Origin of the sequence: Paenibacillus sp. GCM10027626 (genome assembly GCF_042676285.1) — a bacterium.
Taxonomy (GTDB): Bacteria; Bacillota; Bacilli; order Paenibacillales; family Paenibacillaceae; genus Paenibacillus_Z.
On the sequence record NZ_JBHTHC010000007.1, the window covers coordinates 230686 to 346028 of the forward strand.

Genomic DNA, 115343 nt, shown 5'->3' on the forward strand with positions numbered 1-115343 from the left:
AGAGGTGATGAAATGAAGAAATACTACGTTTTTCTGCTTTTTCTGTGTATGCTATTTCTAGGTGCCTGTAACAATATTGAAGATGATGATCGGCAAACTATTTCGCTCGGAAAAGCAGATCTCATCCATATCGACCATGGCAGTACAGCACTGGAAGTAGAATCTGCGGATATAGAGTCGCTCGAAGTTTCCTCATTTTTGCATAAGGGATTTGTTATCGAGGAGGGGAAACAAACAATTAAAATTCGTCCAAAAAGCGATGTCAGACGCATGCTTAATATCGGAAAAACGCCTTCTTTATCTATCCGGATTCCGACTTCTTATGAGGGAAAATTAACAGTTGACGGTTCTTCCGGCAACGTGAACATAAAAAATATAAACGTTCAGCAGCTCGACATTCAGGGGAGCAGCGGAAGTGTATCACTCGAATATTTAGAAATAAATAGCAATATAAATGTTTCTGTTAAAAGCGGAAATATTCTTTTAAATCTGAAAGACAAAAACTCCAGTATAAACTGGCTTTTGCAATCTGGTAGCGGCAGACGATCGATTGCCATTCCAATAGACAATCGTCAACAAAGTAACAAAAAGACACAGGGTCAAACAGGAGATGGCTCATTTCATGTGCAGCTCCAAACTACTTCTGGAAATATAACGGTAAAATAAAGCAACTTGAACTCCCCTGCAGATCTGGATAAGATATCGCCAACAAAAGAGCAGTCCGCTCATGAGAAACGGGCTGCTCTTTGCTTCAGCTTTGCCAATTTCATGCTGCGAAAGCTCCACGCGCTTCTGCTGATCGCGGTTGTTAATCGAGTTCTCTTCCCCGGATAAGCGTTCCTTCCCCGGGCGCCGCGCTCCATGGCGTTGCATAAGACGGCGGCTGCATGTAGCGCTCCATCTTCATATGGAGCTTGGCACCCGCTCCGCTTCCAAGCCGGATATGAAACCATTTCCCGTCCGCGGGAACGATTTGCTCCAGACCGCCGTCCTGCCCATATTGCTCCACCTGCACAAACCGGTGCTCTCCGAAAGTGCCGGCTTGCACGATCAGCTCCTTTTCCTCGAACAGACTCATATTCACAAGCTGCAGCGTAACAGTGTCGTCCGTTAGATGCTCGACAAGCGCCGCTACGTCTTCCGGGAGTCCGGGACGCCGCTTCGACGCATCGTAGTAACGAACGCGCGCGTGCTGCAAGCCGCCGTGATAGAGGTGCATGGGACCTCCCAGCGTGAGCTGCGCCAATCCCTCGACGATCAGAGGGGTCAACTCCTGCCATATATGAATGTCCATGGAGGACTTATTAGGATCCCAGCGTCGCGGATCGAATTCATCCGACCTCAGCTTCTCCAACTGTCGGGCAATCGTCTCCAGGTTGGCGCTCAGCAGGTTCTCCGGATAGTCAGGCGATTGACCGCGGATGTAACGGAACCATTGCGCCGTATTGGCGTTGAAGCCCATATGGACGCCATTGGAACCGTCATCGTAGTCGTTATAGTTCGAATTGACCTTCTCCCACCAGCCCTCTGGCCAGCCTCTCTCCGCTCTCTGCGCATCCTCTTCCGCCATGGAAATATTCCACAGATAAATCGGATACATCGGATGCTGAATGCGGAAATCCCGCCAACCGTCATCGTAATGGCGATTGGGAACGAGCCGTATCCCATCATCGAGCTTTCCCTTCTCCCACAGCATGTCGAGCTGGGACCGGGCCAGATCCAGAGCGCGGCGATCGCCCGTGAGCAGCACCGCATTGCTGCCTGCCACGACCAGCGGCTCCAGGATCGAGAAGCTTCCGTGCGGCCAACGCCAGCCGTAATAGCCGCCCCACCACTTTCCGTCGTTGTACTCGCCGATCTCGCCCGACAATCCGATGTTATCCGGCGTGATGCCACCGTTGCGCTTGGTCCGCTCCTGCCATGCCTCCAGGTAATCAAGCACCCAGGTGCGATACTGCTCGTCGCCTGTATACATATAAGCATTGGCCAGCAGCGAAGAGGCCAGCAGATTGAGCGGAACGTCTCCCTTGGACTGTCTTTCATTGATTCGCTTCAATATCTCGCCATAAACGCGATCATCGGACCACAGACAGACAGAACCGTTCCCGTCAATGCCAGGAATGTCCTCGAACGGAGGCAAATAATTGTCGAGGACTTCCCGGTGCGTTACCCAGTCTTCCTCCGTCTGAATATGACGCGGTCCCCGGCTGCCGGTAATGGGCGAGCGCATGAGCTTCTTGCGCTTGTCGTAATTGGCCGCTTCTGGATGCTCGCCGCTGTAGAAGCCGGCGAACTTGACCGCTCTTTGCACCGTTCTGCTCTCGCTTGGCGAGGTCAGACCGAAGAAATAGAAATATAAATACCCTTCGCCGTGATGCATCCAATCGTAGTATCCGTCAAACTCGTCGTGAATTTGGCCGTACTGCGTCCACTGCCATGTGATCGCATCCCATACGCGGTGCGCCATTGGCAGCAGATCGTCGCTGCCCCCGAGCGAATAAAGCAGAGGGAGATTCATGAAACCTTCGTACGGATCGTCCGAGCCGTCCATCCCCGGCCACGATTCGCGCCAGATCAGCGTAGCGTCCGATTCCGAGCGGGTATAACGCCGCACGAATTCAACTGCAGCTTCGTTCAGTACCCGAAATAAGAGGCGCTCCAGCAGCGCCCACTCCGGAGGCGCCCAATAATTGCGAACGGTGAGGCTTGCGAAGCCGTCAATCGGTTTGCTTTTATCCATACATTAACTCCTTTCCGGGGCATCAATGCCTGGGGGATGCCTCTCCGACAGAACACCTTTGTAGCGGAAATGAAGCGGGGATACCCCATATATGTGTTTGAACAGCTTGGAGAAAAATCAGCACTCCTCAACCCAAATACTTGCCGCCGTCGACGGGAATTTCCGCGCTGTTGATCCAGGAAGCGCGATCGCCCGCCAACATCACGATGGCATCGGCGATCCGCTTCGGGTCGGCTACCATCTCTTCACGCAGACTGGCCTGATAGGCACGCTTCGCTTCCTCACCGGTGATGCCTTGCTGCTCGAACCACCGCATTAGCATCGGGGTTGCGGTTCCGCCAGGCATAATTGCGTTTACCCGTACGCCCGTCTCGCGCAAATCCAGCGCGAGCCCCCTCGTCATATGATTAAGCGCCGCTTTCAGCGTATCGTATACAAGATTGTTGCGCTCATTAATCAGTCTTGCGGTCGAGCTGATATTAATGACAACCCCCTTGCTTTGAATCAGCCAGGGCAGGGCCTCCTGAACGACGAAAAAAGCGGCCTTAACGTTCACATCGAACAAACGGTCCCACTCGTCATGCGTAATCCGATCATAAGGCTTATTGCACGGCAGACCCGCGCTGTTAACGACGATATCCAATCTGCCCCAACGATCCGTCGTCTGGCGCACGATTTCGGGAGGGGCCGCTGGATCACGAAGATCGGCTTGCACGAACAGCGCTTCGCCTCCAGCGGCCTCTATCTCTCCTGCCGTCTCCTCGCCAAGCGAACGCTCGAGCCCGGTAATGCACACTTTAACCATTTGCTTGGCCAGCCCGATTGCCGCAGCTCTGCCGATGCCGCTTGTCGAGCCGGTAATCAACGCCGTTTTATCATATAGCTCCTTCATGGCTTTGACCCTATCAAGCGAGCTTCTAACTGTCTCATTGCCGCGAGCTCGCGGGGTAAATGGATATCATAAGGCTCCCACTCGACCCATTCACCGGACAGATAACCTTCATAACCGCCCTCCTGCAGCAGCTGAAGCAGCTTGAAATGATCGAAGTCGCCTGTCCCAATCGGCAGCAATTGCAGACGGTCGAGAGTGGTCAATCCGTCATGGATATGAACATGCGCGAGCCATGGCTCGACAATCCGATACGCCTCCTCCATCGCAGTAAATCCCTCTCTTTGCGTATGCATCACATCCCAGAGCACTTTGATCGAAGCATGATCGACAAGACGCATTAAATCCGCCATGTCCGACGGATCGGACCAGTGATCATGCGTCTCTACGACAACCTTGATTCCTTTCGACGCGGCATATGGCGCGATTTCCCGCAAGCTTGCCGCCACGACATGAAGCGATTCCCGCACCGTTCTGCCCAGAGGGAGCTCGCCGCAGAACACTTTGACCAGCGAAGCGCCCACATCGCATGCAAGGTCGATATAGCGGCAGGTCAGTTCGATCTGCTCCTGTGCGGTCGCCGGATCGATATATTCGCACGAAGTACCCAGACAACACAGCTCGATACCGGACCGGCTCGCAGCTTCCCTGATTCGCTGCCGCTCGGCACCGGAGGCTTCCAACTCGATGCCGTGCCGGTGTCCGCAGCCGACACGCGGCTCGAAGCCTGCGTAACCGTAACGACTTGCCGCCGCGAGCACATCCTCAAGTATCAGTTCCTGACATGAAAAGCTGACAAAAGCATACTTCATTCGCATACCTCCTTCTCCTTCATTAACCGATATCAACCGCACGCCCCAGCTTGGCCGAAGCATAGATGGCATCGATGATCCGTTGAACGAGCAATGCTTGCTCCAGACCGGTCTTCGGATTCGTTCCGCGTGCGACTGCCTCGCCAAAATCGCCGATTAATCCGTCGCGGCACATGTGAAAGTCCTCCGTACCTTCCCATACCGTCTCCGATCGGACTCCCTGCTCAGGGTTCAACCGGTCAAGGATCAGCCGTTTCACTTGATCCGCGCCTGTCTCGAGCGCGAGTGAGCCCTTCGCGCCGATGATTTGCCACTGCTTGGAATTATGAGCGGCCATATATTCGCCGCGCTCGATTTGCAGCACTTGCCCGTCCTTGGCGCGTATCAGCGCGATCGCATGCGTCTCCGCATCCGAGCCGTCCGGTACGTGATGCCCGATCGTTCCCGGAATAGTCCAGGTCTGGGCGAGTACGGCCTGCGGCGTTAGCGTCCATCCGGTAACTCCAAGCAAATAATCCAACTCGTAGCTGCCCCAATTCGACATGATCCCGCCTCCGTTTGAGGACTTGCTCAGCCGCCATAACGGCGGGAGCCGCTCAGGAGCTTCCATTGCGGCATCGAGTACGCGGCTGTAAATAACGCGCAGCTCGCCAAGTTCCCCCGAAGCGACGATATCCGCGGCCAAACGGGCGTGCTCCAGAAACCGCAGCCGAGCCGTGCAGCTTGCGGCCACAAGTCCGCCCCGCGCCGCAATCAGCCGGCTCAGCTCCGCTGCGTTCATCGCCGCCGGCTTCTCCAGCAGCACATGCTTGCCGGCGGCAAACGCCTTGAGGGCAAGGTCGGTTCTGCCTTTCGGCGGCATCGCGAATATGATTCCATCCACCTGCGGATCGTCAATAAGCTCATTGGCATCCGTATAGACGGAGCCGATTCCGAATCGGCCCGCCAGCTCCCGCACCGCCTCCTCGCGGATATCGGCGGCGGCTACCGCTTCCATCCAGGGGAATTCCCCCACCGCCTCAAGGTGCGATTGGGCAATTACGCCGCAGCCGACGATGCCGATGCGGACGTTCCCGTTCATCGTATCCATTTTATCGCTTCTCCTTTGTGCCCCACCCGGCCTTACGAGAACGCCTTACCTCAACAACCCTTTGTAAGGGGCTGCAGCCACCGAGGTGATATCCAGTCCGTCCGCCTGCGCGGCTTTCAAATAAATGCCTTCGTTCATCCGCAGAAAATCGGGAATGCCTCCCGGATACAACAGCCGATCCGGCAGTGATTTGGCCGGGTCGATCCACGACGGGCACTCTCGACCGAAGAGCGGCTCGTCTTTGCGCCCGAACAGCTTGAAGGTGTCCAACCAGAAGTAATCCCCGATCGCCCAGTGTTTGCCGCTCTCGATCCAGAAACATTGATCGCCGAGCAGAATGGAGGTTCGCTCGTACGGCTTCCAGAATGTCTCCCAGAAGGAGTCGTTTATGCCGTGCCGATAGGCAAAAGAGTAGAAATCATGGGCATGCCACCCTGTGCTCGGCGCCACGTCGGATTCGTTCAACCAGCCGGTAGCTGAGGTGAAATAACCCCGCGGATTTTGATAGTAAGCATAAGTCGCATCGCTGCGCCTTATGAATTCCTTGCATTGCTCATCCGCAGTATGTTCAAGATAGCGGGCGATGCCGTAAAGCGTATGGCCCATGCCGGCGATCAGCATCGGCGAATCGACTTTTCGCCAGCCGGACTCCACTTTCACCCAGAAGCGGTGAACCCGCGATTGCCTGCTGCTATCCGTCCATGCGGAGCGAACAATATGCTTACACAGCGCGCCCGCGTGCCGCAAATATTTCTCATCTCCGTATACCTCGTAAGCAAGCACGAGCGGTGCGATCATCAAGCCGTAATATTCCGCCGGCTCCGTCACATCGCGGATCGTCAGGGTGCGCAGCGTGCCTTCGCACTCATCGTCCGGCATGCCGCGAACATGGAATCGGTCGATTATGAAGTCCAGATCCTGCGGAATCTCATCCTTCCAACGGTCGTCGCGGTACACGATTTGAAACAACAGTTTGGCCCACACCCGCGCGTACTCCTGATTGCAGGTGCCTTCCTCGTCCGGCCGTCCCTCGCCGTATCTCCGACAAGCTTCCAAATTGCGCAGAATCGCCAGGCGGATGTTTTCCATCTCCTCCGCCGTCAGGTAATCCTGCCCGTACATGGCGGTAAGCGCCAGCGACACGTCGGTATGAACATTGTGAATAAGTCCCCATTGAAGCGTCTCCCCAACCTGAAATCCGACATGGGCAAACTCTCCATTCGGTTGAAAGGCCGACGTCTGGAATGCAATCATCCGGCTGAGCAGCTCCCGGCCTTTTTCGTTCATCTCCTGCTTGAGCAGCATAGCCAAGCCGATCAGGAAAGGGCTAGCCCATGTCGTATGTCCCGACGTGTAATCATTCCAGCGGTAAGGATTGTCACCCCATACGGAGTGATTGTGAAATCCGTAGATCGCTCCCTCCGCATTCACCCAAGAGGCCATCCAGTTCCCTAATGCCGCTACGTTCGGTTTCATAGTTTTCATCTCCTCATTCTGTTTCTCCGCTACCAATGAAATGTGGATTTACCCGACAGTTTCATCAACGCTTCCATGTAAAAATAATCCCCAAATACCGTGCCTGTTTCGCCAATGCCGCCGCTGTCCCGGTCATATTGCGCGAGCTGCTCCGGCGAGTAGGTGCCATCCGGAAAGTTGACAAGCGACGATTCGATCTCCTCGTTGTCCGTCAAATGAAACGGCGAGGACAGCGATTCGATCATTCGTTCGGCTTGCTTGCGGTAACCGCCATACTTTGCTGCATCCATATCGGACAGCTCGAGAAGTGCGCAAGCGGCGATTGCGGCGGCTGATACGTCTTTAATCCGCGGCCGGTCGGCAGCCAGACGGAAATCCCACACTGGTACCCCGTCGTCCGGAAGCTGCGACAGATAGAACGCAATGAGCCGGAGTGCGGTGTCGAGCTTAGCCGCGTGGCCCGTATAGCGATAAGCCAGCACAAAGCCGTAAATCGCCCAGGCCGTGCCTCTTGCCCAGGCCGATTCGAGCCCGAAGCCGCAGTAGTTGCGCGGCCCGGCCGGTGCTCCGTCTTCGGTTCGGAACTCGTAGGCGTGGTAGATCGAGCCGTCCGAACGTACCATATATTTCGCGGTCGTATCTGCATGCGACATCGCCACTTGTTTGTAGTAGAGGTTCCCGGTTTCCTTCCAAGCCCACAGCAGCAGCGGCAAATTCATCATCGTATCGGCAATCATTGTGGCGCCGTCCTTCTTCTCCAGTTCGTCCATCCGGTCCCAGGCCTGAATCATTCCGCTAAGCGGTAAAAATCGTTTCGCCAACTCGTCCGCCGCTTTGAGCGCCGTACGCCTTGCTCCCGGGTCTCCGGTCGTCTGGTACAACGCCGCGGAGTATAAGGAATACAGAAATCCGAGGTCGTGCATCGTATCTTCGGACAGGTCGTACGCCTTGTGCCTGTACATATCGGCAAATCCGTACACATACCGCAGAAATTCCAACTCGCCTGTCGCATGAAATCCGTGCAGGACGGTTCCGGTCAGGAAGGACAGCGTCCAATGATTCCGGTCGTAAAAGCTTTCCGCACGGGCGGCGTATGAGCCGTTCACCGTCACCACCGGCGCCGCCTCCCCGGAGAACATGCTCATATTAAGCCTTGTTTTGCGCAGTACTTTATGAATCGCGTCATCGTAATTCATGGAAGGCCTCCTCTCATTTTTGGGTGTGCTTGTTCCGCGGTCCGACATCGCTGAGATCGATCGGCACGAATCCATGTAATAGAGCCGGGGAATCATCCGCCATAGCGAAATCGCCCCGCTCCGGATCGGCGAACCGCGGATCGGCCGTTACCGAGTGCAGATCGTATCCCATGACACGCCACTGTTCCATATCGAACCACTCCAGATAACGCATTTCCGCCCGCTCGTCTTTGTCGTAATTGGCGTGGCGCACCTGCTGCCCCTTGATGTCCCAGAAGATATTGCAGTCGCTGCGGAAAGCATTCCGCTGAAGCGCGCCTTCATTTTTGCCGACGAACACAGGGGCTCCGTCAGTGATGAAAATATTTTTCTCGTACGTGATCGAATTATGGTTCTCGATATGGGTCAGCGTGGCCAGACCTTCGCATCCGAAAGCGAATATATTATTGCGCACCGTGTTCTCCCGGCCGATATTCTCGTGGAAGCATTGGCTGTGCGTGTGGTGAACGATATTATTTTCTACAATAATATGAGCGCTGCCTTCGTCGAGATAAATGCCCCAGCCTCCGTAATTTTTCTTCCTGACATTGTAGATTAGATTGCCCCGTACGACCGTTCCGGGCTGCACCCCGAGCAGGTATATGCCGCCCATGTCGTTGATCAGACCGAATCCGAGATCGTGAATGCAGTTTTTCTCGATCTTGTTGTCTTTCGTTACGTTATCGCTGTAGCCCCACTCCCAGCCGCAAGAAATACCGGTATAAAACAAATGATGAATGTGATTGTGGGAGATAACATTGCCGTACGCATGCCTGACAAGAATGCCGACACCGCTTGTAAATACATGTCCTCCGTCATGGATATGATTATCGGTCAATAGATTCCGCCCTGTTCTCATCGACTCCGGCCCCTTGGCGTTCCCAACGGCTGACGCCCCGCTAAGCTTAATGCCCCCGGCGCCGATATCCCTGATTTCGTTGCCGATCAGCCGGTTGCCGACGCATCCATGCGACAGATCGATGCCGTAGAATCCGATATGCTCTAGCAGGCACCGTTCGATCGCACACTGCCTGGCACCGCGCAGCTCGATCGCGCCAGGCAAATAATAAGCCGCCTGAGGCGATGCGGCCAGATTCAGCCCCTCCATCTCCAGCATCCCCGTTGCCAGCTCGGGATCCCCGCCGGGCGGAAGCTCCCAATCGCTGTGCCGGAAGTGCAGGCCTTCGAAGATCAGCCCTTCCACGTACCTATCCTCTTCCGGCGCACCGAGCAGCCGGACGAAGGTCTTGATTCGCGGGGCGACCACTTCCGTCTCCTCGGGTGTTTCTCCCGGCAGCGGAAGATAATACAACTTGCCTTCCGTCCGATCTGCATACCATTCGCCAGGCTCATTCATTCCCTCGAATACATTTTCCACGTAATATTCGGCGTACTGCATGGCCTCGTCGTCGCGCAAGCCAAACACCGACCGGCGGGAGCTGACGACAAGCCGCTTTTCTTCATAGAGTGAAGCGATCGGCATCCGCTCCTCTGCCCAATAGTGGTGAACAACGATATCAACATCGCCCAGATTGCGCCAGCGACGGATGTGTCCGGCTTCATACCGGAACCGGTCGGAACCGGCGAACAGCACGGCTTCGTTGTCGGGAGTTAATTCCAATCCCGGCACACTTTCCATCCGGTACGTGCCTTGTTTCGGGATGCGCGAACGCAGCATCCGCCGCCCGTCAACGAACAACTGGCGGAAGTACCGCGTTCCGAGCCGCAGCTCCGGCATATCCGCGATCCATACCGTCCGCCCCCGCAGTTCGCCGACTTGCCAGCCGGTAATCCGGGTGCCTCCGTCGAACACCGGCGTTTCTCCCGGGTATGCCGCAATATGCACATGACCGGAATCCTCCGGCGAAAATTCGATCGGCTCTGTCACGGCATAAGTTCCGCCGCGAACAAATACCGTTGCCGTGTCGAACGGCTGACCAGCCGCCCTCCATTCGCGAATACGGTCTCTCGCCCCCTCCAGGGAAGCAAGCGGCCCATCGCTGCCATCCCGCAGCGGCTCATCTATCCTTCCCGACCAGCGATCGTTGCCCGCCGTCGCTACATACAGCCGGATGTCCGCCCGACGTTCCTGTGATTCCTCCCGAACATCACAGGCGGCCCCTTCGGCAGCCTCTTTGAATGTCGCCATTTTCATGTACCTCCTTGTATTCGTTTTCAATTATGATGCCGTTCACCGCGCGGCAGCGCACCCTACTAAAAAAAGCCCCTGCGGCAAGTGTAAATCCGCGGAGCTTTATTTAATATGGAGTGATTTTGTTGTTTTATAGCACTTTTCTGCTTTTTGAAGCGGCATCCTCAAGCAAAAGGGCCCCAGCATCGTTATCGACATGTAGTGATTTGATCGTTTACCAGCCTAGTGCCTGCAGTTCCTTTCTCACCTCTGCCATATCGCGATCAGGGTTCAAAGCATGAATCAGTTCAGCCGTAAGCGACAGCGGCCCCTCGGCAAAAACCTTCTCGACTGCGGCCCTGTCAATCGGCATCTCGTAATAGTGACTTGCCCACTCCTCGTACTCATCCGCTGTGCTAATAATTGCACCAAGCAGAAAAGCGGAGCCGTCATCCTCCCCACTCGGAATAAGTACATCTCCTTTTCGCCAACCGGCTTGGCCTGCTTCACACCATAAACAGAACGTGACAACATTTTGCTCTATCGCTTCATCTGCAAGCAGTGACATAAGCTTCGCAGGGACTTGATCATATATTCCCGTCCATACGGTCTCGTCATCATTGGCATAGGGGCTAAGTGCCGATTCGTGATCAAACCCTTTAATAATCACTCCCTCTGCCGCCAGAACGATAAACATATGATCGCCTGAGCCGTTGTCAATCTTGAATAACTCCACGCCGGGCGACCAATGCGGTTCGAACGAATAGTATCGATATTGTTCTTCTGGGCACAAAATGATATCGAGGGCTGCCAGCGCCAGCAGCCGGTTCCGGATGTCAGCTGGCGCAGCCAATTCCATATTTTTCATATATCTTCACTCCTATACCCATCGTTATGCGTAATACTATTTCCCGATCGATACCTGGATTTCCTGCAAATATAACAAAACTGGGTGACACTCAAATGTGTAATCATTGCGGGCAACTGTGAGCCATGCGGACACAGGATCCGTTATTTTGTCGAACCCCGGCTCATTCGGAGGTTTCGCGGACACACGATCCGTTATTTGCCGATTTTGCTGGGGTTCAGCGGCGATTAGAGGCCGATAACGGATCTAATGTCCGCGAACAAGCTGTTTTTGCGTCTTTTTTCACAGATAACGGATCTATGGTCCGCATGCAGCCGCTTCGCCCGCGCTTACAGATGTTCCCACCTGCGGACATCCACCAGAAGCCGAATCAAGGCGAGGTTGTCAGCTTGACGACCTTTACTTCCTCCGGCTGAAGAGACACTTCGAACTGGTCGCCGGTTACCGCGACCGGCGTATTTCCGACCAATTCTTGCCCGCTAACCTGCGCTCCCAGCCCCATGGCGGTGCGGTCGATTGCAATCACGGCGGATACGGCCGAGGCGCCTTGGTTCATCATGGTCAAATAAACCGTGCCGCCTTCCCCGTACCGCTCGACCGCAACCGCATCATTATTGGGAATCGCATGCGTAACCGGCTTCCATCCCGATTCGGCAACCGCCTTCACCAACGGTACGTATTTGACGAACAGTGCCCGGTCACGGTCATAGAATGCCGCATTTTTCCAATAGTTTGTGGCATTGTCGGCCGTCGCGCTGAAGGCGCTTGGAAAGATCCCGTAAAACAGCAATTTCTGCATGTACTTCTCCATATAGGCGTTACTGAACTTGCTGAAATCCGTGTTTTGCAGCATCAAATACGGCTTTTCGCCGGAAAGGGTGCGATACTTGCTCAGCGTTTCGTCGGAATCCGGCGCGAAGGTATTGCCTGCGCCGAGCCAATTGCGCTCATTACCCATAGCGTCGAGCCATGGCATAAACATGGAATAAGCATGCGGCGTACCGTTCGCCATCAGGAAGCGGCCTTCTCCGTGAAGCCTGTCGGCAATCCGCTTCGTCGCCTCCCAACTGGAGAAGGCCCGATGAACGGCCGGCTGCTTCGTCACCTTGGAGAAAACAAGCGGAGACGACGCATACACAAAATGATCCCGGTTATAGTTAAGCGTATACGGCCAGCCGTCGAGCGTATCGAGATACTCCCCGTCCGGCTTCGGTCCTGTCGTATTATACCGGGCATCCAGCTTGTCGTCACTAAAATAGAGCTTGTAGCCGTTCGTTTCGCCAGGCAAATCAGGATTCGCGTTGATCATCCACAGCGCTCCAACGTTCCATGGCGTATCCAGCCATTGCAAGTAAGGCGCTCCCGCATGGTTGGCCATTGCGGCGGCCTGCGACATCTTCGCTTTTTCATCCCCTGCTGCTGCAGCAGCATCGCGGGCACTTATGGCGGTCTCAACGGTCTTTGGCTGCTGTGGGTCGATGCTTTGCCACCACGAAGAAAGTTCCTGATAATGGAAAACAAGAATGTCATTTGCGTTCGCATAAGCAGTATCGACCGGATCGTCGTCGCCTTCCTTGAAGCGGAAACCGAAGTCTTCGTTGTCCGGAATGTCCGAAATCGACGCGAACGGCATCCAAATTCCCTGATTCGGAATCCTGACTTGGTAGTATTCTGGGAACAGCTTCATATATTTGTCGAACGCGCCACGGAAGCCTAAGCCGCCGTCAAAGCCGTACAGGACGAAACCGAAATCAGCGGCCGAAGGAAAATTTGCCGAGTCTGCTGTCAGCCCTAGCTCGAAGGTGATCAGCAGCTGCTTCGTGCTTCCGTTATAATCCAGGCGGTAATGGGTCGCATCCTTATAATCTACGCCAATCGACAACCCCTTGCCTGATGCGGCATCATAAATCGCCGAAATCGGATAGATGGACAGCGGGCCGGTCTCGAAATCGGGCACCTGGCTATTCGTATATACGCCTCCCGCCTGACCGGTTGCGATCGTTCGCGATCCCCGGATATAATCGCCCCACTGCCAGCCCTCCGCATCAACAGGAAGTGCAAAGGTCAACGTAACCGCCCGGTCGGACGACCGCAGATCGGTCAAGCGGCCGCTTACCTTGATCCCTGCGGAAAGCGCTTCGAAATCAGCCTCAATCCCCAAGCCGAGATCGGCAACTGTGCCGTTGAACGCTCCGGTCTGCATATTCGTATCGCCCTGGAAGGCGTAAACATCGGAATCGGCTGCAAAGTCGCGAACGAGGAACCCTGATGATACGCCCGGCACCGCCAGCTCTGTTCCTTGAAGCTTGAGCGAGGCTACTCCCCGGCTGCCCAGCCCTACCTCAAGTCCATCCTGCGTTTGCATCGTCGTATACACGCTGCCCGCCTGGAAGGGAAGCGGGGTTACGACAGTATCTTCAAAGACAGCAGCTTCCGTCGAAATCTCCCGTACCGACATGTCGTCAAACCACGCTTCGCCGGTAGGTCCGTCGCGGAATATGCCGTATACGGTAATGGTCTGTACCGGTTTCTGAGGCTGGAAAAACAGCTCCCGGTACTGCCAGTCATGCGTTCCTGTCCGGAACGGCGCAGTTTGGGCGAATAAGCTTGTGCCGTCCGTAAAGAATACGTCCATGTACAGCGCATAACCCCGATCGATCTCTCCACTGACTCCAGCAGCTTTGCTCCAGCCGCTGGCCACGATTAGTTTCGGGCGCGACTGGTTCAGATGAACGGTCTGGTAAATGCCCGAAGCGTCCCCAACGGCCGAATTGGTCAGCTTGATGCCCCGGGTACCGTTTCTCCCTCCCCCGTTCGTAACGGTATACCCGCTGCCGAACGAGCCCCATCCGTCTATGACAGCGCCTGAAGCGTTATCAAGAGAGCCGTTGATCAGGCGTTCCGTTCCCGTCGTCTCCAGCGCCCGTTTCTCCATAACCTTACCAGATGTCATATACCCAGGCAGTTCTTCCACCGACACATTATCGAACCAGACCGTGCCGGAACGGTCGTTAAACAGGGCGTAAACTGTAATAGATTTCACCGGCTTGACCGGCATAATATAGAGCTGCTTCTGCTGCCAATCGTGCGTCCCCGGGTCGTAGGGCGCGTTCAGTCCCCAGTCGTTCGTGTCGTCCGTATAGGTGATATCGGCATACAACGCATAAGAAGAACCGGCGGAACCACTGACTGCGCCTGCTTTGCTCCAGCCGCGCACCAGCAGCGGCCTGACCTCCGTTCGATTAAGCGCGACGCTTTGGTAGAGGCCGTACGCTCCACTTCCAGAAGTGTTCACCACTTTGGCCGCCATACTGCCCCCGCGTCCCTCTCCCGGCGCGGCCACATAGCCATTCTGCCAAGCGCCCCAGCCAGCGATTTCCGACGAGGCGACCGCTTCGAATCCATTGTTGTGCAACAAATGAGCGGGCATTTCCTCGACGGCGAAGTCGTCGAACCACACTTTTCCCGTTTTGTTGCGCAGAAGGCCGTAAACCGTAATGGCCTTTATCGGTTTTTCCGGATCAATGTACATGACGACTGGCTCCCAGTTATGGGACCCAGTCTGAAAGGCCTTCGCTTCCCCGAACAGATGAGTGTTGTCCGTATAAGTCAGGTCGATCCATACCGAGTAGTCTGAGGATGCGCTGCCGCTGACGTTCTGCGCCTTGCTCCAGCCGCTCACTTTAAGCGGTGCCGTGTCCGTGCGGTTAAGCTCGACGAACTGGTAGACTCCGCACGCTTGGGTAGAGCCCGTCAGCTCGCAGGAGACGGAGCGGGCGCCGGAGCGGCTGACTGCATCCTCGGAAACGTAGCCGCTCCCCCACGGAAACCATCCGTCTGCCGCCCCGCCGCTAACCGACTCAAAGCCGGCATTGGCAAGCAGGCTGCTGCCAAGATGCGGATAGTCCGGTTCCATATAATAGGCATTCGTCGAATCAGCTCTGATTCCCAGCGTAGCGAGAAATAACGCCACGCCCAGCAAAACGGCCAGCGTTTTATGTGAACGATTCCGATTCATCCTGCTTCTCCTCCTTGTAAATAAGCTCCAATCGCTCACCTGCCCGCAAGACAAGCGAATCATCAAACTGCACGAAACGGCCGTTAACGGGATATGCCTTTTCCTCCTTGCCGCACCTTGCGAGAACCGCTCCCCAGCCCTCGAACAATCGGCTGCCGAAGCGGCGCAGCTCGAGCCGACCGCCTGTTACGGACATTGTCATGCATCCGGGCCGCCACTCCACAACTCCCCAGGCAGCGGCGAGCGACCAGAAGCAGCGGAAATTCCGCTCCCCTCCCTCTGCGGGAGAAAACCCGATCATGCCTTCTGTCATGTCGTACTCGAATCCGCTGAATGCCAGCAGCAGCGCGTAGGAGGACATTGCCCGGACATAGTTGCTGCCGCATTCGAATTCGTTCCATGGATTTCGCCGCTCTCCGTCGTAGCGGTCACGAACGGCCCGGACAATAGACAGGCCTTCCTCGACCAGTCCTTCATAGATCATATGGCTCGCCGCCTGATATTCGAAACCGCTCATGCATTCGTCCGCATAGGGAACCGGTACAATCGGAGCCTCTCCCTTCGGCCAGGAGCAGACGATAAGCCCCTTTTCGTCGTTCAGCGCATAAACCCGATTGGCATTGGCATGATCGCGCATCGAGATGAAATTATACTTATATAAGGAAGCGAGCGCCGTGCGGACTTTATCCGGATCGAACACGCTGCCCAGCCCTGCAATATGCGCATGCCATTGGCCGATCACCTGATCGATGTGGCAGCCTTCGCCGATCTGGTACTTGATTTGTCCCAGCTCCGTATCAACGGGATAGCGCTTGTCTTGCAAGTCAATCACCTGATGATAATACTCCCCGTTGAAGGCATAGCGGTCGACCCAGGCACGCCCGTTTTCGAACATCCGGAGGTAATCATCTGCCTCGGGATCGCCAAGAGCGGTTCCCATCCGATAGGCGGCCAGCAGCGCTGCATGGTAATAACCGCTAAGATATGCGTTCGGGCCGTACATCTCCACATCGAGCGTATGATGCTGGGCACCTTCCATTACGCCGTCGCCATCCGCATCCCAGCCATCCTCATTTGCCGAATTCCAGGCGTAAGAAAGCGCTTTCTTCACAAATGGCCACAGACCGGACATCCATGCCGTATCGCCGGATATTTTCCATTCCTTATACGTCCGGATGATGCCGCCCATCTGCCCGTCTGCCGCCGCAAAGTAATTCCACTTTTCTCTGCCCAGAGGAAGCATTGTCCGGAATGCCATCTTGCCGTCGCCGAACTGGTTGTACCTATAATCAGCCGTTCTCATCGAACGGGCCAATGCGGGGAACAGAAACGAAGTCGCCTGCTCGTAATTCCAGACATGCGTGCACGAGCCCTCGCAGGAGCCTTCGTCCGTATGACAGCCCTCGAAGCCGTAAAGCGTTCCGTCCGTTAACCGCAGTACGGTTGGCGACTTGAGCGTCGACAAATTGGCGGAGACCGCATCAATTACTGATTCGGGCAGTGTCGAAGTGAATAACGCCTCCTTGAACCGGAGTGTTTCCTTATACAACCGCTCATAATGACCGAACAGATAAAATGCGGCAGCGCGCGCGTTCTCCAGCCAACCGGCGTAATAATTGCGCCATTGCTCAACACTCGTGCCGGAAGAATCGGACGCCGGGTTCCAATCATTGACAACCCACGGAAAATGCCATGAAATGACGAAGCGAAACGTCGCCGACTCGCCCGGCCTGAGCTTGTGGTGAGCACATACTGTGCATGTGTCGAAGTTTTTCTCTACGACCCGGTATTCATCCAGATTTCGGGGAGTATCGTAGTATCTATTCAAAAACCGGCCGGGACGGATGAAATCCTTCCAAAAAACCGTAACATTGTCAAACCACTCACCGCGATACCAATACGTTTGGCAGCTCACTTCCTGTGCGTCCGTGGACAACGCCAGCTCGCCAAAGCCCGGTTCATCCGGCGTCAGCGATTCGGTCGTGAGCGCAACACCGCGGACGCTTCCTTGCTCAAACGGACGGTTAACCGAACCCCGGGTGAAGGGGTTCGATAAACAGCCTGCCAATGATACCTCCAGCTCTTAATCGGAGCTATTGGTTACCTTGTACACGAAAACCGCAGCCGGTATGGACGAATCACGGTCGTTTAAGGGAATGAACGGATTGAACGCCGTCAGCTCAATTCTGAGCGGATCGCCCTCGTCTTCGAAAGCCAGCTTCGCCAGCGGAAATTCACCGGTGAACGCCGCTTCCCGGTAATGAGGGAAGCCTGCCATATGCCCTCTTCGCGGTCCGAATCCGTAGCCTTCGAACCGGCCTTTGCCCTCTCCCGTATAGGGCGGCTGCTTGTCGGAATGTAGTACCTTGGCCATTACCGTCTTCCCGCTGCGTTCCGCCTTCGCCGCGAAGAACGAGAACCCGTTCAGGCTAAGCTTGCTAGGGCGGTTGAAGATTTCCCAATCGATCAGCCTGCCGTTTCCGGCCAGCCCGATGCTGCCGGTCCCGATCCCTCCGAGCGGAAACGAAATTTCCTGCGTATGCCTTCCCGTATAGACAAAACCTTGCTTCATCCTCATTTCCCCTTCCGGCCGCTTCTAACCCTTCACAGAACCGGCCGTTATTCCTGCAATAATGTACTTTTGCATAAGCAAATAGAAAACAAGCAGCGGTGCGATCGACAAAAACAGCATCGGAAACAGATTCGTCCAATCGACGGAAAATTGTCCGATATTTCTGAACACTTCCAGCAAGAGCACGCCTTTATCGCGGGATTGCAGAAACAGCAAAGGCGTAATGAAATCGTTCCAGGTCGCCAATACGTTCAGAATCGCAACCGTCGCAATGACGGGCGTCAGCAGCGGGAGGGTAACGGACAGAAACGTCCTTCCGACCGAACAGCCGTCTATTTTGGCCGCTTCCTCCAGTTCCAGCGGAACGGTGGAAGCAATGAAGCCCTTGAACAGAAAAATTGAGAAGGATAAGCCGTATGCGATCTCGATCAAGATGACTCCCATCAGACTGTTCATCAATCCAAGCTCCGATACCAGCTTGAATAGAGAAAGGACCCCCATCTGGTAAGGGACCATCATGCCCGCCAGAAATAATCCGTAAATCGCGATCGTATAACGGCGCTTCCTCCGTTCCAAAGCATATGCTGCCATCGCAGCGAAAAGGACGATTCCTGCAACCGCGAATATTGTAATGGCGAGATTATTGCCAAGTGCCCGAATGTAATTCATCGTATCAAACGCCCGGATATAATTGTCCAGCGACCATACTTCAGGCAAGCGCAGTGGATATAGCACCGCCTCGCCAGGCGTCTTGAAGGTCGTAACAAATAAATAATAAATGGGAAGAATGAAGATTGCCGCGACGATCAACGCCCCAATTTCAAACATTCCGCTTCCGGCCAGGAGGGCTATTTTTCCATGTCTTACTTTCATCTAACGATTCCCCCATAGTTTGGCCAGCCGGAGCTGCGCAAACGTAATAATGCCTACCATGATGACGAAGACGATGCCGAATGCGGAACCTTGAGCGTAAAAGCCTTCACCCAGCCCTTTCTTGACCATCAGCGACACGATCGTTTCGGTTGCATGCCCTGGTCCTCCGGAAGTGAGTGAATAAACAATATCGAAAACTTTCAAACCGCTAATCATGACCGTCACCGTGCAGAACGTGATCGCCGGCGCCAGAAGCGGCAGCGTGACGCTGCGGAAAGCCTGCCAGGGGCTGGCACCGTCCAATTGGGCCGCCTCATAGTATTCCGGATTGATGCTCTGCAAATTCGCCAGGTAGATGACCATGTTGTAGCCGACCCACTGCCATACCTGCGTGAAGATGACCGCGTAGATCGCCAGTCGCGGATCGCCAAGAAAATTGACGCTGCCCAGTCCCAGCTTCTCCAGCCCTTGGTTAATCAGGCCGAATTCCGATGTCGAATACAGGTAGCTCCAGAGGAAGCCGATGATGAGCGGACTGAAGACGGCCGGCATGAAAAATACGGAGCGCAGCAGCAGCCGGGTCTTCAATTTGCGATTCAAAACTACCGCCAGCGGAATGGCCAAAAGATTGATCATCACTGTGGAGACGACCGCATATGTCATCGTATTGCGAATGCCGGTCAAATAAATGTCTTCCTGAAAAATAAGCTTGTAGTTGCGAAATCCGACAAAGGACACCCGATCTGGATTGACGTCGGACCAGTTCGTAAAACTATAGTAAAACGTGCTTACCGTCGGATAGACGAAAAATACGAGATATATGGCAAGCGCCGGCAGCAGAAGCAGCGCATAGACTGGCTCCCGGCGCCTTGCTCCCGTTCTGTTTATCAGCATGATCCACTTTCCTTGTTCAATTTTCCCCGCTCCCCTTCTTTGGATTCGCGCGTTGCCTACTTGCTTCGGAGTGCCGCCGCCTTCTTATCGATGGCCTCCAGCGCCTGTTCCGGCGTTGCCTGTCCGCCTACGACTGCCTGGATCTGCTTGCCCATTTCATCGATAATCGGATTTCGCATCGTTCCCCAGCCGTTCGGCGGGAAATAGACATTTCCAGCCTTGAACGCCTCCTGCGCGTCGTCATATTCCGGCGGCATTTCGAACACGACGCCCTTCAGATAGGATGAGCCGCCCTTATTGTCGTTCCAGTATGCTTGCTGGCCTTCCGCAGTGGAAAGAAGCTCCAGCACCTCGAACGCCGCTTCCTTGGATACGGATTTTGCGTTGATCCCGAAGGCGACGCCGGGTCCGCCGACCATCCAGCCGGGTCCGACCTTCGTGCCAAGATTCGGAAACATGCCGATTTTCATATTCGGATTCTTCTGCTTGAATGTATCCATATACCAAGGACCGGATTGAAACATCGCCGCTTTGCCGCTCGTAAACTCGTCGATCGCTTGTTCTTCTTCCAGGCCGAGCATATCTTTCGTAAAAATTCCCCGCTTCAAATACTCCGTCCAGGTCGTAAGTGCGGGCAGCAGCGCGTCCTTCATCGAGGCTTTGCCGACCCGGAATGCTTCGTCGAAGCCCTGCCCCTCCGTCGTGCCGATATAATCGTTAAGGGCAAGAGCGATGAACGATTGCATCGCCACATTCGCGTTTTTGAGCCCGATTGCCTGCGGTTTGATTCCGTTGTCCAAGAACTTCTGCGCTGCAGCGAAATATTCGTCCAGCGTCTTAGGAACCGGGACATCGTACGTTTTGAACAAATCCACATTGTAATAGATACCGTTGAACCAGCTGGCCTGCGGGAGACCGTACAGCTTGCCGTCGAATGTGACGTACGACGTGCCGGAATCGTGATATTTGCCCTCGAAGCGAGGCGTCAAATCTTCGAAATAACCGAGTCTTACCGTCGTCTCATCAATAAGATCGCCGATAATGTCCGGTCCTTCTCCGGCTGCAAGCTGGGTTTTGATAATCGTGTCATACTGCGTCGCGTCGATGAACTGATACTCCAGATCCACGCCTGGAAGCCTCTCTTCGATCAGGCTAAGCAGCGTCTTCATGTTATCTTCTTTGTTCCAGTAAGCCAGACGCACCTTGACTTTCTCCTTTGAGTCCCCATCTCCTGCCGGCAGCTGAACCGTCTTCACCGAGCCCGTCCCGCCGCCGGTGTCCGGTTTGGAAGCGCATCCGGCTGTAAGCAAAGCTATGATCGTTAGACAGGTCCATACTACGATGAACGTTTTTTTCGTCACTTGCGACAACTCCCCTTCATTTTTTTCTCTGATCGTCCTCTTGTCTTATCGTTCTTTTACCGTCCACGATTCCGGTTATCGCGGGTTGCATGCAAGTTAAGTATATAAGCTGCGCTTCCGGCAAGAAATCCAATATTTTATCGATCTCTATCGAATTTCCGTTCAAACGTCTCCGCTTTGCCGCAGGGAATACACATCTCCACCTTCGTCCCCGTCCCGGGTGAGCTTGTAATCGTCAACCCGTACGGTTCGCCAAAGAAGAGAAGCAGCCGATCCTGTATGTTGTTTAAGCCGTAGCCTGACGATTGAGAGGTCAACAGCCGGGCGCGGACCCTCTCTTCCATGCCAACTCCGTTGTCTTCTACCGTCAAAATCAAATCATTCTCTTTTATCTTTCCGCTAATCGTCAGCGTACGGTTTCCCTGGGGCTTCTCCTTCAGCCCGTGATCGATGGCGTTCTCTACGATCGGCTGCAGTACGAGATGGACGATGTCATAGCGGTAGATTTCCTCATCCAACTCGTAGTGCGCATCGAACGCGCAGCCGCACATCATCCGCTGGATATCGATATAGGTGCGGACATTGGTCAACTCGTCACGGACGGAGATGAGCTCCTTTCCTTTATTCAATGTCGTCCTATAGAATCTGGCCAGCAGATTGACGGTATGGCTAATATCATAGGCATCCCGCTCGATGGCTTGCGCGTTGATCAAGGACAGGGAATTATACAAAAAATGTGGATTGATCTGGGCTTGAAGCGACCGTAACTCGGCGTCCTTGCGGGCAATCCGGCTTTCATACGCCTCTTGAATCAGGTGATTGATCTGTTTGATCATGTTTGCAAATCGGACGGTCAATTGACCGACCTCGTCTTTGGAAACCATTGTCGGAATGGCGACGTCCAGTTCCCCCTCCTCCACCCGCCGCATTCGCTCATTCAGTTTGCGTATCCCGTGCAGAAGCGTCCGCGAGAACAGCAAAATGATACCGAACAACACGCTCATGCAAAGAACGATAATGATCAAGGTAGCCTCCGCGATGTTGGCGGTGCCCTCTTCGATATGGCGGGTGCCGATATAATAATGGAGTACCCAGTCCGTCCGGGGCAATGTCCGCCGGAGAACGTAATACGAATCGGCGTCGACGGGATCCCAGCCCTCCTTGGATGACGCGAAGATCGTCCTTCCGCTCCTGTCCTCGATGACGACCGCTTCAGCCAATCCGCTCTTGCCGGCGACTTCACTGATCATTTTATCGAAATCAAACCGGATATACAGAACGCCTTGCCTCTGCTCCCTCCCGGGCTCGTAAATATTCCGCGCCGCAAACAAAACGGTTCCATCGCTCCACCATTGGGTTGCCTTGGATTTCCCGGTTTGTTCGTACCATGTTTGTCCCTGGACGGTATGCGAAGGCTGAAAAAAATTGCCGAAGGCTGTATTTCGGTGCTCCGAGTAAATGACAATCTCCTTCATTTCCGACATAAAGTACAAATAGTTCCAGAAGATCGGCTCGACATCCTCGTTCAGTTCAACTGCCAGTTCATAAACGTCGTCATCAGTGTCCGATACTGCCCGCACGACCTTCGGGTTAAAGACGATCGATTTAATCGGATACTCCTGCCGGTCGAAGCGGTAGCTCAATTCGGATACGAGCTGATCTGCCGCATAATCTGCAGATTGCCGCAGCTGCCGTTCCAGATCGTCCTTCGCGCTCCTGTAGGAGTATGCGCCCAATATGCCGATAGGGATGATAATGACGGCCACATAAGAAAAAATCAGCTTCTTGCGAAGCGAGGCGTCCTGGAACAAGCGAAGCAATCTATTCACGAAGCTATCCCCTTTCGCGGAACTGAATCGGCGTACAGCCGAAATATTTTTTGAACTGGAGGGCGAAGTTGGAGGGATTCGGATACCCGACGCGATTGCCGATATCGGCGATTTTGATATGCGTTGTCGCGAGTAGATGCCTAGCGTGCTCCATTCGAACCCGGACGATATATTTGCCGAGGCTTTGCCCCGTCTGAGCCTTGAACAGATGACCGAGATAGCTGGCGGATAAGAACACTTTTGATGCCAAATATTCGATATCCAGATCGCTATTACCGTATTCGCTCCCAACCAGCTCCTGAATGTCCCGAACGACTTTGCGCGAGCTTTCGTCCGTCTCTTGTACTGGATGCATCTCGTTTTGTGAATGAAAATATTTTCCATAAATTCCATATTTAGATGTATCATCTCTTTCACGTAATGCCTCACGAATGCGAGTTTCCCGTTCGCACAAAGCAATCGCTTTTTCCATCACATGGAGAAATTCGGCTACATCAAGCGGCTTCAGCAGGTAATGAACGACACCAAGGCCTATCGCTTTCTGAGCGTACTCAAACTCTCCGAAAGCGCTGTAAATAATGAGCTGTACATTTGGGCTGGCTTCTTTGATTCGCCTAGCAAGCGTAAGTCCGTCCATCCGCGGCATTTTAATATCTGTGAACACGATATCGATGGAGATTGACTGCGCAATTGCAAGCGCCTCCAATCCATTGTTCGCAATCGAGACTTGCAGTGGTAAATGTCGATCTTCGATCACTTTTTTGATCGTGGTTGCTTCAATCACCTGGTCATCAACGATTAAAATCGAATACATAGGCCCCTCCATTGCGTATTTAGCTTTTATGATTCTTAAACGTTTCTCCACAGCAGGCGAAAATCCTCCAGAAGGATTGAATCATCCCTGGCCCTCTGGCCACCCTCGGCCTTCATATCCAGCATGTAAGAGAGGCGGACCAGAGCGGGCCGGCTGCGCCATACGCAAAAAAAAAGCGTTCCCGAGGAGCGCCCTGAATTGAAGCTTGATATGAAAAAATTTATCTATCTCCGAAGATTTCTGGCTTCCGCCGCGGCGTATAATGTCATCTTAATTAAGTTTTACCATCTCCAATATTTTCTCTAAAACTGCTTCCCGGTTGGACCAATGAATATAATGCTCTGAATCAGGCAATGTCTCTTGACGACTCTCATCAGACCAATGCAACAACTCTTTCTGCACTTCCTCCCAATCACTTCCGCTATCTGATGATAAAATTAGAAGAGGAATATCCTTCAAATATCCTCCTTCAATAACTGACTGGGCATTTTCATTCATATTTCGTATAGCGTTAAGATTGTTGGACTCTCCAATATGATTATAATACATCGCAACATCCATGCCCTTAATTTCATTCGGCAGCGACTGATTGCGTATATTTTCGCCTGTAAAAGGAAGTAATACTCCGAAAGTTCCTAATGCTCTAACAACCCCCGTCACTCTAAATCCCGCAAAAATTCTATTAATCAGATATGACTTCATCTCGGATTCTTTTGCATAATATTCAGGACTGCCGCTGTCCAGTAATATAATTCCTTTTACTTCATCCGGATATTTTTGGGCATAACGGATAGTTTCTAGTGAAGCAAGCGAATGTCCCACCAGAATGTAGGGGGCTTGCTCGCCCGCCTTCTGAAGCAGCTCGTGCAGTTCTTCGACTACGATGTCGATTGTTCTCGGGATATTTGTTTTTTCACTCCAGCCAAACCCGGCATGGTCATAACTAACCGTTCTCGAATACGGCTGCAATTCATTTTGTAAATAATAAAAATCCGTAAAGGCACTAGGCGTTCCAGACCCTGAAATGAAAACAATTGTAGATTCGCCTTGACCGACACCATATAAATGAATGTCATGGGAGTTTATTTGGTAGATTTGCCCTTTGGGTAAATATTTGCGAAATTCTACTTTCATCATTTCATTTTGCCAAATACCGCCGCTTAAAAGCAGGATGAGAACAATTAATAGAAGCCTAAAACCTATGCTTAATCGCCGTTTCCGCGTTGTTTTTATCATAACTTTGGATAATAAATCTCCGTTATTCCGTTTGGTTGTAATGAATCATTAAATGTTTCAAATCTCGCTTTCACTGCATCTAGTTCGTATTTCGCCCGATTATGCCGCTCACAAAAAAACTGCCAAAAGGAACATATGTATTTCTCCTCAAAACTAAACACTACATACTCCTCGTCAGGAACGATTAAAGAGACCATCCCCTCAGGGACTTCTTCGAGTTGATTCACCATTAGCCCTACTGTCATTTTTGATCCATTATCATGAATCACCATATAGGTATTACCATCTAATATTTGTCCTTTAATTTCGCCTTTTCTCGCTTCAAGCATGGCAAAAAGCTGCTGTTCATCTTCATATGATTGCGGTAATTGATTCTGCAATCCAATTAAAAATCTTTCCCTGAATCGCTCCGTTCGAATTGTCCAAAGTTCTTCCATGTCTACAGCATTTTGTTCGGACATTTGCATCACCTTTTTTATGGTTTTTCTTAAATATTCGGCAATGCAAGTCACTATCCTGCTTGCTTCTATATAATCCCTCTCGTCTCCAAGCCGTTCATATCAAATAATTATACAAGTCATGAGTGGAATCATAGATTACTAGATATCTATCAGTTGCGTTCCAAGTCATTCTCGCATTTACTATAGTATCTTGTATGAAGCGAGGTGAATGAAATTGGGTATCTTCAGAGCCGATGTCGTTAAAATTGTGTTTAGACGCAGCCGGATAACTGGCCGCAGAATTATCGTTGCGGTCCGTATAATCGGTAGTGCTAGACCGTGCACCCGATTTTTGGTAGTCGGCAGACGTGTGATTTTTGCAGAGCGTTGCCTTTTAACAAATGGATTCATTCTTGTGGCAGCCAGACGAAATGTTCTGGTTTTTGAACGCAGGATCTTTTAGATCTTGAAGCGCCAGAAGCCCCCTTTAGCGAGGGGGCTTCTATGCGGATTGCTAAAGACTTGATTTGTAGTGATATCGTTAGTACAATGGTTTTATGATTACTCAAATAATGTATAATGATGAGCAAAGGGTCAAAATATTTAAGGCATTAGCTGATGAAACAAGACTGGATATCATTCGAACTTTGTACGCCAACAAGAAGGAGATGAATTGCGGGGAAGTGATGTGCATTCGCGATACTTCGAAATCGAATACTTCGTATCATTTGCGTACTTTAAGGGAGGCGAAATTGATCAAGGTACGAAAAGAAGCTCAATCGAAGTATATGAGTATCGATATAGAAACTTTTCAAACTTACTTGCCCGGATTTCTGGATACGCTGTAGAAAGAAATCTATTTTTTTGCTTTGTAGTTCAATAGTTATTCAACTACAAAACTAATTGCAATAGGAGAAGATGAATACCATGAAAAAATTAACTGCATTATTTTTCCTCATCATGTTTGTTATCGGTACAGATACATTTTTGATTTCTCCGCTCATCCCCACTCTTCAGAAATTGTTTCATATCTCGACCGAATTATCCGGTTGGATGGTGGGGGCCTATGCTTTAGGTTATGCCGTATTTGCACTGATCGCCGGACCGCTTTCCGATGGATGGGATCGAAAAAAAGTAATGCTTTCCGGCATGGTTTGCTTCTCGGTTTCAACCATTTTATGCGGTTTTGCCACAGGTTTTTGGTCGATGTTTTTATTCCGTTTTTTAGCCGGAGTCAGCGCGGCATTTACAGCGCCTCAAGTCTGGGCATCCATTCCTGCTTTGTTTCCTTCGCCAAAGATCGCCAAAGTATCAGGAATCGTAATGGCAGGCTTGGCTGCTTCCCAAGCGTTCGGTATACCTATTGGAAGCCTGCTTGCTGCTACCCATTGGTCTTATCCTTTTTTTACAATCGGTGCATGCTCGTTGTTGGTGGCGATATTTATCCTTTATGCTTTTCCCGAAATGAAACCGAATCAAGACCAAAGAGCCGGCATTCCAATATTTGGAAGATACATCCCACTATTGACAAGCCGAATAGCGAGAAGATCTTTCCTGGCTCATTTCTTATTTCAATGTGGATTCTTTGCTGCCTTTTCTTTCATTGGAAAATGGATGACGGACCGCTATCACCTTTCGATTGATCAAGTGGGGTACGTGATGTTTTTTCTTGGTCTTGGAAATATGGTCGGGAGCATTAGCGGTGCTTATGTGATCAAAATGTTGAACCGTTTCAATACGATGGCTGTGGGTTTTCTTGTCTCTATTGGGTGTTTTATTGCTTTGCCTCACCTTCCATCGGTTTCGGCTTTCGAAGGTGTATACTTTTTAATATTTGCTAATATGGGAATCGCATTTCCGCTGATTTTGGGACTGCTGAATTCGTTAAATCCGACAATCCGCGGCACGATCTCAAGCTTGGCCAATTCGATCATGTACGCTGCGACAACACTCGGCTCTTGGATCGCAGGCTTGATTTATGCGACTTTTAACGGTTTTTCTGCTGTAGCCATTTTTGCAGCTATTTGCTTTGCTGGTTCGTTGTTATCATTTATATTAAGTGGTATTTTGACTGTTCGCTCGAAAACAAAAAAGGAACTTGTATCTTAAATGCATAGGATGCATAGCGAACCTCTACAAGCACAGTAACAGGGAACAGGTTAGACCAATGTTCAAAATGCCCCTCGTTATTCGTAAACCGGTAGAAACAACTTTGCTTGGTATTAGACTGACATACTGCAGCCTCCTTCGAAATTGCTTCATAATGATCTAAGCCTTTGTGCCAGCTTCATTCCCAGTGATGCTGAAAATTCCATGTATTGATATAATAGATCTGAAAATATGAAGCAGGCAGACTATACATTCGTCACATCTAGGAGGTTGCCTATATGGGCAGAATACTGATCGCGGACGACGATCCGCACATTCGCGCGCTGATGCGCCTGTATTTGAAGAAAGAAGGGTTCGAAACCGCGGAGGCGGATAACGGCGCCGATGCGCTCTCTATAGTGGAAGACTCGAGAATCGATCTCGTCATCCTCGACATCATGATGCCGCATATGGACGGATGGGACTTGTGCAGGGAAATCCGGCAGCGCGATCCGGACATCCCGCTGCTGATGGTGACGGCCAAAGGAGAGACGGGGCAAAAGGTGAAAGGCTTCCAGCTCGGAACTGACGACTATTTGACGAAACCGTTCGATCCGGTAGAGCTTGTGATGAGGGTAAGAGCGTTGCTGAAGCGATACCGGATCGCCAACTCCCAGGTCATCCAGCTCGGAGACATCGTTCTGAACCGCCGGACGTACAAAGTCGTTCGGGGAGACGAAGAGCTGTCTTTGCCGCTGAAAGAATTTGAGCTGCTGTTCATGCTGGCCGGGCATCCCGGGCAAATTTTCACGAGAGAGCAGTTGATCGTCCAAATCTGGGGGATGGACTACAAAGGCGACGACCGGACCGTCGACGTTCACATCAAGCGGCTGAGGGAGCGTTTTGCCGGTGACAGGCGGCATTTTAAAATTGAGACGGCACGCAGTCTCGGTTATCGGCTTGTGGCGAATTCGCGATGAAAACGTTGTACGTTCGTGTCGTTCTGACGTTTTTGGCTGTGATTGTCTTCAGCGTACTGTCCTCCGTTCTCCTCTCCCTCGCGTTATTCCAGAAACAATTGAACGAAACGGGAAGAAACGAAATGCTGGCGGCAGGAGACCGCATCATTCGCGTTTACGAACAGACGAGTCCTCCGGATTTGGATGGGTTCCTGGATAGCATGGCCGCTTTGGGCTCCTATAGGGTGCAACTCTTCGACGGTTCCGGCGGGATGAAAGCTTTCGGCTCGGAGCCGAACAAGACCTCGAAGATTGGTCCGGAAACCGTTCGTAAAGTGCTGGACGGGGAGCCGTACCGGTCGACGGCGCAAGATAACGAGACATTCGTCGGCCTGCCTTTCGCATCGGGAGGAGAGCGCTATGCGTTGTTTGTGCTGAGCTCTGACAGAAATGAAGCGGCCATCCTCCACTTGATCGCGACGATACTGCTCCTCGTGCTCGTTATCGGGGGCTTGTGCATCTTCGTTGCCGCGAGATTACTCGTGAAGCCGCTTAAAGTGATGACGCAAGCGACCAAGCGGCTGGGCAAGGGCGATTTCAACGTGGAATTGAAAATGAATCGTAGGGATGAGCTTGGAACCCTGGCCCAAAGCATTAACGAGATGGCGCGCGAAATCAAGCAAATGGAGCAGATGCGGCAAGATTTCGTCTCGAATGTATCCCACGAGATACAGTCGCCGCTAACGTCTATCTCCGGTTTCGCGAAGGCGCTCATGGACGACAGTCTGATTCCGGAAAGCGAGCGCAGCCAATACCTGGATATTATCGCAAAGGAAAGCGAAAGATTGTCCCGGCTCAGCGATAATCTGCTCAAGCTCGCTTCCCTTGAATCGGAGCACCATCCTTTCGAGACGGCAACGTTCAATCTCGATGAGCAAATCAGACGTATCATTGTCGCCTGCGAGCCTCTATGGTCCGCCAAAAACATCCGTGTCGCCCTGATGCCGCTCCCCTCTCCGTGCACAATAACGGCCGACCCGGACCAGCTCAATCAGGTGTGGATCAATGTGCTCGGCAACAGCATCAAATTTACGCCGCGGAACGGACACATCCGCATCGGGATCACCCGTCCGGACCGCGACGCCTATACCGTCACGATAGCCGATTCCGGGATTGGCATTTCACCCGAGGATGCAAGCCGTATTTTCGAGCGGTTTTACACGTCGGACCGGTCGCGCAACCGAAACAGCGGCGGCAGCGGACTGGGCCTCGCCATCGTGAAGAAAATCGTCGCCCTTCATCACGGCAGCATCGAAGTGAAGAGCGAGGTCGGACAAGGTACGGCGATCGCCGTAACACTCCCGGCCGTTCCGCCCGAACAAATTCGCTGAAAGTTCATGCTCCGTTCATATTTCTCCAATAAGCTCATTGGCGAAACGCTTAGAAACCGAATGGAGGATAAGAAAGATGAGCTTGATTCAAGGCATTTTCGATTCGTTGAAGTGGTTGACCGTGTTCGGCATGATTTTATGTTTGTTGAATGTGGCCGTAGTCATACGGTATGCCGTTCCGTTCAAAAAGGACTACAGATGGATCGATTTTATACCGGGCTTGGGAGCCGCTGTTGCTGTCATAAGTTTTTTATACGGGGATACTTCCGTTCTGGCTCTGCTCATTTATACGTCTACGGCGATCCTGTTTGTCTGTACGGGCAAGAGAATGTTTAAACCGGCCAAGAAGCCAATGTCGGGGAAGTTTCGGCTGATCATGGTTCTTGTCTGTGTTTGTGGAACTATACCTACTATACTGGCCTTGACCTCGGCAGGCGAAGTGAGATACAACCCGGTCAGCGATTTGAGCAAGATGAGCTATTCCAAGGCTTTTGCCAAAATGAACGAGAGGCTGTCGGTCGAGTATCCATTCGGCGAGTGGAAGAAAATCGACTGGAACGGGCTGAAGAACAAGTATGAGCCGATATTCGCTAAAGCCGAGACGGATCATGACCAGGATGCGTACTATAAAGCTTTAAGAGAATACTTGTTTTCGCTCCGGGACGGACATGTCAAAATCGCGAATGAAAATTTATATGACGATAACAAGGTGTTTAAACAGGAAGTCGGCGGCGGCTTCGGATTGAGCGCCATTCAATTGGATAACGGCAAGGTGCTGGTGAATTTGGTATTGGAAGGCAGTCCGGCAGACAAAAGCGGAATCAGGCTCGGCGCCGAAATTATCGCCTGGGACGGGAGGAATGCACAGGAAGCGTATGCCCAAAGCAGTTGGAGCGAAAATCCGATGGCTACCGAAGGAGACCGGATTTACAATCAAGGGCGGTTCATGACGAGAGCTCCGATCGGCAAACAAATTCGGGTCGAGTTTAAAAATCGGAACGAAAGCGATGCCCGGGTCGCGACTCTTGAGGCGTACGACGATCAGTACGAGACATTAAAGAAAACGAAAATAAAACTGAAGAAAGAAGATGCTCCGCTTGAAGGTGAAATGTTGGGCAACGGATACGGTTACGTGAAAATCAAATACTTTCTTCCCGGCGAAACCCAGCCCGATCCCGAACAAATTTTGCAACAAAAATTGAATATGTTCTTGGAGAAGAAAGTAAAAGGTTTGATTATCGATCTGCGGGACAATCCGGGCGGCGACGATAATCTTGCTGCGCAAATGGCGGGTCATTTCGTCAGCGAAGAGAAGGTGTTTGAACACGTCAGCTACTACAACCGAAATACGGGCAAGTTCGAAATCAACCGCATGGAAACGAGGATCGCCAAACCGACAACTCCTTTTTTTGCCGGGAACATCGCTATTCTGGTTAATCAAAATACCGTCAGCTCGGGTGAAGGGCTGCCCCTGGCTTTGAAAGGACTGCCCAATGTCAAGATCGTCGGGTTTACGTCTACGAACGGTTCGTTCGGGGTCATGACGGCTCCGATCGAATTCAAAATGCCGGAAGGCTATATCGTTCGGTTCCCGGACGGAAGGTCGCTCGATCGGAATTTAACGATTCAAGGCGACAGCGATTATAACGGACAAGGCGGCGCGGCTCCGGACATTCGAATTCCTTTGAATGAACAAACGTTTACGGAGAAATATGTTGACGGGCAAGACGTTGAATTGAACTATGCGATAGCCGCACTGCAGCATTAAGGGAAGCACAATGAAGTGCGGACGATCCGTCAAGTTCTGCACTCAAATATTGCACTTTTTGCAATAAATCCGTACCCGAAAAACGACCTAGCCCCAAAATGTTGTATGAAATGCAATAATTCACTCCACGCGGCGGGCAAAGGGCTGCCGATTGTTGCAAAACGTACAGCAATTTCGCAAAATCCAACTGAAATTGTCTTAAAATGATGTGTTTTGTGCAACATTTCCGCCTCTCTTCTGCAGCTTAAACTGTCTGGTGACAAACGCCGGTGGCGGCAAGGAATGCAGATGTCTTCTCCGCAAAAAAAAAGCCTTCAGGGAGCCGGAAAAACAACATTTCCGTCAGCCCCTGAAGACTTTTACACACGCGCGCCGCTGCAGTTCCTCGGCCGATTATATATTATTGACCCAGACGCTTGAGCAATTCAGCTTTTTGCGCTTCGAAGCCCGGTTTGCCAAGCAGTGCGAACATATTGACTTTGTACGCTTCTACGCCTGGCTGGTCGAACGGGTTGACGCCAAGCAGCAAGCCGCTGATGCCGCAAGCTTTTTCGAAGAAGTAAACCATTTCGCCGAAGGTATATTCGTTCAGCTCGTCCATTTCGACGATCAGATTCGGTACGCCGCCATCCACGTGAGCAAGGCGAGTGCCTTCGGCCGCTTTTTTGTTCACTTCATCCATCGTCATGCCGGCCAGGAAGTTCAAGCCGTCCAGGTTGCCTGCATCCGCTTCGATCGTCAGCTCTACGCGGGCTTTTTTCACGGCAAGCACAGTCTCAAGCAGGTCGCGGCGGCCTTCCTGCACATATTGCCCCATGGAGTGCAGGTCTGTCGTGAAGTCGACGGAAGCCGGATACAGTCCTTTTTGATCCTTGCCTTCACTTTCGCCGAACAGCTGCTTCCACCACTCGGATACGAAATGCAGTGCCGGCTCAAAGTTAGCGAGCAGTTCGATCGTTTTGCCTTTGCGGTACAGCGCGTTGCGCACGGCTGCGTACTGGTAGCACTCATTGCTCGCCAAGTCGGCATTATTGTACTTTTGCGCCGCCGCGGCGGCGCCAGCCATCATTTGGTCGATGTCCAGGCCAGCAACAGCAATTGGCAGCAAGCCGACAGCTGTAAGTACGGAGTAACGTCCGCCTACATCGTCAGGAATAACGAAAGTTTCATAGCCTTCTTCGTCAGCCAGCTTTTTCAATGCGCCTTTGGAGGCGTCGGTTGTAGCAAAGATCCGCTTTTTCGCTTCCTCTTTGCCGTATTTCTTCTCCAGATAGTCGCGGAAAATACGGAATGCAATCGCCGGCTCGGTCGTCGTCCCCGATTTGGAAATCACATTAACCGAAATATCCTTTCCTTCGAGCAGCTCAAGCAAATGCTTGACATAAGTAGAGCTAATATTTTGACCGGCAAAATACACTTGCGTGTTCCCGCTCATTTGATTATGGAATGTATGGGACAAAGAATCAATCGCCGCGCGGGCGCCCAGATAGGAGCCGCCGATGCCGATGACGACCAGCGCTTCGGAATTGCTGCGGATACGCTTTGCCGCTTCTTTAATGCGGGCAAATTCTTCTTTGTCATATTGCATAGGCAGATCAACCCAGCCCAGGAAATCAGAGCCTGGACCTTGCTTCTCATGGAGCATGCGGTGAGCTGTCTGTACATATTCGCCAAAGTAATCTACTTCATGCTGCTGGATAAACGATAGGGCGTTGGAATAGTCAAATTTAATCGTCATCGCAAATTCTCCTTCTTATACTTGTGCTGTTTTTTTCCAGTCAGCTGCAAACTTTTCCATCCCTTGATCAGTCAGCGGATGCTTGGAAATTTGCTCGATTACAGAGAATGGAACAGTAGCAATATGCGCACCAGCCATCGCTACGCGCGTTACATGATCCGGGTGACGGACGGATGCGGCGATAATTTGTGCATCCAGGTTATGAATGCGGAACAGTTCGGCAACTTTGGTAACCAGCTGTACGCCATCCTCGGAGATATCATCCAGGCGGCCCAGGAAAGGAGAGACATAAGTAGCGCCCGCGCGTGCGGCCAGCAATGCCTGGTTAACGGTGAAGATCAGCGTAACGTTTGTTTTTACGCCTTTTTTCGACAGGTAACGGCAGGCTTCCAGGCCGGCAAGGGTCATTGGCAGCTTGATCGTAATGTTTTTGTCGTTGTTGTTGATTTTGATCAGCTCGTTCGCTTCCGCGATCATATCTTCAGCTGTAAGCGCGTCTGGCGTTACTTCTGCAGATACGGATTCCACCTCAGGCACCTCGCGCAAAATTTGCTCGATGCGGTCTTCGAATTTTACGCCTTCCTTGGCTACCAAGGACGGATTCGTCGTTACACCGGACAGGACGCCGATTTTATATGCTTTTTTGATGTCTTCCAGATTAGCCGTATCGATAAAAAATTTCATAGCAAAACCCTCCGATTGTTTTTTAGTGACGAGCTGACGAGTCAATTCCATCTTTTATTATACCGCAAACGGCGCGATGAAATTGACTCTGAACTTTAACAATTACACGTCATTTTCATTATACGAATGTAAACGAGCCGGATTTACAGAAGCTCTTTCGCCAGACGGACAACATTGCTTGTCGAGAAGCCGAAGTATTCCATTACTTGTGTCCCTGGTCCGGAAGCGCCAAATGTATCAATCGTCAGCAATTTGCCTTCCGGGCCGGCGAAACGGTCCCAGCCAAGGGAAATACCGGCTTCAATCGCTACCCGCTTCGTAACAGCCGCCGGCAGCACGCTTTCTTTGTATGCGTCAGGCTGGCGGTCAAACAGCTCACGGCTTGGCATGGCTACGACGCGAACCGAAAGATTGTCCTTCTCCAGCTCCGCTTTCGCATTCATAGCGAGTGAAACTTCAGAGCCAGTCCCGATCAGAATGACATCCGGCTGTGCGTTCGTCTCGGCGAGAATGTATCCGCCTTTGGCTACGTCTGCCACATTTGCTTTCGTTTCTTCGAACACCGGCAAGTTTTGACGGCTCAGCACAAGCGCAACCGGTCCTTCATTTTGTTGCAGCGCATATGCCCATGCGCTTGCTGTTTCGTTCGCATCGCTTGGGCGAATAACAGTAAGCCCTGGAATCGTGCGCAATGCAGCCAAATGCTCGATCGGCTCATGCGTAGGACCGTCTTCGCCAACCGCGATCGAATCATGTGTGAACACATAGATGACAGGCAGCTTTTGCAAAGCAGCAAGACGGATTGCCGGGCGCAAATAGTCGCTGAATACGAAGAACGTACTTACAAAAGGCTTAACGCCGCCATGCAGCGCCAATCCATTGCCGGCGGCTCCCATCGCATGCTCGCGAACGCCAAAGTAAATGTTGCGTCCCGCATAGGATTCGACAGCAAAGTGCTGATCTCCTTTAATATCGGTCATTGTCGAATTCGACAAATCTGCGCTGCCGCCGAAAATAGCCGGAATCTGCTTAACAAAATGGTTGATCGCCTCGCCGCTGGCAACCCGTGTCGAAATGGCTTTGCCGCTGTCAAAGGTCTTAACATCGCCGGCTGCAATTTGTACAGCACCGTCAATCACTTGCGCCAGCAGCTTGCCTTCAGCCGGATATTGCGCCGTATAAGCGGCCAGCAGGTCGTTCCATGCCGCTTCCTTCGCAGCCCCTTGCTCTTTCAGCTCTGCATAATGGGCTCTCACATCAGCCGGCACAGTAAAGTCCTCTGCATAATTCCAGCCGTAAGCTTCCTTAGTCGCCTTGGCGCCCTCCAGACCCAGCGGATTGCCGTGCGCTTTGCTCGTACCGGCAACCGGGCTGCCGTAGCCGATGATGGTCCGGACTTCAATCAAAGTCGGCTGGGAAGTATTTTGCTTTGCTTTTGCGATGGCCGCGGCAATTTGTGCAACATCGTTGCCATCCTCTACCCTCAAGTATTCCCAATTTGCCGATTCTACTCTTTTTTGCATGTTTTCCCCGAAGGAAAGGCTCAAGTCGCCATCCAGGGAAATATCGTTGGAATCATACAATACGACCAGCTTGCCCAGCTTCATATGGCCGGCCATCGACATCGCCTCATATGACACGCCTTCCATCAAGCAGCCGTCACCGACAAGTGCGTACGTATAATGATCGATGACCGGGAAGCCTTCCTGATTGAATTTCGCAGCCAGATGCGCTTCTGCCATCGCCATCCCTACTGCCATTGCCACACCTTGACCGAGAGGGCCAGTCGTCGCTTCTACCCCGTCCGTATGGCCAAACTCCGGATGCCCTGGCGTCTTGCTGTTCAGCTTGCGGAATTGTTTCACATCGTCCAGCGACACACCGTAGCCTGACAGATGAAGCAGGCTGTACAGCAATGCCGAACCATGGCCTGCCGACAGCACGAAGCGGTCGCGGTTAAACCATTTGGAATTTCCCGGATTGTGGTTCATCTGCTGCGCCCAAAGCGCATAAGCCATCGGGGCTGCGCCGATCGGCAAGCCCGGATGACCGGAGTTGGCACTGTTAATCGCATCGATGGACAAGGTACGAATCGTATCAATTGCTAACTGCTCGATAGTTTGTGTTGTAGGCATATTGTTCTCCTTCTTTTGTTTGAATTTTTGAAGCTGAGCTGTCTTTGCGGTCGTCAAACCACCAATGGAAGCCGTCCTTTGTCAGCAAAGCGTCAGATGCCGCAGGCCCGTATGTACCCGCTTTATACGCGTGCAGCGGAACCGTATTGCCGGCAAAGGCGTCGAGAACCGGCTGCACCCATTCCCAAGGCAGCTCAACCTCATTCCAATGAGCAAAAAACGTATGATCGCCGCCAAGCGCATCATGAATCAAGTTCTCATAGGCTTCCGGCGCCCCGCTCTGCTGAGCGGTCAATTCGAGCAAGGCCAGCTGCCTTCCATCGGCGTGCTGCGCTTGGAGCGAAATCCCCTCGCCGGGGCTCATCTCGAAGACAAGCAGGTTTGGCGAGCCGTCCAGCGGCAAGGCCTCTTTGAATTCCACAACCATGCGGGTGGATTTTTCTTTCAGCCTTTTGCCGGTACGAATATAAAACGGAACACCGCACCAATCCTCATTGTCAATTTCCAAACGGGCGGCTATGAACGTATCATTCGTTGATTCGGCGGAAATGCCAGGCTCGGACGTATAGCCCGCTACCTGCGCTCCATTAATCTCCCCGGCTCCATACTGGCCGCGAACGACACTTTCGCTGATCGCTTCATGCCGGACAGGCTTCAGCGCCTTCATGACATTTGTTTTTCTGACATGAACGTCCTCCTGACCTCCCGGAAGATGGACAGCCAGCATCATAAGCAATTGCAGCATATGATTTTGGAACATATCTCTGGCCGCACCGACATGATCGTAATAGCCTGCTCGTTCCTCGACGCCGACCGTTTCATTAGCGGTAATTTGCACATTGGCCACAGCGCCCGGCTGCCAAATTTCACGCACGAGCGGGGCATGCTCGCGCAATTGGTTCAACTGCTGCACGACAGGCTTTCCGAGATAATGATCAATACGGAAGATTTCCTGCTCCGCGAAGGTTTTGCTTAATTGCCGGTTGAGATGGCGCGCGGATTCCAAATCGTGTCCGAACGGCTTCTCGATAACGAGCCGCTTCCAGCCGTCTGCCGAGCCTAACCCGCTGGCCAAAATATTCGCCGCAATCGTTTCAAAATACTCCGGCCCCACCGATAGATAGAACAGCCGGTTCGGCGCAAGCCCGAGCTGCTGCTCCCGCTGCTCAATCATTTGCAGCAGCTTCTTGTAGTCCTCTATATGATCAATATTGAGCACGCAATAGCGAAATTTCTGTACAAATTGTTTAAGCTTCTCATGATCGCCCGCTTCTCTTCTCGAGAAGTTATGCAGCGATTGCTCGACATTGGACTGAAAAAATTCATCGGTCCATTCTCTTCTGCCAAGACCAACTACAGAAAAGGACTGTGGCAGCTTTTCGTCGATAAACAAATTATATAAGGCAGGGTAAATCTTTCGTTTAGCTAAATCCCCTGTTGCTCCGAATAAGACAAAGGTAGTTGGCTCCACGATCCAGGCTCCTTCCCGGTATAACTTTCTATAGGCTCTGGTTTCTATTTCCTAGTTACACTATAATACGAGTAACATGTATTTATCTAATTAATATATTTTACAGGAGCTATAGACATCATCTATGACCAATAATTATGAGTTGTATAAAGTATTTTATTGGGCGGCCAAGACGGGCAGCTTGTCCCAGGCGGCCAAAAACCTGTACCTGACCCAGCCAAGCGTCAGCCATGCCATCAAGCAGTTGGAGGACGGTTTTGGCCTTACCTTGTTTTATCGCACCTCCAAAGGGGTGACGTTAACGCAGGAAGGCACGATTTTATATTCCTACATTGAACAATCGCAAATTTTGATTTCGTTAGCGGAAGAAAAGATGGCGGCGCTAAAAAACCTGGACAGCGGGGAGCTGCGCATCGGCGGCAGCGATTCTTTGTTCAAGCATTACTTGCTGCCTTTTCTGGAGGACTACCATCAGAAGTATCCCGGCATCCGCTTCCATCTGAATCACGGGACGACTCCTGAAGTAATCACTTTTCTCAAAGAAGGGCGCATTGACCTTGGCGTTGTCCGCATGCCGATCGTCGACGCGCAGCTGGAAGCGCGTGAAAGCATGCAGCTGCAGGATTGCTTCGTGGCCGGCGCACATTATGCCGAGCTTAAAAACGAGGTGCTGTCGCTCGATATGCTGCTGCAGTATCCGATTATTCTGTTCTCGCGCAATAGCCGGGCCCGCATGGCCATCACGGAGCTCTTTCAGAGCTATGGGCATACGCTCAAGCCGGAATTTGAGGTTGGCAGCGTCGATCTGCTGATCGAATTTGCCCGTAAAGGCCTTGGCATCTCTTACGTCACCAGAGAATTCATCGCCCCTGAGCTGGAAGAAGGCTCCCTCTTCGAGATTCGCCTTGACATTCCACTCCCGCCCCATCAAGTTGGCGTGATGACGATGCGTAATATGCCCTTGTCCAATGCTGCCCGCAAATTTATCGAGCTAGTGCAGTAAAGCTGCTGCTGCCGGAAAGCAAGCTGTCTCACAAATCTTTGTAAAGGGGTAGTTTAGAGATGAGCACAGAATACCGGTACACAACACCAAAGTCCATGCTTAATAAAGGAACCGGCTTCCTCGCCGGCTACAGCCATACATTAAACCCTTACACCGGATGCACGTTCGGGTGCTCCTACTGTTACGTGCGCCAGATGCCTGTAGCGCTGTTTCGCGACTCGCAATGGGGGACATGGGTCGATATTAAACAAGAAGCGGCCGCTACTTTGCTTAAAGAACTCCGCCGCGCTAAAGCGAAAGGCCCTGTCACGATATTTATGTCCTCCAGCACTGATCCGTATCAGCCGATTGAATATAAGCAGCAGATAACCCGCTCGCTTCTGGAAGCAATGGCCGGCTCCGAGCAGCCCGATTTTCTGTTTGTGCAGACGCGCAGCCCGCTCGTTCGCCGCGATATCGATTTGCTGCAGCAGTTAGGCGATAAAGTCCGGGTTAGCGTAACGGTGGAAACCGATCGCGAAGACATTCGAAAAGCTTTTTCGCCATACGCGCCTCCTATACAAGCGCGCCTGAAAACGTTGCAGCTGCTGGCCAATGCCGGTATCCCCGCTCAGGCGGCCATTGCGCCGGTACTGCCAAGCAGCGAGCATTTTGCCAAGGCTTTGCGCGACGTCGTCGATCGCGTCTGTATCGATGATTTTTTTATGGGGGACGGGAGCGGCGGCAAGCGCACACAGCGATTAAATATTTTTTCACTTTACAGGGAACTGGGTTTAGAGGACTGGTACAATCCTAATGCCTATCGAATCGTGTACGAGCGTCTGCAAGCTTATTTTAAAAATGATCAGCTCTTTATTAGTCAGCTGGGATTCGCCCCGTAGCTCGGATTACGTGATACAATTGAATCATCAACCAGATTCTGGGAGGCAGACATGGAGCCGATTATACGATGAAAAAGCAGAAGTTAATCCTTTTTATCATACTGTTCGCAGCAGTCCTAACCGGATTTCGCATATTGTGGATCGCTTCCTTTTATAATGGCAATCAGCAAAAAGCCGTTCAAGGGGAGCTGGATTTGCGGGAATGGGATGCTGCTTCAAGCGGTACAATTACGTTAGACGGAGAATGGGAATTCATTCCTTATGCATGGGTATATGATCAAGCACAGAAATCGGCGACAGCAGATACAGGCAAACATTTCATCCAGGTTCCGGGCGATTGGAAAGAGGCTTTGGCGGCATCCCGCCACAATCAGTCTCCTACCCCTTACGGTTATGGCACATATCGCCTGCGAATCTTGATTAATCCCGACAATCGTGATCTTACATACTCCATTCGCGTTCCAAGCGTGCGCAGCTCCTCTGCCCTATTTGTCAATGGCCGTCTGCTGGCGAAGATGGGACAGCCGGGCGAGAGCAAAGAACGATATGCAGCGGCCAACATCCCCTATTCGGCTTCATTTACAGCAAGCGACAGCGGGATTATCGATGTCGTGATACAAGCTGCCAACTTTAAAGACCCGCGTAAAAGCGGCATCATCCGCTCCATAAAATTTGGTTCGGAGCAAGCGGTTGCCAAGGAGACAAAGCTGTCGATTTCGATACAGGAAATGATGGCTGTCGTATTTCTTTTGCACGCTCTGTATGCTTTGGTCATCTTTTTTATGGGAAAACGGGATCAGCGATTGTTACACTTTGCTTTACTGGCAATCAGTGCAATGCTGACGATTACGTTAAGCAGTGACGACAAAATATTTCTGCTTTGGGTGCCTATCAATTATGAATGGGCCTTCAAGCTTGCCCACCTGGCTATGGTATCAACCGCTTACGCTCTGCTGCATTGTTTCAAGCAGTACCTGCCTGCGTATGGACGCCGGGCGCTGCCATGGTTTTCGTCATTTTGCGCAGTTATCGCCCTTTTGGCAGTTAGCTTGCCTTCGCAGTTTGTAGTAACACTGCAGCCATTATATTTCGGATGCTTATCCTTCTCACTCATCTTCACGATGGCACTGCTGCGAATAAGCAGCAAAGTGCTGAAGGATAATCTGCTTCTGCTCTTTTCTTTGATTGCGCTGTCCCATAACTTTCTGTGGGTGGCCGTATTTTTGACTGTCGGCATAAGGGTGCTCTACTATCCATTTGATCTCATTATCGCCACCGCTTGCTTTGCTTCGGTCTGGTTTAGGCGCTACTTTCACATTCATTTCGAAACTGAAAAGCTGGCCGCCAAGCTGCAGCATTCCGACAAGCTCAAAGACGAATTTCTCGCCAACACATCGCATGAATTGCGCAATCCGCTTCATGGCATTCTTAACATGACGCAGGCTGTGCTGGAGCGTGACCGACAGAAATTGCACACAAAAAGCGTTCAGCATCTGGAAACGGTGCTGGCAGTCGGACGTCGAATGTCACTCACGTTGAATGATCTGCTGGATGCCATGCGGCTTAAAGAAAACGTTCCAAGACTGAAATGTCACAATTTCCCGATTCAAACGATTGTGACCGGCGTCATGGATATGCTGTCAATTATGGCAGAAGGCAAGACCGTCCGAATTTCCAACCAAATTCCTGATGATCTGCCTCCGGTATATGCCGATGAAAACCGTGTTATTCAAATTGTGTTCAATCTTCTGCACAATGCGATAAAGTTTACGGACGAAGGAACGGTTATCATAAAGGGCTTTGTCCGGGATGGCAAAGCTTATGTTGTAATTGCGGACACCGGCATCGGCATCGATAACGATACACTGGGCCGAATCTTTCGACCGTATGAGCAAGCGCCTGCTGAACAAACGATGGTCGAAGGCGGATTCGGGCTTGGACTTAGCATAAGCAAGCAATTAGTCGAGCTGCATGGCGGAACACTGCAGGCCAGTTCTGTTCTTGGGCAAGGCTCCGAATTCTCGTTTACACTGCCTTTAGCGGAGCTAGAAACCGATCGGGAAAATGCAGTCTCAAAAAATTATTCTGAGGCGACAGCCGTTGCTGCAGAGAGTGCCGCGGCATGCGAAACAGCCGGCCCGGCTGCCAATCAGCCGGAACAGGCACCTGCCGATTGTCCAAGAATACTTGTCGTTGACGATGATCCAATTAATTTGCAAGTATTGGAGACGATCCTCTCTGCTGAACATTACCAGGTTACTACGGTAACAAGCGGCAAACGGGCTTTGGAGATTCTGGATTTGCAAGAATGGGATCTGATCATATGTGATGTGATGATGCCGCAGATGTCGGGTTACGAGTTGACACGCGCAATCAGACAGCGCTTTACAATCTCCGAGCTGCCAGTGCTGCTGCTGACGGCAAGAAGCCACCCTGAAGATATTGAGCATGGTTTTTTGTCCGGAGCTAGTGATTATGTAAAAAAACCGGTGGAACCGCTCGAGCTGCGCTCGCGTGTCAAAGCATTGACTGAAGTGAAGCAATCGGCGCGCGAACGGTTGCAAATGGAGGTTGCCTGGCTGCAAGCCCAAATTCAACCGCATTTCCTCTTTAATACGTTGAATGCAATCAGCGCTTTAAGTGCGATTGATATGGAGCGGATGCACAAGCTGCTTGACGCTTTCAGCAATTTTTTGCGCGATAAATTCAAGTTCAAACAAATGAATCAGCTCTCCCCAATTGAAGATGAGCTTAGCATTATTCAATCCTATTTATATATTGAAAAAGAAAGATTTGAGGAGCGGCTCCAGGTCAAATGGGAGCTGGAGCCCTATCATCAAATCAAGCTGCCGCTGCTGACGATCCAGCCGCTAGTAGAAAATGCTCTCCGCCATGGCATTATGAAGCGTGCACGCGGAGGGACAATTACCATTCGCGTGTCCAATTTTGAACAATATTTTGAGATCGCAGTCGAGGATGATGGTGTAGGCATCGATGAAGCTGCATTGCAGCGCATTATGGAAGGCAAGACGAGCGAACAATCCGGCGTCGGGCTGCTAAATACAGATCTTCGCCTGAAGCGCCATTACGGAAAAGGCTTGCAAATTCAAAGCAGCCCCGGGCAAGGGACGAAAATATCGTTTGTCATTCCGAAGAAAAATCTGTAATCACTAACTCCGATCGATGCAGCCGCTGCTAAAAAACCGTCAAGAGCCATTTGCCTTGACGGTTTTAGTCTTTCACCCGCTAGCCTTGCGGATTATGGTGTGAAGTGTGGTTATGATTTTTCACCTTTTTTGACCCGGACAACGGTTCAGGTTGATTATTCGCTTGCTGGCGTTCCCTGTTTCTGTTGTCGCCCGGTTGTGGCACCGGCTGCGCTTTCGGCTTGCTCATTTATTCGATTCTCCTTTTGTTGTAATTCCATCTGAGTTAATCGGTTTATCATGATTTAGCGCATCTTGATGGCGACGGTCATTCGTCTGCTGCTGCAGCTGCTGAGCCTGATGGCTATTAACAGGAGTAGATTCCAACTCGTCGACGACATTGCTCAAATTTTTATCAGTGATTCCCTTTGGCTTTGACATTGTTGTCCTCCCTCTCAGGCATGTGTAATAGCTTGCAGGATTTGAGCGCACTCGTGCATCTGCCGCCGGCAATTTGCAATTGACTGTTGAATGCTGTCGTTCCTTTCATCGACTGATCTGTCCTCTTGCTGCACATCCAAAAGCTCAATTTCGATCTCCCTGCTGTCCATGTATTGAACACGGAATGTCAGTTCGAGCATTTCATGATCGTTTGTGCGGATCTCAATATTCAAAGCATGGGGGTTAGCCTCATCAGGCTCTACTTTTGCCGAGAAGCCGGTATCCAGACATTCCGGCAATTTTGTGCGCCATCCTTGCACCAACTCTGATTGCGGGATTGTTAACGTATCATTGGTTGACATTATTGCACCTCCACAATTAGGTTGGCTTCTCGGCCAATTTTTATACCGGAAGCGTTCGCGCATCTATACTAAATTATGCTTCCGAGTGCGAAGCTAATTTTGCCTGTTGTATACGGAAAGAACTAACACAGCTTACGATAACGAAAAGCAATTGAAGAGACAAAGCCAACAAGATTCCTGTTAACAATCCCCAATTAAGCGTCTGGCTTACGGCAATGAATGCACCGCCGATCCCGATGCTTAAACCTGGACTGAATGCATCGGTAAATTGAAGGCTGGCCGATATTTCTCCTTCTTCACCTGCCTAGCTCTCAGTGGCATTATAACAAGCGACAAACAAACCTCTTGAGGCAATGGTCGCAGGCAACCCTTTCCTTGCGCTAAAAGTCCCCTTAGGCAGCAGCTTTCGCAAAGGCAGAATCATGATAAGCAATCCTGCAACCGAAAGTGCCATCCCTTTCCAATCGGTGATAAAGCCAAGTCCGCTCAGCAGCATTCCTGTTCCAATGGCCAGCAGCACCGCCAAAACTTCTTTGCGGCCGCTTCTGGCGGAGCCGCTCTCTTTCACCGAAAATTTGCGGAAAGCGGGAAGAGTTAGCACAACCGCCAAGCCGATGAAAGGAAGCACCAGCCAAAAAACAAATCTCCAGGACAGAAGCTCAGCTATAAGTCCAGCGATATATGGGCCAACTAACGCAGGCAATATATACGCGCTTGAAAACATGGCAAGTATTTTCGTTCTTAATCGATCGGGATAACCTAAAGTAATACTGTAATACACGCATGTAATAATCGCCCCGGCGCCAAAACCCTGAAACAATCTTCCAACGATCAGCATAACCATATTCACCGCTGAGGCTGCAACTACAATGCCGATCACAAAAAATAGAATCGACGCAATGAACGATGCAAACAGGCCGTTTTTGCTGATCCGTTGGCCAATCACCATCGTTCCGACGATTTGCGCCAATAGAAAAGCGCTAAATATCCAGCCGTACAAATGAAGGCCATTCAATTTTTGCGCCAGACTTGGAGCAATCGTAGTAATGGCTAGCCCCTCAAACGCCACGGTAGTCACGGCAAGTATGATTCCGATGGTGAGCGCACGATATCGGCCATCAAATATTCCGTCTTCTTTTTTGGATATAACCATTTTGCATTTCCCCTTTTTATTATTGCTTGTCATATCATTAGTTGCCATAGCAAGTATTAGGTCTTTAATAGCTATCATCGAGAACATTGATAACAATAATTAATGGTCTTAGCAACTATATCATCATCCGCTGACTGGAACGACAAAGCGGCTGTAAACCAGTATCCCCTTTATCGTTCCATATCCAGCTCTGAAAAACAAAGGCATGGGCTATAAATCCTTTACATTATTATACATTACGGTAAGAATCCTTCTGAAAGTTTCAACCTCCTCTTCAGTCAACCCTTTAATGGTATTCTGATACGCCTCAAGAGAAGGAGCAAGTATATCTTCTTTAATATCACGGCCTTTAGGAGTTAGATATACGCGTAAAGACCTTCGATCGGTCTCATGGATCACGCGATAAATAAATCCTTTCTTTTCCAGCTTGAACAGCATTCGGGCAATGTTCGTCTGATCTTTGCACAGTCTTTCAGCAATATCTTTTTGGGTAATGCCTTCTTTTTCCCATAAAATGACGAGTATTTCCCACTGATCCACAGTAATATCAAATGGATTGACCACTTTCTGGTAGTAATTATTCAGCTTAAGAGCCGCTCGCTGGACATTTACGCCAATGTATTTTTCTAATTCCAAGTTCGTCCTCCTTTAGTTGATTTGATTATAGTTGTTGTGACCATTATAATGGCATCCCTTTTTAATTTCAACTGTTTACAAAAGCAGCGACGGCAGCTCTTGCAAACGCTTGATCCGATGCAGCGGCTCGGCGTCCAGATCCGCACGCCACGGCTGATTTACTTCAATCCAGATGGTCCGCATGCCCGCTCGCGATGCACCAGCAATATCATTGACAGGATGATCCCCGACATAGAGACATTGTTCAGCTTTTACCTGCAATTGTTCAGCAGCCATTGCAAAAATAGCAGGATCTGGCTTTTTCACTCCTGCCTCCTCGGACACGATCACAGCATCAAAATAAGGGCGCAGCCCCAGCCGATCGACCTTGCCATGCTGTATTGCAGTTTGGCCGTTCGTTATTAATCCTGTCCGGAACTTGGATCTGATCGCGGTTACGACATCCAGGGCTTGCTCAAACAACACAGCCTGATTCACATACTCCCGCTGATAAAAAGCCATTAACTCCGCATGTTCCGGAGGGCCGCCTTTTCTCCACGGCAGCTCGGCGAGCAATTGATGAAACAGCTCGCGTTTATCCTTATAACCGTCTTCATCCAAATGGATGATTCGTTCATAAATTGCCGGCGTAATCTCGCTTTCATCCAAATAAGTATGCAGCAAATGTTCTACAAATCTGCCAAAAGTTCGCGTCCGGTCCAATAGGGTGTTATCCAGATCAAACAAAATGACTTCTACTGCATCCATTGACGTTCTGCTCATCTTCTCATTCCCTTTCGACTGTTATAATGGTGTTAAATCCTGCCGCACAGCAATCTGCTTGCAATTCGGGCATACGCCGGAAATAACACCTTGCTCGTCAGCATAGAAGGTAATTCGTTTTGCCGTCTTCTTGCAGTAAGTGCATTTCTGACTGCTGGATCCAGCTGGAACCTCCTGCCGAGCTAATCGTTTGCGGCGCTTGTAGCTCGCTAGCGAGGTGATCTTCGTTCTGCCAGCTTTCTTTTTCTTCATGAAATAGCCGATCACGCCGCCCAAGACTGCAACGATAAACATCCATATATGCATAATAATGCCCCCTTAGGGAAGTCACGCTGATGCTTCATTATTATTCTATTTCAATCGCTAAACGCCAGTACAATAACGACAAGCCGTAATTTATTCATTAATCCTCCAAACCAGCCATTTTTTCTCTCTCCCTAAATTTCGACACTATTCATGCATCTTCCTGCTTTTGGAAACTGGAAAGCTGAAGGAAACGACTGCTCCCCCCTCAGGGCGATTTTCCGCTTTGATCATGCCGCCGCAGCGCTCGACAATTGCCCGCGATATGGCCAGGCCAAGTCCGGATTCGCCATCCTTGCCTTTAACGAAACGATGAAATACCGTAGGAAGGAGTTCATACGGGATGCCGAGGCCATCATCCATAACCCGCATTACAATCCTCCCATCCTCCACAAGAGCACTAATCTCAATTGTATGCGCAGCATGTCGCACTGCATTCATAATGACGTTTAACACAGCTTGCATCAGTTTGTCTTTATCTGCCATAATCGTCAGCCGCGGATCATCATCGCAACCTATTTTTAATTGTAAATTTTTTTTGACCAGCAGCGGATTAACGCGTTCATGCGCCTCAGTCAGCAATTCGGGCAGTACTACTTCTGATGGCCGGAAAATATCCTCCTCGCTATCGAGCTTCGCCAATAACGTCATTTCCGTTACAATGTCTCCAAGCCGCTTGCTTTCATATAGAATAACGTCAAGCCCTTTGCGCACGCCATCCCCTTCAAATATGCCATCCCGGATTCCTTCGGCGTACCCTGAAATCGACATAATCGGCGTCTTCAATTCATGTGAGGCATTTTGGAAAAATTGCTTCTGCACCTTATTAAATTGATTTAATTCCTGGGCCATCTCAAATACAGTGTGCGCGACGCTGCCGATTTCTCCGCTGGCGTTTACAAGCTGGACATCGGTAAAATGGCGTGACTTCACCTTTTTCAATTCCTGCTGTAAATTCATCAAAGGCTTAATCAATCTTTTTGTTATGAACCAGCTGATGAGAAACATAATGACCCCAACAAGAACGATAACGAGAATGAGCCGTCCCAGCAGCGCTCTTTCAATTTCTTGAATTTTACTTATTGGACTAAGCAGCGTAAGTGTCCCACTGGGGATTGAACTAATATTGACTACATAACGCGGATCATCGCCTTCCCAAATTTTTTGCATCGATGCAGGCGTAGCCACGATCTCATCGGCCGCTTTTGCCGTATGTGCAAACACTCCAGATTTGAGCTGATTGTCGTTAATAACATTGCCCTGCTCATCCGTTATGATTGCCTGAATATCGTTATAGCGGGCGGCGGCCATTTCTTTTACCATTTCTTTTTTAGGAGCAGCCGGTAAAGCAATCTCAGGCCGAATGGTTTGGGCATCGGCTTCTACCAAAGTAGCCGACATAGCGGCGCTTATAGATTTCAAATCCGCCTTCTGTGTCCCAATAAAATGATCCAGCAGTACATAATGGATAATTACGCCTGTAATCGAAAGCACCAGCACAAGCGCTAATGCAAATGCCAAGTTTATTTGATGCACCAGCTTCATCTTATGCGTCCCCCTTCTCGATTCGCATCCGATAACCATGCCCCCACACAGCCTCAATCGGCAAATCTATCTTTTTGCGAATCCGCTTAATGAGATGATCTACAGCGCGATCGCTGCCAAAATAGTCATCACCCCACACATGAGTAAGCAATTCATCGCGAGTAAACGCCCGATTCGGGTGACTAGCCAACACTTTTACCATTTCATATTCCTTGCTGGTCAAATCGATTTCAGCATGCTGCCAAAAAATACGGCGCTCCAGAACATTCAGCTGCAAGGCGCCAACAGCAATCAGCTCGTCGCCATTACTTTCTGTAAATCGCCGGTCACCGCCATTCACTTTCATCCATCGTTCCAATTGGCGTTTCACCCGGGCGACCAGTTCGCGCGGACTGAACGGCTTGACCATATAATCATCACTTCCCAACTCAAGCCCCAGTATTTTATCTACTTCATCATCCTTGGCCGAGATCATGACTATCGGCACTTCTCCCTTTTCCCTGATCCGCCTGCAAAGCTCATAGCCGTCCATTCCCGGCAGCATAATGTCCAAAATCCACAAAGCCGGGGGATTCGTCTGAGCCAATACCCAGGCATCCTCTGCGGTTGACAAACCAATCGTGCGAAAATTTTCTTTATGCAAATAAGCTTGAAGTAAAGTTCTTATATGATCATCGTCATCTACGATTGCGATCAATGCTTGTTCATTCATTGCAAAATATACCTCCCGGCTTTCTTCTATCGAAAGTATACCAGAGAGAGCCGTTATCCATCTCTTCTGCCATCGTTTTTCCACAATTCCACCAAATCTGTGCCACACTTGCCCAGTAAAGTTATTGCTGTAAGACACACCACACAAAAGGAGAGTTAACCTTTATGAACTACAAATTGAAAAACATCGCTCTGTCCGCCCTGCTGCTATCTGCTGTTGCTGTACCCGTCAGCGCCAATGCAGCTCCGCCAGTGTCCGCCGTTCAAGCCCTGCCAGCAAAAGCGGTTGTATATCAGTTTACAGATCCGCTGGAAATCGCCAAAAAATATGCGCCTGACACGGTCGCAGATTGGGAAAAAACATTAGCCGCCTACCAAAAGCTGACCGGAAGTGAGAAGGGCGCTGTCACTCAGCTGAAAAAAGTAATGCTAAAGCGTGAGGATGTACCTGGAGAGATTGGAGCAGCAAGCGCGACTGTCAGCTCTATTGCAGCAACGATTGAAACTGGAGATAAGATCGCCAGCCGGAGTAAGGAGCACAAGGTTGAGGAGCTGAATATGGCGCCTTTGCCGGTCAATACCCAGCTTGTAAAAGTAAAGCATGTATCAGGGAACGGGGACGTTGCTCCTGAAGCTTCTCTTAAAATCGAAGCAATCGCTGCAGCCAAGCCGCCGAAAATTGCCTCACCGTTCATCGAAGCACAGATCGCATTATCTGAGGCTGTAAATGCTAAGGATGCCGATGCCGCGGAAATCAAAACAAGGCTGGCTGCTTTGCTGGATCAATACAAGCAGGAATTCGCCTCATTGACGAAATCTTAATAAAAGAACGGACACCCGAGAGATAAATAAGAGGTGTCCGTTCTTTTTATACGTGATAGGCAGCGACTTGCTAAAGCTAGAAGCGGTATGTCCAAAATCTTTCTGTTCCGAAGCGCTTCTTAATCTCAGAATTCGTAAACTCCTTGCTCCCAAGCAGTTCGGCAGCTTGAAACTGGGATCGATGCGATTTGATAGAAGCCATCTTTTGCTTTACAAAAGGCGTAACGTCGCGAATAACATCGGCCTTCCCGATCGCTTGCTCATGATTATTGGCAAAAGCAACGCAATGAACGGTTGGCCGCTGCTCCTCCGGCAGTCGGCCGATCACCCGAATAACGGCGGCGCCGCAGGCGTCATGATCCGGATGAACCGCATAACCGGGATAAAAAGTAATGACGAGCGACGGCTTCAGCTCCTCAACCAATGCTGCAATCCTGCCCTCCAGCACTTCCGGCTCCTCAAATTCGATCGTTTTGTCATGAAATCCAAGCATTCGCAAGTCCTTAATTCCAATTGCCCGGCAAGAATCCTCCAGCTCCCGCTTGCGGATGGCCGGCAGTGATACCCGATTGGTGAAGGGAGGAAATCCCATATTCCGTCCCATCTCGCCCAGCGTCAGACAGGCATAAGTGACAGGCGTCCCTTCGCTCACATGTTTAGCCAGCGTGCCGGCCACGCCGAACGCCTCGTCATCAGGGTGCGGAAATACGACTAATACATGACGTTCCAACATCGGCAACAGCTCCTTTCCCATTAGAATGGCTCCCGGCTTAATTGCAGCGCTACAACAAGCTTGCCTTGGCTATCATGTCCTGCAAGAATTAGACGCTCTGGCTCACTTTCTTCATAATGGGTCAGCCCTTCCGAATAAACCCACCCGTGTGCCATCTTAAGACCAATGCGGAATGGCGAGCTCTCGGAAATTTTCCCGTGAGAATAGCGTATGAGCGCATTTGTAATAAACGTTGCCGCCGGATGCTTCGTGGTATCGAAATGAGCGGCATACGCACCTGTCGTCATCTCCAGATGGATGTATAAATCCTGATCTTTCAGCAGATCGATTCTTCGCTGGATTTCTGTTGGATTGATTAACTGCATCCTGATCACCCCAAATCTGAGCTCTCTGCTCTAGCTCGTATTCAATCGATATGATTACAATGATACCAGAATTTTTTCATTTGTAAAAATGGGCGCTTTCACCTGCCGCTTCGCCGCTTGCCTTTAACGCTTGATCCAAATACCCAAACAACTCAGGTGTCAGCCCATAATGAAGCGGAATATCCTTGTTTTCGGCATGAAATCGATGTCCGGCTGCGATAACCTCCTCGTCGCTATTCGCCGACAATTGTAAAAATTGGCGCCAGTAATCGGTAAGCGCCCGAACGTCAGCAGAATCTAGCGGCCTGTTTTCCTTATAACAGCGGGCCAGTTCCTTAATGAATTGATTCCACTCCTGTTTCATCCGCTTCACTTGATCAAGCGGCATGGAAGCGTAATAGCTCTTTAACTCCTCAATCTTGTCGCCCGTTAAATATTTCTTAGTCTGATATTGCATCATTACAATAATTTCTATCAAATCGTCAAGTGATGCGTTTTTTTCCAGCGCCAGCACATCCTGAACGGTTTTCAGCCGCTGGCACAGCGCTTGCTGCCGCTCCAGAAGCTCAGTCGCTTTTTGCAATTGAAGATCGATTAATAACGTCGGATCGACATGAACAGAATGGAGGACATCGCGAATCTCTTCCAAACTGAAGCCAAAATCTTTGAGCGTTATAATATGATAAAGCTTCTGAATATCGTCTTCATCGTATAAACGATGTCCGGAACGGGTCATATGGCCAGGGATCAACAATCCGATCTGATGATAATGATGCAAGGTTCTGACGGTCACATGAACCAGCTTCGCCAGATCTCCTATTTTCATGAGCTGTTTCTCCATTTCCGCCTGCCTCCTCTTTTTTTAACCTGTCAACAGTGATGAGATGTCTAAATGATCATAGCGATATTTTTTGCCGCAGACGCTGCAACCAACCTCCACAGCTTGCTGCTGTTCAATTATTCGCTCCAGTTCTTCCTGCCCTAGACTTAACAGCAGTCCGAAAAACATCGCTTTAGAACAGCCGCAGTACAAATGAATTGCTTTCTCCTCTACCAAATCGGCCGTGGGGTACAAATCTTCCGTTCGAAATGAGTGTCCTTTGCGATCAAACCAATCCGTCCATCTTCCCAGCAATCCGGCTTCCGCAAAGGGCAGCGGCTGCACTAAAATCCCCCGGCTGTAGCATGTGTCTGGCCCGTCGCCATAATAGTAGCGAAATGCAGTCTCCAGTTGCTCGCTTTGCAGAAAATAATGGGAAAAATCGTGGACTATATTCTGATAGGGCATATCTACAAACCCGGTGAACATCGCGCCCATTCCGATATCTTTTGTTATTTTAATAAATCCCTTAGGACCGATCAACTCCGCGAGCCCCCCTACCTGATCGGTGTAGGCGAGCAAAGCATCGCTTGCATATCCCCTCACATTTCCGGTAAAATCCACATCGCAATGAATATACTGCGATCGCTCAGACATATTGATACGGACGCTTAGCCGCTGATCATCCTTTAACAGTCCCACCATCAGACTCGATAACGTAAAAGCGGTCGACAGTGCCTCCTTGCTTACTGGATCCAATTGCTGCTCCCGCAGCATTTCATGAATTAATCGCGTGTTATCCAGCACGAAAATTCTCGCCTGTCTGTCTTTTGTTAGCAGCTTCATTAACTTCGTTTTCATTCGTTCTCCCTCCATAGCCCCATCATACAACCTCACGCAACGTCAGGTTCAAGTCTGTTAACACCAATTCTTGAATTTCCCCATATACTAACTTAACAATTGCTGGACACAGTTGTTGGAGGGACATCATGATCCGGATTACAGGTGTAGACTTGAACAGGACAGATCTTTCCTCTCTTTCGGGAATGGAAAAGCTGATCTTACACAAAAAACAAAATAGCTCGGAGATTTATCACTATGACTCACTCTATGCTCTTCTATTTGAATTGAAAATGAGGAGTAACACTGTAGCCGCCGCCAAGGCGCTTTTCATTAGTGACGCCAGCTTCGCCACCTTCAACAATACGAAGGGCAATGAACAATATTGGGAAAGAACCTCGCAAGGGGGGCTGAAGCAAAAGCATAATGCAGCGAGCTCGGAGGCGATCCGCGACATTTTCAGGCAGGGGGCCCTGTACGCATTTGAGTGCGCGACAGCAATGGTAATCATTTTATATAAGGCAGCCTTGGATTCGCTTGGGGATGATGTTTTCAATGCTTATTTCAATCATTTGCTGTTATATGACTGGAACTATGATAACAACCTTCAACTCATTGCGAACATGGACAATGAGGAAGCGGTACCGGGAGATGTTCTTTATTTCAAAAATCCCGATTACAACACTAAGACGCCGGAATGGCAGGGTGAGAACGTTATTTTACTGGCAGATAATCTCTACTTTGGGCATGGCATCGGCATCCATACAGCGTCGCAAATGATCGCTTATCTTAATCGCCATCGAATCCCCGGCAGCTCCACTTCCGCTTACCTGACTGACTTGATCGAGCATCCTGATTTTGATTATTTGCAGAAGATTGAACTGCCGGCGGCCGCCAAATTAAGTACACGCTTTTTGTACTTGCGGCGAATATATATTGATTAAATGGCTTTTCTTCTCCAACAAAATCTGCTACTATTATCAATAAAATCATAGCACTGTATGTTACTGGCGATGACAGTGGAATTAACCACGGGGAAGCATACAGTTGTACGGTCCGTTCGCCTGGGAAAAGTAGCTGCGAGTTGCTCGTTTTTAACGAGTAGCATGCGGGTACTTTTTTTCGTTATGAACAGGGAGGATGAGAAATATGACGATAATGATGAAAGCAAGAGAAGCAGCAGATGTGGTCTATGCGGAAATCTGTACGAAGGTAAACGTCTTGAAAAAACAAGGCATTCAGCCGCGGCTGGATACAATCCTTATCGACGGTGATCCGGCATCGGCCTACTATGCTCTAGCCAAGCAAAAAATCGCTGCCAAGCTGGGAATCGAGTTTCAGCTTCACCGTTTTGCAGCAACGGTCACAGACAATGATGTGCTACAGTTGATTAGACAGTTAAATGCCAATTCGGCGGTGCACGGCATTATGCTGGAGCTGCCTCTTCCTCCACATCTCTCAACTAACATAATAGCCAAAGCCATCATCCCCATGAAAGACATTGACGGCGTTACGCCTGACAACAAGCTGGCCACCATTACTGGGGAGCTTGGTCTCTATCCGGCTACTCCGCAAGCGTGCATACAGCTTGTTAAGCACTATGGATACAGCCTGAACGGTGCCAATGTCACTTTAGTCGGACGCGGTCAAACTGTCGGCCTGCCGCTCTTTCATTTATTGCAAAGAGAGCAAGCTACAGTAACCGTCTGTCACTCCCGCACTCCTGATCTTGCCTATCATTTGAAACATGCTGATATTGCATTTGCCGCGGCTGGATGTCCCGGCATGATCACACAGGAGATGGTTCACCCTGATCTAGTCATCATCGATGCCGGTATTAACGAGCTGGACAATGGCAAAATTGTTGGCGATACGGCAGCGAGCCTTATCGGTTACGTTAAAGCTCTATCGCCTGTTCCGGGCGGCGTTGGTACTTTGACTACCGCACTGCTGTATGAGAATTTAATGAAGGCCATCTCTATCCAAACCGGGGAGGTGAGCTGAAAATGCAAAATGTAACCTGGAATGATTCTATACAGACATTTATAACTCAAGCCGGGAGCGCAAATCCTACTCCTGGCGGCGGAAGTGTCGCCGCGCTTGCAGCCGCGCTAGGAGCGGCAATGACCTCGATGGTCGGCAACCTCTCTCAGGGAGAAAAATTCGCCTCATGCAGACAGTTAATGTCCGATACTGTCGACAAAATGAATTTGATTATAACCCGCAGTGAACAACTAATGATTGCAGATATGACTTTATTTCAAGTCTATATGAGTATATTAAAGCTTCCCAAGGATACAGAGGCAGAAAAGCTGCTCCGCAAACAAACTTTGCAGAAAGCGGTCATAAATGCGACTGATGTTCCAATGCAGCTGGTCACGCTGTGTAAAGAAGGGTTATTTCACACCTGCCAAATTGCTGATGCAGCCAATAAGCAGGTTATTTCAGACCTCGGCATTGGAGCGATTCTACTGGATTCAGCGGCACAATCAGCCGCCCTGACGGCCGAAATCAATCTGGCATCAATTCAAGATATGGAGCTGAAGCAGCAGTATTCCGACAACCTGCGCTTGCTGCTCCATGAGATCGGCGAGTTAAAAGAGCAGGTAGTGCAGACGACTCGCAGCCGTATTGGGAATTAGCACTTAAACCGATATAACAAGCAGCGTAGCAGGTCTTACCACTCGACATTGTTACGCTGCTGCAAACGCGGCTCGATTGTGTCAAGCAATTCAAAAATACGTCTCTTACATTGCTCAAACTCCTCCGGAGTGGCATATTGTACCTGCCAAATATAAGCCTCTGTGTAGCTGCAGTGCAGTCTATATGTATCCAATTTGAGCTGACGGATGGTGGTCTCGTCGCCGCGCATTTCGCCGTAGCCCTTGAAAAAATGCTCATTCATCATCCACGGACTGGCAAACTCATAATCGGTATCTCCCCATATCACCCGATCTGCATCAATGATAGCCGCCACTTTGTGGCGATCTGTGCCTTCAAGCTGCTGTACGAGCACATTGCCCGCCCATAAATCGGTATGGATTAGATGCGGCCGGTTTACGGAACGATAGAGCCAGCTATTTTGTTCAAATAGCTGAGTGACTCTATTTATCGTCTGTTCATCAAACACATCGAATTTTGCGCATTGTGTACTTACATCCTGCACATGCTTGCACAAAAATGACCACCAATCAACATCTGAACCATCACAAGCATCTGGTGCCATTCTGCCAAATTTATTGCCAGTAATCGCGTGCATTTGTGCGATCCATTCCCCTGTTTCTTCCAATAGTTTTGTTTGACTTGCTTCCGGTATGGAGGGGTCTGATAGCGGGGTGCTAGGCAGGTATTCCGTAATCATATAGTCTCTGTCTATCATTAATTTTGTCGTATCACAAACGATTACTTTGGGACATGGGATTCCCTTCTGTGTGAGCAAATCATATACGCGCCGTTCTGCTGACATTAAATCATGCTCGAAAGGCAGCAGCAAGTGTCTGTTTACGGGTCCGGCTCTTAGCACAAGTTCGCGGTTAGATGAGTGAAAAATTAATTTGTAGGTTGTATTGAATAGCCCGCCCTTTAAGGGAATCGCCTCCACGGAGGAGGATACGCCGAAATGATGCCTGACAATCTCCTTTATCATCTCTTCCGTTAAATCCTGATAGATCCTTGAATGAAGATTCACGCTACTCCACTCCCTTTCGCTAAGGCTCTGTTAACTTAGTATGAACATATTCGTCCCCTCATGGTTTATTTTACAACCCTTTAACTGGATTGTTAATGGCGATCCAATTACAATGAAAGAAAGAATGAAAGAAATGAGGGTCTCGATGCTTCCAAAGCCACAACTGATACTTGATATTGGCGGCGTGCTGATTACAAACCTGTCGCCAATGTTTTGGCAGCAAATAGCTGCGATCTCCGGCGTCTCGGCACATACGGTTACAGAGCGTTTCAAATTGGAGATTAAGCAAGCGTTATGGACAGGCGTGATACGAGTAGATGATTTTTGGGACTGGCTGCACACGGAGTTTTCGATTGATCACATTGCTGCTCAGCAACTATTGCGGACTAACCTTAGCCCGCTGCCTGCCATGAGACATCTTGAAGCCTGGAGCTTAACAGCCGACATCCATCTTTTAAGCAATCATCGTATAGAGTGGGTGATGCCTTTAATCGAACCGGTCAGCAGTTTTATTTCAAGCATCACTATTTCGAGCCAATCCGGAACAACGAAGCCAAATCTTGCTATTTTCCAAGAAGTTCAGGCTCATCTTCAAAATAACAACGTATTATTTGTTGACGATCAGGAAAAAAATATGAACCAGGCTACGGCTCTCGGCTGGAGGACATTGCTTGCGGATTCACAGGGGGCATGGATTGCCCAAGTGGAGGACTATTTAGCATGCCGATAAACCGGTTACAATTACCAGCGCAATCCTACTGTTTTATTGAAACAATATCGCTGACTCACCCGTCTAATGCCATAGAATCCTTAATGCAAGGAGTGGACAGCATGCTTTTGACAAAAGTCAGCAATACGATACTTATCCGGGCGACTGCGGTGATGTCTGTTATTGTCGGTATTTTATATATGCCCTCTTTAATTCATTTTTCTTTGCCGATTGCCGGACTCGGTCCAGAGCTGATCGAAGGCCGGGAAGCCGCGGAGCTATGGGCGAATTATGCTGTTTTTGGCGGCATGGCTATTCTTGCAGGTTCCTTCTTGACCTATCTGTCACGCGCTGTCCTTTTTCAGCGTCTTCTGCTTAGCGCATTTCTGATTGCCGCATTTCTGCTCACAATTGCTCAGCTTCCTCCACTCTTCTGGTGGATCTATGTCGGTGCCTTTGTTTTCTCCTGGTCCAGTGTAATCGCCTTTTCACTCCATTGTGTACTGCTCGCGCTGGCTGTATGGGGAGCGCTAGTAACGATTTATTCTTTTGAACGTCTTCATCGCAATTGATTTCAGATAAGGGCGATCGCGGCTTAACCGCGTTCAGCCCTATTTTTATGTCTTCCGGCTTGTTGCATAGTTGAACCAAGCTCTGATAGGATGAATTAACAACACTAAGAAAAGCTTCGGAGGTGCAATAATGATTTATATTGAAACAAAGAGGCTGCAATTACGCGACTGGAAGGAAGCTGATCTGAAACCATTTTGCCAAATGAATGCAGACGATGCGGTGATGGCTTATTTTCCAAAAACGTTATCGACTGACGAGACGCAACTGTTCTATACATCCATTTTGGCTGAATTTATTGAATACGGTTTTGGTCTGTACGCCGTAGAAGAAAAGGAAAGTAAAGCGTTCATCGGATTTATCGGGTTTCACAGGGCAACATTTGAAGCAGACTTTACACCATGTATCGAAATTGGATGGCGGCTCAAAAAAGAGGCTTGGGGGAAAGGCTATGCAACGGAGGGTGCAAAAGCCTGCTTGCAATACGGTTTTACTGAACTGGGCTTTCATGATGTATACAGCTTCACAGCTGATATTAATGAACCGTCGAAAAACGTTATGATGAAAAGCGGCATGCATTTTGTCAAATATTTTGACCATCCCAAAGTAGAAAACGACAGTCCGTTAAAAAAGCATGTTCTGTTCCATACTGCCTATCACAAGGAGATGTTGAACAATTGAAAGCCGACAGGATGATTGCCATATTATTATATCTGCAAAATGAGGGAAAAGTGTCTGCCAAGGAATTGGCGGCGAGATTGGAAGTGTCGGAGCGCACGATCATGCGTGATATGGAAGCGCTCAGCATGTCAGGCATCCCTGTTTATGCAGAACGCGGCAATACTGGCGGATGGCTGCTGGCTGAGGGCTATCGCACGAGATTGACAGGGATGAAGACAGAGGAGCTTATGTCATTAATCATCTCGGCGCATCCCGAACTGCTCGCCGACCTCGGTATTAAGCGGCACTTTGATATGGCTCTCCAGAAATTGCTGGCAGCTTCTCCCGCTGCTATGAGACAGAATGCCGAGCTCATTCAGCGGAAGATTCATATCGACGGTGCCGGGTGGCACCAAGCAAATGAAGCATGCCCCTATTTAACGTTAATTCAAGAAGCAACAATGGCTGAACTGCAGTTATGCATCCATTATAAGAAGGAACAAGAAACCGCCGTCCGCACCGTTCACCCACTGGGCTTGGTTGCCAAGCGTTCAATCTGGTATTTAGTTGCTGCAAAAGACGGCGTCATCCGTACGTATCGTGTGGCGCGCATCCTATATGCCGAGATGATTGAAGAACATGCTCAATTTCCGGCGAATTTCAATCTGGCTGAATATTGGGAGCAGTCCACAAAACAGTTCAAGCAAAATCTGCCCCATTATGTGGCTAAAATTCGCATGAAGCGGGCGATGCTAGGCCGTTTTAAGCAGGAACGCTTCATTACAATCCAGGATGTTGCATTATCCGAGGCTGACTGGATTGAGGCGACGATCGATTTTGCCACGCTGGAATATGGCTGTGAAACTGTCCTTAAATTTGCTTCAGCTGTCGAAGTGATATTCCCTGAAGAGTTTCGCTCGCAAGTACAAGCTGCCGCCCGTTCAATCCTTGAAATGTACGAGTGAGCGGCAAATGTTGTATAACATCTAGACAAAGGCAGCCCATATTATGTTAAGATAAGTTTCAAATAGCAGAGGGAGCTGAGTAGATGGGCCTGGATCCGATTAACCCAATGTTATTACCTATACCGGAAAGCTTTGAAAGCGATCGCTTGCTTATACGCGCCCCGCTTCCCGGCGATGGCGCTGCTGTAAACGAAGCAATGAAAGAAAGCGCAGAGGAGTTGCGGTGTTGGATGCCGTGGGCTCAGACCATGCCTACGATCGAGCAATCTGAATTGAACATCCGCCGATCCCAACTTCAGTTTATGGAACGCTCTGATCTTAGGTTGCTCTTATTCCACAAGAATGACGCCCATTTCATTGGCAGCAGCGGCTTACATAGAATCGATTGGCAAGCGCGAAAATTTGAAATCGGCTATTGGGTGCGGACAAGCTGCAGCAGACAGGGGTTTATAACAGAAGCGGTCGAAGCAATCAGCCAGTTTGCCATTGATCAGCTGCAGGCCAATCGAATTGAAATTCGCTGCGACGCCCGCAATGTTCGCAGTGCGCTCGTTGCGGAGCGGCTGCAATTTACGCTTGAAGGCACCTTGCGCCGCGATCACTGTGATCCGGAGGGCTTGCTCCAGGATACGCTGGTCTTTGCCAAGGTTCGGGGGATTGAATTTTAGAGCCTGGCTCTAGTGCCTCTCATCGAAAGAATGAGGAAGCTTGCGCACACCATTGTGCGGGCTTCCTCTTTTTTGCTTCATGAGACTTTCGCCGCAAGCGCAATATAATCGCGCAAAGCAGTATAACTATTCTGGACACTGGCTATACGCGCGTCTTCATTTTCATCCTCCGAAAGTAATGGAAATGGCAGCGCAGCATTGACCGATCCCAGCATAGAGGCTAGCGGTTCACGCCCTGCATAATACTCGATCGAAGCTGCTCTTTTTTTGGTGAAAGGCGCCTCCCCTACATACATTTTGAGCAGCTCTGCAAGCAGCTCCGCTACGGTGTCAGGCGGCTCCAGTTCTTCGCTGGCAATTGTCCCATAATGGTCGAGCGTAATCGGGCCATGCGGCTCTGAATACCATTCATTGACGGCTTCGCTAGTCCGGACATAATCCAGCTTGGGCGGCAAATCTTGAAGCAGCTCTGTAAGGTCGGCGGCTTTGCCCGGCTCTTCATCCGTCATCGTCTGCACAGCATGCAGGCGATCAGCCTGGATCCAAATCACGCCAGCAGTAATGGCAATGGTGACAATACTAAAAGCAATGGCAGCTCCTAGCAAATTCATCCGTCTTTTGGTCACTTCAATTACCTCCCTTATATTCAGCACAGATGATTGCTCATTACATAGATTGGCACCGCAGCTCTATATCTCCATATCGTTGCCGTTTCCCGCCATATATATCCCTAAGTGCAATAAACGACATAGAGATCACTCTTCCAGCATGGTCTGCCCGATAATGCTCGTCTTATATAATTTTTTATACAAAATGCTGATTTTTTGTCGAAAACCTAGCTAAAAATCTGTTTTCTATATATTTTATTATATACAATTTGAATCTATGTGTAAATTTTTATATACTAGTAAAGAGGTGGGACAAAAAATGTCAAGTCATAGCGCAAGAGAAATTTTAATGAGCTATATTCCGCTCGCCGATGGAATCGCCCAAACATTCGGACAACAATGCGAAGTCGTCCTGCATGACTTGACGGCTCCGCAATCTTCCGTGATTTATGCCGCCAATCCGCATGTCAGCGGGCGCGAGGCCGGACAATCCTTTCACCAGTTGATCACGCAAGTGCTGCTTTCCAAAAAGCTGGATAACGATGTAGTAGCGGGCTATAAGACAACGACTGAGGATGGACGGACGCTAAAGTCTACAACGGTTCTCATTCGCAATATAGAGCAAGCTGTGATTGGCGCGCTCTGTATCCATTACGATATAGAGCCTTTTAAACAGATGCAGCAGATTTTAGCTGATCTGACTTATGTGGAAGAGCCGACCACAGCAGAAGAGACGGAACTATTCGGTCATGTGAGCGAAATTGCCGACCAACTTATCGGACAAATTGTGAAATCAGAAGATGCAGAGCAAATGGATCGCAGCCGCAAAATTGAGATCATTGCTTCTATGGACGAGAAGGGCGTATTTCTGATAAAAGGGGCAATTGATAAAGTCGCGGAAGCATTGAAAATATCGAAAGTAACCGTGTACAGCTACTTGGATGAGGTTCGTCAGAAAGAATAGAGGCGGAAATGAACGACGGTCCGCCGAGGTCCGCCCCTGGCCCGCGACAGCCTCAAAAAGGCGCTCCCTCCGAGAGAGAACGCCTTTTGCCTGATGAAGCTGCTTACGTACTCGGTCAGACTCCGCACGCGAACTAAGTCGCGACCATATTGTACGTCATAATCCACATCGAGCCGGCCACAATGACGAGCAGAATAATGAGACCAAGAAGCAGCGTAATCAAGTTATAACGCGGCTTTTTTTCTTCCCGCAGATGCATGAAGAACAGCAATTGCACGCCAAGCTGCAAGACGGCAGAAATCATAAGCACCGCAGCATTAGCTGTCCCTTCAAGCCAGCCTGTCTTGACAACTGCAAAGGAAATCATCGTTAAGACAAGCGAAAAAATAAAGCCGATCGTATACGATTTGGCAGAGCCGTGGCTTTCTGCCGACGAGTGCGTATTTTCATGTGGAGCCACTTAGCTCACCCCCATCAAATAAACAACTGTAAAGACGAAAATCCAAACGATATCAAGGAAATGCCAGAACAGACTGATAACGTTCACCTTGCGGCGGGTTACTGGCGTAATGCCTCGCCTTGCCAGCTGGATCATCAGCCCGGCCATCCACACCAGACCGACCAGCACGTGTAATCCATGGGTACCGACCAACGTATAAAATGCCGACCAGTGCGCGCTCCTGTCCATCGTCGCCCCTTCGTGTGCAAGATGAGCAAACTCATAAATCTCCAACCCCAGAAAAATAGCGCCAAGCAAAGCTGTCACGCCAAGCCAGGCAATTAAAGCATTCCGCCGCTGGCGATTCATCGCCAGCAATGCCATGCCGCATGTATAGCTGCTTGTCAGCAATATAAATGTACTGACCAAAATCATATTCAGATCGAAGAGCTGTCCCGGCTCCGGTCCGCCATCCGTATTGTGGCGCAGCACGATATAGGTGGCAAAGAACGTCCCGAACAAAATAACATCCGTCATTAAATAAATCCAAAAGCCAAAGGTGCGCAGCTCTTCCTGATCATGATGCTCATGATGCGCATCATGTGCCTTATTAGCCGCCGTTGATGAACGTGCCATCAGTGAATCACCTCTCCTTCCAGTCCGCCGCTGCGATACTTGCTTTCTGTACGCTTAATTTCATCAACCGGAATATAATAATCGGTATTGTAGTTGAATGAATGTGCCAGCATGCAGATCGCCACCCCTGCAAGGCCAGGAATGATGAACCACAGCCAATGAAATACAAATCCGAAGCCGGCGATAAACCAGCAAATCGACATTACAAAAGGAATACCCGAATTGCGCGGCATATGAATCGGCTCAAGCTGCGGCGCGGCTGTCTCTATGCCTGACGCCCCTTCTCCCCGCAGTTTGCGCTCCCACCAATCGTCCTGCTCCGTAACCTGCGGCTGTACGGCAAAGTTATAATGCGGCGCCGGCGAAGGAATGGACCATTCCAGCGTTCTGCCGTTCCACGGATCGCCTGTAACATCCCGGTTCGCATGACGATGCTTGACACCGTGGGCAATTTGCCATACTTGGAACAAGAAGGCAAGGCCCATCAGGAAGGCGCCGATCGTCGAGACGAGATTCATTTCGAACCAGCCTTTATCCCAGCTATAGGTAACGACTCGCCGTGTCATTCCCATCAAACCAAGCACATATTGCGGCATGAAGCAGAGATAGAAACCGATGTTCCAAAACCAGAACGCCCATTTGCCGATGCGCTCGCTCAGCCTATAGCCGAACAGCTTCGGCCACCAATAATACAATCCGGCAAAATAACCGAAAACAACCCCGCCAATAATGACCTGATGGAAGTGCGCGATCAGAAAATAGCTGTTATGGAACTGGAAATCTGCCGGCGCGACAGAAAGCAGCACCCCTGTCAGCCCGCCTACTATAAAGCAGGGAATAAAGCCCATCGTCCACAGCATTGGCGTTTCAAACGTGATTTTGCCCCGGAACATCGTGAACAGCCAGTTGAACACCTTTGCTCCGGTTGGAATCGCAATCAGCATCGTCGTCAGCGCGAAGAAGGCATTAACGTCAGCTCCCGAACCCATCGTAAAGAAGTGATGCGCCCATACGAGAAAGGACAAAATGCTGATGATCATCATCGCATAGACCATTCCTTTATAGCCGAACAGCTTCTTTTTCGAGAAGGTGGCGACGATTTCCGAGAAAATGCCGAAGGCAGGAAGGACAATAATGTACACCTCAGGATGTCCCCACATCCAAATAAGGTTAATATACATCATCGGGTTGCCGCCGCCGTCCAGTGTAAAGAAATGCGCGCCCGCATACCGGTCAAGAAAAAGCAGGGCAAGCGTAGCCGTCAAAATAGGGAATGAAAATATAATTGCGATACAGCTGGACAATACCGACCAAGGGAACATAGGCATTTTCATCAGCTTCATGCCCGGCGCCCGCATTTTCAAGATCGTCACTATAAAGTTGATGCCTGTCATGAGACTGCCGATCCCGGAAATCTGGATGCCCCATATATAGAAATCCTGTCCAGGCCCCGGGTTGTACATCAGCTCCGAGTACGGCGGATAGGCCAGCCAGCCCGCGTCCGGCGTGCCGCCAATAACGAAGGAGAGATTGAACAGCATCGCCCCGAAAAAAAACAGCCAGAAGCTGAGCGCATTAAGAAACGGGTAAGCGACGTCTCTTGCTCCGATTTGCAGCGGTACGATAACGTTGAACAGACCGAACATAAACGGCATCGCCATAAATAAAATCATAATAACGCCATGCGTCGTAAAAATCCCGTTATAATGCTCCGGTTGCAGAAATGACATATCCGGCATAACAAGCTGAGTGCGCATAAGCAATGCGTCGACTCCGCCCCGGAACAGCATCAGGAAGGAAGCTATAATATACATAATGCCTATTTTTTTATGATCTACTGTTGTAAGCCACTCTGTCCATAGCCACTTCCATTTTTTAAAATAGGTCAGACTTACGACGATCGCAAGGATGGTCAGCACAATGCTGACATCTGCTCCGTATATGAGCGGATCGCCGGTTACAAAAAATTCGGAAGCAAAGTCTTTCACTTTGTCCCACATAAGCAACTATCCCCTTCCTAATCCTTGCTGCCAGCTCCATGCTGATGATGCGAAGCTGCATATTTGTTTACCGTTTTCTCGAACAACCGGTCCGGTACCGCCGAATAGCTGCGTACCTCAGAAGTCGATGGCTTGGCCAGCTCACTGTATTCTTCAAGCGTCAACGGCGGAGCTGATGCTTTAATCTGCGACACCCAACGATCGAACGAAGCTTTCGTAGTCGCCTCCACATCGAAATACATATCCGCAAAATGAGTCCCTGTAAAATTAGCGCCCGAACCCCAGTACATCCCCTGCTCATCAGCCTGCAGATGCAAAATCATCGCCATACCGGACATCGCATACATTTGACCGCCAAGCTGCGGAATCCAAAACGAGTTCATAGGCGAATCGGCCGTAATTTCGAAACGAACTGGCACACCAACGGGTATTTTCAGTTCATTTACTGTAGCAATTCCTTGCTCCGGATATTGAAACAGCCACTTCCAATTAAGCGACGTCACTTGAACAGTGAGCGCCTGCTGCTCAGACGCGATCGGTTTGGACGGATCCAGCGCATAAGTTCCTTTCACAGTAATGACACCCAAGGTCAAAATAACGATGATGGGAATCCCCCACCATATCGCCTCGAGCTTCGCACTATGCTCCCAACGCGGTGTGTACGGCGCTTTTCGCCCTTGCCGGTCGCGATAACGCCATACAATGACAGCAGACATAATCAGTACCGGAACAATGACTAGCGAGGTGAGCAGCGTAGCGATGACCATCAAGTCCCGCTGCTGCGCCGCAATCGGCCCTTTCGGATCGAGCACGACGATTTTCTCTGTACATCCGGTAGCAAGCAGCAGCACAACCGGGAGCAGCGCTAAAGCGAACCACCTGAATGATTGCGACAATTTCAACGTTCTTCACTCCTATCGTTCTTGCAGTCATTCTTGAATCAAGTCCACTTTAGTTGAGAACCCCCAAAGTGTCACCAACCACTGGACGCTGATCTGCCACCAGCCATGTTCAATAATTCGCAACAAAAAAAGCCGCACAGCAACCGCTCTAAGCGGTCTGCTCGCAGAATTGTCGAAATGGCGGGTTACATTTGGCCAGAAACGCCTTATATTAATGGAATTATTAATAGGGGAGTTGATCGATTTTGGTTAACATACAACCGTTGCATGGTGTCATCGTGCCTATCATCATTCCGCTGGATCAGCAGGGAGCTGTAGATCACAAATCGTTCAAACAAGTGATAAAACATTTAGTAAGCCGCCAGATTCATGGCGTTATTTTGCATACGGAGTGTAAAGATGCGGCCAAGTTGGCAAGCAGCGAGCTGGAGGAGCTGATTCTTACCGCCGGTATTGCGCTGGGCGAGGCGTCGTTTATAGTTGGGATCGCCCCTGAAACTACACGCACTGTTGTTCAGCACATCAAATCTTTGAAAGCTTTAGGGGCCGATGCTGTTCTTGTTGCTCCGCCCTACTCCCCTTTTGAAAACTGTAACAGCTTTATTCGTTATTTTTTGACGCTTGCAGAGGCGGAGCTTCCGATTATTCTTCATAATCGGCCGCAGCGCAATGGAGAAGCGCTTGAGCTTTCAGCCTTGCAACCTATTATGGAACTGGATCATATGATCGGTGTCGTTGAGGGGACGGGCAGCATTCGCCGGCTGTTTCAACTCTCACGCGGTTTGGCCAAACCTGTGCTGAGCAGCCGCGACGATTTATTTTTCAGCTCCCTATGCTGCGGCACAAGCGGCGGCCTTGTTACAAGCGCGCATGCTGACAGCGAGCTGTTCGTTCATACGTATGAACTGTACCGCAGCGGCAAGATTGATGAAGCCAAGCAATTGTTCGACCAATTGCTGCCGCTTATTCAATTTATCCATTCCGAATCTTCCCTTGCACCGTTAAAATGGCTTTTGGCCGAGCGGGGGCTTATTAGCTCCGGATTGCCGGTTTCCAGCAGTATGCCGGTATGAGCGACGGGGGAGCTTATCGCATATCCTCCCATCCAATTGGGACAGCAAAAAGCCATCCATGTTCAATGAATGGCTAAACATTTGTCATCGTACAGATAAAAATGAATTCGTTACTTTCGGGCTTTCAGTGGTATGATAAATATCACAGATTACTTGCAAGGATGGGAGCTGAGAACATGTGGAAGCCCGATCGACAACATAAAAAACCGCTTTACATCCAAATTGCCGATCATCTCGCTCATCGCATCGGCTGTGGAGAATTTCCCCCCGGCAGTTTGCTTCCATCAGAACGTAAATTGGCCGAACAGCTTGACGTAAACCGCAGCACGGTCATATTGGCCTTTGCTGAACTGCGCGCTGCCGGCATGATTGAAAGCCGGACAGGAAGCGGCACGAGAGTCAGTACATCCAAATGGGGAGCGACGCCGAAATTAACGCCAAACTGGCGGCGCTATGCAGAGGGCGGCAACTTCCTGCCGAATGTGCCATTTTTGCGGCGAATTAGAGAAGCATTATTGCAAAATCCGCAGCTTATAGATTTTGCGAGCGGCGAGCTGGCTGCCGATCTGGCGCCAATTCAGGAAATTACGAAGCTAATGAGCGAGCATCAATATACGTCCTATTTGGGCTACGATAATCCGCAGGGCTATATTCCGCTGCGGCAGGCGCTCGTCACCTACTTGAGCGATTATCGCGGTATAAAGGCTACAGAATCATCTATTTTGATCACTTCCGGATCACAGCAATCTCTTCATCTTATTGCCCAATGTCTGCTAGCCCCTGGAGATGCGATCGCCATTGAAGATCCATCCTATAACTATTCGCTGCCTATGTTCCAGTCGGCCGGGCTGCGGCTATTCCGCCTGCCAGTGGACGAGCATGGAGTGCAGCCTGATGATATTCGCAGCTTGTATAAAAAGCACCGGATCAAAATGGTTTTCCTGAATCCGAACTTTCATAATCCGACCGGCACCCTATACTCTGAGGAACGCCGCCAGCAAGTGCTCGATGCGGCAAGCGAGCTGGGACTGCCGATTGTCGAGGATGATCCGTTCAGCCTGACCGCTTATGACGGCTCGCCGCCGCCGCCGCTCAAGGCACTGGACAGCTCCGGCTCTGTTCTATATATCGGCTCCTTCTCCAAAATCGCCGCCTCCGGACTGCGGATCGGCTGGATGGTTGCCCCTCATTCGATCGTCGAGCGTTTGGCCGATGCCAGACAGCAGATCGACTTCGGCCTCAGCATCATTCCGCAGCAGGTGGTGGCGCAGTTTTTACAATCGGCTTATTTTGCCCCGCATTTGGAGCGGCTGCGGGCTCAGCTGCAATTCAAACGCGATTTGACTATCGAAGCCTTAAACAGTGAGCTGTCTGGTCTGATCGAATATGCCGTGCCGCAAGGCGGGCTTCACTTATGGGTTAAGCTTCTGCCCGATATTCCGGATAACAAATTATTCGAAGAAGCCGTGAAGAAGGGCGTCATATTCGTGCCTGGCAGTGTATACGGCTCCGATGCCAGCTTTGTCCGCTTTACTTATGGCAGGGCAAAGGCTGAGGAGATTCAGGAAGGAATCGCCAAGTTCGCAGACGCGCTCCGCGAGCTTTAAGCGGGCGAAGCGGACCGTAGATCCGTTATCTGTGAACAAACATGTCAAATTGACGGGGATGCGGACCATGGTTCCGTTATTTGCCCCAAATCGCCGCGAAAACCCGGCAAAAACAGCAAATAACGGATCGTGTGTCCGCGAAACATCCTAATAGGCCGGGTTTCAACAAAATAACGGATCCTGTGTCCGCATGACTCACACCCGCCCGCTTCTACGGCAAATTATCCACAGAAAATCGGCAGCCTCCACAGTTCCGTTTCTTTTTAGGTCGGCCGAATGTTCAAAAATAGCGGCCATGACTTCCGTTAGCGTTCGTTGTTCGGCACATTTAACCGGACTGCTCTTTTGTCGTTTTCCCATGATCACCAATTCGCAGCTGTATTATGATCATGGTTACAATAACGACGATCATATAGATTAAAGCTGGAATGTAACTGTGGAAAGAATCAAATAATAAACCTACTATTAAAGGCCCTGCCGCGCCAATAATATAGCCTCCGCACTGAGACATCGCCGACCAGGAGCCTGCTTCCTCCGCAGTAGCCGTTTCTACGATCGGCAGCATCAGAGCGAGCGGGAATAAACCGCCAGCGCCCAGTCCCATAAAAAGTACAGCAATAATCATTGGCGCCCCGGACAACAAAAGTATAATACCGAGCAATTCTGACATACTGCAAAGAACTAGAAACAGTCTCCGCTTTCCATAGCGGGATACTAACGCCGGCACTACCATCGACACCGGAATTTGAATTAACGTAAACAAAGTGAGCAACAAAGCGGCACTCGCTTTGCTATGGCCAAAATGCTGCGCCATCGGGGAAATCCAAGCCGTTAACGAGTAAAACATACTTGCCATCAAGCCGAAGAAGCCTGTAAGCAGCCAAGCCCGCTTATTGCCAAGCGGAAGCCTCGCCGCCCCTTTGGCCGCGGCTGACTCGGCAGACTGCTGCCCATTTTTTTTGCCAATAAGCCCGCTCCAGCCCACCAGGGCAATAACGCCCAAAATAGCCCAGCAGGATAAGGTAAATTCCAAATTATTGCCTGTCTGTGTATAGATTGGGACAGCTAAAGCCGAAGCCAGCGCCGCTCCTACAGTCATCGACGCTGAGTAGACGCTGACAATACTTGGACGATGCGGAAAGTATTTTTTAATAAAGCCGGAGAGCAGCGGCCCTGCAATACTAATGCCAATCCCGGCTACTATCGCTGTTGCAATGAGCATCGCTTCCGATCCGATGACGCCCCGTAAAGCTGTCGCAGCAGTAATGAGACCCAGCGCTATGAAAATCGTGCGCTCCAGCCCAAAGCGGTCCCGAATCACTGTAGCGATTGCAGCAAAAGCACCCATACAAAGTACCGGTAAAGTTGTAAGCAAGCTGGCAGTCATGCCGCTCATCCCTGTGTTCGCTCTTATCGTTTCCAATAATGGTGCCACAGAGGTAATGACAGGACGCAAATTTAATGATGCCAAAAAAATAACGGTTAACAAATATAAAGTTTTTCTCATCCTATCCTCACCTCAATCATTTTGTAACTTACTTAAGTATAGTTCCCTCTTATCAATTGATCAATACTATCGTTTCTATTATAATAATAGGAATTAACTATCCTTGAGGTGGATATTTTGGACACACGCCATGTTCACTATTTTCTAGCAGTCTGCAAGCATTTGCATTTCACTAAAGCGGCACAGGAGCTTGGCATCAGTCAGCCTACTTTAAGCCAGCAAATTCGCGTTTTGGAAGATGAGCTGGGCGCAGCGCTGTTTGACCGCATCGGCAAAAAGACCATTTTAACCGAAGCTGGCAAGCTCCTGCTAATTTACAGTAAAAAAATGCTTGAAGCCGAGCATGACGCCAAAGAAGCGATCAAACAGTTGCTGGTGGGCGGAGGCGGAACAATCCGCTTGAGCGTCCTGCCTTCCGATCTTGATTTTCAGCTTGTTCCCCTGTTCGTCCGATTTCACGAATATTTTCCAGCGACACAGCTTCAAGCCATCTCAAGTTTGACCATTCACGAGGATATCCTGGAAAATAAAGCTGACCTCGGAATTGGTCTCATTCGGCACGAGGATAGCAGGCTCTTACAGATCCCGCTTCGTTCAGAGCCTTATGAACTGATTGTCAGCCGCGCTCATCCATTGGCTGAGAAAAAGCAGATCAGCCTGCAAGACATCAAAGATTTGCCCATCGTTATGTATCCGCGCGGGTTTCTAGGGAGAGAACTTGTTGAAAAAGCATGCCGGGAGCAAGGATTTCAGCTTACGACGGTGATGGAGACGACAACCGCCTCTTCTCTGCTCCAGCTGACGCGGGCCAACATCGGAGCGACGATCCAGCCGCAGGGGCTGCTGTGCCAAAGCGCAGACCGGCACGAGTATGTCGTCCTGCCGATAACCGACTATCCTCCCATTCGGCATTTATCGCTCATCTATCGTTCGGACCGCTTTATTGGTACGGCTCAAAAGCAGCTTACTGCTTGGCTTATTGAATATTTTGAGCAGCTTTAAAACAAAAAAAGATGGACAGAAGTTTGACTCTGCTCCATCTTTTTTCGGTTATATTATTGTAGATAGCGACAATTTTCGCAAAATTGATGCGCGTCTACGCCGCATGCTTCCCTGCTTGCGCCATATGTGGCAGCAATTGCAGTTATCCCAGCTTAACCATCCAGCCCAGTTCGTCCTCAACTGTGCCGTTTTGCACGCCAGTCAAAGTGCTGTACAGTTTGCCAGAAAGCTCGCCAGTCATGCCATCATTAATAATCATCTGGTTGCCGTCCCAGTTTAGCTCGCCGATTGGCGAAATAACAGCAGCCGTACCCGTACCGAATGCTTCCTCGAGCGTACCGCTTTTATGCGCTTCATAAACTTCATCAATCGAGAGCGCACGTTCTTCTACCGGAACATTCCAATGCTTCAGCAATTGGATGATCGAGTTGCGGACGACACCATCCAAGATGCTGCCGTTCAATGCAGGTGTAATGACCTTACCGGCAATTTTGAAGAAGACATTCATGCTGCCCACTTCTTCAATATATTTGCGATGAACCCCGTCAAGCCACAGCACTTGCGCAAAGCCCTTTGCTGCTGCATCGTCCTGCGCTTTCAAGCTTGCTGCATAGTTGCCTGCTGTCTTCGCGAAACCGACGCCGCCTTTAACCGCACGAATATAATCTGGTTCAACATAAATTTTAACCGGATGAATGCCTTCGGCGTAGTAAGAGCCAACTGGCGACATAATAATGATAAATTGATAATCCGTCGAAGATGTCGCCCCCAAGGAAGACTCCGTCGCAATAATAAACGGCCGGATATAGAGCGATGTTCCCTGTTCCTCAGGCACCCAGTCCTGATCCGCAAGTACGAGCTGCTGCAAGGCATGTAAAGCAAACTCCTCATCGATTGCCGGAATGCTCAGGCGATCATTCGATTTATTAAGACGTTGAAAGTTCTTTTGTGGGCGGAACAGCTGCAGCTGTCCGTCTGGCGTGCGGTACGCTTTCAACCCTTCAAATACGGTTTGTCCATAGTGCAGTACTTTCGCAGCCGGATCGAGCGTCAGCGGCTGATAAGGAATAATGCGCGGGTTAACCCAACCTTCACCTGCATGGTAGTCCATAATAAACATATGGTCCGTATAGTATTTTCCGAATCCTAACTTATCGGCGGCAGGCTTTTGTTTCTTCTGTGTCGATAGCTCAATCTCCAACTTGTACGTCATCGATAATCCACCCTTTTCAAGTTATCCGTTTCCCTTAGTTGAATTGTATCATTGCTTCACGTATATTTAAAGTATCTGTTTTATGTATTATCTATACCTTTTAAGTATGGGAGATTGGAGGAGTGTCATGGATATCCGCCAATTGCGCTATTTTTTGGCGATTGCTAACGAAGGGCAGATTACCCGTGCGGCCAAAGTGCTGAACATCGAGCAGCCCCCATTAAGCCGGCAATTGAAGCTGATGGAGCAAGAGCTGAACGTCACTTTGTTTGACCGGAGCGGACAGCGCCTGAAGCTGACGCAAGCAGGAGAGCTGCTGCGCCAAAAGGCGGAGGGCCTGCTGCAGCAGTTTCATGAAACGATGCAAGCTGTCAAAGAGATGGATGAAGGAATCCGCGGCAGACTGTCGATTGGCGCCGTCGTATCCTGCATTTCTCTGCTGCCGCCTAGAATCGAGCAATTTTTGGAAAAGTACCCGGAAGTCACCTTCAAAATAAGTGAAGGCGATCATTTCTTATTAAATGAGCAATTGGAAAAACGCAATATTGAATTAATCGTTGCCAGACTTCCATTTGAGGCTGCAGTTGCCAACCGCAACTATTCGGTACTGGCTCTCCCGTCCGATCCTTATGTCGCCGTACTCCCCAGCCACTGGAACCTGGCTGCCACGCATGAAGAAATCAATATTCGCGACCTTGCCGATCTCCCGCTGCTTACATTAAAAACAGACGAGACGACAGGCATGCACAATCGGGTCATGAATGAATGTAGAAGGCACGGCTTCGAGCCGAAGGTTATTTGCGAATGCTCCAGCGTTGCCATCATTATGGCTTTGGTAGCCGCAGGCATCGGCGCAACGGTTTTTCCGGAATCAGTCATGGCTTCTTTTCCTTCTCCTGTCATCAAGATGCTCCCCATTTCCGATCTGGATTTCCAATCTGAGGTCGGCATCGTCTGGCTGAAGGATCATTATTTGTCGCGCAGCGCCCAGCACTTTATCGCTACATTTGAATGAGAAGAAACGGCTGACGCCATCCTTGGCGCGAGGCAAGTTTCTTCCCCTGAAATTTTATAAAATTTATCAGGTAAAACATTTCTATAAAATCAATGAAAAGAAACCGTCTCTTATAAAATGGAGGGAATGCATGCCTGTCCATTTTATGAAGAAGACGGTTTCCTTCTATTTTAATGAAATGACAAGAATAATCGCTATTATAGCTCCGATTATATAAAATCCGGTCAAACGGGCCCATTTCTTCCCGGTGTTCTGAAAATAACCAGTATTCTCTTGTTTGTTGCTCTGTGATTGAGCGATTTGAAGTGTTCCAACGACCCCAACGAGCATGACGACTATAAGAATAATCGTTACCCATACCATCCTTATCACCTGCCTATGGACTATCGTTTGCCTTGCAGCTTTATTATAAGGACTGTCTACTCCCTTGCCACCATCCAATTTACTGCAGATTGGACCGGTCCACTTGCAGGATTCAAGTTCTGTTCCTTGTGAACTATCGAAATATTGCTGTCGTATCGATAAAAGCTTGGGGAATGCCCTCTCCGGCCTTATACTAGTAGTTGTAAGGAGGACGATGTTATGGATGCAGAGCTTTTTGATACGGTGTACCAATCGATAGTGAAAAAAGAAGCCACATACGACGGCATCTATTATACAGGCGTCAAGACGACGCGAATCGTCTGCCGTCCTTCATGCCGGGCGAAAACTCCGAAACAGGAAAATATCATTCTCTATCCAAGTGTTGAAGCGGCCATTAAGGAGGGGTTCCGGCCATGCAAACGGTGCAAGCCGGAAACGGCAGGCACATTGAATCCTGATGCGCTTCTCGCCTCGCACATCGATCGCATGATCGCGCAAAATTACGGGCAGCAGCTGACGCTCGCGGCCATCGCCGGCGAGCTTGCGATTAGCCCCTATCATATGCAGCGCGTCTACAAACGAATGCGGGGCATAACGCCGCTTGAGAAATTGCATCAGCAGCGTTTAGCCGCCGCGCGTCGACTGCTGGAAAATAACACTTGTACCGTACTTGAAATTGCAGGCATGGTCGGCTTCCGCAGCGCCTCACATTTTGCCAGTTGGTTTCGCGAACAAACCGGTGCAACACCATCCGCCTATCGCGCACGGAACAATAAATCTTAAAGATAGTGACCTGCAGGCAGTCACTAAATCGGGAAAGAGGGTCATTGTATGAGAACGCAATTAACATGGAGCAAGCTGCTCATAAACGAAGAAGAATGGCTGGTGCTGGCTACTGAACGCGGCTTATGCCGCATTATTTTTCCACATGAAGGATTGCAAGATTTTCAGGCTTGGCTGGGGCTCGTTGCGCCGGATTCACCGCTGCAGGAGGATGACTCCGCATTGATTCAGACCGGGATTGCCGGGCTGCTGCAGCGGTATTTTGCCGGTGAGCCGGTATCGTTCAAGGATGTGCCTCTTGATTTGATCGGCACTCCTTTTCAGCAGCAAGTATGGACAGCTCTGGCCGATGTGCCATACGGCGAGACCCGCACCTATGGTGATATTGCGGCAGCGATCGACAGCCCACGGGCGGTACGCGCGGTAGGTGCTGCGAACGGTGCGAATCCGCTTCCGATTATTCTCCCCTGCCACCGCATTGTAGGCGCCAATCGCAAGCTGACCGGTTTTCGCGGCGGGCTTGTCATGAAAAAGCGGCTGCTTGAGCTGGAAGGCATCACGGATGTAGCGGACGGCGGACATGCACGCTTTCAGTTCTAAGAATAAGCAAAAAGGCAGCCACGAATGATGATTAAGTGGTTGCCTTTTTCTCAGAAATGAAGCTGGCCTGACAGCAAGGACGGCATCAGCCGTTGTTTAAGGCAGGGCATAAAACAAGATCGCAAAGAAATGTGCCGTCGTCCCGGCCAGAACGAACAGATGCCATACGGCATGGTGATACGGGAAACCGCGCCATACATAAAAGATCGTGCCAATCGTATAGAAAATGCCGCCTACTACGAGCAGAGACAACCCGCCGCCGGCAAAATGAAGCGTCAGCGGACGCCAAGCGAATACAATTAGCCAGCCCATCAAAATATAAAACAATGTCGAAGTAACGAGAAAACGCTTCGTAAAAAACGACTTAAATGCAACGCCTGCCAGGGCGATCCCCCAAACAAGCCCGAACAGCGTCCAGCCAAGCGGGCTTCGAATGACACTGAACAGAATAGGCGTATAGGTGCCTGCAATAAATAAGTAAATCGAGCAATGATCGAAGATTTCGAATAAATCCTTCAGCTTCCCTTCCGGCAAACTGTGCATAAGCGTTGAAGTGGTGTAAAGCAGCAGCATTGTAGCGCCGAATATTGAGAAGCTGACCACATGCCAAGCTGTCCCATACAGGCTGGAATATACAACTAACAGCACAAGCGCAGCTACACTGAGCGCTGCCCCGACTCCATGGGTAATCACATTCGCAATCTCTTCTTTACGCGTATACGTATGTGTAACAGCCATATTTCACACTCCTTTGTCCCATTGTTGTCCATTATATCATAGCCGCACGGAGAGGTTTATTTTGTCCAATCACTTTGGATATGATATAATCGACCAGCCCTATATCATATTCCTGGGGAGGCGCCTATGCTAACCTTTCAACAAAAAATGGACGTGCTCGATGCTTTTGCTGAGCTGGAGCGTAAAACAGTATCGCTTGGCCGGGTCAATTATCACTTCGAGGGAAGTCTGCATGAGAAGAAAAACGTTGTCTATCATCTCCATCCGAACGGAAACGGCTTTGTCTATGTAGGACAATCAGCTGACTATCCGGCAGACGAGAAGGGACTTGTCAACATTCGGGATTTTGATGCCGAGCAATTACGGGCTGTTGTCGCCGCCTCCATTGCCCTGCTTTCAACTCCTCCGCCAGAAAAAGAACCGGCTGCCCCAAAACGCCGTAAAAAATCCGGAGCTGAATGCTGGGTCAGCTCGGACGGTCAACGTCTCGATTTGAAGTTCGAGGAGGATCTATGGTATCTCTATACGGGCCTCAATCTTGAAATGGCCTTTGAAACGTATGAAGAGGCCGAGCAGTATTTGCAGGAAGAAGGCTTCGTCAAACAGTGAAAAAAGGACTGCCAATTTACTGGCAGTCCTTTTGCCGCTCCGCCAGCCAGCTCTTAACAAGCCGTTTTGGCGCCATACGCAAATACGATTCGTGAATAAGCTCGGTTAGCTCAGTCCAATGCTCCTGCTCAGGATTTTGCCTCCTATTCAATAATTAACATCATTAATTAAAATTAGTTAATGCCATTAAATAACTTGAAATTAGGCTTATACTCTGAACGCAGCAAGCTATAGTAGGTCAAATCCTCATATTGCCCATCCTTGTATACATGTTCGCGAAAAATTCCTTCATGCCTCATTCCAATCTTCTCCATCACTTTGGAGGAGGCCGGATTTTTGATCATGGCCGCCGCAAACATTTTATTGAGCTTCAATTGTTCAAACACAAATGCGGCTACTCGCTCGGCCGCTTCCGTACAATAGCCTTGACCCCAGTAGCGCTTGCCAATCCAATAGCCCAGCTCGGCATGATGATGCTGCTTGTCGATACGCAAGCCGATGATGCCAAGCAGCCGTCCGCTCTCCTTAAGCCTGATCGTCCACGAATAACCGTCGCCTTGCGCCGCTGCTGCTTGACGGCGCCGAATGAAGGCGGATGACGCGCCGGCAGGATAAGGGTGAGGAATGGCTAACGTAGTCTCAGCGATCTCTTTATCCCCCGCTATTTGTTCGATCTCAGCCGCATCCCCAGCCTCTAGCAAACGCAACATAAGACGCTTCGAATACAATGTCATCCCCATACCAATTCCTCCCGTATTTCCGCCATATTTTCACACATCTTACAGGCGAGATTGGCTTTTGTCAACACAAAAGCGACCCCCAGCATAGACACCGCCGAGAATCGCTTCCGCTATTATCGTTTTTCAACAAACACTTTAAACGCCATTCCGTAATCTTCCTGGAACTTCAGCCCGTATTTCTCATTCAGTTTTGCTGCAAGCTGGTTAGCTTCCGCTTCATCCGTCAAGGAGCCAAGCTCAAGGTAAAATTGATCGCCGCTCTCCTTCAGCATACGCATGCCGCTCTCTTCGTACAGCCCTTCTTCCACAATGCCAATTTCCTCACCGTTCGTATACGTTTCAGTTCTCACCGAGTAGATCGTTATCTCTGCCGCCTCTTTATCTTCGGACAGTGTCAGGACGATATGCGCCGGATCGGCATATTCCTGCACTTCATATTTCACCGGTTTACGGAATTCCAGCACAAAGCGATAAGAGGAGTCATCCAGCGTAATAATCCGATATGCATCGGTTACCAAATCACTTTTTTTCAGCTCGTCAAAGCTTTGCTCATCAAGATAGCGGACACCGTTCACGGTAAAGGTCAGCGTATAAGGCTTCTCTTTGTAGGAAACTTGATAATTTGGCGCTACCGGCTGCTGAACAGCTTCCCCTTCACCGCTGCCGCTTTGCACGAAGCTGATGGCAATTTGCTCTTGATCCTTTTCTTTTTTCAGCACGACCGGCTGCATCTTGCTTCCGTCCGTAATTTCGCCGCCGCCAGCCTGTCCTTCGTTAAATTGCAATATTTTCACCAGCTTTCCTACTACCGGCCAATTCGCTGCCGCTGCAGCAAAGTCCGGAAGCGTATTAATCGCTGCAGTAAATAGAATGACAACCGCAGCCGCTCCAGCAATTCCCTTCAAGAACCATTTTCCAGATCGTTTATTCATTTGTTGCTCTCTCCCTTTATTGTCTTGCGAATGTTGATTTGCCCGTCCCATCGCCGCCCGAATAACAGCGTCCAGTTCAGCTGGGATTTCCGTTTTTTCATACTCCTGCCGCAGATCATTCAATCGATTATTCAAGTCCCTCAACCTCCTCCAAATCGATTTTCAGTTTTTGCAGTCCCCGATAAAGCCTTGACTTCACTGTACTGATTGGCACTTCCAAAATTTCTGCGACATCCTCTAGCGTCATATCCTCGAAATACTTTAATATAATCACCTTTTTATACTTTGGATCTAATCTCTCTAGTGCTTGCTTGACATCAAAAATCTCTTCGCGATTCGATTCTGACCCATCAACCATTGCATCAAGCACGTCATCCTCCATCGCTACAACCCGTTTCGACTTTCGCAGCGCATCATGGGCGCAATTAATGGCAATCCGAAATAACCAAGTTTTCAGAAATTGCGGATTTCGCAGCTTGCCGACTGAAATCATCGCTTTGTAAACCGTTTCCTGAACGATGTCCAATGCTTCCTCACGGTTTCTGACAAAGCTGAAGGCCAACCGGTACAGCTTTTCCTTGTTTTCTTCTATTAGCGTATATAGTTCGTGGCTCCCCTCCACGGAATGATTTGGGACACGCGCGCGCATATCGTCCTCTCCTTCCAATCAAAAGCTGCAATCGATTGTTGTGCAAATTAGACAAGTCAGCGATTCAGAAAGTTTCATTTTGTCGAAAAAAGAAATAAATTAATTTCAGCTTGTCCTCTATGCGAAATATCATACCGTTCGCTAAACGTGAAAAACCCCAGCAGCTCGCACTACTGGGGCACTTTACATCATTATCCTTTCAACTGCCTGCGAAGATCGGCATTCATGATATAGTTATATTTGGCAGCGTGCTTCTGCTCATCGGTAATAATCTCATAAAGCATATCCCGGTGATACCTCGACGGCAATCCGGCCCGAATATCGCGATACTTCTCCACAGCAGCCAACTCGCCAAAAAATGCTTGACGTATGCCCGCCATATATGAAGCTGGTTTCTCGAATGCAACATTTCCCGCGCCAGAAATCTCTTTGCCGGTTATATCCCGATAAATGCTGCGGAACATTTTATTATGCTTGCGCTCATCATCACGAATGCTTTCAATGATTTCCCTGTCTTCGGCAGAAGGAGCTACCGAAATCAAATAATCGTAAAACATTTCGTCATGCCGCTCGCCTGCCACGGCCTCCTGGATCAGCTTCAGCGCTTCTTCCAACGACTTGTACGATTCGGGTTCCATCCTTGTAAGTGGCTGAACTTGCTGCATTGGCCAGTATTGCGGAATAACAGGGTAATACCCGTACTGATAAAACAAACCGCTCCCTCCAGTGCACTTAATATACCATTAGTGTATTGCGGCAGCTGCCTATCGGTGCGTTGTCCGGTTCAGTTTGCTCTAGTCGTCATCCAGCAGCTCTGCAAGCATTCTGTCCTTGTTGTTCAAAAATTGCTTCATAATGATGTAATGATCCGTTTCCTCCAAGCTCCGTACCTCAACTCCATCTTCAGATATGTAATAAAGGATCGAATCGGGGTAAGCCATCAGAATCGGAGAATGTGTGGCAATAATAAATTGGCTCCTTTTTTGCACCAGCTGATGAATACGCGAGAGCATCGACATCTGACGAAAAGGAGACAGCGCCGCCTCGGGCTCGTCTAGTATGTACAGCCCCTGCCCGCTGAACCGATGCATAAACGCAGCAAAAAACGATTCACCATGCGACTGCTCATGGAGCGACATACCGCCATACGAATCGCGTATCGGTGGTCCGAAGGAAGGCTCGGAGTCAAGCTCGTCTATATGGGAGGCTAAATTATAATAGCTCTCCGCCCGGAAAAAGAATCCATCCCTAGGTCTGCGCGCTCCCCTTGCCAGACGAACATATTGATAAAGGCTTGAATGCGTCTCCATCGTCGAAAATGAAAAATTGAGCGTTCCGCCTTCCGGGTTAAATCCCCATGCTACTGCCATCGCTTCAATTAATGTTGATTTGCCGATGCCGTTATCGCCTACAATATAGGTCACCTTCGGATGGAAGTGCAAGGTGTCCAAATGCCGAATCGCCCCAATCCGAAATGGATATTCTTCCCCTGGTGGAAAAAGCTGCTTGTCCAGGCTCATCGAGCGCAAAAATGTATGATGCTCGATCATTTAATACGTCTCCCTCCCATCTTTTCCGATGTAGACCATTGTAGCATAAACTTTGCTTCCAAAGATGGATTAAACATTTCTTTCCTTCAATATCTCAGGTACAATAAAAATACGGTCCTTATTATTAGTTATTGAGGTGAATACATATGAAGCAACATCGACGCCGTTACGTGCTGGCAGGCCTGTCATTTGCTGTTACTGCCTCCCTGCTGGCTAGCTCGGTATCTGCTGCACCACCGGCAACTAGCCCATGGGATAATAAAGAAGACGGCATGACATGGGAACAATTTATGAGAAATAACATCATTGTGTACTTTGACAATTTAAATGTCAGTCTGCAGCATATGCAGCCGAAAGCGATCAACAATGTCGTCATGGTTCCCGGAGCTGCATTGCTTGAAGGGCTTGGTTATTCCATCCAGTGGGACGCCAAAGCCGGCAAGTTGAGTGCAAACCACCCCAATTCCGCCAAACCTTCCCAAACTTACTGGGCCAAACAGCATAAAGCTCAAATCGCCAATCAAGTGAAAACAGGTTTGCCTACAGCGCCATACATCGATCAGGATACATTGTGGATTCCTCTTCGGCTGGCTGCTGAGTCTGCAGGCCTTAAGGTGAAGTGGACGGCTGGCAGCAATACGGTCATCATTACTGACCCGCAAGCATTAACACGCATCTCCGTCGTTACTAGAGCGGATAACAATGTGGAGGCTCCCCCGGCAAAGCTGCAGGACTATATGCGGGAGCATTGGAAAGTGAACGCTTCCTTATCGCCGGTAAAGACGGATTATTACCGCGAGAAAACGAATATTTTGATCGCTGCCGGCGAGCCCGTCTCACTTATGCTGCTCCATCAGTCTCACCTGTTCAACCAAGAGCTGTTTGAGTCGATTGCGATTGACTTGGAAGAAAGTCTGCAAGCCTTTCCGCGTTTGAAAGCACTTGCAGCGAGCGGCGGGCGGACAATCAACGGACATGCATTTACGATTCCGCGGCCCGCGGACAAGCACGATGCTCCATTTTTGGCCCTGCGCCAAGACTGGCTGGATATTCTGGGGCTGGCACAGCCAAAAACGATGGATGAGCTTTACATAGTATTAGATCAATTCGTCCATAAAGATCCAGATGGCAATGGCAAGATGGATACGTATGGACTTGCCGGTTATAACGGTTCTGATGCCGTCGCTTGGATCGAGCAAGCTTTTACAGGCAGCCCGGAACGATTTGCGGTCCAGAATGGAAAAGTAACCGATCATGCAATCGGCATGCAGCAGCAACAAGCATTGGAGTGGCTGAACAAAGCGTATGCCAAAGGCTTGATCCATCCCGATTTTAACGAGTTGAGTGCAGATGAGATCAATCAATTAATCGCCAACAATCAAATCGGCATCGCAACGATGACCTTCGATAAGGCGGTGGAGCTATCTACTGAAGGCAAGACGCAATGGACACCGCTCGCCGGTTTCCGCGCTAATGGCGCCAGCCAAGAGATCGCACCTTGGCGAAATACCGGGGAAGACAGCTATTTCATTACTCGCCTCTCTCGGGTAAAGCCGGAGGAGCTGCTTAAATGGCTGGACCGCGGCATCGCGATGACAGAAGCTGGCGAATGGGACAACATTGCGGGCCTTGAAGAAGCAGACCGCTCCGCTATTCGCAATTTGTTCGGCCGTACCGACCTGTTGAAGGGCAATGCCGCACTGGACGCGCTGCCTGAGCAGAAGCGCCAAGGCTTTGAATCGGCAGTCAAGCAATGGCGGACCGTCGAGAACGATATCCAGCCTTTGCCGCAAGCGAATGCGCTGTGGAGCAGCGGCAAATATGCCAAACTTAACGAAGACCTGCATAATATGAAAGCAGATGTTATCCGCGGCAAAGCCACAATTGCCGACTGGACGGCCTTCATTTCCAAAATGACGGCTTCTAAAGAATACAAGGAAATGATGAAGGAGCTTAATGCACTGGCAAGCTTAAACAAATAATAATAGAAAAGGCCCCCGCCCCGGCTTTCTTCAGCTTTGCTTAAGAAAAGGGACAGGGGCCTTTTTCCTTTGGCACGTCCGGCAAAAAAAGAGCTCTCCCAAAGCTTGCAGCTTGTGAGAAAGCCCTTCGTCTTCGTTACTTTTCATCATCAAAAAGCTTGCGATATTGTCCATAGCCTTCCTGCTCAAGCTGATCCTTCGGGATAAAACGCAGCGCGGCGGAGTTAATGCAGTATCTTAAACCGGTCGGCTGCGGGCCGTCATGGAATACATGCCCGAGATGAGAATCCGCATCTCTGCTTCGCACCTCGGTGCGGATCATGCCATGGCTGAAATCGTCAACCTCAGCAATAGAGCCCTCCGCGAGCGGTTTCGAGAAGCTGGGCCAGCCGCAGCCGGAATCAAATTTATCCATTGATGTGAACAATGGCTCGCCGGAAACGATATCGACATATAGCCCTGCCTCCTCATGATCCCAAAATTCATTATGGAATGGCGGCTCAGTCGCATTATTTTGTGTCACTTCAAACTGGATTGGTGTAAGTTTGCTTTTCAGTTTCGCCTTATCCTTGTCCGTATTCCAGTGAGACTTGATGAAGGCATCGCGGCCAGAGCCTTTCCGGTACATTCGGTACCGCAGCGGATTTTTTTTATGATAATCCTGATGATATTCCTCGGCCGGATAAAACGTTGTCGCTGCTACTATCTCCGTAACGATTGGCGATTCAAACCGGCCGCTCTCCTCCAGCTCCCGCTTCGAGGCTTCGGCAATCTGCCGCTGCTCCTCTGTGTAATAAAAAATCGCCGTCCTGTAGGACTCTCCGCGATCATGGAACTGCCCGCCGGCATCGGTAGGATCAATTTGCCGCCAATAAATGGAGAGCAGCTTGTCATACGGCATCAATTCAGGATCATATGCAATCTGCACCGCCTCCGCATGACCGGTCGTCTCGGAACAGACCTCCTCATAGGTCGGATTAACAGTGGAGCCGCCTATGTAACCTGACGTAACCCGCAGAATGCCCGGCATTTCCTCGAACGGGGTAACCATACACCAGAAGCAGCCGCCGGCAAATGCAGCCAATGCCTGATTTTTATTATTTTGATTTTCGCTCATATGCTCTCGTCCTCCAAACACAAATTCAATTGATTTCTGTCCTATTCGGAGCATACCAATAACTGCCGCTGACGTCAAAGTGTTCTCTAGATTGCCGCTAAAAAAAGGCGAGCTTTGCGCCTCTGCACAAACCCGCCAGTCCTTCGCCTTCGTCAAACTTCTTGCCATTCTTCCAAAAACCGCAGCAGTAAAACAGCCGCTTCAGCTCTCGTCGCCGTTGCTTGCGGCGCCAGCATGTTGCCGCCTCTGCCATTGACAAGGCCGCTATTCACCGCTGCCGCTATTGCCGGACGAGCCCAGCCCCTAATCGCATCATCATCGGCAAACGGCGTATTTGCCGCTCCCGCTTGCTCCAGCCCGAATGCTCGGCTGAGCAGGACGATCATCTCCTGGCGCGTAATCGGGCTTCCCGGGCGGAAACTGCCATCGGCATAGCCTTTCACCAGTCCGCTTGCAGCCGCTGCCCCGACCGCCTCGCGGGCCCATCGGGCGATCAGCTCGCTATCGCGAAAAGGGAGCGCCCCTTTGGTTCCTTCAAGCTGGATCCCTCTGGCGAGCATGACGATAAATTGCTGGCGCGTTACCGCCTGCTCCGGATGGAAGGCGCCATCCGGATAACCGAAGACGATGCCTCGTCTGGCCGCGCGATAAATGGCCTCTGCGGCCCAGCAGCCGTCCAGATCGGAGAATACTATTGCTTCTCCGCCGTTATGAGGTTCTTTGGAGCTGTCCGGCGTTTCCGGGCTTCCAGTGCCATCCGGGCTCTCTGTAAACCCGCTGCCGCCTGGCTGCCCCGGATTGCCGGAATTGTCAGGATTGTCCGGATTCCCGGGATTGCCCGGATTACCCGGCTCCGCAGGCTCCTCGCTTCCATCCAGCTCCTGAATATGAATATCTGTAAAGTTGACGAGTGATTGCCAGACGATAAATGCAAGTGAAGTGCTGGTAAGTCCGTTATCCGTATAAGCGATTACCGGGGTCGCCATATTGCCGGCATAGATCCGAATTTCGCCATTTCGCACCTCTACGCGCATCGGCACCTCGCCAGCGACAGGATCTGCATTGGTATCCACTGCCTGCACCATTTCACCCGTTGTATACCGGTACAGGCTTAGTCCGCCGTTCGCACGCAAAAAGACGTAATAATCCCCAAGCACAAGGCCCGCCCAGTTGCCCCGATCACCGTTATAATCGACGTAATGCAGCTTAAAAGATGCGCTGAAATGATCCCAGGCCTTATCCTTCACTGCCATCATCGTCCTAAAGCCAAAACTCGCGGACCCAAAGCCGTTGTCGAGCTGCTCCCAGCTGCCGTGCTGTGCGATCCAGATTTGGCCTGCAGCATCGTATGCCTGCGCGACGCTAATGCCTGCAAGCGAAGCGCCGCCGGCAGACGATGTAAGCTTGATGCGCAGCGTGCCGTCCGTTACCTCGGCGATGTACGATTTGTCAAATGCCCGGAAGGCGCCACCGGCGGCCGCATAAATATCAAGCCCCTGCTCCACCTGTCCATCCTGCACGTAAATATCCATCAGCCGTCCGCCCGGCGCATCGAAATACGTTTCCGCAAAATGAAGCGTCACTTCATAATGCCCGGCAGGCATCCGATCGGCGCGATATTCGAGCACATTACCGTAACGCTGGCTTTGGTACAGCGCATCGTCATCGGTGCCGTCAATCGGCTGGCTCGTTGTTCCTGACCCGGTTCCGGCAGCGTCAACAAGACCCAGCCTTCCGGAGCTGTAAGGCACTTCGCCATAATATAGCGCGCCGCCCGATGTAATGTAATAACCTGCTCCGGCATTCAGCTTCATCTGGGGCAAGTCCTGGGCATATTGCAAAACAATCGCGCTCTCCACCGGCCCTGCCTCTTCGCCGTTCGCTCCCGCCAGCTCGAAGCGTACAAGATCGCCAGACTGCACGCGCAGCAGGAGCTCCGTCCTTCCCTCTCCAGCCGGCACGGCCAGCTCGCTGTGCTCCTGGCCATTGACTGTCACCTTGAAGACGGCGTGCCCCCTCTGCTCTGCCTCGGCAGCGATGCTTACTTGCACGCGCCCGCCGTATGGAGCCTGCCATTGGCGAACAGCCCGGTAGCCTGCGCTCGCCTCCATAGCCGAGGCGCTGATCGCTGCCTGAGCATTCCCCCATTTGCCGGCCGCCGCATCATAGGCTAACGGCGAATACGTATTCGCAGCCTCATTATACTGTTCATATTTCCAATGCCCGCTCCCTTGAACCGCGGAAAATGCCGCTGCTGCATCGTACACCAGGCCGGCATCGTATTGCTTGCTCAGCGTCCCGTTTTCCCATAGCGTAATTTTATCGACCCCTTTTACTGTTGCGCCTCGCGGGTCCAGATAAGTCATTGTGGCATCCTCATAGTAATCAACCCGTTTGCCGCTTGCAGGCTCCAGGGCGGAATAGGCCAGCACGCTGCCGTCCGCCTTGTAAGCCAGCCAGCCGTATTGAGGGATGGTAATGGACTGTGTCCCGGTGTCTACAGTAAGCTGCTCAGGTGCGCGGTTCACGTAAATGGCCAGCCCGTTGCTGTAGACGATGTTTACTTGGGTATAGCTGTCTTCAGTCACATCATCACAGTCGTACAGCTGCTCCAGCGTGAGCCAATTTCCGCCGTGCCGGTAATAGACATTGTTCACTTCAACATTTGCATAATGCTTTTGCAGCTGGCCGACAACCAGCAGTTCGGTCAGCATGTAGGCGTATGGCATATTGGGCAAATAACCGATATAGGCGCCATTGCCGTACATGATTTCCGTCGCCCGGTAATCGTCAAGCACCTCGGCAAACGACGGATGGAACGGGAAGGACTGGTCAGCCCCCCAGAGTGGGAACGGCGGATTTTCAAAAAAACGGGACGGAATGCCAGCTCCGTACATCATCGCATTCGTATGCATTTTCCGAAGCTTGTAGTCCGGCAGCAGTTGTTTGCGGTTATGCCCGTTGCTTAGGCCAAACTCGCCGAAATCATACCAATTCCCAAGCAAAAATTCCGCATTGGAGCTTTCCGAGCCGAACGGTCCCGGATTGATCGACTTGATCTGCTCGATAAGCGCCCGCTCCTTCTCGATCGCAGAGCGCATGCTTGTATCTTCGCTGCTGTAATCGATATAAGCTGGGGACATACCGCCGCTTGCCAACTGGTCGCTAAAGCTGGCATTCGGCGCAAAGTCGCGCTTCATATCCGTTTCTTGGCGCTGGGCCACAAGCTGCCACTGATTCGGGCGGATAAACCAGGCAGGATCGCCGTTTGCCTGCTTTGCCCGGCTGATTTGCCCTGCCAAATACGACGGCGATGCATCGCTCATCCAAACGTAATTCGTCCGCAGTCCGGCGAACCCGAGCTGTCTGGCAGTGTCGATGAATGTCCCGATCTCCTCAATTGTGCCGCCGCTCGGCAGCAGGCCAATCGCCGGGTTGTAGTTGTCCGGCAGCGTAGCGTCCCACCCTTTGGCTCCCCACGGCTGGTAGATCGTCAGCAGCTTCGTCTGCTCTCCGGCAAACAGCTGCAGCTGCTCAATGATCTGACGGGCATTGCGAATGTCGCCTGCCCAGATGTCCAGATACACTTTATCGGCAAGCTGTGCCATATACGGGCTCGGATTGGCAGCCGGAGAAGGGATCGCATCCCACAGCGACTGCGCTGCGGTAAAGGTAAGCGTCTCGTTCAAAGCCGCATAGACGCCATTCCCATTCGGCGCATACCGTACGGGCGGCGCGAGGTCGATCGGCCCGTTACCTGACGGCTGGCGCTGCGAATCGACCACATCCACCTGTCCAGGATCGCCATAACGATAGTCGGTGCCATTGCCCTCGCTTACCGACCAGTCGGCAAAGACAAAAAACTTGCCGCCCTTATGAAATACCGGCTGCGCATACCAGTTTTGACCGGCATACAGCTCGGCATAGCGCGTAATGTTTTGCTGCTTCCAGCCGCCAAAGCCTTCGGCGAAGCCCGGTACGGCCCCGATCACCTTCGGATGGCTAGAAGTAATCGTCCACGACAGCCGCCCGTTCGCCACCTTATACTTGACCGTGTAAGGCACCTGCTCACCTGCGACAGCCAGCTCATAATGTGCAGCAATTGCATCTTCAGCCCCATCCGCTTCCCAGCCTGCCAGCACCGCTGTTCCATCGGACGGAATATACGCTCCGCTGTCCGTCGTGACGATCGGGCCCATCCCTGCAAACGGGCTGAAGCGCTGCTCGCCGCCCTTCCATTCCACCCGAATCGGACTGGACGCCTCATCCGTAAGCACATACTTTACGTCGCCTTGCTGCCATGCGTGAAGCTCTGTTGATACTGTTGACAGTCCTGCTGCAGCGGCCTCCCCGGGCAAACTCCATATCGCTGCCCACAGCAGTATGATAAGGCCGCCATACCAGCCTGTTTGCATTTTTTTGCGCTTCAACATATTGCACGCCTCCTGCCATTTATCCTTTCACACTCCCTAACACGATGCCTTTTACAAAATACTTTTGCAAAAACGGATAGACAAGCAGAACCGGAAACGCCGCCAAAAAGATTTGCGCTGCCTTTGTCGTGCGGTCCGATATTTCGGCAAGCATTTTCGCATCCTCAAACGTCATCGAGGATAAATCCTGCATAATGACAACGGTCTGCAAGTAGCTTTGCAGCGGATACTGCTCGGGCCGATTCATTAATATGAGCCCGTCAAACCAGGAATTCCAATGTCCGACGATCGTGAACAGCAGTATAGTTGCAAGCGCAGGCAGCGACAGCGGAACGAAAATGCGGAACAAAATATGCAGGTGGCCTGCGCCGTCCATAAAGGCTGCCTCCTCCAGCTCCTTGGGCAGACCGCGAAAGAAGTTCAGCAGCAGAATGACATTGAACACCGGAACCGCGCCAGGAAGCACAAGCGCCCAAATGCTGTCAAGCAGGCCGACCTCCTTTATGGTGAAATACCAAGGAATAATGCCGCCGGAAAACAAAATCGTCAGGACAAAAAACCACACGTACACCGTCCGCATCCTGAATGTCTCCGCTTCCTTGGACAGCGGATAGGCAATCGTAATGACGAGCAGCATATTGAGCAGGCTCCCTAACACGACCCGCTGCAGCGTGACGAGAAATGAACCGACAAACAACGGCTTTTGCAGGACAAAGGCATACGACTTCAGCGTAAAATCCATCGGCCATAGCGTTACTGCGCCGGCAGACGCCATGGAGCTGGAGCTGAACGACAGCGCCAGCACATGGAGAATCGGAAACAGACAGCTTAAGGCGAGGAGAATGAGAAAGCTGTAGTTGCCGATTACAAACATCGTCCTGCCCCAAGTTTTTTGTTCAATCATATAAGTCCTTCCCTTCCAGTAGAAAAACAGTAAACGCCGCCCTGCTTAAAAAATGCGGTAATTCGCCAGCCGATAGGCCAGATAATACGAGACCGAAATAAAAATAAGGGATACTGCCGATTTGAACAGTCCGACCGCAGCAGCTGGCCCATACTGGTAATCAATCAAGCCGAGCCGGTACGTAAAGGTATCAATAATATCACCTGTTTCATAGACGAGCGGGCTGTAGAGTACAAAAATCTGTTCGAAGCCTGCGTTCAATACATTCCCCACGCTCAGCGTCGCCAGCAAAATAATAATGGGCGAGATGCCTGGCAGCGTAATATGCCAGCTTTGCCGCCAGCGGCTTGCCCCATCGACGACGGCTGCCTCGTATAACGCCGGATTGATGCCCGTAAGCGCCGCCAAATATATGATCGTGCTGAAGCCGAATTCCTTCCAGACATCCGACAAAACAGCGACAAAAGGAAACCAGTCAGGGCTGCCCAGAAAAAAGATCGGCTTGATGCCGAAAAGGCCAAGCAACTGGTTTACGATGCCCTCCGAAGGAGATAAAATATCGATCAGAATGCCGCCGAGAATAATCCATGACAGAAAGTGCGGCAAATAAATGACGGTCTGAATGCCGCGCTTGATCGCCATATTGCGCACTTCGTTTAAAAGCAGCGCCGTAATTAGCGGTGCTATCATGCCCGCTGCCATTTTCATGACTGCGATTGTTACCGTGTTGCGTACGACCTGCGCAATGTCGGTCATTTCAAACAAAAAGCGAAAATTATCCCACCCGTTCCAAGAGGAACGCCAAATGCCGTCTGCCAAATTAAAATCCTTGAATGCAATCGTTACGCCCACCATCGGGCCATAGCTGAATAACAGCACCAGTACAACTCCAGGGGCCAGCAGCAAATGTAACGGCCATTGTTTGACGATTGATCTGCCTCTCACCTTCAGCCCTCCACATAAACCCGGATGTTGGCGAAGCGAAGTATGCTGCGCGCACACCCCGCCTTCTGCCTAGTTGCCTTTGCTTTCGTACCAAGCGTTAATTTCATTCGTGATGGCATCGCCGCCCATCGCTTTCCACTTCTTTACATAAGCATCAAATTCATTGATCGGGGCGCGCCCGGTAATCATTTTCGTGAACGTTTCCGTCGTCAGCTTGCTGAGGGCACTGCCTTTGGATTGCATCGAAGACGTTGGAGATCCGTAAAACTCGTTGAACTGGAAGCTATCGTTCACGACGTATTGGTCAATCGCCGCATAGGAGCTTTCCGGCCCGAACACCTTGGCCATGGCCCAGTTGTTATCTTTCACATTGCCATTTTGCACCTCGGAAATATGCTTCATAATGCCTTCCTGCTCCGGATTCAGCTTGGACTGGTCGCCGGTTGACAGCGCTTCCCTGACAGCCAGGAAATTATCGTAGTTTTTGGACCCCGGGAATGGGCGGAATACAGACAGCTTCCAGGCGACCGGATCTTCAGCCAACTTAGCGTCCGGCTTGGCGCCGAACTGCGATTCAACGAAGAAATTGAGCAACTTCATGGCTGCTTCGGGGTTTTTCGCCTTTTGGTTGACGACATAGTAGCCCGTATTAGTCACCCGCGAGCGGAGCACGTCGGCGATGCCGCCGCCCAGCTTGTAGACCGGGTAAGCCTTCCATTGCATTTCCGCATTTTGCTCGATGCCCGGCTGCAATTGGAAGGTGTTGGCCATCGTGCCGAAAAACATGCCGTTTTTGCCTGCTACCGCCGCTTCCGATGCTTTCCACAAATCTTTGACGCCAAATTCCTGGTCGATGACGCCTTCTTTGTACAAAGCCTGCAGCTCCGCAAGCGCCGCCTTCACTTCCGGCTGAATATTGCCCGGCACCAGCTTGCCGTCCGCGCCTTTATACCATGCATCCGGATAAGCGCCATAGCCATAGAAAAAACCTTCCGCCCCGGCATAGCCGGCAAAAATATCTTTCGTCAGCGCCAGCCCGAACGTGTCATCCTTCTGGTTGCCATCCGGATCATCATGGGTGAATGCCTTGGCGATGCGAATGACATCCTCCATCGATTGCGGCTCCGGCAGGTGAAGCTTGTTCAGCCAATCGGTACGCACCCACAGCACGACAGCGCCGTCCAGATAGGATTGCGTCTCCGGAATCCCATACAGCTTGCCGTCGAACATGCCGCTTTGCAGGTTATGGCCGCCATCGACCGTTAGAAACGTCTTTACAGATGGCAGTACATACTGCTCATATACCTCGCTCAGGTCTGCAAGCTTGCCTGCTTTATACAGCAGCTGCAGCTGATTGGCATTGACATGCATAATATCGGGCAGATCACCGGAGGTAATGGCCAGATTCATTTTTTGCTCACGCTGCGACTGGTCCACGACCCACAGGTTTTTCATCTTGATGCCCAGCTTTTCCTCATAAGCACGATAGTAAGGATTGTTGTCGAACGAATCGTCATTTTCAAAATTCATCGTCGGATCGGAAATAATGACGGTGCTCACCTCGATCGGCGGGTCATACTTTGCCATCGGATCACTTATTGGCTCCGGCTTGCTTTCGCCTGTATTTCCGTTTTGCCCGTTCGCTCCGTTTGCGGCGCCTTCATCGGTGTTTGTGCTGCCGTTTTCCGTACTGCCTTTGTTTGTGCCAGCAGAGCTGCATGCGCTCGCAAAAACGAGCGTTGCGATCATTGCAGCTCCTATTATTTGCCTGAACGTTCTTGTTGCCTTGCTCATGTTCATTCCCCCTGTATTCAATTGCATTCCGCCTGCTCCTTGCCGCCTTGCCTCCTCGACTGCTGCATGTCGGGCCAGCCTCACCTCCTTCGCGGCCTTCATCAGCTAGTTATTGTTTTGAAAGGTACTCCATTGCTCAAGCTGTATCGCCACCGCGATACCTTCGCCCACTTGAACATACAGCTGCAGCGTTGCTGCGCCGTCCTGCGGTCGTGGCAACTGATATGCCATCCAGGAAATGCCGCTCCATATTTCATCTGTAAAAATCGGCTCAAGCTTCAGGGTGCTACCTCCCTGCTCGCCTGACACCCCGGCTTTAAGCTGCAAGGTCACGTGGTCAGGCTTTCCTGTCGTAATCCGAAGCGGCCTGCCGGCTGCATCCCGATATTTGGCGATTAAATAACTGCCCTCTGACAACTGAAGCTCGATCGCCATCCCATTTGCTGCACTGCCAGACGTGAACGGAAGCAGCAGCTTGGCATGCGGTCCGTACCTCTTCTCCAAACCATGCACCTCAGCTTCGCCTGCCTCTCTCTCGCAAGTCCAGCTGAACATCGCCACTTCAAACGGCGGTAGCTCGATCGGAGCCAAGGCCGTTTGCCAAGTGGACGGCACTTGCCAGCTTTCCCCGCCATATACTTGCGAAATGGAAATCTGCGCCGCTTCAACGCCGCACCATTGCGCCAGCTCGGCCTCAACTGTGATGCTGCTCACCTCCGGGAAAGGATTAAAGATTGTGATGAAGCCTTCCTTGCGATTGCCGTTTACATACCCATACAGCTGCTCCTTCAGCGGGCTGCCGAGCACCATCGCTGTCGTGTAGCCCGCTTCCTCCGCCCGATCGGCGAGCAACCACGCTTGCCGCAAAAAAATGTAATCGTTTTCATCTAACGAAGTTAAGTCGCCATACAAATGCTTTTTGCGGTTCCCTCGGGAAAAGGACAGCACCCAATCATTGCGCCAGCCTTCCTTGCCAATCCGATAAATCGTACCGGTATTGCCGATCATAATGCCATGGTCGTCGATAGCGGAGTACGGCACCCAGGCATCAGTGAACTGTTTGATCATCGCATCGGTATAGCTATGGATCGAGTCGCGCAAACGCAGCGCCGGCAGCTCCGACGGACGGGGATCACCGCAATAAATATAATCGACATACAACGTCCACCATGGGGAAACGGCATACCCTTCCTTGGAGCTATCTACATCCTTAATCCACGTGTAATCGGCCGTAAACCCGTTATATGCGAGCACGACGAATTCCGGTTCAGCATCGCGCACCTCCGCCAGCAGCTCCAGAAAACGCCTGATAAGCTGCGGCCTTGACTGCTCACCCGGCAAATGGGCATGGCCCGGCTGCGCACATTCAAACTGGGCAAAGTCAAACTTGGCCAGCTTAAGGCCATGATGCCGGATATGATGCAACAGGCCGTCGCGGAGCAGCTCCCAATAGCCATCATCGCCCAGGCAAAGCGCTGCCTCTGTATGGTCGATGCGTGCGTCTTCCATCCCCTGCATACCCAGAAACTTGCTGTTTACATCAAACCAAAGCCCCAGCTTGATGCCAAGCTCCTCCATTTTTGCCTTCACTTTGGCCGGTCCTCCTGGCCAATGCGAGCGCTTGAAGCTTTTATAGCCTCCATTGGGCTCGAACCAGAACGCGTCGATCAAATAATAGTCGAAGGCAATGCCCGTCTGCTCTTTCATCCACTGAAGATGCGCCAGCATATCAAGTGTCATCGCTTCAGTCAGTTCGATGGCATCGGAAAGCTCATCATGCAGCCCCCAATCACAATAAATGGAAATCGGCTGCTGCTTGCGCAGACCATATGCGGCGACATAGCGTTGAAATGCCTCTCCAAGCCCTTTGCCTGCATTGATGCCGCAAACCAACGGATATGCTTCCCACCGGCTATTTCCCTGTACAAGCTTGTTGACCCGAAAGCGGAACGTGCACCCGCCTGGCACTGCTCCGCTTTCGGCAGCCGGAAATGCCATCCCGGCAAACCAGCTGTCGCCTAACCGGACCGGCTGCCCTTCGCCAGCTTGCACGATAGGACCTGCATAGTTATAAAAGGCATACGTTAACTCCCTTATGAAAAGGGGCTGCTGAAGCGGTGTTATAGCTGCTGTCTTGCGAATAAAGCCGCCTGCAAGCACCTCGTAGCGGATGACCGCCTGAAACAGCCTGCTGTGCTCCTCCAGATGCAGCTCAAAGCTGTTCGATTCCCATTTGAACCCCCGCAGGCCGCAGTCTGAAGCGCAATATTGCCTGCTGTCTTCTTCTCCCTCGCCTGTCACGAGTACAAATTGCTCCCCCCCATCCAGTACTAGCGGGCTTGCTCCGTCCGCTGTGGCTGCTGTTACGGCATATACGCCACCTGCTTCTTCCACGGCGAGCTGCAGCAGTGCATCGGCAGGCCGAATTATTCGTTTTGTTTGTTGATTGTTCATGGCGCCTCCTGTTAATTCCATTTCATTAAGTCTTGCGCCTTATTCTGGCTCCGCAAGAATCTCTAATGACGAGCTTGGGCGGAAATTCGACCCGGATCGGTATCTTGCGTTTTGAAGCTACGCGATCCACCAGCACCTTCACTGCCATCTTGCCGATCTCCTCCTTGTGGATGCGAACCGTCGAGAGCGGCACACTGGCAAATGCCGCCATCTTAATATCGTCATGCCCGATTACCGCCACATCATGCGGAATGCGGTAGCCTGCTTCAACGATTGCGCGCATGCAGCCGATTGCCATCTCATCGTTGGCCGCGAAGATAGCCTCCGGCGGTGCAAAGCGGGCGACTTTTTCTTTGGTTACCTGGTATGCCGTTTCCATCACGAAGCCGGCATCGATAACCCAGTCCGCACTGGGTTCAAGCCCATGCTCGGCAAGGCATCGGCGATAGGCTTGAAAGCGGCCGTCTGTCTGCTTGCCCAGGTAGCCGATCCTTCGGTAGCCGGTATCGATCAGATGGGTAAGCGCCAGTTGGCCGGATTGCTCGATACTGGTCCCTACAAAATCCATTGCCGGATCAATCGGCATTTCCAGGCAAACCCCATAAGCAGCAAGCTGACTTAGCTCCTTGTAAAAGGATTTCTCAATATCCCCAAGGTAGATCATGCCGTCAACCCGTTCAGCCTGAATTTGCTGCCGCAAGTAACGCTTCTGGTTCAGCTCCTCGACAGTAACAGTAAACCCAAGCCGGCATCCCTGGCGGTGAATCTCTTCTTCTATTCCTTGCAAAATGGGTGAAAAGTACGGGTGTCCGATCTTCTCATAGCTTGAAAATGTCACATAGCCGATCGAGATCGCTTTCGCGCCGGCCTGCTTCATCGTCTTGCGTGCGAGTGACCGGGCCGTATTATCCGGCACGTAGCCGTGCTGATGGATGGCCTCCCAAATTTTATTTCGTGTTTCTACAGGAATCGACAACGTCTTGTCATCATTTAGTACCCGGGAGACTAATGTTTTGGATACTTCCGCATGTTTGGCAATATCTGCCATCGTTACTCTCATCTCTTCCTCCGCTTCTTCTGCTGGCTTGACCGCAATGCCGGCAGTTTACCACTTTTGTTTACTACCGTTTACCATACGGCCCGCTTGCTTTATACCGTCATTATAAGTTTTAATGACGTTAAAAATAAATGATATTTTAGTGAATCGGTTCACTTCATATCCCGCGGGCAGGCGATGTAGGCAAAAAAAGCGGCCTCTCCATTCAGCCATGAAAGCTGAACAAAGCGGCCGCTTGCTAGCATGCTTCGCCTGACTAAGCCTTGCGGATTAGACCGCAAGCTTTACTGAAACCGATAAACCTTCCATTTTTTATCAGACTTGTCCTTTACAAAAATATAGTCGCCTGTTCCCACTGATTCTTTGAGATTAAGTGCTTTCAGTTTTGGGCAGCGGAACCTGTTCCTGCGGTGTATTCGAACAAGCCGCCGCTAACAGCAAACCGAGCACTGCAATCGTCCACTTCTTTTTGCTGGTCAAACCACCACCGCCTTTTACACCGCATCCATGCGATCAATGACGAACAACAAACTCGCTTCGCAGCATGCCATAAACGAACTCATCATAGTGTCGCCCATTCGTATAAATCATATTTCTCAGCCTGCCCTCCAGCTTGAAGCCAAGCCGTTCATGCATGGCGACCGATCCTTCGTTAAAGGCGTATATGTACGCGGACACTTTTTCGTATCGCAGCTCATAGAAGAAATAACGCAGCCATATATTGACCGCATCAGAGCCATAGCCTTTGCGCCAATGCGGACGAAAGATCGCTATCCCGTACTGCAGCGTGCCGTTCCGCCGATTGCACTGCTGTGAATTTATGGTCCCGACCAATTCTCCCTCCAGATTCTCGATCGCGAGCATCATGTTATCTCCATCAGGCTCCATGGCCGCCTGCCGCTCTGCCCATAAGCGCGTTCCTTCCTCCGATCTTGGAAAATATGTAGCATCCGACAGACGCGCTCCATCAGAATCCTGATCGTTCTCGTGAAATAATGTCCAGTCGCCTGGAAGTATCGCCCGCAGCCTCACCTTTTTTCCTTCCCACATGTTCATCCCAATTATCCCCCTTTCATCCTTTTTAGATTACCATATTTATGGCAACCAACGCTCGTGTATAATTGTTTTTTCCCGCAAAAAGGGCAGCTTGAACGGTTTGGCGACCAAGACGAAAAAGCCGAGCAATGCCAGCGGCACTGTTCGGCTTTTTCAACAATTATTTCAGGAAGGTCTGGAACTGGTTAATGGATAAATAAATGAGCCACAGCGTTGCCGCAACAGCGAGCACATTAACAACGATGCCATTTGTATTGTTGCCCAATACTTTTTTGTTGTTGCCGAGCAGCAGCAGTACGATAGCAATTAGCGGTGCGCCAAGAATTGTAGTAGCCTGCGCCATTACAATCAGTTCAATCGGGTTTGTATTCAAAACGACAGCCAGCAGCGTGCTGCCTACGAGCAGCAATGAGCTTAACACTTTGACGCTGCGGTCATTCAGTGATTTTCCCCAGCCAAAGCCGTCTGACAGCATCATGCCTCCAAGCACAGCATTGGCAATAAAGGACGAGAAAGAAGCAGCGAATAAACCTACTAGGAACAGCCATTTGGCCATTGAACCAAGCAATGGTTCCAATTGTACGGCCATATCTACTGCACTCTCCACTTTAATGCCTTTGGGAAGAAGTACAGCCGCTGAAGTAATAACAATAATGATAGCCAATGCGCAAAGCACTATAATACCGATCACTGCGCTCGCATTACTTTTGCCTAAATCGTTGCGGCCCCAGCCTTTCCCTTGCACCATATAGGATTGGCCGGCTGCTCCGGCAATACTGAAGCTCGTTGCGGAAATCGCAATAACAAGTCCCCACACCGTCGGCATCGATGGCACAAAGCCTGAAGCCATATCGGCGAAATCAATTTTTATCGCGAACAAATTGCCGAGAAAAGCGAGAATCATCAGAATGACCATTAGCATCATGATTTTTTCAAGCAAGTCGTAGAAATTGCTGGAAGTCCAAATAAATATAAGGGCAATAACGAGCATTATACAAGCCCAAAGCCCAATTCCTCCGCCAAAGACGGTATCAAATACAAGTCCTACCCCAATATTGTTCCCGGTCTGAAAACCTGCCGTAATCAAAAACACACAAATGCCGATCAGCAACGCAAGCCAGCCGCCATACTGTTGCCGTACAATCGTTAGTAAAGAATCTTTATTCAAGCATCCGATCTTTCCTGCAATTACGGTGTACGTAGACATAAACAGCGCAGCTACTACAAGCGTCCATAAAATGGAATAGCCTAGCACCGCACCCGATTTACTGCTTACGGTTATACTTCCTGGCCCAAGCACTGTCGCCGCTGTAATAAATCCTGGTCCAAGGAGGAGTATTAATCCTTTTAGTCCGCCAATCTTCTTCAATGTCCCCCACATCCTTTTCATTTATTGACAGCGCTTTCTCAACTCTCGTTTATGATATTACTATAACAAAAAAATAAATTAATAGACACATCTTTAAAGTGTCTTTAAATATTCCCGTAGTCAAGTTGGCTTTTTATTCATAATCAATTATGATTTTATGCAGGTGAATATATCAGATAGACGATATGAAAGGAGTATCTATGTCAATCAATATCCCGGAACACTATACCGTTTGCGAACAACCGCCAACAGCTGAGCAATATGTAAACCTGCGTACCGGTGCCGGATTGAGCGCTAAATCGCTGGAAGCTGCCGCGGCAGGTTTGCCGCACTCTATTTATGGCGTCACGCTTTTTTACAAAGATACTGCTATCGGCATGGGACGAATTATTGGCGATGGCGGCACTGCCTATCAGATCGTCGATATCGCAGTTCTCCCCGCGCATCAAAAAAAGGGGCTCGGCAAAGTGATCATGCACTATTTGACGCAATACTTGGATTGCAAAGCTCACCCTACTGCATATGTTAGTCTCATTGCCGATCTTCCTGCCGATAAGTTGTATGAGCAATTCGGTTTTGCCGCTACAGCCCCAGCGTCTATCGGGATGTACAAACGTTACTAAGCCCTATGCAACAAAAAAAGAGTGAATGAAGCAACATGCTCCGTTCACTCTTTTTGCATTATATAAGCTTGGTGGGCCGTCGGCGCTCAGCTCAGCCCAGAATGGCGGCACAATCGAGCCTCTCACCCTGCTGCCGCTTCCTCGGCGCCATCCTTATTATCTTGCGATTTGTTCAGTATAACTACACCGGCAATAATTAAAAATAAGGCCGTCACCTTCACTGCGCTTACTTCCTCTTGAAACAACACGATGCCCGCGCATGTCGTTAGTGCAGTGCCTAAGCCTGACCATACCGCATAAGCCGTAGACAATGCCAAGCCTTTCAAAGCTAAGCCGAGAAAGAAAAAAGACGTTACAAAACCAACAACAACGCCGATTGAGGGCAGCAAGACGGTAAAGCCTTCTGCATACTTCAGCATGGTGGAACCGCTAACCTCACATATAATCGCGAGCATCAAAAAAACAATATTCCGCATCCCGCTCACCTAGTCCGTTAAATTTAAAAGGACCACTCCGGTCAATAACAAACCGATGCCGACAAATCCTTTGCGATTGATTTTCTCCTTAAACAATACCATGCCCACAACAGCGGTCAGTACAGTGCCAACGCCGCTCCATACCGCATATGAAAGCCCCAAAGGAAGCTTAAACAATGCTAATGACAACATATAAAAACTGATCCCATACCCGAAGATCATGCCGATAATTGGCAGCTTGACCGTAAAGCCTTTGGTAAGCTTCAGCATGGTGGAAGCGCAGACTTCGGCTGCGATTGCTCCCGCTAACAATAGATAGGCCACCATCAATTTTCCTCCAATAATACAAGCAAATATTCAAGCAACTGCTGCTCTTTCTCCAAGTCTAAAGCGGAAAGGTCAAACAATTTGGAATACCAGAGACCGTCACAAACCGTCTGGATCAGCAAAGAAACTTCCGGCTTACAACGCTCAGCAGAAAATCTTCTGCGATAATCCTTGTACTCCTCTTTCCACATTGCCAAAATATCCCGATTATTGGAGACAGCGGCCAACAGGCTTGTGTTCACATTCAAGTACTTCGCATCTCTAAGACTATTCAGCGTCGCATACAGATAGGCTTGATGAAACGTCCTGCCGGCCTTGACTTCGTGTTCAAGCATTGCTCTGAACTGATCGATGACGTACTGATTCATCGCCTGGATTAATTTGTCCTTCGAGGGGTAATGATACAGCAATCCGCCTTTGCTGACATTGGCCTCCACAGCAACAGCTTCTAATGTTAACCCGCTTACGCCGCTTTCCAAAATGACGCGAGAGGCCGCTTCCAGCAGGTCTAATTTCTTCGACATTTTACCACCAACTTGACTATACCGTCTGGACGGTTTTTAGTTACTATAACGTATTTTTCAAGAAAAAGTCAAGGACAAAGGAAACAACCCAGCGCCTTCCCGGCACTGGGCTATCTGACTTTGCTCAAGCATGAAACGATTTCCAAAACTCGCCATCGGTATTAATGATATCCATGATCTCGGAGAATGGTATCGTAAACGTCGGGAAGCCGGCAGCAAACGGCGCTATTTCATAGGGCTCGAAATAAATGTGCAGGGCATCCTGCGTAACATAGAATGGCTGATCCGGTTTAATGCCTTTGAACGCACCTTCAAAAACATAATTATATTGCGGATCTTCCTTGATCTGCTTTGCAATAATCGCATTGAGCGGTTTCGTATAGTCCACACCTGGTTTAAACAAATCCTTCAACGCATAGAAATGCCCATTAATCAAATTTATATGGACATATTGCCTAGTGGGCATGCCATGCGCTGCTCCGAGCGGATATTTATAGCCATTCAGTTCCATGACTAAAAGTGGATTCATAAAGGAGGCAACATCATAATCGCCGTCATAAGTATAGTCCAGCTGCGCATTGGCCGATACCGCTTTAACGTTAGACAATTGCCGCAGCTTTTCATTTACTTTCCGCGAAACAGAAGCATTTGAAATCCCCTCTATTTTTGGATAGTAGACCAAATAATTGCGGTTAGGCTTGAATATCTCTTCACCTACAGCATACGAGTCATCTAACGGGAGCAGCACATTATGCTGCCAGATGACATGTCCGTTGCGTTCCAAGTAAGACAATCTGCGGTCGAGAAAAGCTTGAATGACTCCATCCATCATTCGCAATGATCCGCTGCCGTTCAATTTTGGATACCCCGCAGCAGGCTGCCCGCTACGATCGATAAAATACGTCTGATTCATATCGCTAACTGACGCCAGACCATCGTGATAATCATCCACCTCATTGAACATGAAGCTGGACAATCGCTTGCCGTCCATATCTGCAATCGCAAATAATGATCCTATATAGGGCTGCGATTCATTAATCGCTCTGCCAAGTGCAAGACGCCCTTCCCCTAATTGCCTAATTTGATTATATACCGGATCAATGACATATTTTCCGCGCTTATCGATCAAGCCGTCATGCAGAGGTCCATCAGCACTTGTGCTTACGCTGACAACGGCTCTCCCGTCTTGGAACGTCTGAGCAAAAGTAAATGCCGGCTCGATAACGGTCCTTCCCTTTTCGTCCAGATATCCGAACTTGCCATCCGGGCTTTCTTGATAAGAAAGCAGGCCATCGCCTATCGGCCCGACAAAAGCTTTAAGAATATCTGACAACCGATTACCGTTCAGATCGATAATAGCAAAATGGTTGTCCTTTATTTTCACGACGGCTTTGCCATGATCAAAATCGTTGACAGCCGAATAAATGGCTGGAATAACCGGACGACCGTCAGCATCCAGATAGCCATACTTCAGCTCGCCGGAGGCGGCCTGTGTATAGAACACCGCCCGTCCTTCATGCAAATTGCCAATAAAACCATAGCCCTGCGAATTTAACAAATGACCTGCTGTATCCATCAAGTAAAATTTATTATCTTTAATAACGACGGCCCGCTGCTCGGAAAATGGCCCAATATATTGGAATGACGGCTGAACGACAAACTGTCCGGTTTTATCGATCAGACCGACGCGCCCATTAATTCTTACAGCGGCAAGCCCATTAGGTTGAAATTCGCCCGCTTCCTCAAACTGCGGCTCCAGCGTCATTTGGCCTTGCCGATTTATGTAGCCATAGCGCGTTCCGCCTACCATTTTAACGGGAACCGGATATAGTTCCTCTGCCCGCATAAATCGCTGCATGTTTCCCGTAATTTCCCGCTCAAGACGCAGCAGCTCTTCTCTGGAAGGGTATGGATGCTCGAACGATAAAGCATGGCGGATAGAGCGCAGTGCTTCATTCGGCATACCGGCCTTCCATTGAGCAAGCGCCAAGTGGTACCAGTAAAAAGTATAGGTCGGATAATAAAGCACCATTTTTTCATAATACTGCACGACGCCGGGAAAATATAATTGATTGAACTCCTCTGTCAGCACCAACCGCCCGTCCTGCCAGCGCATGATCTCGATCCAATAGGCCTCCCCTGTATCATGCGTCCAAATCGCAAGGCCGACTGTATCTCTTCCCCCGCTCTCGCTTGGATGATACACCAGATCAAGATAACTAAATACTGTCTGCTCCGGCGCTATATCATGAAGTCCGTGCTCGCTCCACTTGTATATAGACAGCTTCGACCAGTTGGCCCCGATCTGCCATCCAACTACAAGCTCCTTCATGCCGTCCCCTGTAATATCAGCTGCCGCCATCACCGTGACCCCGTAGCCATTCCCCTTCATGTTTGCGGCAATCGACCAGTTATTTCCATCCATGCGCAGTACCAGCAAATATAACTGTCCGTTCGGCATGCGATAGACGGCGCTTATTTCCGGATGCCGGTCTCCATTCAAATCTGTCGCAAGCACTGCATAATGGGGGCGCGGCCGATCGATCGTTACCAGCTCAGCACCTGCAGGCAAATATATCCGTACGAATTGCGCCAATCGCCAATTCGCATCATCCATCCGCTCTCACCTCCCTGACCTCATGTCCTCAAGCTCGCAAGGCATTACGCTCTCGCCTAATCATATGCGCCGAATGCCCGGATAATACAAAAAAGCTTGAAGCCCGCTATTCCAGCAAGCCTCAAGCTTGTCAAGCTGTCTACCTTGTACCAACCGTCAATGCTCAGTATCGTCAGCTTCCACGTAGTGTTTAAGCGCAGTAAGCTTGTTCTCCCAAAACTGCTCATAAAATGCCAGCCAGCGCTTTAACTCCCGCAGCGGCTCTGTATCCAGCCTATATCTTGTCTCTCTCCCGATTTTACGTTCCTTGACAAGCCCGGCTTCGGCCAGTACGCGCAAATGCTTGGACACTGCAGTACGACTGATGGGGTAATGGCTGCTAATCACCGTTACCGGCAGCTCTTGATCGACCAGCAGCTTCAACAGGCTGCGGCGTGTCGGATCAGCGATGGCCTGAAACACATCATGCTTCTGTGCAGCCCCACTGCTGCTAGCCATTGTCAGCCCTCAATGTAAGCGGCCAGCTTGACGCCAAGCCCGCTCCAGCCATGAGCCATTCTTTCGCGAACGATCGTATGCAGCTCGCCAAATTCCGTGACTTGCTCCGCATACCAGCCGCCATGCGTCAACGTCAGCACCGTCGTATTATTCTGCTCGATCAAATCAAATGACAGCGTCCATGATTTTCCCCATGTGAAACAAAGTCTATGCGGCGGGTCCAGCTCAACCACTTTGCACGGGGAGCTCCCGTACGGTCCCGCCTCCAGATGGAATTCGTGTCCCAGCTCAGGCTTGAAATCGTTCGGCATGAACCAGGCCGCTATTCCCTCGGAAGTAGAAACCGCAGTCCATACCTTAGTAATGGATGCGTTCAATGTTACTGTCTGCACAATATCCGGCAATGCTTCTGTTTGTTTGGTCATTGTTTCATCTCCTTTTGTACCTCTATAATACGAAACCTTTTGGTTTCATGTCAACCGAAAAATAGAGCTGGCTTATTTTACATGCACATGTGGTCAAAAAAATCGGGACGTCCCCACAAGTTATATTCCGACAACCTGCGGGACACCCCTACTTTATTTATTATTCCGATGCCAGCTCAAATTACGCGCTTCATCAATGTTAAATCCAAATTTCGTATAAAAATGCCTGAGCCTCTCCTCATGCTCCTGGTTTGCCGTCTCCTGCATAAACCCGAGAATCGAGTCAATCCCCTGCTTTTCAACCATTTCCTCAAGCAAATAGTTCATCATAATTGACCCGTAACCGCAATTGATCTTATCCTGCAAAATACGGATATAAGATAAGATCAAGCAGCGCGTACCCGGCTTCCATTCCAAAAAGAAAACCGGATCATTGCGGTACCGCTTGGTCGCCACTCCCGTACAATAGACGATGCGTGCATAAATGTGATAACGGTCATACGGCGTATACAAAATAACGGTCTGACCATCCTTGCCCTCTACAATTGCTTGAACAACACAATCATCTTCCTTGATCTGTTGCAGCTGCAACCCGATGTACGCCTTCTCCAACGCAGGCACCACCTTGTATATGAGGTAGGGAGAGTTTACCACCTTATACCGTTAGTGGCAATAGCATTATTTTCTTGCCTTCAGTCATGAGGAGCGAGCAATTCGCCGATCGCCGTTTTAATATTCAGTTCGGCCGCCGGATCCAGCTGTGCCGGATAGCTGAAGGCAAAGCCTGATGTCGCTCCCTCGTACCCGCCTTCCGCAAGTTGTCTGGCGACAGGCACGTAACCGACCATGCCATTGCTATAGCCGAGCGGCAAAATTGTCGATGAAGACTGCTGCTTAATCCACAGTCCGTACTCAACGACCATCTCGCCATTCATGGCCAGCAAGGCTAGCTCTTTCGCCAGTACCAGCAGCTGAATATCGAGCGTAAGCCCCTTTTCCGGCACAAGCCGGCCTGCACGCTTCAGCGAGCGCCAGACCGCTGTTATCGGGTCAGGCTCCTTTAGCGGAGGATGTGTTACATCAAGCGGCGTCTCTCGGAAGGGCAGTGCGGCTTGCACAGTTTTGCCTTCCAGCGGTGCGGGCTCAAGCGGCTTCATTGCTCCTTGGAGTACAGTGGCAACCGCGCCGGCAAGACGTTCTCCAGCTTGAATAACCTCCTCATCGCCGCCGCTGTAAAACTGTCCGTCGCGCTCAAGATGCGGACGGATATCGCCGCAGCAGCCTTGCAGGAAGCAGCTTGCCCCCGCGCCGTATATCGCGTCCAGCCGCTCCATCGCCACCCCGCAATATTCGGCATCTACGCGATTGGCTGAAGTGGTCGTCGGATGACAAGTAAAATGGAACAGCAAGCCTTTCGTTCGCCCGTCGGCAGTCAGGCAGCGAATGACCGTTACCGTATGATCATGTGGGCCTGACGGATTAGGAGCAAAAGCCGCCTCGCCCTTTACAATTTTGCGGCGGTTTACACCGATTCCCTCGCAGCTTCCCATACCAAGCTGCATCGTCACCTCTTCCAGCTGCTCATGCGCCGCCGCTACAGCCTCATGCACCTTCTGCTCCAGAAACATGATATAGGAAGAATCCATAACGCCCAGCTCCGGGCTGAATTCGCCAGTCGTCTGCGGCCCGCCATGCGTATGGGAGGCGTGGAACATGATGCAATCCCTAGCAATGCCCCATTTTCGCGCTATCACTTGTTTCATGGACTGCACATGCGCCGTTCCCCACCAGATAAGATCTGCCTGCAGCAGCAAAGCATGCTTCGTCTCTGAACCTGACCGCTGCCGGAACAGCCACGCCCGCACATGCAATGGGCGTCTCACTTCAGCAGTCCGGTCCTTGCGGTGGGCGAATCCGGCAAGCGGTACAGCGGCGGTTGGCGTTATGTCCAGCTTTGCCGTTCCGAGCTCAATGGTCATCTTATACTCCCCATTTCACGATTTTGCTATTTTTTTGCGCGGGGTCAAATTCCAGTTCCCAATCCGCTCCGGATTACCCGGGTCGCCTTCCAGCAATAATTCATAATTCGCAATTACTTTGCGGAATGCATTCACATATTGATCGAGTACCTGCTTATCCATATGCTTGAACCAAGGGATGTTGAACACCCGCATGTTGACCTGCTCTGTTACCGGCAGGCTGCCGGCCTTCTCTCTAATTTCGCGTTCAACATGAGCAATACGCGTCGGGCGGCCGTGTCCATAAATATCAGCATCGTGAAAGATTGGATGCAAATGAAGCGGCAAATTGCAGCCCGGATAACATTGCGGAACGCCTTCGGCGCGAACCGCCTCACAGAAACGGGTGACAGATAAGCCGCCAAGCTCCTCGCTAATAAATTTGCCGAGCGGATTGTAGAAGCCGCCCATACTATTGCCGGATTCCGGCGTTGTACGATGCGCCCGAATACCCGGAAGCCCTTCCAGCTGATCCCAGAAATAATTCATCGCACGGCTAATTTCATCAATACGCTGCTCGTAATATTTCAGCTGCACCCGGCCTACTGCCGAGCTGACTTGATGCATCCGGTACTTATAGCCGCCAAGCGGCAAGCCGATAAATGGCCGCAGATCTTCCGTCTCGATTTCGTTGTTGTAGCGCTCATAATGGGCAAAAGCTATCGCCCGCTCAAAAATTTCGCGGTCATCGGTCACCAGAATACCCGCTTCGCCAATGGCAAACGCTTTGCCCGACATCAGCGACATAGCCCCGACATCGCCGATCGTTCCCAGCATCCGCCCTTTATAGCGCGAGCCTTGCGCATGGGAGACGTCCTCGATCACTTTCAACTGATGCTTGCGGGCAATCGCCATAATGCGGTCCATATCGGCGGGATAGCCCACATAATGGACGACCATGATCGCTTTAGTCCGGTCCGTAATGCGATGCTCAATATCATCGGGGTCGAGACAAAGCGAGTCCTTATCTACCTCCGCAAATATCGGGGTTGCGCCTAGCGAGTACATTTGCAGCAGAGTAGCCCAATACGTTAAAGATGGACAAATAACCTCGTCCCCTACTCCGATTTTGCAGGCAAACATCGCAGCATGAATAGAAGCCGTTCCTGTATTAAAGCCGAGAGCATAGTCAGTCTGCATCCATGCAGCAAACTCCCGCTCGAACTGTCTGGTAATATCGGTGCCCGACATCGCGCCTTTGCGCAGCACATCAAGTGCAGCCGCTTCGTCCTCTTCAGTAATGATCGGCCAATGGAACATTTCCGGATATTCAGCTGTCACAGCAGGCGTGCCGCCGAAAAGAGCCAATTGTTGTTTTTGCTGGATTGTCATGCTACCACTCCTCGTATTCGCGCTAACAAGCTGAAATCGCTTGATGCGCTGTGATACGTCAAGTGTAGATGATCCCCTTTATGTAGATCGGACATTTTTTAACTCGATTATCTCATTATTTAACTTTGCTGAAATGCTGCCGGTACTTGGAAGACGACATCCCCTTCTTCTTCAAAAAAACGCGCGAAAAGGTTTTGAACGAGCTGTATCCGGCCTCAATTGACACATCCAAAATGCTCATCGATGTAGAGACGAGCAGGCTGCAGCTCATTTCGATTCTTAAATCATGCACGTAATCCGTGAAGGATTTCCCTGTACTCTGTTTAATCATCCTGCTTAAATAGGGAGCGCTTACATAGAGCTCGGCAGCCAATCCTTCCAATGATAAATCCATTAAGTAATGGCTGTGAATATATTGCAGCGCCTGATTGATCTTTTTACTGCCCGGGCTGGCGCCAGCTGCCGCACTCGGGCTTCGGTCAGAAGGTGCCGGCTCCGACAGCGCTGTCCGGTTTGCCGATTCGGCCGATAAATTCTCGCTTCTGGAAATGACGATTAATATTTCGATCAGCTTTGAGCGGATATATGATTGCTTGAACGGCTGCTCGGACAAATATTCGCGGTGAATGTCGATGCATAGACGCTCCAATAGCTGCATTTGCTCCTCTTTCAATTGAAAGAACGGCAGCTTGCTGCTGTTTGAGCTGAAATGAAACAAGCGCTTTAATTCCCTATCCATGTCCGCGGCAAGCAATATGTCCATATCAAACATCAGATTATATTTCTTGTAGCCGGCGGGAGCAATCGGGCGTGTGCCGTGAATGCGGTGCGGCAGCTTGCAAATCACGGTACCGCGGACGGAGGATATCTCCTCTCCATTTACAACATCAAGCGCCGCTCCCTCGATATAGATCGAAATCTCATAAAACTGATGGTGGTGAGGGAGCACCACCTCTTGCTGCACAGCCGTCAAACCAATGACGATCGGGAACGTGAATGTCTCCTGCGAAAGCGTACTGTCGATAATTGGATATTTGGACATTGTTCGATCACCCGCCTGCTTTACTTGCTCCTTATTTTAGCATAACGCGTATCAGCTGAAAACAAAGACTGCCCAGCCATTACCGCGCATTTGGCGGCGGTTGGCCGGACAGTCGCTGATTAGAAGCTGCGCAGCAGCTGCGGATTAAATTGCGGGACCAGCCCTTCTTCCGCCGCGCGCTGCAACAGTGATTCAATAGCGCCATAGCCGCTTTCTCCCAAGTTGGCGGTATAGCTGTTTACATACAATTCAATATGTGCCTGGGCCACATCGGGAGACATTTCCTGGGCATGCTCCATGACATAGGACTGGGATGCTTCCGGGTGCGACCAGGCATACTCGACCGATGCGCGCGTCCAATTCGCCAGTGCCGCTGCATCTAACGAGCGCCGCGCAATAATTGCTCCCAGCGGAATCGGCAGTCCTGTGTCTGACTCCCACCAGCTTCCCATATCTGCAAGCAGCGTTAGCCCATAGTCGGGATACGTAAATCTTGCTTCATGGATGACAAGCCCTGCATCAACCAAGCCATCGCGCACGGCTGGCATAATCTGATGAAACGGCATAATGACAATTTCGCCTATCTCTCCCGGTACCTGCTGGGCTGCCCATAGCCGGAACAGCAAATAAGCAGTGGAACGCTCGCTCGGAACAGCCACCCGCTTGCCGGTAAGCATGGCCGGGTCTGTGAGCCGTCCGCCATCTGACAGCTTTCCGCTTGTCAGCACGAGCGGGCCGCAGCCTCTCCCTAACGCGCCGCCGCAAGGAAGCAGGGCATATCGCTCCAGCACCCACGGCAGAGCGGCATAGGAGATTTTCAGCACATCTGGCCCTTCGCCGCGGATCGCCCAATGATTCGTAATATCAATATCTGCATAGGTCACTTCCAAGGCAGGCGCTCCCGCCACCAAGCCATGAGACCAGGCATGAAACACAAACGTATCGTTCGGACAGGGTGAATAGGCAATCTTCATGCGAACACCTCCGGTAATAGCCTGCATGCCGCTTCCAGCGACTTCAGCGCTTCGCCGATCCGCCATGCATCGCGATTGCGCGGCCCCACTTCATTCGATATTGCCCGCACTTCCAGTACAGGGATTTGCAATTGACTGGCCGCGACCGCTGCTCCGAAGCCTTCCATCGCTTCAGCAGCAACATTAGCCACTCTTGCTTGGATTGCCCCGGCAGTTGCCGCTGTTCCGGTTGCTGTCGTCACAGTGACGACAGGAGCATGGACAGCATGCAGGTCTGCTGCCCGGAGCAGTTCCATCCAGCGGCGTGCAGAGCGTTCGTCGGCTTGCCTTCGGCCCGAGCCGAAGCCCAGTTCGTCCACACTAATAAAGCCCTCCGCCGACTCCGCTCCGAAATCGGCAGCGACAATTTCACTGGCAATGACGATGTCGCCGATTGCTGCATGCTCGCGGAAGCCGCCGCCTATCCCCGCATTAATGATCAGCTCATAGCGAATGCCGCGTGCAGCGGCTTCCAGACAAGCAGCCATCGTGCTGGCAGCCGAAGCAGCGGCGCCAACGCCGCCGGCAAGCACGTGAAAGCCTGGCGATTGCTTCAGTCCGCGCTCCACCGCTTCGCGTTCAGCCTGCACTGAAGTCACAATTAATATGTTATGCATGCATCTTTCTCCTTCCCAGCGCCTCTTATTCATCCAGCGATTGCTTCAGCTTGACGCCCTCCGGCAAAAGTGAGGCAATCGATTCGTGCAGCCTGTCCAGCCCCGGACGATTCTCGCCCATAATCAGAATGACGCCGCGGTCGCCGCTCCGGCGAATTAAACGGCCCATGCCCTGCTTCAGCCGCAGCAGCATATAGGGCAGATCGACATCTTCGAACGGGCGGAGCGCGGCTTGCCGCTTCGCGACAAATACCGGGTCATCGGGAGGAAACGGCAGCGACCACATGATTACATTGGACAACGACGGGCCCGGAATATCAAGCCCTTCCCATAAGCTGACCGCACATAGCACACTATGTTCATCATGCTGGAAACTTTCGATCAGGTGACTGATCTCCTTGTCTCCTTCGTACAAAAACTGCAGGCCGGCGCATTCCGGATAATAAGCGATTTCCCGTTTAAACTGCTGCAGCTCCTCCTTCGTACGGAACAGAATAAGCGCCCGGCCTTCCGTACGCATAAGCATGCGAATGGCTGTTTTCATTTTTTCGGAGAATGTGCCGCCGTATTGCCACTGCGGCATGTAGACTTCCATCTGCTCGGCATAATTGTAAGAAGAAGCTACACTGAAGGACAAATAATCCTCCAGACCGATTCCTTCGGCAATGTACGAGAACGAACCCTCCACCGACAGTGTTGCTGAAGAGAAAATAATCGGCATCCGTGAAGAGAAAATATGCTCCTGCAGCACTTCCTTCACTGTCTTCGGCATCAGAACCAGTGTAATCCCTGTAATGCTCTCGGTCGCCCAACTGATCAGCTTCTCCGGATGCTCGAACAGCTGAAACGCTTTTTGCATCATTTCCAGATGCTCTTCTACAATTCGCAGCTGATATTCATCGAGCGAGAACATCGCCGACTCCATAACCAGCTCTTCCTCAATAATCGTTAACAGCTTGCGGAATGTATGAACCTCGAATAACAGCTGATCCGTCCAGCGAATTTGTCGGCGGTCCGAACCGGGCACCGGCTCCGATGCCTCCTCAAGCGCCGCAAACAGCAGCTGGCTCTGATCGATTGCCTCATCGATTTGCACCGCAAGCGACTCGCGCACCTGACCGCGCAGCAAACGGGTAATCAGCTCTTCAAACGCCATATGCTTCAACCGGTAAGTCAGCGCCTTCTGCGCCGCCGATTCGAGCAAATGCCCTTCATCGAATACAACCGCGCTATGCTCCGGCAACAGCGGCAGCTGGCCTTCCCGCTTTCTGCTCTCGTATGTCCATACATGCTCCATATAGAAGTCATGCGAGCATATAATGAGATCGGCTGCCCGGCGGTAATGATCCCGCGACAGCGTCTGGCCGCAGCGGTGACGCTTCTCGCACACAAAGCAATCGCGAAAGGTGTCCCAGCCGACGCGATTCCACTGCTCATCCGTCAATTCCGGGTAATTTTTACGATCGCCGTAAGCATAGAAGGATTGCATCGCCGCCGGCGAGTTTACAAACTTCGGAAGCTCATCGTAGACCTTCCGATAAATCGCTGTGTCTTCATAGCCGTACCGTGCATCATCCAGCTTGAGCAAACAGACATATTGATCCGGCGATTTGCCGAGTCTGGCGTCAATCGCGAGATTTAGCGCGTTATTCAGCTTCTCGATATCGCCGCCCGGCTTGACCAGCTGCTCAATAAGCGATTCGTCGGCGCAGGCGATGATGACCGGCTGCCTTTTGTAGCGTGCATAACATACCGCATATAACAAATAAACAAGCGTTTTCCCCGTACCGACGCCCGCCTCCGCGAAAATCGTCTCTTTATCGGCGAAGGCCCGCTCTAATTGGTACGCCATATAAATTTGCTCGTCGCGAACTTCGAACCCGGATTCCGGGAGTACATCATAAAAAACATCACCGATCCATTCGCCCACTTGCTGTATAAAAGGCCGGGAATGATCGTAACGAAAAGGATACCGTTCCACGTTTTGCTAGCCTCCAGTAAAATCGGTGTTCGGTGTGCCGTTAACCGTTCATATTCGAAAATTTTATTATCACATGAACACGCTGGAAAAGCAAAGCAAATTTAATTGAAAATTATTCTCACTTTGTATAGCACATTTTTCCCTTCCCATTAATAGGATATTCTATAGGCGCCAAGACATATGGCCCATAGAAAGGTGTGACAATCAATGGATCAACCAACGACATTAAATTATTATGCAGGCGGGAACACCGCTCGCGGCTTCGCGAATCTGTTTGACTCTTCACTACAAAAATTAGAAAAAATCTATATATTGAAAGGAGGACCCGGCACAGGCAAGTCCTCATTGATGCGCTCAATTGCCGAGCAATTTTCCAATCAAAACTTTGATACCTGGCTAATTCATTGCTCCTCGGACAATGACTCCTTGGATGGCGTCATCATCCCTGAGCTTTCCGTTGGCATCGTCGACGGCACGGCCCCGCATGTCATTGAGCCTGAGCTTCCGGGAGCGGTCGAGCAGTATGTCAATCTGGGAGCCGCTTGGGATTCCTTGCAACTGCGCCAGCAGAAGGAGCAAATTGCCTTGCTTCAGGAGCAAATAAGCAGCGCCTTCACGCAAGCCTATGAAAACTTCGGCAAAGCCCTGCGCATTCACGACGAGTGGGAGAGCATTTATATTTCCAAAATGAACTTCGCCGAAGCGAATCTTGTAACAGCGGAATTGGCAGAACAAATTTTTGGCGAGCAGCGACTGGACAAAAAAAGCAGGGTTGACCGGCGCTTTCTTGGAGCCGCCACCCCGCGCGGCGCCGCAGACTTCGTGCCCAATATTACCGAAGGCCTGAGCAAACGCTATTTCCTAAAAGGCAGAGCCGGAACAGGGAAATCCACTTTGCTGAAAAAGCTTGCCGCCATCGCCATGGAGCGCGGCTTCGATACGGAAATCTATCATTGCGGCTTTGATCCGAAAAGCCTGGATATGGTCATCATTCGCGAATTAGGCGTCACCGTATTTGACAGCACCGCCCCGCACGAATATTTTCCCGACCGCGAAAACGATGAAATTATCGATCTGTACGAACGCTGCGTAGCGCCAGGAACTGACGAAGCGAACGCGGAAGCCCTCCAACAGATAGAAGCGCGCTATTCCGCTCAAATGAAGCAGGCGATCGCCCATCTGGCCGAGGCGAAATCATACCATGATCAATTAGAGGTCATTTATAAGCAGGCAATGGATTTCAGCAAAGTAAATGCCATCCGCGATCAAATCGCTGAAGAAATAAAGGCGCTTATTCCCAATTAAAACATCTTTTGTGTGCTCCACGCCAGTTCGGTCATCAGCAGCCTGATGGCCGGGCTTTTTTTTTTATTAATGAACAAATAGCCGCCGCTATACGTCATATCACCAAATACAATCATGACAAGGAGCGAAATCATTGTCCACTACTTCCTTCATACAAGTCGACGGCGTCTGTAAAAGCTTCTCCGGGCAAGCTGTCCTGCAGCAAATGAGTTTTCATGTAGAAAAGGGCAGTATTGTTGGGCTTCTGGGCCCCAACGGATCAGGCAAAACGACGATGATCCGGCTGCTGAACGGCGTAATCGATGCCGATGAGGGCACAATGAGCGTTGGCGGCCTTGACCCGCTAAAGGATGGCGACCGCATCCGGTTAATGAGCGGCATCGTCACGGAAAGTGCGGGCCTTTATGATGACATGAGCGCTATTGATAATTTGCAATTTTTCGCCACTTTATATGGTGTGAGCGATCCGGCAAGAGCGGATGAGCTGCTCGAATATTTCGGGCTGAAGGAGCATCGCAACAAGCCCGTCGGGACATTCAGCACCGGGATGAAAAAAAGGCTCGCTTTAGCGAAAGCGCTGGTGCATCGCCCGCAGCTGCTTTTTCTGGATGAGCCTACGAACGGACTGGATCCGGAAGGCATCCGCCTTGTACTGCAATTTATTAAACAATTGAATGAGCAGGAAGGGACTACTGTCTTCATGTGCTCTCATGTATTGCACCAAATGGAATCGATTTGCAGCTCGTATATTTTTATGGAGCGCGGCCGCGTTCTTGCCTCCGGCACACAGGCCGACATCGAGGCAAGATATATGACACAAGTCACCGTGCTTATTGAGACTGGCGCTATCCCGCAAGGCGGCAGCTATGCCGGCTACCCCGCAGAACGGGTCGATGCCCGCAGGCTCCGTTTCCGGTTGCCTTCAAAAGCCGATATCTCTGATTTGCTGCGCACGCTGCTGGCAGATAGCTGGGTCAATACCGTCCATATCGAAAACCGCGATTTGGAATCGCTCTATTTTCAAGTACGGAAGGAGCACGCTTAACATGAACAAAACGGTCATTTTGGCAATCGCCCGCAAAGATATCCGCCAAATCACCTCCAACGTGCAGGTTTGGCTGCCGATGGTTATTATTCCGCTCGTTTTTTGCATCATATTCCCGCTTACGATCGTGCTATTCTGCAAATATGGCGATTTGACAGCAATAACAACAGGAACAATGCGTGAGCTGGTAGACCGTCTGCCGACGGGTATACCGCTGCTGCCGGAGGCAGGCATTTCTGAAATGAATGGGAAAATTCTTTATTTTACGCTCAACTATATGCTGCTCCCATTGTTTTTGCTGCTGCCTATTATGGCATCCAGTGTCATTTCGGCCAACAGCTTTGTCGGCGAAAAGGAACGCCGGACAATGGAAAGCTTGCTGCTCTCTCCTATCCGTATTCAAGATTTAATGGTCGGCAAAATGCTCGCCTCCTTCATACCTGCCTATACCCTTTCACTTGGCGGCTTTCTCGCCATTGGGATCATCGTCAACACGATGACGTTCGGCATGTTCGACGGGTGGCTGTTTCCCAGCCTGAACTGGGTGATCGTGATCCTATGGCTTGTCCCATCCTTTACGATCGTCAGTATACTGCTCAATGTGCTGATCTCCGCCAAAGTAAAAACGTTCCAGGCCGCTCAGCAAATGTCCGGGCTTGTCGTGCTGCCAATCATAATGCTTCTAGTGGGACAAATGAGCGGCATCCTGCTCTTAAGCCCTTTACTGCTCATTGTGGTTGGGGCAGTGCTGCTGCTGGCCTGCCTGTTCATGCTGCCGCGCATCGCCCGTTCCAACAATCGCAACGCGCTGTTTGAGCGTCAGATTTGATTTCACACCAGCAAAAAGAAATGCGCAAAGCTCTCCGCTCTGCGCATTCTCCTTTTCTTTCTCATAGCTGCGGCTTATCCTCCAGCACAACAACTGGCTGCTTCGTTCCGTGCAGCTCGAAGACGATAATTTCATTCTCGCCTGCTTTAAGCAAAGGCCCCGGAATGTATAATGTTTTTTGCGGCCCGGCTTCCCAATAACGCCCCAGATGGAATCCATTTACATATACATTGCCTTTCACCCAGCCATCCAGACGAATGAACGTATCGGCGGTCTGCTCGGCCGTGAATACTCCTTTATAGAATACGGGACCAGCAGCATTCATTTCCTTAACTTCCCCTGGCTCGCTTGCTGCAAATCGAAGCTGGCTGACATCTGACAGCGCCAGTGAGCGGATTGTCCAATCAAACAAGAACTGATTGTTCAGACGCACGCCTTCCGTAATCCCTTTGTAGTCCTTCAGCTGCGGCCCATAGTTGACCCGCCCCATATTTTCGACCAAAATATCGAGTCTGGCTCCCCCTTCGCCAATTGGCAGCTCGAGCGGCTGGGCATTCCATCTCTCAACCGTCCCGACATAGCTGCCATCCAGGAACACGATAGCCCGATCATGCACATCCTGTATTGTCAAGCTTTCTGCCGGACGAGGCCCGGACACATGACAGCTGTACAAAATAAACCCATAGCTTTGGCCAAGCTTCTCCATCGGCTCTGGACATCTGCGCTTCACTGCGCTCGAAAGCTGATCAAGCTGCTCAAACAGCACAGCCTGCTCTGTCATTGTTACTTCGCCGAAGCGATGCGCCGGGATTGGCTCCGGCAATGCCGGCCATTGCTGCTGCTCCTCAGCAGAAGTAAACTTTCTTAGCACCTCCTGCACCGCAAAAAACTTTTCGGTCGGCTCCCCTTGCTCATTTAATGGCGAATCATAATCGTAGCTTGTAACGGTCGGCTCATACTCATGAGAATGATTGGCGCCGTTGAAATAACCAAAATTCGTGCCGCCATGGAACATGTAGAAATTGACGGAAGCTCCGCATTCCAGCATCTCTTCCAGCACCTTGGCGACATCCGCTGCATCGCGCGTATGGTGCGTTTCCCGCCAATGATCAAACCAGCCATTCCAAAATTCCATACACATCAGCGGCTGATCCGGACGATATTCGAGCAGCTTACCGAACGCTTCTTTCGGCCTCGAGCCGAAATTAACCGTCGCCCATACATCGGGCACTGTACCGCCCTGCAGCATGGCATCAAGAGGACCGTCAGATGTAAACAGGAGCACATCGATTCCGCGCGCTTTCATCGCCTGCTGCAAGTAAATCAAGTAATCCTGATCATTGCCGTAGCTGCCGTACTCATTTTCAATTTGCATGGCAATAATCGGGCCGCCGTTCGTACACAGCAGCGGCTGAAGCCGCGGCAGCAGCTCGTCATAATAAGCGTCAACTTTGTCCAGAAAAGACCGGTCGAGACAGCGCAGCTTAATATCGGAATTCGCCAGCAGCCAGGCCGGCATGCCGCCAAACTCCCATTCTGCACAAATATATGGGCTCGGCCTTACAATAACGTGCAGCCCAAGATCGCCCGCGACCCGGATAAACCGCTCGAGATCGGCCATTCCTTCAAAGCAGAACTTTCCTTCCTCCGGCTCGTGCAAATTCCACGGCACATATGTCTCCACTGTATTAAAGCCGCAGGCTTGCAGCTTGCGCAGCCTGTCCTCCCAATATTCTGGCACGACCCGAAAATAATGGATTGCTCCTGACAGCAGCCTGATCGGCTTACCATTAAATACAAGCTCTTTTCCTGCTATATCAAAGTTGCCCATTTTGCTCATCCCCATTGCAAGTTTATTTATCCTTCCCCTTCATCCTAATGAAAGCCGTCAGGAAGAACAATAACCAAACTATGCATTGATTTGACCTTTTTAGCCGTCATCCCGGCAAATATGGTATGATCGTATCAACTGGACAAGGGGGAACCGCATATGGACATCATGCTTCGATTTCCGAATACTAGCACTGCGCTGCAGGTAGTTGGCTGCCATTTTAGCACAAAGCCTGGCGGTTGGACCTACAGAGAGCATCACCATCATCTTTACGAACTGTTTTACTGTATGGAAGGGCAAGTGCAAATCTGTGTGAATCCGGCTGTTGTCAAGCTGCAGCAGGGCGACTGGCTGCTGATCAAAACCGGCGCCAAGCATAGCCTTCACAACGACACCGACCATATGTTTTCTTATTTCAACTTTCACTTCGACATCGATGATCAGGACGTCCGCAAGCGCCTTTCTAGCGCGCCCTTTCAATATTTTCCCGCGTCGCTTACGATG

General features: G+C 50.5%; 105 protein-coding genes, 2 pseudogenes and 1 riboswitch (1 of these 108 running past the window's edge). Of the genes and pseudogenes, 32 read left to right on the forward strand and 75 right to left on the reverse strand.

Going from position 1 to position 115343, the window contains the following annotated elements; translation table 11 throughout:
• Nucleotides 1–12 precede the first annotated feature (12 nt).
• Complete coding sequence (locus ACFQ0N_RS15735; protein ID WP_379327708.1) at nucleotides 13–666, forward strand: DUF4097 family beta strand repeat-containing protein; 654 nt, start codon at nucleotides 13–15, stop codon at nucleotides 664–666.
• A gap of 142 nt (nucleotides 667–808) precedes the next feature.
• Here the strand turns inward: ACFQ0N_RS15735 and ACFQ0N_RS15740 are convergent, their stop codons facing one another.
• From ACFQ0N_RS15740 to ACFQ0N_RS15825, 18 genes and pseudogenes are all read right to left on the reverse strand, one after another.
• On the reverse strand, nucleotides 809–2740 hold the full coding sequence (locus tag ACFQ0N_RS15740; protein ID WP_379327710.1) for a DUF8034 domain-containing protein: 1932 nt from the start codon (nucleotides 2738–2740) through the stop codon (nucleotides 809–811).
• A 127-nt stretch (nucleotides 2741–2867) separates the two neighbouring features.
• A complete protein-coding gene (locus tag ACFQ0N_RS15745; protein WP_379327712.1) occupies nucleotides 2868–3632 on the reverse strand; it encodes an SDR family NAD(P)-dependent oxidoreductase in 765 nt (254 codons plus the stop codon).
• Entirely contained in the window at nucleotides 3629–4441 is an 813-nt protein-coding gene (locus ACFQ0N_RS15750; RefSeq protein ID WP_379327714.1) for a sugar phosphate isomerase/epimerase family protein, read from the reverse strand. Before ACFQ0N_RS15750 ends, ACFQ0N_RS15745 begins: the two co-directional genes overlap by 4 nt.
• Nucleotides 4442–4463: 22 nt before the next feature.
• Nucleotides 4464–5531, reverse strand: a complete 1068-nt coding sequence (locus tag ACFQ0N_RS15755; RefSeq protein WP_379327716.1) for a Gfo/Idh/MocA family protein — start codon at nucleotides 5529–5531, stop codon at nucleotides 4464–4466.
• Between the two features lie 45 nt (nucleotides 5532–5576).
• A complete protein-coding gene (locus tag ACFQ0N_RS15760) occupies nucleotides 5577–7007 on the reverse strand; it encodes a hypothetical protein (RefSeq protein ID WP_379327718.1) in 1431 nt (476 codons plus the stop codon).
• 29 nt (nucleotides 7008–7036) lie between these two features.
• Nucleotides 7037–8203 carry a glycoside hydrolase family 88 protein gene (locus ACFQ0N_RS15765; RefSeq protein WP_379327720.1) on the reverse strand — a complete coding sequence of 389 codons (1167 nt, stop codon included), beginning with the start codon at nucleotides 8201–8203 and terminating at the stop codon, nucleotides 7037–7039.
• A 13-nt stretch (nucleotides 8204–8216) separates the two neighbouring features.
• Entirely contained in the window at nucleotides 8217–10391 is a 2175-nt protein-coding gene (locus ACFQ0N_RS15770) for a right-handed parallel beta-helix repeat-containing protein (protein ID WP_379327722.1), read from the reverse strand.
• Between the two features lie 217 nt (nucleotides 10392–10608).
• Nucleotides 10609–11241, reverse strand: coding sequence for a hypothetical protein (locus ACFQ0N_RS15775; RefSeq protein WP_379327724.1), 633 nt, complete (start codon nucleotides 11239–11241; stop codon nucleotides 10609–10611).
• A 370-nt stretch (nucleotides 11242–11611) separates the two neighbouring features.
• Nucleotides 11612–15259 (reverse strand): hypothetical protein, encoded by a 3648-nt coding sequence (locus ACFQ0N_RS15780; RefSeq protein ID WP_379327726.1) that lies wholly within the window; start codon nucleotides 15257–15259, stop codon nucleotides 11612–11614.
• Nucleotides 15237–16562 carry a GH116 family glycosyl hydrolase gene (locus ACFQ0N_RS15785; RefSeq protein ID WP_379327995.1) on the reverse strand — a complete coding sequence of 442 codons (1326 nt, stop codon included), beginning with the start codon at nucleotides 16560–16562 and terminating at the stop codon, nucleotides 15237–15239. The genes ACFQ0N_RS15780 and ACFQ0N_RS15785 overlap by 23 nt, the downstream gene beginning before the upstream one ends.
• Nucleotides 16563–16820: 258 nt before the next feature.
• Nucleotides 16821–17837: pseudogene (locus ACFQ0N_RS15790) on the reverse strand (GH116 family glycosyl-hydrolase); the annotation flags it as partial.
• 18 nt (nucleotides 17838–17855) lie between these two features.
• Nucleotides 17856–18704, reverse strand: coding sequence for a carbohydrate ABC transporter permease (locus tag ACFQ0N_RS15795; protein WP_379327728.1), 849 nt, complete (start codon nucleotides 18702–18704; stop codon nucleotides 17856–17858).
• Nucleotides 18705–19598 carry a carbohydrate ABC transporter permease gene (locus ACFQ0N_RS15800; protein WP_379327730.1) on the reverse strand — a complete coding sequence of 298 codons (894 nt, stop codon included), beginning with the start codon at nucleotides 19596–19598 and terminating at the stop codon, nucleotides 18705–18707. It lies immediately after the preceding gene.
• A gap of 56 nt (nucleotides 19599–19654) precedes the next feature.
• Entirely contained in the window at nucleotides 19655–20959 is a 1305-nt protein-coding gene (locus ACFQ0N_RS15805; RefSeq protein WP_379327732.1) for an ABC transporter substrate-binding protein, read from the reverse strand.
• Between the two features lie 137 nt (nucleotides 20960–21096).
• Nucleotides 21097–22788: a sensor histidine kinase gene (locus tag ACFQ0N_RS15810; RefSeq protein WP_379327734.1), complete on the reverse strand. Its 1692-nt coding sequence runs from the start codon at nucleotides 22786–22788 to the stop codon at nucleotides 21097–21099.
• Between the two features lie 4 nt (nucleotides 22789–22792).
• On the reverse strand, nucleotides 22793–23602 hold the full coding sequence (locus ACFQ0N_RS15815) for a response regulator transcription factor (RefSeq protein WP_379327736.1): 810 nt from the start codon (nucleotides 23600–23602) through the stop codon (nucleotides 22793–22795).
• 270 nt (nucleotides 23603–23872) lie between these two features.
• On the reverse strand, nucleotides 23873–24838 hold the full coding sequence (locus ACFQ0N_RS15820) for an alpha/beta hydrolase (protein ID WP_379327738.1): 966 nt from the start codon (nucleotides 24836–24838) through the stop codon (nucleotides 23873–23875).
• Entirely contained in the window at nucleotides 24835–25299 is a 465-nt protein-coding gene (locus ACFQ0N_RS15825) for a GyrI-like domain-containing protein (protein WP_379327740.1), read from the reverse strand. Before ACFQ0N_RS15825 ends, ACFQ0N_RS15820 begins: the two co-directional genes overlap by 4 nt.
• 536 nt (nucleotides 25300–25835) lie before the next feature.
• On the opposite strand from ACFQ0N_RS15825, the gene ACFQ0N_RS15830 reads away from it, so the two are divergent.
• From ACFQ0N_RS15830 to ACFQ0N_RS15850, 5 genes are all read left to right on the forward strand, one after another.
• Nucleotides 25836–26126, forward strand: a complete 291-nt coding sequence (locus tag ACFQ0N_RS15830; protein WP_379327742.1) for an ArsR/SmtB family transcription factor — start codon at nucleotides 25836–25838, stop codon at nucleotides 26124–26126.
• Between the two features lie 79 nt (nucleotides 26127–26205).
• Entirely contained in the window at nucleotides 26206–27387 is a 1182-nt protein-coding gene (locus ACFQ0N_RS15835; RefSeq protein ID WP_379327744.1) for an MFS transporter, read from the forward strand.
• A gap of 278 nt (nucleotides 27388–27665) precedes the next feature.
• Nucleotides 27666–28346 carry a response regulator transcription factor gene (locus tag ACFQ0N_RS15840; RefSeq protein WP_379327746.1) on the forward strand — a complete coding sequence of 227 codons (681 nt, stop codon included), beginning with the start codon at nucleotides 27666–27668 and terminating at the stop codon, nucleotides 28344–28346.
• Nucleotides 28343–29716, forward strand: coding sequence for a HAMP domain-containing sensor histidine kinase (locus ACFQ0N_RS15845; RefSeq protein WP_379327748.1), 1374 nt, complete (start codon nucleotides 28343–28345; stop codon nucleotides 29714–29716). Before ACFQ0N_RS15840 ends, ACFQ0N_RS15845 begins: the two co-directional genes overlap by 4 nt.
• A 76-nt stretch (nucleotides 29717–29792) precedes the next feature.
• Entirely contained in the window at nucleotides 29793–31484 is a 1692-nt protein-coding gene (locus tag ACFQ0N_RS15850) for a S41 family peptidase (RefSeq protein ID WP_379327750.1), read from the forward strand.
• A 400-nt stretch (nucleotides 31485–31884) separates the two neighbouring features.
• Here ACFQ0N_RS15850 and ACFQ0N_RS15855 read toward each other — a convergent pair whose 3' ends face one another.
• The 4 genes from ACFQ0N_RS15855 to zwf form a co-directional block, all read right to left on the reverse strand.
• Nucleotides 31885–33222 carry a glucose-6-phosphate isomerase gene (locus tag ACFQ0N_RS15855; RefSeq protein ID WP_379327752.1) on the reverse strand — a complete coding sequence of 446 codons (1338 nt, stop codon included), beginning with the start codon at nucleotides 33220–33222 and terminating at the stop codon, nucleotides 31885–31887.
• 15 nt (nucleotides 33223–33237) lie between these two features.
• Nucleotides 33238–33906, reverse strand: a complete 669-nt coding sequence (gene fsa, locus ACFQ0N_RS15860) for a fructose-6-phosphate aldolase (protein WP_379327754.1) — start codon at nucleotides 33904–33906, stop codon at nucleotides 33238–33240.
• A 143-nt stretch (nucleotides 33907–34049) separates the two neighbouring features.
• On the reverse strand, nucleotides 34050–36041 hold the full coding sequence (tkt, locus tag ACFQ0N_RS15865) for a transketolase (protein WP_379327756.1): 1992 nt from the start codon (nucleotides 36039–36041) through the stop codon (nucleotides 34050–34052).
• Complete coding sequence (zwf, locus tag ACFQ0N_RS15870; RefSeq protein ID WP_379327758.1) at nucleotides 36004–37512, reverse strand: glucose-6-phosphate dehydrogenase; 1509 nt, start codon at nucleotides 37510–37512, stop codon at nucleotides 36004–36006. Before zwf ends, tkt begins: the two co-directional genes overlap by 38 nt.
• Nucleotides 37513–37636: 124 nt before the next feature.
• Here zwf and ACFQ0N_RS15875 point away from each other — a divergent pair, with 124 nt between their 5' ends.
• The 3 genes from ACFQ0N_RS15875 (at nucleotide 37637) to ACFQ0N_RS15885 (ending at nucleotide 42563) form a co-directional block, all read left to right on the forward strand.
• Nucleotides 37637–38515 (forward strand): LysR family transcriptional regulator, encoded by an 879-nt coding sequence (locus ACFQ0N_RS15875; RefSeq protein ID WP_379327760.1) that lies wholly within the window; start codon nucleotides 37637–37639, stop codon nucleotides 38513–38515.
• 59 nt (nucleotides 38516–38574) lie between these two features.
• Nucleotides 38575–39396, forward strand: a complete 822-nt coding sequence (locus ACFQ0N_RS15880; RefSeq protein WP_379327762.1) for an SPL family radical SAM protein — start codon at nucleotides 38575–38577, stop codon at nucleotides 39394–39396.
• Nucleotides 39397–39464: 68 nt separating this feature from the next.
• On the forward strand, nucleotides 39465–42563 hold the full coding sequence (locus tag ACFQ0N_RS15885) for a hybrid sensor histidine kinase/response regulator (protein WP_379327764.1): 3099 nt from the start codon (nucleotides 39465–39467) through the stop codon (nucleotides 42561–42563).
• A 79-nt stretch (nucleotides 42564–42642) separates the two neighbouring features.
• Here ACFQ0N_RS15885 and ACFQ0N_RS15890 read toward each other — a convergent pair whose 3' ends face one another.
• The 9 genes and pseudogenes from ACFQ0N_RS15890 to ACFQ0N_RS15930 all read right to left on the reverse strand — a co-directional run bounded on the left by ACFQ0N_RS15890 (nucleotide 42643) and on the right by ACFQ0N_RS15930 (nucleotide 48456).
• Complete coding sequence (locus tag ACFQ0N_RS15890) at nucleotides 42643–42792, reverse strand: small acid-soluble spore protein P (RefSeq protein WP_379327766.1); 150 nt, start codon at nucleotides 42790–42792, stop codon at nucleotides 42643–42645.
• Nucleotides 42789–42983 (reverse strand): hypothetical protein, encoded by a 195-nt coding sequence (locus tag ACFQ0N_RS15895; protein WP_379327768.1) that lies wholly within the window; start codon nucleotides 42981–42983, stop codon nucleotides 42789–42791. Before ACFQ0N_RS15895 ends, ACFQ0N_RS15890 begins: the two co-directional genes overlap by 4 nt.
• 14 nt (nucleotides 42984–42997) lie before the next feature.
• Complete coding sequence (locus ACFQ0N_RS15900) at nucleotides 42998–43345, reverse strand: hypothetical protein (RefSeq protein ID WP_379327770.1); 348 nt, start codon at nucleotides 43343–43345, stop codon at nucleotides 42998–43000.
• Nucleotides 43346–43418: 73 nt separating this feature from the next.
• A pseudogene (locus tag ACFQ0N_RS15905) lies at nucleotides 43419–44498 on the reverse strand (MFS transporter).
• A gap of 210 nt (nucleotides 44499–44708) precedes the next feature.
• On the reverse strand, nucleotides 44709–45134 hold the full coding sequence (locus ACFQ0N_RS15910; protein ID WP_379327772.1) for a MarR family winged helix-turn-helix transcriptional regulator: 426 nt from the start codon (nucleotides 45132–45134) through the stop codon (nucleotides 44709–44711).
• 75 nt (nucleotides 45135–45209) lie between these two features.
• Nucleotides 45210–45896 carry an HAD family hydrolase gene (locus tag ACFQ0N_RS15915; RefSeq protein ID WP_379327774.1) on the reverse strand — a complete coding sequence of 229 codons (687 nt, stop codon included), beginning with the start codon at nucleotides 45894–45896 and terminating at the stop codon, nucleotides 45210–45212.
• A gap of 21 nt (nucleotides 45897–45917) precedes the next feature.
• Nucleotides 45918–46202: a hypothetical protein gene (locus ACFQ0N_RS15920; RefSeq protein ID WP_379327776.1), complete on the reverse strand. Its 285-nt coding sequence runs from the start codon at nucleotides 46200–46202 to the stop codon at nucleotides 45918–45920.
• A 144-nt stretch (nucleotides 46203–46346) separates the two neighbouring features.
• A complete protein-coding gene (locus ACFQ0N_RS15925; protein ID WP_379327778.1) occupies nucleotides 46347–47744 on the reverse strand; it encodes a sensor histidine kinase in 1398 nt (465 codons plus the stop codon).
• Between the two features lies 1 nt (nucleotide 47745).
• Nucleotides 47746–48456, reverse strand: a complete 711-nt coding sequence (locus ACFQ0N_RS15930) for a response regulator transcription factor (RefSeq protein WP_379327780.1) — start codon at nucleotides 48454–48456, stop codon at nucleotides 47746–47748.
• A 164-nt stretch (nucleotides 48457–48620) separates the two neighbouring features.
• On the opposite strand from ACFQ0N_RS15930, the gene ACFQ0N_RS15935 reads away from it, so the two are divergent.
• On the forward strand, nucleotides 48621–49277 hold the full coding sequence (locus tag ACFQ0N_RS15935; RefSeq protein WP_379327782.1) for a hypothetical protein: 657 nt from the start codon (nucleotides 48621–48623) through the stop codon (nucleotides 49275–49277).
• Nucleotides 49278–49353: 76 nt separating this feature from the next.
• On the opposite strand, the gene bshB2 is transcribed toward ACFQ0N_RS15935, so the two are convergent.
• The 4 genes from bshB2 to ACFQ0N_RS15955 form a co-directional block, all read right to left on the reverse strand.
• On the reverse strand, nucleotides 49354–50007 hold the full coding sequence (bshB2, locus tag ACFQ0N_RS15940) for a bacillithiol biosynthesis deacetylase BshB2 (protein WP_379327997.1): 654 nt from the start codon (nucleotides 50005–50007) through the stop codon (nucleotides 49354–49356).
• Nucleotides 50008–50030: 23 nt separating this feature from the next.
• Nucleotides 50031–50375: a YojF family protein gene (locus ACFQ0N_RS15945; protein WP_379327784.1), complete on the reverse strand. Its 345-nt coding sequence runs from the start codon at nucleotides 50373–50375 to the stop codon at nucleotides 50031–50033.
• Between the two features lie 76 nt (nucleotides 50376–50451).
• Nucleotides 50452–51216 carry a MerR family transcriptional regulator gene (locus tag ACFQ0N_RS15950; RefSeq protein ID WP_379327786.1) on the reverse strand — a complete coding sequence of 255 codons (765 nt, stop codon included), beginning with the start codon at nucleotides 51214–51216 and terminating at the stop codon, nucleotides 50452–50454.
• A gap of 21 nt (nucleotides 51217–51237) precedes the next feature.
• Nucleotides 51238–52056, reverse strand: a complete 819-nt coding sequence (locus ACFQ0N_RS15955) for an Hsp33 family molecular chaperone HslO (protein ID WP_379327788.1) — start codon at nucleotides 52054–52056, stop codon at nucleotides 51238–51240.
• A 128-nt stretch (nucleotides 52057–52184) separates the two neighbouring features.
• On the opposite strand from ACFQ0N_RS15955, the gene ACFQ0N_RS15960 reads away from it, so the two are divergent.
• From ACFQ0N_RS15960 to ACFQ0N_RS15970, 3 genes are all read left to right on the forward strand, one after another.
• Nucleotides 52185–52979 carry a protein-glutamine gamma-glutamyltransferase gene (locus ACFQ0N_RS15960; RefSeq protein ID WP_379327790.1) on the forward strand — a complete coding sequence of 265 codons (795 nt, stop codon included), beginning with the start codon at nucleotides 52185–52187 and terminating at the stop codon, nucleotides 52977–52979.
• Nucleotides 52980–53028: 49 nt separating this feature from the next.
• Nucleotides 53029–53112, forward strand: a riboswitch (ZMP/ZTP riboswitch).
• A gap of 72 nt (nucleotides 53113–53184) precedes the next feature.
• Nucleotides 53185–54039 (forward strand): bifunctional 5,10-methylenetetrahydrofolate dehydrogenase/5,10-methenyltetrahydrofolate cyclohydrolase, encoded by an 855-nt coding sequence (locus ACFQ0N_RS15965; RefSeq protein ID WP_379327792.1) that lies wholly within the window; start codon nucleotides 53185–53187, stop codon nucleotides 54037–54039.
• Between the two features lie 2 nt (nucleotides 54040–54041).
• Complete coding sequence (locus ACFQ0N_RS15970; protein ID WP_379327794.1) at nucleotides 54042–54677, forward strand: cyclodeaminase/cyclohydrolase family protein; 636 nt, start codon at nucleotides 54042–54044, stop codon at nucleotides 54675–54677.
• Nucleotides 54678–54712: 35 nt separating this feature from the next.
• Here the strand turns inward: ACFQ0N_RS15970 and ACFQ0N_RS15975 are convergent, their stop codons facing one another.
• Nucleotides 54713–55723: a phosphotransferase family protein gene (locus tag ACFQ0N_RS15975; RefSeq protein ID WP_379327796.1), complete on the reverse strand. Its 1011-nt coding sequence runs from the start codon at nucleotides 55721–55723 to the stop codon at nucleotides 54713–54715.
• A 112-nt stretch (nucleotides 55724–55835) separates the two neighbouring features.
• Here ACFQ0N_RS15975 and ACFQ0N_RS15980 point away from each other — a divergent pair, with 112 nt between their 5' ends.
• The 5 genes from ACFQ0N_RS15980 (at nucleotide 55836) to ACFQ0N_RS16000 (ending at nucleotide 59295) form a co-directional block, all read left to right on the forward strand.
• The gene (locus ACFQ0N_RS15980) at nucleotides 55836–56453 is read left to right on the forward strand and encodes an HAD-IA family hydrolase (RefSeq protein ID WP_379327798.1); all 618 of its coding nucleotides are present in this window, start codon (nucleotides 55836–55838) and stop codon (nucleotides 56451–56453) included.
• A gap of 101 nt (nucleotides 56454–56554) precedes the next feature.
• Nucleotides 56555–57004: a hypothetical protein gene (locus ACFQ0N_RS15985; protein ID WP_379327800.1), complete on the forward strand. Its 450-nt coding sequence runs from the start codon at nucleotides 56555–56557 to the stop codon at nucleotides 57002–57004.
• 130 nt (nucleotides 57005–57134) lie between these two features.
• Nucleotides 57135–57683: a GNAT family N-acetyltransferase gene (locus tag ACFQ0N_RS15990; RefSeq protein WP_379327802.1), complete on the forward strand. Its 549-nt coding sequence runs from the start codon at nucleotides 57135–57137 to the stop codon at nucleotides 57681–57683.
• Nucleotides 57680–58627: a helix-turn-helix transcriptional regulator gene (locus tag ACFQ0N_RS15995; protein ID WP_379327804.1), complete on the forward strand. Its 948-nt coding sequence runs from the start codon at nucleotides 57680–57682 to the stop codon at nucleotides 58625–58627. Before ACFQ0N_RS15990 ends, ACFQ0N_RS15995 begins: the two co-directional genes overlap by 4 nt.
• An 83-nt stretch (nucleotides 58628–58710) precedes the next feature.
• Nucleotides 58711–59295, forward strand: a complete 585-nt coding sequence (locus ACFQ0N_RS16000; RefSeq protein WP_379327806.1) for a GNAT family N-acetyltransferase — start codon at nucleotides 58711–58713, stop codon at nucleotides 59293–59295.
• A gap of 77 nt (nucleotides 59296–59372) precedes the next feature.
• Here the strand turns inward: ACFQ0N_RS16000 and ACFQ0N_RS16005 are convergent, their stop codons facing one another.
• The gene (locus ACFQ0N_RS16005) at nucleotides 59373–59921 is read right to left on the reverse strand and encodes a hypothetical protein (RefSeq protein ID WP_379327808.1); all 549 of its coding nucleotides are present in this window, start codon (nucleotides 59919–59921) and stop codon (nucleotides 59373–59375) included.
• A 301-nt stretch (nucleotides 59922–60222) separates the two neighbouring features.
• On the opposite strand from ACFQ0N_RS16005, the gene ACFQ0N_RS16010 reads away from it, so the two are divergent.
• Nucleotides 60223–60867, forward strand: coding sequence for a helix-turn-helix transcriptional regulator (locus tag ACFQ0N_RS16010; RefSeq protein WP_379327810.1), 645 nt, complete (start codon nucleotides 60223–60225; stop codon nucleotides 60865–60867).
• A 133-nt stretch (nucleotides 60868–61000) separates the two neighbouring features.
• Here the strand turns inward: ACFQ0N_RS16010 and cyoD are convergent, their stop codons facing one another.
• Genes cyoD through cyoA form a run of 4 tightly spaced genes read right to left on the reverse strand, consistent with a single transcriptional unit; the run spans nucleotide 61001 to nucleotide 64844 of the window.
• The gene (gene cyoD, locus ACFQ0N_RS16015) at nucleotides 61001–61327 is read right to left on the reverse strand and encodes a cytochrome o ubiquinol oxidase subunit IV (RefSeq protein WP_379327812.1); all 327 of its coding nucleotides are present in this window, start codon (nucleotides 61325–61327) and stop codon (nucleotides 61001–61003) included.
• On the reverse strand, nucleotides 61328–61942 hold the full coding sequence (gene cyoC / locus ACFQ0N_RS16020; RefSeq protein WP_379327814.1) for a cytochrome o ubiquinol oxidase subunit III: 615 nt from the start codon (nucleotides 61940–61942) through the stop codon (nucleotides 61328–61330). It lies immediately after the preceding gene.
• Complete coding sequence (locus tag ACFQ0N_RS16025; protein WP_379327817.1) at nucleotides 61942–63942, reverse strand: cbb3-type cytochrome c oxidase subunit I; 2001 nt, start codon at nucleotides 63940–63942, stop codon at nucleotides 61942–61944. The genes cyoC and ACFQ0N_RS16025 overlap by 1 nt, the downstream gene beginning before the upstream one ends.
• Nucleotides 63943–63959: 17 nt before the next feature.
• Complete coding sequence (cyoA, locus tag ACFQ0N_RS16030; RefSeq protein WP_379327819.1) at nucleotides 63960–64844, reverse strand: ubiquinol oxidase subunit II; 885 nt, start codon at nucleotides 64842–64844, stop codon at nucleotides 63960–63962.
• 245 nt (nucleotides 64845–65089) lie between these two features.
• On the opposite strand from cyoA, the gene ACFQ0N_RS16035 reads away from it, so the two are divergent.
• Both ACFQ0N_RS16035 and pdxR read left to right on the forward strand, forming a co-directional pair.
• The gene (locus ACFQ0N_RS16035; RefSeq protein ID WP_379327821.1) at nucleotides 65090–65917 is read left to right on the forward strand and encodes a dihydrodipicolinate synthase family protein; all 828 of its coding nucleotides are present in this window, start codon (nucleotides 65090–65092) and stop codon (nucleotides 65915–65917) included.
• A 176-nt stretch (nucleotides 65918–66093) separates the two neighbouring features.
• A complete protein-coding gene (gene pdxR, locus ACFQ0N_RS16040) occupies nucleotides 66094–67524 on the forward strand; it encodes a MocR-like pyridoxine biosynthesis transcription factor PdxR (RefSeq protein WP_379327823.1) in 1431 nt (476 codons plus the stop codon).
• Between the two features lie 328 nt (nucleotides 67525–67852).
• Here pdxR and ACFQ0N_RS16045 read toward each other — a convergent pair whose 3' ends face one another.
• On the reverse strand, nucleotides 67853–69031 hold the full coding sequence (locus ACFQ0N_RS16045) for an MFS transporter (RefSeq protein ID WP_379327825.1): 1179 nt from the start codon (nucleotides 69029–69031) through the stop codon (nucleotides 67853–67855).
• Between the two features lie 117 nt (nucleotides 69032–69148).
• Here ACFQ0N_RS16045 and ACFQ0N_RS16050 point away from each other — a divergent pair, with 117 nt between their 5' ends.
• Nucleotides 69149–70033, forward strand: coding sequence for a LysR family transcriptional regulator (locus ACFQ0N_RS16050; RefSeq protein WP_379327827.1), 885 nt, complete (start codon nucleotides 69149–69151; stop codon nucleotides 70031–70033).
• Nucleotides 70034–70175: 142 nt separating this feature from the next.
• On the opposite strand, the gene ACFQ0N_RS16055 is transcribed toward ACFQ0N_RS16050, so the two are convergent.
• Nucleotides 70176–71246 carry a branched-chain amino acid aminotransferase gene (locus ACFQ0N_RS16055; RefSeq protein ID WP_379327829.1) on the reverse strand — a complete coding sequence of 357 codons (1071 nt, stop codon included), beginning with the start codon at nucleotides 71244–71246 and terminating at the stop codon, nucleotides 70176–70178.
• Nucleotides 71247–71373: 127 nt separating this feature from the next.
• Here ACFQ0N_RS16055 and ACFQ0N_RS16060 point away from each other — a divergent pair, with 127 nt between their 5' ends.
• Entirely contained in the window at nucleotides 71374–72261 is an 888-nt protein-coding gene (locus ACFQ0N_RS16060) for a LysR family transcriptional regulator (protein WP_379327831.1), read from the forward strand.
• Here ACFQ0N_RS16060 and ACFQ0N_RS16065 read toward each other — a convergent pair.
• Nucleotides 72248–72619: a hypothetical protein gene (locus tag ACFQ0N_RS16065; RefSeq protein ID WP_379327833.1), complete on the reverse strand. Its 372-nt coding sequence runs from the start codon at nucleotides 72617–72619 to the stop codon at nucleotides 72248–72250. The two genes, ACFQ0N_RS16060 and ACFQ0N_RS16065, sit on opposite strands and share 14 nt — an antisense overlap.
• 224 nt (nucleotides 72620–72843) lie before the next feature.
• Between ACFQ0N_RS16065 and ACFQ0N_RS16070 the strand changes: the two genes are divergently transcribed.
• Complete coding sequence (locus ACFQ0N_RS16070) at nucleotides 72844–73407, forward strand: bifunctional transcriptional activator/DNA repair enzyme AdaA (RefSeq protein ID WP_379327834.1); 564 nt, start codon at nucleotides 72844–72846, stop codon at nucleotides 73405–73407.
• 48 nt (nucleotides 73408–73455) lie between these two features.
• Nucleotides 73456–74007, forward strand: a complete 552-nt coding sequence (locus ACFQ0N_RS16075; RefSeq protein WP_379327836.1) for a methylated-DNA--[protein]-cysteine S-methyltransferase — start codon at nucleotides 73456–73458, stop codon at nucleotides 74005–74007.
• 96 nt (nucleotides 74008–74103) lie between these two features.
• Here ACFQ0N_RS16075 and trhA read toward each other — a convergent pair whose 3' ends face one another.
• Nucleotides 74104–74745, reverse strand: coding sequence for a PAQR family membrane homeostasis protein TrhA (gene trhA / locus ACFQ0N_RS16080; RefSeq protein WP_379327838.1), 642 nt, complete (start codon nucleotides 74743–74745; stop codon nucleotides 74104–74106).
• A gap of 126 nt (nucleotides 74746–74871) precedes the next feature.
• On the opposite strand from trhA, the gene ACFQ0N_RS16085 reads away from it, so the two are divergent.
• The gene (locus ACFQ0N_RS16085) at nucleotides 74872–75354 is read left to right on the forward strand and encodes a hypothetical protein (protein WP_379327840.1); all 483 of its coding nucleotides are present in this window, start codon (nucleotides 74872–74874) and stop codon (nucleotides 75352–75354) included.
• A gap of 16 nt (nucleotides 75355–75370) precedes the next feature.
• On the opposite strand, the gene ACFQ0N_RS16090 is transcribed toward ACFQ0N_RS16085, so the two are convergent.
• The 6 genes from ACFQ0N_RS16090 to ACFQ0N_RS16115 all read right to left on the reverse strand — a co-directional run bounded on the left by ACFQ0N_RS16090 (nucleotide 75371) and on the right by ACFQ0N_RS16115 (nucleotide 79225).
• A complete protein-coding gene (locus tag ACFQ0N_RS16090; protein ID WP_379327842.1) occupies nucleotides 75371–75505 on the reverse strand; it encodes a hypothetical protein in 135 nt (44 codons plus the stop codon).
• Nucleotides 75506–75527: 22 nt separating this feature from the next.
• Complete coding sequence (locus ACFQ0N_RS16095) at nucleotides 75528–76094, reverse strand: GNAT family N-acetyltransferase (protein ID WP_379327844.1); 567 nt, start codon at nucleotides 76092–76094, stop codon at nucleotides 75528–75530.
• 113 nt (nucleotides 76095–76207) lie between these two features.
• Nucleotides 76208–77161: a DUF4179 domain-containing protein gene (locus tag ACFQ0N_RS16100; RefSeq protein ID WP_379327846.1), complete on the reverse strand. Its 954-nt coding sequence runs from the start codon at nucleotides 77159–77161 to the stop codon at nucleotides 76208–76210.
• A complete protein-coding gene (locus ACFQ0N_RS16105) occupies nucleotides 77154–77675 on the reverse strand; it encodes a sigma-70 family RNA polymerase sigma factor (RefSeq protein ID WP_379327848.1) in 522 nt (173 codons plus the stop codon). Before ACFQ0N_RS16105 ends, ACFQ0N_RS16100 begins: the two co-directional genes overlap by 8 nt.
• Nucleotides 77676–77866: 191 nt before the next feature.
• Nucleotides 77867–78388, reverse strand: a complete 522-nt coding sequence (locus ACFQ0N_RS16110) for a ferritin family protein (protein ID WP_379327850.1) — start codon at nucleotides 78386–78388, stop codon at nucleotides 77867–77869.
• 81 nt (nucleotides 78389–78469) lie between these two features.
• Entirely contained in the window at nucleotides 78470–79225 is a 756-nt protein-coding gene (locus ACFQ0N_RS16115; RefSeq protein WP_379327852.1) for an AAA family ATPase, read from the reverse strand.
• 146 nt (nucleotides 79226–79371) lie between these two features.
• Between ACFQ0N_RS16115 and ACFQ0N_RS16120 the strand changes: the two genes are divergently transcribed.
• The gene (locus ACFQ0N_RS16120; protein ID WP_379327854.1) at nucleotides 79372–81207 is read left to right on the forward strand and encodes a stalk domain-containing protein; all 1836 of its coding nucleotides are present in this window, start codon (nucleotides 79372–79374) and stop codon (nucleotides 81205–81207) included.
• A 136-nt stretch (nucleotides 81208–81343) separates the two neighbouring features.
• Here the strand turns inward: ACFQ0N_RS16120 and msrB are convergent, their stop codons facing one another.
• The 9 genes from msrB to ACFQ0N_RS16165 form a co-directional block, all read right to left on the reverse strand.
• Nucleotides 81344–82324, reverse strand: a complete 981-nt coding sequence (msrB, locus tag ACFQ0N_RS16125) for a peptide-methionine (R)-S-oxide reductase MsrB (protein WP_379327856.1) — start codon at nucleotides 82322–82324, stop codon at nucleotides 81344–81346.
• Nucleotides 82325–82476: 152 nt separating this feature from the next.
• Nucleotides 82477–86757 (reverse strand): S-layer homology domain-containing protein, encoded by a 4281-nt coding sequence (locus tag ACFQ0N_RS16130; RefSeq protein ID WP_379327858.1) that lies wholly within the window; start codon nucleotides 86755–86757, stop codon nucleotides 82477–82479.
• 19 nt (nucleotides 86758–86776) lie between these two features.
• On the reverse strand, nucleotides 86777–87661 hold the full coding sequence (locus ACFQ0N_RS16135) for a carbohydrate ABC transporter permease (protein ID WP_379327860.1): 885 nt from the start codon (nucleotides 87659–87661) through the stop codon (nucleotides 86777–86779).
• Between the two features lie 45 nt (nucleotides 87662–87706).
• Nucleotides 87707–88606 (reverse strand): ABC transporter permease, encoded by a 900-nt coding sequence (locus ACFQ0N_RS16140; protein ID WP_379327862.1) that lies wholly within the window; start codon nucleotides 88604–88606, stop codon nucleotides 87707–87709.
• A 69-nt stretch (nucleotides 88607–88675) separates the two neighbouring features.
• Complete coding sequence (locus tag ACFQ0N_RS16145; protein ID WP_379327864.1) at nucleotides 88676–90400, reverse strand: extracellular solute-binding protein; 1725 nt, start codon at nucleotides 90398–90400, stop codon at nucleotides 88676–88678.
• A 105-nt stretch (nucleotides 90401–90505) separates the two neighbouring features.
• A complete protein-coding gene (locus ACFQ0N_RS16150; RefSeq protein ID WP_379327866.1) occupies nucleotides 90506–92854 on the reverse strand; it encodes an alpha-galactosidase in 2349 nt (782 codons plus the stop codon).
• Nucleotides 92855–92879: 25 nt separating this feature from the next.
• Nucleotides 92880–93914, reverse strand: a complete 1035-nt coding sequence (locus ACFQ0N_RS16155; protein ID WP_379327868.1) for a LacI family DNA-binding transcriptional regulator — start codon at nucleotides 93912–93914, stop codon at nucleotides 92880–92882.
• A gap of 510 nt (nucleotides 93915–94424) precedes the next feature.
• Complete coding sequence (locus ACFQ0N_RS16160; protein ID WP_379327870.1) at nucleotides 94425–94967, reverse strand: GNAT family N-acetyltransferase; 543 nt, start codon at nucleotides 94965–94967, stop codon at nucleotides 94425–94427.
• Between the two features lie 160 nt (nucleotides 94968–95127).
• Nucleotides 95128–96336, reverse strand: a complete 1209-nt coding sequence (locus tag ACFQ0N_RS16165; protein ID WP_379327872.1) for an Nramp family divalent metal transporter — start codon at nucleotides 96334–96336, stop codon at nucleotides 95128–95130.
• A gap of 200 nt (nucleotides 96337–96536) precedes the next feature.
• On the opposite strand from ACFQ0N_RS16165, the gene ACFQ0N_RS16170 reads away from it, so the two are divergent.
• Nucleotides 96537–96959, forward strand: a complete 423-nt coding sequence (locus ACFQ0N_RS16170; protein ID WP_379327874.1) for a GNAT family N-acetyltransferase — start codon at nucleotides 96537–96539, stop codon at nucleotides 96957–96959.
• Between the two features lie 122 nt (nucleotides 96960–97081).
• Here the strand turns inward: ACFQ0N_RS16170 and ACFQ0N_RS16175 are convergent, their stop codons facing one another.
• From ACFQ0N_RS16175 to ACFQ0N_RS16235, 13 genes are all read right to left on the reverse strand, one after another.
• Complete coding sequence (locus ACFQ0N_RS16175) at nucleotides 97082–97435, reverse strand: DMT family transporter (RefSeq protein WP_379327876.1); 354 nt, start codon at nucleotides 97433–97435, stop codon at nucleotides 97082–97084.
• A 9-nt stretch (nucleotides 97436–97444) separates the two neighbouring features.
• Nucleotides 97445–97762, reverse strand: a complete 318-nt coding sequence (locus ACFQ0N_RS16180) for a DMT family transporter (protein WP_379327878.1) — start codon at nucleotides 97760–97762, stop codon at nucleotides 97445–97447.
• On the reverse strand, nucleotides 97762–98286 hold the full coding sequence (locus ACFQ0N_RS16185; RefSeq protein ID WP_379327880.1) for a TetR/AcrR family transcriptional regulator: 525 nt from the start codon (nucleotides 98284–98286) through the stop codon (nucleotides 97762–97764). The genes ACFQ0N_RS16180 and ACFQ0N_RS16185 overlap by 1 nt, the downstream gene beginning before the upstream one ends.
• Nucleotides 98287–98410: 124 nt before the next feature.
• Entirely contained in the window at nucleotides 98411–100903 is a 2493-nt protein-coding gene (locus ACFQ0N_RS16190; protein ID WP_379327882.1) for a WG repeat-containing protein, read from the reverse strand.
• A gap of 156 nt (nucleotides 100904–101059) precedes the next feature.
• Nucleotides 101060–101401 carry an ArsR/SmtB family transcription factor gene (locus tag ACFQ0N_RS16195; RefSeq protein ID WP_379327884.1) on the reverse strand — a complete coding sequence of 114 codons (342 nt, stop codon included), beginning with the start codon at nucleotides 101399–101401 and terminating at the stop codon, nucleotides 101060–101062.
• Nucleotides 101402–101403: 2 nt separating this feature from the next.
• On the reverse strand, nucleotides 101404–101826 hold the full coding sequence (locus ACFQ0N_RS16200) for an SRPBCC family protein (protein WP_379327886.1): 423 nt from the start codon (nucleotides 101824–101826) through the stop codon (nucleotides 101404–101406).
• Between the two features lie 153 nt (nucleotides 101827–101979).
• Nucleotides 101980–102438, reverse strand: a complete 459-nt coding sequence (locus tag ACFQ0N_RS16205; protein ID WP_379327888.1) for a GNAT family N-acetyltransferase — start codon at nucleotides 102436–102438, stop codon at nucleotides 101980–101982.
• Between the two features lie 80 nt (nucleotides 102439–102518).
• Entirely contained in the window at nucleotides 102519–103805 is a 1287-nt protein-coding gene (locus ACFQ0N_RS16210; protein ID WP_379327890.1) for a neutral/alkaline non-lysosomal ceramidase N-terminal domain-containing protein, read from the reverse strand.
• A 15-nt stretch (nucleotides 103806–103820) separates the two neighbouring features.
• Complete coding sequence (locus ACFQ0N_RS16215) at nucleotides 103821–105176, reverse strand: DegT/DnrJ/EryC1/StrS family aminotransferase (protein ID WP_379327892.1); 1356 nt, start codon at nucleotides 105174–105176, stop codon at nucleotides 103821–103823.
• Nucleotides 105177–105291: 115 nt separating this feature from the next.
• Nucleotides 105292–106218, reverse strand: coding sequence for an AraC family transcriptional regulator (locus tag ACFQ0N_RS16220; RefSeq protein ID WP_379327894.1), 927 nt, complete (start codon nucleotides 106216–106218; stop codon nucleotides 105292–105294).
• Between the two features lie 119 nt (nucleotides 106219–106337).
• A complete protein-coding gene (locus ACFQ0N_RS16225; RefSeq protein ID WP_379327896.1) occupies nucleotides 106338–107192 on the reverse strand; it encodes a 1,4-dihydroxy-6-naphtoate synthase in 855 nt (284 codons plus the stop codon).
• Nucleotides 107189–107848, reverse strand: a complete 660-nt coding sequence (locus ACFQ0N_RS16230) for a futalosine hydrolase (protein ID WP_379327898.1) — start codon at nucleotides 107846–107848, stop codon at nucleotides 107189–107191. The genes ACFQ0N_RS16225 and ACFQ0N_RS16230 overlap by 4 nt, the downstream gene beginning before the upstream one ends.
• Nucleotides 107849–107873: 25 nt before the next feature.
• Nucleotides 107874–109829, reverse strand: coding sequence for an ATP-dependent DNA helicase (locus ACFQ0N_RS16235; RefSeq protein WP_379327900.1), 1956 nt, complete (start codon nucleotides 109827–109829; stop codon nucleotides 107874–107876).
• Nucleotides 109830–110036: 207 nt separating this feature from the next.
• Here ACFQ0N_RS16235 and ACFQ0N_RS16240 point away from each other — a divergent pair, with 207 nt between their 5' ends.
• Nucleotides 110037–111134 (forward strand): PRK06851 family protein, encoded by a 1098-nt coding sequence (locus tag ACFQ0N_RS16240; protein ID WP_379327902.1) that lies wholly within the window; start codon nucleotides 110037–110039, stop codon nucleotides 111132–111134.
• Here ACFQ0N_RS16240 and ACFQ0N_RS16245 read toward each other — a convergent pair.
• Nucleotides 111131–111268, reverse strand: a complete 138-nt coding sequence (locus tag ACFQ0N_RS16245; protein ID WP_379327904.1) for a hypothetical protein — start codon at nucleotides 111266–111268, stop codon at nucleotides 111131–111133. The genes ACFQ0N_RS16240 and ACFQ0N_RS16245 overlap by 4 nt on opposite strands.
• On the opposite strand from ACFQ0N_RS16245, the gene ACFQ0N_RS16250 reads away from it, so the two are divergent.
• Nucleotides 111268–112179 (forward strand): ABC transporter ATP-binding protein, encoded by a 912-nt coding sequence (locus tag ACFQ0N_RS16250; RefSeq protein WP_379327906.1) that lies wholly within the window; start codon nucleotides 111268–111270, stop codon nucleotides 112177–112179. The genes ACFQ0N_RS16245 and ACFQ0N_RS16250 overlap by 1 nt on opposite strands.
• 1 nt (nucleotide 112180) lies before the next feature.
• On the forward strand, nucleotides 112181–113008 hold the full coding sequence (locus ACFQ0N_RS16255) for an ABC transporter permease subunit (RefSeq protein WP_379327908.1): 828 nt from the start codon (nucleotides 112181–112183) through the stop codon (nucleotides 113006–113008).
• 61 nt (nucleotides 113009–113069) lie between these two features.
• Here the strand turns inward: ACFQ0N_RS16255 and ACFQ0N_RS16260 are convergent, their stop codons facing one another.
• On the reverse strand, nucleotides 113070–114839 hold the full coding sequence (locus ACFQ0N_RS16260; RefSeq protein ID WP_379327999.1) for a glycoside hydrolase family 35 protein: 1770 nt from the start codon (nucleotides 114837–114839) through the stop codon (nucleotides 113070–113072).
• 159 nt (nucleotides 114840–114998) lie between these two features.
• Between ACFQ0N_RS16260 and ACFQ0N_RS16265 the strand changes: the two genes are divergently transcribed.
• Nucleotides 114999–115343: the beginning of a helix-turn-helix domain-containing protein gene (locus tag ACFQ0N_RS16265; protein ID WP_379327910.1), read on the forward strand. The gene runs 585 nt beyond the window's last position; the window shows 345 of its 930 coding nt (coding positions 1–345); it begins with the start codon at nucleotides 114999–115001; its stop codon lies off the right edge, out of view.

What these genes read in the sequence shown, in the direction of transcription:
- ACFQ0N_RS15735 (WP_379327708.1), top strand. Translation starts at nt 13, where the DNA reads ATGAAGAAATACTACGTTTTTCTGCTTTTTCTGTGTATGCTATTTCTA.
- ACFQ0N_RS15740 (WP_379327710.1), bottom strand. Translation starts at nt 2,740, where the DNA reads ATGGATAAAAGCAAACCGATTGACGGCTTCGCAAGCCTCACCGTTCGC.
- ACFQ0N_RS15745 (WP_379327712.1), bottom strand. Translation starts at nt 3,632, where the DNA reads ATGAAGGAGCTATATGATAAAACGGCGTTGATTACCGGCTCGACAAGC.
- ACFQ0N_RS15750 (WP_379327714.1), bottom strand. Translation starts at nt 4,441, where the DNA reads ATGAAGTATGCTTTTGTCAGCTTTTCATGTCAGGAACTGATACTTGAG.
- ACFQ0N_RS15755 (WP_379327716.1), bottom strand. Translation starts at nt 5,531, where the DNA reads ATGGATACGATGAACGGGAACGTCCGCATCGGCATCGTCGGCTGCGGC.
- ACFQ0N_RS15760 (WP_379327718.1), bottom strand. Translation starts at nt 7,007, where the DNA reads ATGAAACCGAACGTAGCGGCATTAGGGAACTGGATGGCCTCTTGGGTG.
- ACFQ0N_RS15765 (WP_379327720.1), bottom strand. Translation starts at nt 8,203, where the DNA reads ATGAATTACGATGACGCGATTCATAAAGTACTGCGCAAAACAAGGCTT.
- ACFQ0N_RS15770 (WP_379327722.1), bottom strand. Translation starts at nt 10,391, where the DNA reads ATGGCGACATTCAAAGAGGCTGCCGAAGGGGCCGCCTGTGATGTTCGG.
- ACFQ0N_RS15775 (WP_379327724.1), bottom strand. Translation starts at nt 11,241, where the DNA reads ATGAAAAATATGGAATTGGCTGCGCCAGCTGACATCCGGAACCGGCTG.
- ACFQ0N_RS15780 (WP_379327726.1), bottom strand. Translation starts at nt 15,259, where the DNA reads ATGAATCGGAATCGTTCACATAAAACGCTGGCCGTTTTGCTGGGCGTG.
- ACFQ0N_RS15785 (WP_379327995.1), bottom strand. Translation starts at nt 16,562, where the DNA reads ATGAGAACGGCTGATTATAGGTACAACCAGTTCGGCGACGGCAAGATG.
- ACFQ0N_RS15795 (WP_379327728.1), bottom strand. Translation starts at nt 18,704, where the DNA reads ATGAAAGTAAGACATGGAAAAATAGCCCTCCTGGCCGGAAGCGGAATG.
- ACFQ0N_RS15800 (WP_379327730.1), bottom strand. Translation starts at nt 19,598, where the DNA reads ATGCTGATAAACAGAACGGGAGCAAGGCGCCGGGAGCCAGTCTATGCG.
- ACFQ0N_RS15815 (WP_379327736.1), bottom strand. Translation starts at nt 23,602, where the DNA reads ATGTATTCGATTTTAATCGTTGATGACCAGGTGATTGAAGCAACCACG.
- ACFQ0N_RS15820 (WP_379327738.1), bottom strand. Translation starts at nt 24,838, where the DNA reads ATGATAAAAACAACGCGGAAACGGCGATTAAGCATAGGTTTTAGGCTT.
- ACFQ0N_RS15825 (WP_379327740.1), bottom strand. Translation starts at nt 25,299, where the DNA reads ATGTCCGAACAAAATGCTGTAGACATGGAAGAACTTTGGACAATTCGA.
- ACFQ0N_RS15830 (WP_379327742.1), top strand. Translation starts at nt 25,836, where the DNA reads ATGATTACTCAAATAATGTATAATGATGAGCAAAGGGTCAAAATATTT.
- ACFQ0N_RS15835 (WP_379327744.1), top strand. Translation starts at nt 26,206, where the DNA reads ATGAAAAAATTAACTGCATTATTTTTCCTCATCATGTTTGTTATCGGT.
- ACFQ0N_RS15840 (WP_379327746.1), top strand. Translation starts at nt 27,666, where the DNA reads ATGGGCAGAATACTGATCGCGGACGACGATCCGCACATTCGCGCGCTG.
- ACFQ0N_RS15845 (WP_379327748.1), top strand. Translation starts at nt 28,343, where the DNA reads ATGAAAACGTTGTACGTTCGTGTCGTTCTGACGTTTTTGGCTGTGATT.
- ACFQ0N_RS15850 (WP_379327750.1), top strand. Translation starts at nt 29,793, where the DNA reads ATGAGCTTGATTCAAGGCATTTTCGATTCGTTGAAGTGGTTGACCGTG.
- ACFQ0N_RS15855 (WP_379327752.1), bottom strand. Translation starts at nt 33,222, where the DNA reads ATGACGATTAAATTTGACTATTCCAACGCCCTATCGTTTATCCAGCAG.
- fsa (WP_379327754.1), bottom strand. Translation starts at nt 33,906, where the DNA reads ATGAAATTTTTTATCGATACGGCTAATCTGGAAGACATCAAAAAAGCA.
- tkt (WP_379327756.1), bottom strand. Translation starts at nt 36,041, where the DNA reads ATGCCTACAACACAAACTATCGAGCAGTTAGCAATTGATACGATTCGT.
- ACFQ0N_RS15875 (WP_379327760.1), top strand. Translation starts at nt 37,637, where the DNA reads ATGACCAATAATTATGAGTTGTATAAAGTATTTTATTGGGCGGCCAAG.
- ACFQ0N_RS15880 (WP_379327762.1), top strand. Translation starts at nt 38,575, where the DNA reads ATGAGCACAGAATACCGGTACACAACACCAAAGTCCATGCTTAATAAA.
- ACFQ0N_RS15885 (WP_379327764.1), top strand. Translation starts at nt 39,465, where the DNA reads ATGAAAAAGCAGAAGTTAATCCTTTTTATCATACTGTTCGCAGCAGTC.
- ACFQ0N_RS15890 (WP_379327766.1), bottom strand. Translation starts at nt 42,792, where the DNA reads ATGAGCAAGCCGAAAGCGCAGCCGGTGCCACAACCGGGCGACAACAGA.
- ACFQ0N_RS15895 (WP_379327768.1), bottom strand. Translation starts at nt 42,983, where the DNA reads ATGTCAAAGCCAAAGGGAATCACTGATAAAAATTTGAGCAATGTCGTC.
- ACFQ0N_RS15900 (WP_379327770.1), bottom strand. Translation starts at nt 43,345, where the DNA reads ATGTCAACCAATGATACGTTAACAATCCCGCAATCAGAGTTGGTGCAA.
- ACFQ0N_RS15915 (WP_379327774.1), bottom strand. Translation starts at nt 45,896, where the DNA reads ATGAGCAGAACGTCAATGGATGCAGTAGAAGTCATTTTGTTTGATCTG.
- ACFQ0N_RS15920 (WP_379327776.1), bottom strand. Translation starts at nt 46,202, where the DNA reads ATGCATATATGGATGTTTATCGTTGCAGTCTTGGGCGGCGTGATCGGC.
- ACFQ0N_RS15925 (WP_379327778.1), bottom strand. Translation starts at nt 47,744, where the DNA reads ATGAAGCTGGTGCATCAAATAAACTTGGCATTTGCATTAGCGCTTGTG.
- ACFQ0N_RS15930 (WP_379327780.1), bottom strand. Translation starts at nt 48,456, where the DNA reads ATGAATGAACAAGCATTGATCGCAATCGTAGATGACGATGATCATATA.
- ACFQ0N_RS15935 (WP_379327782.1), top strand. Translation starts at nt 48,621, where the DNA reads ATGAACTACAAATTGAAAAACATCGCTCTGTCCGCCCTGCTGCTATCT.
- ACFQ0N_RS15945 (WP_379327784.1), bottom strand. Translation starts at nt 50,375, where the DNA reads ATGCAGTTAATCAATCCAACAGAAATCCAGCGAAGAATCGATCTGCTG.
- ACFQ0N_RS15950 (WP_379327786.1), bottom strand. Translation starts at nt 51,216, where the DNA reads ATGGAGAAACAGCTCATGAAAATAGGAGATCTGGCGAAGCTGGTTCAT.
- ACFQ0N_RS15955 (WP_379327788.1), bottom strand. Translation starts at nt 52,056, where the DNA reads ATGAAAACGAAGTTAATGAAGCTGCTAACAAAAGACAGACAGGCGAGA.
- ACFQ0N_RS15960 (WP_379327790.1), top strand. Translation starts at nt 52,185, where the DNA reads ATGATCCGGATTACAGGTGTAGACTTGAACAGGACAGATCTTTCCTCT.
- ACFQ0N_RS15965 (WP_379327792.1), top strand. Translation starts at nt 53,185, where the DNA reads ATGACGATAATGATGAAAGCAAGAGAAGCAGCAGATGTGGTCTATGCG.
- ACFQ0N_RS15970 (WP_379327794.1), top strand. Translation starts at nt 54,042, where the DNA reads ATGCAAAATGTAACCTGGAATGATTCTATACAGACATTTATAACTCAA.
- ACFQ0N_RS15980 (WP_379327798.1), top strand. Translation starts at nt 55,836, where the DNA reads ATGAAAGAAAGAATGAAAGAAATGAGGGTCTCGATGCTTCCAAAGCCA.
- ACFQ0N_RS15985 (WP_379327800.1), top strand. Translation starts at nt 56,555, where the DNA reads ATGCTTTTGACAAAAGTCAGCAATACGATACTTATCCGGGCGACTGCG.
- ACFQ0N_RS15990 (WP_379327802.1), top strand. Translation starts at nt 57,135, where the DNA reads ATGATTTATATTGAAACAAAGAGGCTGCAATTACGCGACTGGAAGGAA.
- ACFQ0N_RS16000 (WP_379327806.1), top strand. Translation starts at nt 58,711, where the DNA reads ATGGGCCTGGATCCGATTAACCCAATGTTATTACCTATACCGGAAAGC.
- ACFQ0N_RS16010 (WP_379327810.1), top strand. Translation starts at nt 60,223, where the DNA reads ATGTCAAGTCATAGCGCAAGAGAAATTTTAATGAGCTATATTCCGCTC.
- cyoC (WP_379327814.1), bottom strand. Translation starts at nt 61,942, where the DNA reads ATGGCACGTTCATCAACGGCGGCTAATAAGGCACATGATGCGCATCAT.
- ACFQ0N_RS16025 (WP_379327817.1), bottom strand. Translation starts at nt 63,942, where the DNA reads ATGTGGGACAAAGTGAAAGACTTTGCTTCCGAATTTTTTGTAACCGGC.
- pdxR (WP_379327823.1), top strand. Translation starts at nt 66,094, where the DNA reads ATGTGGAAGCCCGATCGACAACATAAAAAACCGCTTTACATCCAAATT.
- ACFQ0N_RS16045 (WP_379327825.1), bottom strand. Translation starts at nt 69,031, where the DNA reads ATGAGAAAAACTTTATATTTGTTAACCGTTATTTTTTTGGCATCATTA.
- ACFQ0N_RS16055 (WP_379327829.1), bottom strand. Translation starts at nt 71,246, where the DNA reads ATGACGTACAAGTTGGAGATTGAGCTATCGACACAGAAGAAACAAAAG.
- ACFQ0N_RS16060 (WP_379327831.1), top strand. Translation starts at nt 71,374, where the DNA reads ATGGATATCCGCCAATTGCGCTATTTTTTGGCGATTGCTAACGAAGGG.
- ACFQ0N_RS16065 (WP_379327833.1), bottom strand. Translation starts at nt 72,619, where the DNA reads ATGGGTAACGATTATTCTTATAGTCGTCATGCTCGTTGGGGTCGTTGG.
- ACFQ0N_RS16070 (WP_379327834.1), top strand. Translation starts at nt 72,844, where the DNA reads ATGGATGCAGAGCTTTTTGATACGGTGTACCAATCGATAGTGAAAAAA.
- ACFQ0N_RS16075 (WP_379327836.1), top strand. Translation starts at nt 73,456, where the DNA reads ATGAGAACGCAATTAACATGGAGCAAGCTGCTCATAAACGAAGAAGAA.
- trhA (WP_379327838.1), bottom strand. Translation starts at nt 74,745, where the DNA reads ATGGCTGTTACACATACGTATACGCGTAAAGAAGAGATTGCGAATGTG.
- ACFQ0N_RS16085 (WP_379327840.1), top strand. Translation starts at nt 74,872, where the DNA reads ATGCTAACCTTTCAACAAAAAATGGACGTGCTCGATGCTTTTGCTGAG.
- ACFQ0N_RS16095 (WP_379327844.1), bottom strand. Translation starts at nt 76,094, where the DNA reads ATGGGGATGACATTGTATTCGAAGCGTCTTATGTTGCGTTTGCTAGAG.
- ACFQ0N_RS16105 (WP_379327848.1), bottom strand. Translation starts at nt 77,675, where the DNA reads ATGCGCGCGCGTGTCCCAAATCATTCCGTGGAGGGGAGCCACGAACTA.
- ACFQ0N_RS16115 (WP_379327852.1), bottom strand. Translation starts at nt 79,225, where the DNA reads ATGATCGAGCATCATACATTTTTGCGCTCGATGAGCCTGGACAAGCAG.
- ACFQ0N_RS16120 (WP_379327854.1), top strand. Translation starts at nt 79,372, where the DNA reads ATGAAGCAACATCGACGCCGTTACGTGCTGGCAGGCCTGTCATTTGCT.
- msrB (WP_379327856.1), bottom strand. Translation starts at nt 82,324, where the DNA reads ATGAGCGAAAATCAAAATAATAAAAATCAGGCATTGGCTGCATTTGCC.
- ACFQ0N_RS16130 (WP_379327858.1), bottom strand. Translation starts at nt 86,757, where the DNA reads ATGTTGAAGCGCAAAAAAATGCAAACAGGCTGGTATGGCGGCCTTATC.
- ACFQ0N_RS16135 (WP_379327860.1), bottom strand. Translation starts at nt 87,661, where the DNA reads ATGATTGAACAAAAAACTTGGGGCAGGACGATGTTTGTAATCGGCAAC.
- ACFQ0N_RS16145 (WP_379327864.1), bottom strand. Translation starts at nt 90,400, where the DNA reads ATGAGCAAGGCAACAAGAACGTTCAGGCAAATAATAGGAGCTGCAATG.
- ACFQ0N_RS16150 (WP_379327866.1), bottom strand. Translation starts at nt 92,854, where the DNA reads ATGAACAATCAACAAACAAAACGAATAATTCGGCCTGCCGATGCACTG.
- ACFQ0N_RS16155 (WP_379327868.1), bottom strand. Translation starts at nt 93,914, where the DNA reads ATGAGAGTAACGATGGCAGATATTGCCAAACATGCGGAAGTATCCAAA.
- ACFQ0N_RS16160 (WP_379327870.1), bottom strand. Translation starts at nt 94,967, where the DNA reads ATGAACATGTGGGAAGGAAAAAAGGTGAGGCTGCGGGCGATACTTCCA.
- ACFQ0N_RS16170 (WP_379327874.1), top strand. Translation starts at nt 96,537, where the DNA reads ATGTCAATCAATATCCCGGAACACTATACCGTTTGCGAACAACCGCCA.
- ACFQ0N_RS16175 (WP_379327876.1), bottom strand. Translation starts at nt 97,435, where the DNA reads ATGCGGAATATTGTTTTTTTGATGCTCGCGATTATATGTGAGGTTAGC.
- ACFQ0N_RS16180 (WP_379327878.1), bottom strand. Translation starts at nt 97,762, where the DNA reads ATGGTGGCCTATCTATTGTTAGCGGGAGCAATCGCAGCCGAAGTCTGC.
- ACFQ0N_RS16185 (WP_379327880.1), bottom strand. Translation starts at nt 98,286, where the DNA reads ATGTCGAAGAAATTAGACCTGCTGGAAGCGGCCTCTCGCGTCATTTTG.
- ACFQ0N_RS16190 (WP_379327882.1), bottom strand. Translation starts at nt 100,903, where the DNA reads ATGGATGATGCGAATTGGCGATTGGCGCAATTCGTACGGATATATTTG.
- ACFQ0N_RS16195 (WP_379327884.1), bottom strand. Translation starts at nt 101,401, where the DNA reads ATGGCTAGCAGCAGTGGGGCTGCACAGAAGCATGATGTGTTTCAGGCC.
- ACFQ0N_RS16200 (WP_379327886.1), bottom strand. Translation starts at nt 101,826, where the DNA reads ATGACCAAACAAACAGAAGCATTGCCGGATATTGTGCAGACAGTAACA.
- ACFQ0N_RS16210 (WP_379327890.1), bottom strand. Translation starts at nt 103,805, where the DNA reads ATGACCATTGAGCTCGGAACGGCAAAGCTGGACATAACGCCAACCGCC.
- ACFQ0N_RS16215 (WP_379327892.1), bottom strand. Translation starts at nt 105,176, where the DNA reads ATGACAATCCAGCAAAAACAACAATTGGCTCTTTTCGGCGGCACGCCT.
- ACFQ0N_RS16220 (WP_379327894.1), bottom strand. Translation starts at nt 106,218, where the DNA reads ATGTCCAAATATCCAATTATCGACAGTACGCTTTCGCAGGAGACATTC.
- ACFQ0N_RS16225 (WP_379327896.1), bottom strand. Translation starts at nt 107,192, where the DNA reads ATGAAGATTGCCTATTCACCCTGTCCGAACGATACGTTTGTGTTTCAT.
- ACFQ0N_RS16230 (WP_379327898.1), bottom strand. Translation starts at nt 107,848, where the DNA reads ATGCATAACATATTAATTGTGACTTCAGTGCAGGCTGAACGCGAAGCG.
- ACFQ0N_RS16240 (WP_379327902.1), top strand. Translation starts at nt 110,037, where the DNA reads ATGGATCAACCAACGACATTAAATTATTATGCAGGCGGGAACACCGCT.
- ACFQ0N_RS16245 (WP_379327904.1), bottom strand. Translation starts at nt 111,268, where the DNA reads ATGATTTCGCTCCTTGTCATGATTGTATTTGGTGATATGACGTATAGC.
- ACFQ0N_RS16255 (WP_379327908.1), top strand. Translation starts at nt 112,181, where the DNA reads ATGAACAAAACGGTCATTTTGGCAATCGCCCGCAAAGATATCCGCCAA.
- ACFQ0N_RS16260 (WP_379327999.1), bottom strand. Translation starts at nt 114,839, where the DNA reads ATGGGCAACTTTGATATAGCAGGAAAAGAGCTTGTATTTAATGGTAAG.